This window comes from Actinomyces sp. oral taxon 169, assembly GCF_013394715.1.
Lineage (GTDB): Bacteria > Actinomycetota > Actinomycetes > Actinomycetales > Actinomycetaceae > Actinomyces.
Genome location: NZ_CP058259.1, coordinates 2882070 through 2997412 on the forward strand (window position 1 = coordinate 2882070; position 115343 = coordinate 2997412).

92 protein-coding genes, 1 tRNA gene, 1 pseudogene and 1 riboswitch (2 of these 95 cut by a window edge) are annotated in these 115343 nt (G+C 68.4%); of the genes and pseudogenes, 55 read left to right on the plus strand and 39 right to left on the minus strand.

Going from position 1 to position 115343, the window contains the following annotated elements; genetic code table 11:
* Window positions 1–350: the 3' end of an ABC transporter ATP-binding protein gene (locus HW274_RS12055; protein ID WP_075254774.1), read on the plus strand. 1384 nt of this gene lie to the left of the window's left edge; the window shows 350 of its 1734 coding nt (coding positions 1385–1734); the start codon falls outside the window, past its left edge; its stop codon occupies window positions 348–350.
* Window positions 347–2458, plus strand: a complete 2112-nt coding sequence (locus tag HW274_RS12060; protein ID WP_313902160.1) for an ABC transporter ATP-binding protein — start codon at window positions 347–349, stop codon at window positions 2456–2458. The genes HW274_RS12055 and HW274_RS12060 overlap by 4 nt, the downstream gene beginning before the upstream one ends.
* A gap of 48 nt (window positions 2459–2506) precedes the next feature.
* On the opposite strand, the gene HW274_RS12065 is transcribed toward HW274_RS12060, so the two are convergent.
* From HW274_RS12065 to HW274_RS12085, 5 genes are all read right to left on the minus strand, one after another.
* Window positions 2507–2881: an Rv3654c family TadE-like protein gene (locus HW274_RS12065; RefSeq protein WP_075254776.1), complete on the minus strand. Its 375-nt coding sequence runs from the start codon at window positions 2879–2881 to the stop codon at window positions 2507–2509.
* A complete protein-coding gene (locus HW274_RS12070; protein WP_043538407.1) occupies window positions 2878–3192 on the minus strand; it encodes a TadE family type IV pilus minor pilin in 315 nt (104 codons plus the stop codon). Before HW274_RS12070 ends, HW274_RS12065 begins: the two co-directional genes overlap by 4 nt.
* A gap of 200 nt (window positions 3193–3392) precedes the next feature.
* Window positions 3393–3644, minus strand: a complete 252-nt coding sequence (locus HW274_RS12075) for a DUF4244 domain-containing protein (protein ID WP_185988889.1) — start codon at window positions 3642–3644, stop codon at window positions 3393–3395.
* A gap of 352 nt (window positions 3645–3996) precedes the next feature.
* A complete protein-coding gene (locus HW274_RS12080) occupies window positions 3997–5388 on the minus strand; it encodes an ATP-dependent endonuclease (RefSeq protein WP_185988890.1) in 1392 nt (463 codons plus the stop codon).
* Between the two features lie 426 nt (window positions 5389–5814).
* On the minus strand, window positions 5815–9489 hold the full coding sequence (locus HW274_RS12085) for a DEAD/DEAH box helicase (RefSeq protein ID WP_185988891.1): 3675 nt from the start codon (window positions 9487–9489) through the stop codon (window positions 5815–5817).
* Window positions 9490–9745: 256 nt separating this feature from the next.
* On the opposite strand from HW274_RS12085, the gene HW274_RS12090 reads away from it, so the two are divergent.
* Entirely contained in the window at window positions 9746–10405 is a 660-nt protein-coding gene (locus tag HW274_RS12090; RefSeq protein WP_185989634.1) for a GPP34 family phosphoprotein, read from the plus strand.
* A 281-nt stretch (window positions 10406–10686) separates the two neighbouring features.
* Here the strand turns inward: HW274_RS12090 and HW274_RS12095 are convergent, their stop codons facing one another.
* Window positions 10687–11334, minus strand: coding sequence for a TetR/AcrR family transcriptional regulator (locus tag HW274_RS12095; RefSeq protein ID WP_185988892.1), 648 nt, complete (start codon window positions 11332–11334; stop codon window positions 10687–10689).
* Between the two features lie 67 nt (window positions 11335–11401).
* Here HW274_RS12095 and HW274_RS12100 point away from each other — a divergent pair, with 67 nt between their 5' ends.
* The gene (locus HW274_RS12100) at window positions 11402–12514 is read left to right on the plus strand and encodes an NAD-dependent epimerase/dehydratase family protein (protein WP_185988893.1); all 1113 of its coding nucleotides are present in this window, start codon (window positions 11402–11404) and stop codon (window positions 12512–12514) included.
* Between the two features lie 373 nt (window positions 12515–12887).
* Here the strand turns inward: HW274_RS12100 and HW274_RS12105 are convergent, their stop codons facing one another.
* A complete protein-coding gene (locus HW274_RS12105) occupies window positions 12888–14498 on the minus strand; it encodes a cation:proton antiporter (RefSeq protein WP_075254790.1) in 1611 nt (536 codons plus the stop codon).
* 191 nt (window positions 14499–14689) lie between these two features.
* On the opposite strand from HW274_RS12105, the gene HW274_RS12110 reads away from it, so the two are divergent.
* From HW274_RS12110 to HW274_RS12135, 6 genes are all read left to right on the plus strand, one after another.
* On the plus strand, window positions 14690–14920 hold the full coding sequence (locus tag HW274_RS12110; RefSeq protein WP_075254791.1) for a DUF2191 domain-containing protein: 231 nt from the start codon (window positions 14690–14692) through the stop codon (window positions 14918–14920).
* The gene (locus tag HW274_RS12115; protein WP_075254792.1) at window positions 14907–15143 is read left to right on the plus strand and encodes a hypothetical protein; all 237 of its coding nucleotides are present in this window, start codon (window positions 14907–14909) and stop codon (window positions 15141–15143) included. The genes HW274_RS12110 and HW274_RS12115 overlap by 14 nt, the downstream gene beginning before the upstream one ends.
* Window positions 15144–15230: 87 nt before the next feature.
* Complete coding sequence (locus tag HW274_RS12120; protein WP_185988894.1) at window positions 15231–16577, plus strand: DUF4921 family protein; 1347 nt, start codon at window positions 15231–15233, stop codon at window positions 16575–16577.
* 453 nt (window positions 16578–17030) lie between these two features.
* On the plus strand, window positions 17031–18521 hold the full coding sequence (locus HW274_RS12125; RefSeq protein ID WP_185988895.1) for a hypothetical protein: 1491 nt from the start codon (window positions 17031–17033) through the stop codon (window positions 18519–18521).
* 164 nt (window positions 18522–18685) lie between these two features.
* Window positions 18686–18928, plus strand: coding sequence for a hypothetical protein (locus HW274_RS12130; protein ID WP_185988896.1), 243 nt, complete (start codon window positions 18686–18688; stop codon window positions 18926–18928).
* Window positions 18929–18938: 10 nt separating this feature from the next.
* Complete coding sequence (locus HW274_RS12135; protein ID WP_185988897.1) at window positions 18939–19358, plus strand: DUF4232 domain-containing protein; 420 nt, start codon at window positions 18939–18941, stop codon at window positions 19356–19358.
* An 82-nt stretch (window positions 19359–19440) separates the two neighbouring features.
* Here HW274_RS12135 and HW274_RS12140 read toward each other — a convergent pair whose 3' ends face one another.
* The 14 genes from HW274_RS12140 to HW274_RS12205 all read right to left on the minus strand — a co-directional run bounded on the left by HW274_RS12140 (window position 19441) and on the right by HW274_RS12205 (window position 39194).
* Entirely contained in the window at window positions 19441–20307 is an 867-nt protein-coding gene (locus HW274_RS12140; protein WP_185988898.1) for a glutathione S-transferase C-terminal domain-containing protein, read from the minus strand.
* A 361-nt stretch (window positions 20308–20668) separates the two neighbouring features.
* Window positions 20669–23704 carry a hypothetical protein gene (locus HW274_RS12145; protein ID WP_075254795.1) on the minus strand — a complete coding sequence of 1012 codons (3036 nt, stop codon included), beginning with the start codon at window positions 23702–23704 and terminating at the stop codon, window positions 20669–20671.
* Window positions 23705–24093: 389 nt separating this feature from the next.
* Window positions 24094–24942, minus strand: a complete 849-nt coding sequence (locus tag HW274_RS12150; protein ID WP_075254796.1) for a hypothetical protein — start codon at window positions 24940–24942, stop codon at window positions 24094–24096.
* A complete protein-coding gene (locus tag HW274_RS12155; RefSeq protein WP_075254797.1) occupies window positions 24942–25382 on the minus strand; it encodes a YbjN domain-containing protein in 441 nt (146 codons plus the stop codon). The genes HW274_RS12150 and HW274_RS12155 overlap by 1 nt, the downstream gene beginning before the upstream one ends.
* 122 nt (window positions 25383–25504) lie before the next feature.
* Complete coding sequence (locus HW274_RS12160; protein WP_075254798.1) at window positions 25505–25996, minus strand: hypothetical protein; 492 nt, start codon at window positions 25994–25996, stop codon at window positions 25505–25507.
* Between the two features lie 161 nt (window positions 25997–26157).
* Complete coding sequence (locus tag HW274_RS12165) at window positions 26158–27213, minus strand: hypothetical protein (RefSeq protein WP_075254799.1); 1056 nt, start codon at window positions 27211–27213, stop codon at window positions 26158–26160.
* A gap of 524 nt (window positions 27214–27737) precedes the next feature.
* Window positions 27738–29696 (minus strand): ABC transporter ATP-binding protein, encoded by a 1959-nt coding sequence (locus tag HW274_RS12170; protein WP_075254800.1) that lies wholly within the window; start codon window positions 29694–29696, stop codon window positions 27738–27740.
* Window positions 29693–31369 (minus strand): ABC transporter substrate-binding protein, encoded by a 1677-nt coding sequence (locus tag HW274_RS12175; protein WP_185988899.1) that lies wholly within the window; start codon window positions 31367–31369, stop codon window positions 29693–29695. Before HW274_RS12175 ends, HW274_RS12170 begins: the two co-directional genes overlap by 4 nt.
* Before the next feature lie 103 nt (window positions 31370–31472).
* Complete coding sequence (locus HW274_RS12180; protein ID WP_075254802.1) at window positions 31473–32459, minus strand: ABC transporter permease; 987 nt, start codon at window positions 32457–32459, stop codon at window positions 31473–31475.
* Window positions 32456–33502: an ABC transporter permease gene (locus HW274_RS12940; protein ID WP_075254803.1), complete on the minus strand. Its 1047-nt coding sequence runs from the start codon at window positions 33500–33502 to the stop codon at window positions 32456–32458. The genes HW274_RS12180 and HW274_RS12940 overlap by 4 nt, the downstream gene beginning before the upstream one ends.
* A gap of 212 nt (window positions 33503–33714) precedes the next feature.
* Entirely contained in the window at window positions 33715–34836 is a 1122-nt protein-coding gene (locus HW274_RS12190; RefSeq protein WP_075254804.1) for an ABC transporter ATP-binding protein, read from the minus strand.
* Window positions 34833–36815 carry an iron ABC transporter permease gene (locus HW274_RS12195; protein WP_185989635.1) on the minus strand — a complete coding sequence of 661 codons (1983 nt, stop codon included), beginning with the start codon at window positions 36813–36815 and terminating at the stop codon, window positions 34833–34835. Before HW274_RS12195 ends, HW274_RS12190 begins: the two co-directional genes overlap by 4 nt.
* Before the next feature lie 101 nt (window positions 36816–36916).
* On the minus strand, window positions 36917–38014 hold the full coding sequence (locus HW274_RS12200) for a thiamine ABC transporter substrate binding subunit (protein WP_075254805.1): 1098 nt from the start codon (window positions 38012–38014) through the stop codon (window positions 36917–36919).
* A 53-nt stretch (window positions 38015–38067) separates the two neighbouring features.
* A riboswitch (TPP riboswitch) is annotated at window positions 38068–38171 on the minus strand.
* A gap of 192 nt (window positions 38172–38363) precedes the next feature.
* Window positions 38364–39194 carry an NAD(P)H-binding protein gene (locus HW274_RS12205; RefSeq protein WP_075254806.1) on the minus strand — a complete coding sequence of 277 codons (831 nt, stop codon included), beginning with the start codon at window positions 39192–39194 and terminating at the stop codon, window positions 38364–38366.
* 111 nt (window positions 39195–39305) lie between these two features.
* Between HW274_RS12205 and HW274_RS12210 the strand changes: the two genes are divergently transcribed.
* The 6 genes from HW274_RS12210 (at window position 39306) to HW274_RS12235 (ending at window position 45492) form a co-directional block, all read left to right on the plus strand.
* A complete protein-coding gene (locus HW274_RS12210) occupies window positions 39306–39737 on the plus strand; it encodes a helix-turn-helix domain-containing protein (protein ID WP_075254807.1) in 432 nt (143 codons plus the stop codon).
* A 302-nt stretch (window positions 39738–40039) separates the two neighbouring features.
* Entirely contained in the window at window positions 40040–41107 is a 1068-nt protein-coding gene (locus tag HW274_RS12215) for a YdcF family protein (protein ID WP_075254808.1), read from the plus strand.
* Window positions 41108–41185: 78 nt separating this feature from the next.
* Complete coding sequence (locus HW274_RS12220; protein ID WP_075254809.1) at window positions 41186–41635, plus strand: TetR/AcrR family transcriptional regulator; 450 nt, start codon at window positions 41186–41188, stop codon at window positions 41633–41635.
* 81 nt (window positions 41636–41716) lie between these two features.
* Window positions 41717–42082, plus strand: coding sequence for a hypothetical protein (locus HW274_RS12225; RefSeq protein ID WP_075254810.1), 366 nt, complete (start codon window positions 41717–41719; stop codon window positions 42080–42082).
* A gap of 294 nt (window positions 42083–42376) precedes the next feature.
* Window positions 42377–42694, plus strand: coding sequence for a DUF4235 domain-containing protein (locus tag HW274_RS12230; RefSeq protein ID WP_081376282.1), 318 nt, complete (start codon window positions 42377–42379; stop codon window positions 42692–42694).
* 206 nt (window positions 42695–42900) lie between these two features.
* Window positions 42901–45492 carry a (Fe-S)-binding protein gene (locus HW274_RS12235; protein ID WP_075254811.1) on the plus strand — a complete coding sequence of 864 codons (2592 nt, stop codon included), beginning with the start codon at window positions 42901–42903 and terminating at the stop codon, window positions 45490–45492.
* A 90-nt stretch (window positions 45493–45582) separates the two neighbouring features.
* Here HW274_RS12235 and HW274_RS12240 read toward each other — a convergent pair whose 3' ends face one another.
* Window positions 45583–47016: a replication-associated recombination protein A gene (locus HW274_RS12240; protein WP_075254814.1), complete on the minus strand. Its 1434-nt coding sequence runs from the start codon at window positions 47014–47016 to the stop codon at window positions 45583–45585.
* A gap of 490 nt (window positions 47017–47506) precedes the next feature.
* On the opposite strand from HW274_RS12240, the gene pulA reads away from it, so the two are divergent.
* Window positions 47507–50404, plus strand: a complete 2898-nt coding sequence (gene pulA, locus HW274_RS12245; protein ID WP_075253710.1) for a pullulanase-type alpha-1,6-glucosidase — start codon at window positions 47507–47509, stop codon at window positions 50402–50404.
* A gap of 10 nt (window positions 50405–50414) precedes the next feature.
* Here the strand turns inward: pulA and HW274_RS12250 are convergent, their stop codons facing one another.
* Both HW274_RS12250 and HW274_RS12255 read right to left on the minus strand, forming a co-directional pair.
* Window positions 50415–51149 carry a response regulator transcription factor gene (locus tag HW274_RS12250; protein WP_075253709.1) on the minus strand — a complete coding sequence of 245 codons (735 nt, stop codon included), beginning with the start codon at window positions 51147–51149 and terminating at the stop codon, window positions 50415–50417.
* A gap of 127 nt (window positions 51150–51276) precedes the next feature.
* On the minus strand, window positions 51277–52851 hold the full coding sequence (locus HW274_RS12255; protein ID WP_081376187.1) for a sensor histidine kinase: 1575 nt from the start codon (window positions 52849–52851) through the stop codon (window positions 51277–51279).
* Between the two features lie 144 nt (window positions 52852–52995).
* Here HW274_RS12255 and HW274_RS12260 point away from each other — a divergent pair, with 144 nt between their 5' ends.
* From HW274_RS12260 to HW274_RS12270, 3 genes are all read left to right on the plus strand, one after another.
* Entirely contained in the window at window positions 52996–54153 is a 1158-nt protein-coding gene (locus HW274_RS12260) for an ABC transporter ATP-binding protein (RefSeq protein ID WP_075253723.1), read from the plus strand.
* Window positions 54154–54344: 191 nt separating this feature from the next.
* Window positions 54345–55013 (plus strand): ABC transporter permease, encoded by a 669-nt coding sequence (locus HW274_RS12265; protein WP_260679101.1) that lies wholly within the window; start codon window positions 54345–54347, stop codon window positions 55011–55013.
* A 5-nt stretch (window positions 55014–55018) separates the two neighbouring features.
* Window positions 55019–55822 (plus strand): ABC transporter permease, encoded by an 804-nt coding sequence (locus HW274_RS12270; RefSeq protein WP_075253708.1) that lies wholly within the window; start codon window positions 55019–55021, stop codon window positions 55820–55822.
* A gap of 181 nt (window positions 55823–56003) precedes the next feature.
* On the opposite strand, the gene HW274_RS12275 is transcribed toward HW274_RS12270, so the two are convergent.
* From HW274_RS12275 to HW274_RS12285, 3 genes are all read right to left on the minus strand, one after another.
* A complete protein-coding gene (locus HW274_RS12275) occupies window positions 56004–57008 on the minus strand; it encodes an alpha/beta hydrolase family protein (protein WP_075253707.1) in 1005 nt (334 codons plus the stop codon).
* A 205-nt stretch (window positions 57009–57213) separates the two neighbouring features.
* Window positions 57214–57630 (minus strand): transcriptional regulator, encoded by a 417-nt coding sequence (locus tag HW274_RS12690; RefSeq protein WP_221935779.1) that lies wholly within the window; start codon window positions 57628–57630, stop codon window positions 57214–57216.
* A gap of 1 nt (window position 57631) precedes the next feature.
* Window positions 57632–58285 carry a hypothetical protein gene (locus HW274_RS12285; protein WP_185988900.1) on the minus strand — a complete coding sequence of 218 codons (654 nt, stop codon included), beginning with the start codon at window positions 58283–58285 and terminating at the stop codon, window positions 57632–57634.
* A 158-nt stretch (window positions 58286–58443) separates the two neighbouring features.
* On the opposite strand from HW274_RS12285, the gene HW274_RS12290 reads away from it, so the two are divergent.
* A complete protein-coding gene (locus tag HW274_RS12290) occupies window positions 58444–61422 on the plus strand; it encodes a lysylphosphatidylglycerol synthase transmembrane domain-containing protein (protein WP_185988901.1) in 2979 nt (992 codons plus the stop codon).
* A gap of 113 nt (window positions 61423–61535) precedes the next feature.
* On the opposite strand, the gene HW274_RS12295 is transcribed toward HW274_RS12290, so the two are convergent.
* Window positions 61536–63113, minus strand: coding sequence for an alpha/beta hydrolase (locus HW274_RS12295; RefSeq protein ID WP_075253704.1), 1578 nt, complete (start codon window positions 63111–63113; stop codon window positions 61536–61538).
* 530 nt (window positions 63114–63643) lie between these two features.
* Between HW274_RS12295 and HW274_RS12300 the strand changes: the two genes are divergently transcribed.
* The 5 genes from HW274_RS12300 (at window position 63644) to HW274_RS13020 (ending at window position 71060) form a co-directional block, all read left to right on the plus strand.
* Window positions 63644–65380 (plus strand): ABC transporter ATP-binding protein, encoded by a 1737-nt coding sequence (locus HW274_RS12300; RefSeq protein WP_144020792.1) that lies wholly within the window; start codon window positions 63644–63646, stop codon window positions 65378–65380.
* Window positions 65377–66135: an ABC transporter ATP-binding protein gene (locus HW274_RS12305; RefSeq protein WP_185988902.1), complete on the plus strand. Its 759-nt coding sequence runs from the start codon at window positions 65377–65379 to the stop codon at window positions 66133–66135. The genes HW274_RS12300 and HW274_RS12305 overlap by 4 nt, the downstream gene beginning before the upstream one ends.
* A complete protein-coding gene (locus HW274_RS12310) occupies window positions 66132–68096 on the plus strand; it encodes an ABC transporter permease (RefSeq protein ID WP_185988903.1) in 1965 nt (654 codons plus the stop codon). Before HW274_RS12305 ends, HW274_RS12310 begins: the two co-directional genes overlap by 4 nt.
* 16 nt (window positions 68097–68112) lie before the next feature.
* Window positions 68113–70671 (plus strand): class III lanthionine synthetase LanKC, encoded by a 2559-nt coding sequence (gene lanKC, locus HW274_RS12315; protein ID WP_185988904.1) that lies wholly within the window; start codon window positions 68113–68115, stop codon window positions 70669–70671.
* Window positions 70672–70865: 194 nt separating this feature from the next.
* The gene (locus HW274_RS13020) at window positions 70866–71060 is read left to right on the plus strand and encodes a transposase (protein ID WP_185988905.1); all 195 of its coding nucleotides are present in this window, start codon (window positions 70866–70868) and stop codon (window positions 71058–71060) included.
* A gap of 170 nt (window positions 71061–71230) precedes the next feature.
* Here the strand turns inward: HW274_RS13020 and HW274_RS12890 are convergent, their stop codons facing one another.
* The gene (locus tag HW274_RS12890; RefSeq protein WP_256692429.1) at window positions 71231–71365 is read right to left on the minus strand and encodes a hypothetical protein; all 135 of its coding nucleotides are present in this window, start codon (window positions 71363–71365) and stop codon (window positions 71231–71233) included.
* A 941-nt stretch (window positions 71366–72306) separates the two neighbouring features.
* Between HW274_RS12890 and HW274_RS12330 the strand changes: the two are divergent.
* The 6 genes and pseudogenes from HW274_RS12330 (at window position 72307) to HW274_RS12355 (ending at window position 78396) form a co-directional block, all read left to right on the plus strand.
* Window positions 72307–73517, plus strand: a pseudogene (locus HW274_RS12330) (IS110 family transposase).
* A gap of 486 nt (window positions 73518–74003) precedes the next feature.
* Complete coding sequence (locus HW274_RS12335) at window positions 74004–75062, plus strand: sensor histidine kinase (RefSeq protein WP_075253720.1); 1059 nt, start codon at window positions 74004–74006, stop codon at window positions 75060–75062.
* Entirely contained in the window at window positions 75059–75763 is a 705-nt protein-coding gene (locus HW274_RS12340) for a response regulator transcription factor (protein ID WP_075253701.1), read from the plus strand. Before HW274_RS12335 ends, HW274_RS12340 begins: the two co-directional genes overlap by 4 nt.
* A gap of 383 nt (window positions 75764–76146) precedes the next feature.
* A complete protein-coding gene (locus HW274_RS12345; protein ID WP_185988906.1) occupies window positions 76147–76698 on the plus strand; it encodes a transposase in 552 nt (183 codons plus the stop codon).
* A complete protein-coding gene (locus HW274_RS13025; RefSeq protein ID WP_396027396.1) occupies window positions 76658–77008 on the plus strand; it encodes a hypothetical protein in 351 nt (116 codons plus the stop codon). Before HW274_RS12345 ends, HW274_RS13025 begins: the two co-directional genes overlap by 41 nt.
* Before the next feature lie 107 nt (window positions 77009–77115).
* Window positions 77116–78396, plus strand: coding sequence for an SGNH/GDSL hydrolase family protein (locus HW274_RS12355; RefSeq protein WP_260679104.1), 1281 nt, complete (start codon window positions 77116–77118; stop codon window positions 78394–78396).
* A gap of 126 nt (window positions 78397–78522) precedes the next feature.
* Here the strand turns inward: HW274_RS12355 and HW274_RS12360 are convergent, their stop codons facing one another.
* From HW274_RS12360 to HW274_RS12375, 4 genes are all read right to left on the minus strand, one after another.
* Window positions 78523–80400: an alpha/beta hydrolase gene (locus HW274_RS12360; RefSeq protein ID WP_075253697.1), complete on the minus strand. Its 1878-nt coding sequence runs from the start codon at window positions 80398–80400 to the stop codon at window positions 78523–78525.
* A gap of 111 nt (window positions 80401–80511) precedes the next feature.
* Window positions 80512–82074 (minus strand): MFS transporter, encoded by a 1563-nt coding sequence (locus HW274_RS12365; protein WP_075253696.1) that lies wholly within the window; start codon window positions 82072–82074, stop codon window positions 80512–80514.
* Window positions 82075–82298: 224 nt separating this feature from the next.
* On the minus strand, window positions 82299–83165 hold the full coding sequence (locus HW274_RS12370) for an inositol monophosphatase (protein ID WP_081376180.1): 867 nt from the start codon (window positions 83163–83165) through the stop codon (window positions 82299–82301).
* Window positions 83162–84628: an amino acid permease gene (locus tag HW274_RS12375; RefSeq protein ID WP_185988907.1), complete on the minus strand. Its 1467-nt coding sequence runs from the start codon at window positions 84626–84628 to the stop codon at window positions 83162–83164. The genes HW274_RS12370 and HW274_RS12375 overlap by 4 nt, the downstream gene beginning before the upstream one ends.
* An 80-nt stretch (window positions 84629–84708) precedes the next feature.
* Between HW274_RS12375 and HW274_RS12380 the strand changes: the two genes are divergently transcribed.
* The 10 genes from HW274_RS12380 (at window position 84709) to HW274_RS12425 (ending at window position 95222) form a co-directional block, all read left to right on the plus strand.
* A complete protein-coding gene (locus HW274_RS12380; protein ID WP_185988908.1) occupies window positions 84709–86409 on the plus strand; it encodes a DUF2079 domain-containing protein in 1701 nt (566 codons plus the stop codon).
* A 295-nt stretch (window positions 86410–86704) separates the two neighbouring features.
* Window positions 86705–87145 carry a CrcB family protein gene (locus tag HW274_RS12385; protein ID WP_185988909.1) on the plus strand — a complete coding sequence of 147 codons (441 nt, stop codon included), beginning with the start codon at window positions 86705–86707 and terminating at the stop codon, window positions 87143–87145.
* Window positions 87142–87642, plus strand: coding sequence for a CrcB family protein (locus HW274_RS12390; protein ID WP_185988910.1), 501 nt, complete (start codon window positions 87142–87144; stop codon window positions 87640–87642). The genes HW274_RS12385 and HW274_RS12390 overlap by 4 nt, the downstream gene beginning before the upstream one ends.
* Before the next feature lie 292 nt (window positions 87643–87934).
* Complete coding sequence (locus HW274_RS12395; RefSeq protein ID WP_313902161.1) at window positions 87935–88804, plus strand: thioredoxin domain-containing protein; 870 nt, start codon at window positions 87935–87937, stop codon at window positions 88802–88804.
* A gap of 193 nt (window positions 88805–88997) precedes the next feature.
* A complete protein-coding gene (locus HW274_RS12400) occupies window positions 88998–89945 on the plus strand; it encodes an ROK family glucokinase (protein ID WP_185988912.1) in 948 nt (315 codons plus the stop codon).
* A gap of 194 nt (window positions 89946–90139) precedes the next feature.
* Window positions 90140–91174, plus strand: coding sequence for an iron-siderophore ABC transporter substrate-binding protein (locus tag HW274_RS12405; RefSeq protein WP_185988913.1), 1035 nt, complete (start codon window positions 90140–90142; stop codon window positions 91172–91174).
* A gap of 13 nt (window positions 91175–91187) precedes the next feature.
* Window positions 91188–92231, plus strand: a complete 1044-nt coding sequence (locus HW274_RS12410; RefSeq protein ID WP_260679105.1) for an iron ABC transporter permease — start codon at window positions 91188–91190, stop codon at window positions 92229–92231.
* The gene (locus HW274_RS12415) at window positions 92228–93319 is read left to right on the plus strand and encodes an iron chelate uptake ABC transporter family permease subunit (protein WP_185988914.1); all 1092 of its coding nucleotides are present in this window, start codon (window positions 92228–92230) and stop codon (window positions 93317–93319) included. The genes HW274_RS12410 and HW274_RS12415 overlap by 4 nt, the downstream gene beginning before the upstream one ends.
* Window positions 93316–94209, plus strand: a complete 894-nt coding sequence (locus HW274_RS12420) for an ABC transporter ATP-binding protein (RefSeq protein ID WP_185988915.1) — start codon at window positions 93316–93318, stop codon at window positions 94207–94209. The genes HW274_RS12415 and HW274_RS12420 overlap by 4 nt, the downstream gene beginning before the upstream one ends.
* 56 nt (window positions 94210–94265) lie before the next feature.
* Complete coding sequence (locus tag HW274_RS12425; protein WP_185988916.1) at window positions 94266–95222, plus strand: siderophore-interacting protein; 957 nt, start codon at window positions 94266–94268, stop codon at window positions 95220–95222.
* 216 nt (window positions 95223–95438) lie between these two features.
* On the opposite strand, the gene HW274_RS12430 is transcribed toward HW274_RS12425, so the two are convergent.
* On the minus strand, window positions 95439–96764 hold the full coding sequence (locus HW274_RS12430; protein ID WP_185988917.1) for an AI-2E family transporter: 1326 nt from the start codon (window positions 96762–96764) through the stop codon (window positions 95439–95441).
* Between the two features lie 116 nt (window positions 96765–96880).
* Window positions 96881–97705: an alpha/beta fold hydrolase gene (locus tag HW274_RS12435; RefSeq protein ID WP_185988918.1), complete on the minus strand. Its 825-nt coding sequence runs from the start codon at window positions 97703–97705 to the stop codon at window positions 96881–96883.
* 40 nt (window positions 97706–97745) lie between these two features.
* Between HW274_RS12435 and HW274_RS12440 the strand changes: the two genes are divergently transcribed.
* Together HW274_RS12440 and HW274_RS12445 are read left to right on the plus strand one after the other, a co-directional pair.
* Complete coding sequence (locus tag HW274_RS12440) at window positions 97746–98228, plus strand: S-ribosylhomocysteine lyase (RefSeq protein WP_075253689.1); 483 nt, start codon at window positions 97746–97748, stop codon at window positions 98226–98228.
* Between the two features lie 469 nt (window positions 98229–98697).
* On the plus strand, window positions 98698–99666 hold the full coding sequence (locus HW274_RS12445; protein ID WP_075253688.1) for a helix-turn-helix domain-containing protein: 969 nt from the start codon (window positions 98698–98700) through the stop codon (window positions 99664–99666).
* A gap of 239 nt (window positions 99667–99905) precedes the next feature.
* On the opposite strand, the gene HW274_RS12450 is transcribed toward HW274_RS12445, so the two are convergent.
* Window positions 99906–102254 (minus strand): MMPL family transporter, encoded by a 2349-nt coding sequence (locus tag HW274_RS12450; RefSeq protein ID WP_185988919.1) that lies wholly within the window; start codon window positions 102252–102254, stop codon window positions 99906–99908.
* A 129-nt stretch (window positions 102255–102383) separates the two neighbouring features.
* On the opposite strand from HW274_RS12450, the gene HW274_RS12455 reads away from it, so the two are divergent.
* Window positions 102384–103007: a TetR/AcrR family transcriptional regulator gene (locus tag HW274_RS12455; RefSeq protein WP_185988920.1), complete on the plus strand. Its 624-nt coding sequence runs from the start codon at window positions 102384–102386 to the stop codon at window positions 103005–103007.
* A gap of 332 nt (window positions 103008–103339) precedes the next feature.
* Window positions 103340–104083, plus strand: a complete 744-nt coding sequence (mtnN, locus tag HW274_RS12460) for a 5'-methylthioadenosine/S-adenosylhomocysteine nucleosidase (RefSeq protein ID WP_185988921.1) — start codon at window positions 103340–103342, stop codon at window positions 104081–104083.
* Window positions 104084–104193: 110 nt separating this feature from the next.
* Here mtnN and HW274_RS12465 read toward each other — a convergent pair whose 3' ends face one another.
* Complete coding sequence (locus HW274_RS12465) at window positions 104194–104502, minus strand: MTH1187 family thiamine-binding protein (protein ID WP_075253684.1); 309 nt, start codon at window positions 104500–104502, stop codon at window positions 104194–104196.
* Window positions 104503–104591: 89 nt separating this feature from the next.
* Here HW274_RS12465 and HW274_RS12470 point away from each other — a divergent pair, with 89 nt between their 5' ends.
* Window positions 104592–105122 (plus strand): MerR family transcriptional regulator, encoded by a 531-nt coding sequence (locus tag HW274_RS12470; RefSeq protein WP_075253683.1) that lies wholly within the window; start codon window positions 104592–104594, stop codon window positions 105120–105122.
* A complete protein-coding gene (locus HW274_RS12475) occupies window positions 105119–105547 on the plus strand; it encodes a carboxymuconolactone decarboxylase family protein (protein ID WP_075253682.1) in 429 nt (142 codons plus the stop codon). The genes HW274_RS12470 and HW274_RS12475 overlap by 4 nt, the downstream gene beginning before the upstream one ends.
* Before the next feature lie 242 nt (window positions 105548–105789).
* Here the strand turns inward: HW274_RS12475 and HW274_RS12480 are convergent, their stop codons facing one another.
* On the minus strand, window positions 105790–107373 hold the full coding sequence (locus HW274_RS12480) for an aspartate:alanine exchanger family transporter (protein ID WP_075253681.1): 1584 nt from the start codon (window positions 107371–107373) through the stop codon (window positions 105790–105792).
* 269 nt (window positions 107374–107642) lie between these two features.
* Between HW274_RS12480 and HW274_RS12485 the strand changes: the two genes are divergently transcribed.
* From HW274_RS12485 to HW274_RS12495, 3 genes are all read left to right on the plus strand, one after another.
* Window positions 107643–110033, plus strand: a complete 2391-nt coding sequence (locus HW274_RS12485) for a carbon starvation CstA family protein (RefSeq protein ID WP_075253680.1) — start codon at window positions 107643–107645, stop codon at window positions 110031–110033.
* Window positions 110030–110317, plus strand: a complete 288-nt coding sequence (locus tag HW274_RS12490) for a YbdD/YjiX family protein (protein WP_185988922.1) — start codon at window positions 110030–110032, stop codon at window positions 110315–110317. Before HW274_RS12485 ends, HW274_RS12490 begins: the two co-directional genes overlap by 4 nt.
* A gap of 88 nt (window positions 110318–110405) precedes the next feature.
* Entirely contained in the window at window positions 110406–110954 is a 549-nt protein-coding gene (locus tag HW274_RS12495) for a VanZ family protein (RefSeq protein WP_260679107.1), read from the plus strand.
* Window positions 110955–111075: 121 nt separating this feature from the next.
* On the opposite strand, the gene HW274_RS12500 is transcribed toward HW274_RS12495, so the two are convergent.
* Window positions 111076–111159, minus strand: a tRNA-Leu gene (locus HW274_RS12500).
* A 257-nt stretch (window positions 111160–111416) separates the two neighbouring features.
* Here HW274_RS12500 and HW274_RS12505 point away from each other — a divergent pair.
* The 4 genes in view from HW274_RS12505 to HW274_RS12520 are tightly spaced (at most 1 nt apart) and all read left to right on the plus strand, a layout consistent with a single transcriptional unit that may run on beyond the window.
* A complete protein-coding gene (locus tag HW274_RS12505) occupies window positions 111417–112124 on the plus strand; it encodes a DUF3662 and FHA domain-containing protein (protein ID WP_003788601.1) in 708 nt (235 codons plus the stop codon).
* A complete protein-coding gene (locus tag HW274_RS12510; protein WP_003788599.1) occupies window positions 112121–112597 on the plus strand; it encodes an FHA domain-containing protein in 477 nt (158 codons plus the stop codon). Before HW274_RS12505 ends, HW274_RS12510 begins: the two co-directional genes overlap by 4 nt.
* The gene (locus tag HW274_RS12515; RefSeq protein WP_075253678.1) at window positions 112594–114015 is read left to right on the plus strand and encodes a PP2C family serine/threonine-protein phosphatase; all 1422 of its coding nucleotides are present in this window, start codon (window positions 112594–112596) and stop codon (window positions 114013–114015) included. Before HW274_RS12510 ends, HW274_RS12515 begins: the two co-directional genes overlap by 4 nt.
* A gap of 1 nt (window position 114016) precedes the next feature.
* Window positions 114017–115343 carry the 5' portion of an FtsW/RodA/SpoVE family cell cycle protein gene (locus tag HW274_RS12520; RefSeq protein ID WP_075253677.1) on the plus strand. It continues 371 nt past the right edge of the window, so 1327 of the gene's 1698 nt are visible here — the first part of the coding sequence; its start codon is at window positions 114017–114019; its stop codon lies beyond the right edge, outside the window.

A 115343-nucleotide genomic window follows, 5' to 3' on the forward strand; every position in this document is an offset into this window, starting at 1 on the left:
AGGCGCCCATCGCCCAGGGCGGCACGAATGTCTCGGGTGGTCAGCGTCAGCGCCTGGCCATCGCCCGGGCCCTGGTGCGCCGACCCGACATCCTCATCTTCGACGACTCCTTCTCGGCCCTGGACGTGTCCACTGACGCGCGGCTACGCGAGGCCATGGGGCCGGCGACGGTCGGCATCACGAAGGTGATCGTGGCCCAGCGCGTCTCCACGATCGTCGAGGCCGACCAGATCCTCGTCCTGGACGGCGGCCACCTGGTGGGCAGCGGCACGCACACTGAGCTGCTGGCCACCTGCGCCGTCTACCGCGAGATCGTCACCTCCCAGCTCGGAGCGGAGGCCGCAGCATGAGCAGGAACGCGAGCAGCCACATGGGCAAGAAGGCCGGCAGGAACGCCGACAGGGATACCCGAAAGAAGGCCGGGAGCGGTGCGCGTACCGCCGCGAGCGCCGTCGTCGGCGCCGATGAGCTCAGCGAGGAGGACCTCAAGCTGGCCGCTGAGGCGCAGGCCGCCTCGGGCGACTGGCACGACGGTCCGCCTCCGGGCAAGGCCGAGGCCTTCTGGCCCTCCTTCAAGCGGATGGTCGGCCTGCTGGGCGCCTACCGGGTCTCCCTGATGATCGTGGCCCTGGCCGCCGTGGGCACGGTCGTGCTGGCCGTGGCGGCCCCCAAGGTGCTGGGCCAGGCCACCAACGTCATCTTCGAGGGCGTGGTCTCCACGATGCTGCCGGCTGGCACCACCAAGGCCCAGGCCGTCGAGGCCCTGCGGGCACGGGGGATGGATGACTTCGCCACGATGCTCTCGGCGATGGACGTCATCCCCGGCGCGGGCATCGACTACACCCGCCTGGGCCGGATCCTGACGGTGGTGCTGGGCCTGTACGTGGGTTCGGGCCTGCTCAACTGGCTTGAGGGCTGGCTCATCAACCGCATCACGATCAAGGCCCTCTACCGGCTGCGCGCCCAGGTCGAGGACAAGGTGCACCGCCTGCCGCTGAGCTACTTCGATACCGTTCAGCGCGGCGAGCTGCTCAGTCGCCTGACCAACGACGTCGACAACGTCACCAACACCCTGCAGCAGTCCCTGTCCGGCGCCCTGACGGCGATCCTCACGGTGGTGGGGGTGCTGGGGATGATGTTCTCCATCTCCTGGAAGCTGGCGCTGGTGGCGCTCATCATGTTCCCGCTCATGGGCGTGGTCTTCGGGGTGATCGGGCCGCGCTCGCAGAAGGCCTTCACCCACCAGTGGGCGCGCACCGGCAAGATCAACACCCGGGTGGAGGAGTCCTTCTCCGGGCACGCCCTGGTGCAGGTCTACGGGCGCACGGCCTCGGTACGCGAGGCCTTCGCCGCCGAGAACGAGGAGCTGTTCCGGGCCTCGCTGCGCGCCCAGTTCCTCTCCGGGATCATGATGCCGATCATGCTGGTCATCGGGAACATCAACTATGTGGCCATCGCGGTGGTCGGTGGCGCCATGGTCGCCTCCGGGTCGCTGCGCCTGGGCGACGTGCAGGCCTTCATCCAGTACTCCCAGCAGTTCTCCCAGCCCCTGGGTCAGCTTGGCGGCATGGCCACGGCCGTGCAGTCCGGGACCGCGAGCGCCGAGCGGATCTTCGAGCTGCTCGACGCCGAGGAGGAGCGTCCCGACGACGTCACACCGGGGAGCGCCGGTGCCGCGGGGGCCTCGCCGAAGCGCCCGGCGGGCCCGGGTGTCATCGAGATGGAGCACGTGCGCTTCTCCTACAGCCCGGAGGTCGAGCTCATCCGCGACCTGTCGCTGCGGGTGGACCCCGGGCACACGGTCGCGATCGTGGGGCCCACGGGGGCGGGCAAGACCACCCTGGTCAACCTGCTCATGCGCTTCTACGAGCTCGACGGGGGACGCATCCTCATCGACGGGCGCGACATCGCCACCATGACGCGCCATGACGTGCGTCGCCGCACCGGCATGGTTCTCCAGGACCCGTGGCTGTTCGCCGGCACGATCCGCGAGAACATCCGCTACGGGCGGCCCGGCGCCACTGACGAGGAGGTCGAGGCCGCCGCGAGGGCGTGCTTCGTCGACCACATCATCAAGGCCCTGCCGCAGGGCTACGACACGGTTCTGGATGAGGACGCCGCCAACATCTCCGCCGGCGAGCGCCAGTTGCTCACGATCGCGCGGGCATTCGTGGCCAACCCGGCCGTACTCATCCTCGATGAGGCTACGAGCTCGGTGGACACCCGCACCGAGCTGCTGGTCCAGCAGGCGATGAACGCGCTGCGCGAGGGCCGCACGAGCTTCATCATCGCCCACCGCCTGTCCACGATCCGCGACGCCGACACCATCCTGGTGATGGAGCACGGCGACATCGTCGAGCAGGGCAGCCACGACGAGCTCATCGCGGCGGACGGCGCCTACGCGCGCCTCCACGCGGCCCAGTTCGCGGGCGGCGCCACCGTCGCCGTCGAGGACTGAGGCCCGGGAGCCCCGGCGCACTGTGTCGACACCCGGGTTCGGGCCGGGTCACGGCTTGGGCGGGGCGTCGACGGGACCGGCGCGGGCCTGGGCAGTGGCCTGGCGGGGCCGGCCGAGGATCGTCGTCGGGACGACGACGCTGACGGTGACGTCCTCGCCGGCCACGGAGCAGACGCTCACCGAGGCGCCGTTGGCTGCAGCCACGCGCTGCGCCATGGCGCAGGGGTCACTGGGAGCGATGACCGAGGACAGGACCGTGGCACCGGAGATGGCCGCGAGGTCGGCGGCGGCCCGGGCCCGGCCGGTGGCGCTCTGGGCCTGGATGAGGCCCGCGATGCCGAGCGCCGCGGCCAGCAGCACGGCGATGACGCCGAGCGCGTAGACGGTCCCCGAGCCGCGCTCGTCCCTCCGTGGGCGGTTCATGGGCTGCTCGGTTCGGTGTAGGTGCAGGCGCGGGCGCGCGCTGTCAGGCCCAGGCCGCCCAAGGGGCCGGGGACGGGGCGGGCGGCGGTGACGCAGGTGAGCTCGCCCTGCTCGACGCCGAGGCTCACCCCTCCGGCCACGCGCTGGGCTGCGCCGGCGTAGTCCTCCTGGCCGATGGCGGCCTGACGGGCGGCGGTGCGGGCGGCGTCGGCCACCCGCAGCTGAGTGACTCCGGCGCTGACCGCCGCCAGCACCATCAACAGCACAAGGACAACCGCAGGCAGTGACAGTGCCGTCTCAGCCGTCACCATCCCCTCCTCCCCTCCTGCGGTGCACCCGCCCTGGTCGTCGACCCCGCGGCCTCGTCGGGGCCGGCGACCAGGTGAGGGATGCGGTTCCACGCGGCTGGAGGGCCGGCGGGAAGCGGGACCCGGGCGGCGACGTCGGCCACCGCCGAGCGACCGGGCCACTCGGGGGCGAGCGCGCCCACCTGCTGCGATAACGGCGCACATCACACCGAGAGCGCCGACTCGATGATGGACTGCAACGCCCCGCTCAGGCTGCCCGAGCGCATGAGCGCCAGCAGCAAGCCGGCGAAGGCCGCGGCCGCCAAGGTGCCGATAGCGTACTCAGCGGTAGCCATGCCCTCCTCCTTGGTGACCAGGCGCCGCAGAAGCGCCGGCAGCGTCGAGGCGTCACTCGGGCGGGCCAGCATCACGCTGGTGCGCAGGGCGCGCAAGGTGGTCCGGGTGGGTCTCCTCATGGTGGTTCTCCTCTGATCGGTGGGGACCAGCGCACCGCCGCTCCCCAGCGGGCGCCGTGCCCGCCCCACCAGCATCGGGCCGCCCCGAGCCGCCGCGCTCAGGGGCTTGTCAGCCCTGTGGAGACCACCTGCAGTCCCGGCTCTGTGGCCCCTGGGACACCGCGAAATCAAGCAAACTCTCTAGGATTAACTTGATCAGATCAGCTCACCAGAAGCGATTTCAACAACTCAGCCAGACAATCTCATCACACCCTATTATATCCTAGAAGTTAAGAGGATCTATTAATGGACTCTACAATCGTCACAAGAGCTGCAGTCGACTCACGCAGCTCATTTTCAGTAACCTCGTCATTCAAATTATTCTCTGGATGATGAATGGAGTTACGAACAAATACAGGAAGTGTTGTTTTATATTTATTGGTCGACGTGCGAGCCCAGTCCCAGTCTTTTTCAACCCCTTGCTCTCAAGATAGGAATCAACCTCCTTTTCCGTGGCAAATTTACCATCCCCTTTCTGCGATTCGAGATGGCGTTGCACGTAGCCATAAAGCTCATTATGAAAGTCATTGCTACACACGTTAAATGCCCTGTAGTTAATTTCACCCCATGTTGGCTCACCTAATCCAAATATACCGAACTGAGTGGACATGTCGACACGCCTCCCAACCCCTTGACCCACAAGGACCGTGAGAAGATGAGCATTGTGATCAAATTTGCGAATCAAGTATGGGGAATGAGTGACAATAAACACTTGTTCGCGATTACCAATCTTACTCAGCGCTTCGCCAAGTTTGAGTTGCGCACTTGGGTGCAGCCAAGTTTCAGGCTCATCCAGCATAAGCGCGAGCGGCGTCAGATTAATTGTATCAGCAAGAGCAGACGATCGGGCATACATTTGGATGATACCAAGCGCAATAGCCCTTTGCATGCCGGTACCCTTCCCATCAACAAGCGTTTCACCAGCGCCATCATCCACATACATCTTCCCCTGTTTCATAAACACAGTCGCATCAGGCAATCCAAAATCGAAACGAAATCTAGCCTGCCCATATTGTTCGCGAACAAGTTTTTCTATGCCTTCTGCAAGAACTTTCGTTTCTCCCAAGAAGGACCCATCCCCTTCGATAGAAAAGGCTCTCTCGTGAGCCTCCGCAAGGTCCTTCCAGCGATCAGTTTGAGTAAACTGCCTAAACGAAGAGTCAAGAAGACGACCAAGCGTCTTGTTGCTGGCGAAATCGATATGATCGCCTGGCTGCGCGTTCGCCCAAACTGCCTCGAAGTCAAAAATCGCTTTTACTTTAGCATCAATACCGGTAACGTTCTCAAACTGCTCGTGCTCTGGATGCCAGAAACACACGCTCTTGACATCAACCTTTTTGTCTCTACCATTCTGAATCACGGTTCGCATCTCACTACTTCGCTCCAAACGGAGAATTCTTTGTCCACTATCCTCAAAGATAAAGTCTTTGAGGACTTTAAACTTATCCTGCGCCACCAGACCGTCAACATCTCCCGAGATATCAACTTCTACCCTGGTTGCTCCATCGGATTCGGTGCAATAGAATTTATCGGGGGTCCACCTTGTCGCGGACGGCCCCTCAAACATAAACAAAAGAGCTTCAAGTATCGTGGATTTTCCACTATTGTTATCACCGACAAAGAAGTTAACTCCTGGCTTAAAATCAAAACGATGCGCTCCTCGAAAACTCTTCACGTTCTCGATGATGGCGCTCCTCAGATACATACAGCCCTCCAAGTAATTCACAGGGAATTTTGTTCTAGTATATTGGATACTATCAGATTAGTTCCTTGTTGCGTCTGGATTTGCCCGCGCGTGCACCGACCCATCCGACGATGCCGCGTTCCCCCAGCCACCCGCGATTATCACCTGCGCCGAGTGTGACAGTGGTCCCCGGCGCTCTCTGGGCCAGATGTCACCGGAAAAACGGTGCTGTCGCCCAACGCCACAGCGGTAGCAATGTCCGCACCTGGCCCCACCTCCACCATGTGTACCGCGGCATCACACTGAAGGCTTCCAGGCAAGTACATGTCATGCATACAGGCGCGGGATTCACGTCTCCGCCCACGTGCAAGGCTCCATGGATGAGGGCCACAGTGCAGGCGTGTGGGGACGGCCGGCCTACGGCGGCGCCTGACGACGTCGAAGACCTCAGCCCTCGATGAGCTCGCGGATCTCGGCGGCGGTCAGGGCCGCCGGACTGAGCCCGCCCGAGCCCACCGCGCCGGCGCCACCCGCACCGGCGCCCGCAGCACCCTCGCCGCCGGCCTCGGCCTCGCCGGCCCCCTCGACGACCCGGGCGAAGAGCTCGGCCTTCTTCTCCTTGAGGGTCATGACCTTCTCCTCGATGGTGTCGGCCGAGACGAGCCGGTAGACCATGACCGGCTTGTCCTGGCCGATCCGGTGGGTGCGGTCGACGGCCTGCTCCTCAGCCTGCGGGTTCCACCACGGGTCCAGCAGGAAGACGTAGTCGGCCTCAGTGAGCGTGAGCCCGAAGCCGCCGGCCTTGAGGGAGATAAGGAAGATGTCGGCCTCGCCGGCCCGGAAGGCGTCGATGACCTTCTGCCGGTCGGGGGTGGAGCCGTCCATGTAGGCGGTTCGCACACCGGTGGCCTCCAGGTGCTCGCGCACGCCGGAGAGGTAGCGCGTGAACTGGGAGAAGACGAGGGCGCGGTGCCCCTCGGAGAGGATGGGCCCCAGGTGCTCGACCAGCACCTCGACCTTGGCCGACGGGCTCGGCCGCCGCCCCGGTCCGCTGCGGCCCGTTGCGGGGGCGCCAGCAGCCTTGCCCTTCGCACCCTTCCCGCGGGCCGTCTTCCTGCCAGAACCGCCCTTCCCACCGGCGGCCTCCCCGGCTTCCCCGCCACCCGCGCTCTCGGCGGCCTCAGGCTCAGCCCCGTCCTCGCCGTCGACGAGCGCCGGGTCGAGCGCCATCTGCCGCAGGGTGGTCAGCGCCTTGAGCGCGACGAAGCGCGACTGGGCGGTGTCCTCCTCCAACAGCCCGAGGATCCTCTGCCGCTCGCGGGCCAGGCGCTGGTCGTAGGCCTTGCGGTGCTTGGCGCCCAGCTCGACGGACAGGACCTGCTCAGTCTTGGCGGGCAGGTCCGCGGCCACCTGCTCCTTGGTGCGCCGCAGCAGGAAGGGCCGCATCCTGCGCCGCAGCCGCCCCAGCGCCTCGGCGTCCCCGCGGTCGATCGGCTTGCGGTAGACCTGCCCGAAGCGCTCCGGGTCGGGCAGCAGCCCCGGCGCCGCGATGCTCATGAGCGCCCACAGGTCCATGAGCGAGTTCTCCAGCGGCGTACCCGTGATCGCGATGGTCGACGGCGAGCGCAGCCGCCGCACCGCCTTGTAGGTGGCCGAGGTGTGGTTCTTGACGAACTGGGCCTCGTCGCACACCACCCAGGCCCAGTCCTGGGCGATGAACTCCTCCTCGCACAGGCGCACGATCGTGTAGGAGGTGACGACGACATCGCAGCCCTCCACGATCTCCTCCAGGGTCTCCTGGCGCTTGGCGGCGGTCCGCCTCACGGCCCGCACCCGCAGCCCCGGGCAGAAGCGCTCAGCTTGCTCCACCCAGGAGCCGACGACGGAGGTCGGTGCGATGACGAGCACCGGCCCGGTCCCCTCCGGCTCACCGGCGTCACCGGAGCTGGCCGGCTCGCTCCCCTGGGCCTCCTCGCGCAGCTCGATGAGGCGCTGGACGGCGGCGAGCACCTGGACGGTCTTGCCCAGTCCCATGTCGTCGGCCAGGACCCCGCCGAGGCCCGCCTGGCGCAGGAAGTCCAGCCACCGGTAGCCCTCGAGCTGGTAGGGGCGCAGCGTCGCCCGCATCCCCGCGGGCACGGGCACCCCGCCGGTCCCTTCACCAGTTCTCTCGGCGGCGTCGCCCGCGTCGTCGCCTCCGACAGGCCGTCCACCGGAGCGCTCGGCCGCGGCCTCGGCGGCGCGCGCCCGCTCCAGCAGCCGCCCGACCCGCTCCTTCCAGCGAGCCGTGGCCTGCTCGATGATGCCGAGTGACTCCAGGACCTCGTAGTAGCCGGCGTGCAGGGCACTGACCCGCAGCTCGCCCTGCGCCTGCGGGTCGGCCAGCTCGCGGCCCTCCTCCATGAGGCGGGCCAGGGCCTCGATCTCTGGGCGGTCGATGCTCACCCAGGTGCCCGACTCCAGGAGCACCTCGGGCTCCCCGCCAGCTACGGCCGCCATGAGCAGCGCCAGGGGGATCTCCTCCTGCCCCACGTGGACGCGCACGGACAGGGAGAACCAGTCCGGACGGTCCTCGTCGTCGTTGACGCTGGTGGTGATGACGGGGGCGGCGTCGGCCTCGCGGTAGTCGGGAACGTCGTCGTCGACCTCGATATCGAAGGCCTCCAACTCGCGCAGGACCGGAAGCGTCTCGGTCATGAAACGAGCCGTGGCCATGCCGCGCAGGTCCAGGGGCTGCCAGAGGGCCGGGTGCCGGCCGGCCAGGGGAAGCAGGTGGTTGAGGACCTCTCGGGCCAGGCGGGTCTCCCCCTCAATGTCCCGGCCGGCGGTCCCGCCCTCGATGCGCCCCTCGGCCGCCGCGGACAGGTCGGGCAGGGCGTGACTGCTCCGGACCTCGCCGTCCTCCCCGACGTAGCGGATGAACCACTCGGTGCTCAGATGGTGCTCGGCGGTATCGACGTGGACCGCGAGCGCGGCGCGCAGCGTCGTGGGGCGGGGCATGCGGATGGAGGTGTCGGCGGACAGGACCGGCAGCGCCCGGGTGAGGGCCTCAAGATGCTCGGTCTCGAAACGCTCGACGTCCCCGGCCGGGATGGTGATGGCCTCGCCGTCGCCCCGCAGCACCCGGGAGAGGGCCTCGGTGGGGCGCGGCTCGAGCGGCATGAGGAGCAGCTCGCGCCCGGGCATCCACGTGTAGAAGCCGTGGACCGGGTCGCCGATCGGCATGAGGGAGAAGCTCAGGCGCAGTCCGGGGACCTGGAGGCGGCGCAGTTCCTCGACGTCGTCAATCTCCAGGGCGGGGGTGATGGCGATGTCGCCGTCGCCCTCCCGGGTGAGGTGGATGCCGCCGCGCAGCCCGTCGGCGAGGTAGACGGGCATGCCGTGGCGCTGGGCGGTGGTGAGGGTTAGGCCGGCAGCCACCCCGCGGCGCAGCACGTCCCAGACGTGGGCGGGCGCGGTCGTCAGGGAGAGGCGGTCGTCGGCGTAGTAGAAGCCGTAGCCGCCGGCCATGCCGGCCAGCTCGCGCAGGACGCCCATGACGGTGGGGTCGACGTCGTCGTCCAGGCCTCCGGCGGCGATCTGGGTCCAGGCGGCGCCCTGCCGGTTCCAGCCGCGTTTGCCTTCGATGAGCGGCAGCATGGACAGGCCGGCGGGGGTGCCCCACATGTTGCCGGGGTCGTCGATGATCTCCAGGGCCATCCGACGGCGCGGGGCTCGCTCCACCTGCAGCAGGTCGGCCAGCCGGCTCTCCCAGGGGGCGGGCCCGCCGGAGGGGGCGGCGGCGCCGTCGGGCTCGGCCTGCGCCAGGGTGCGCGCGGTAATGAGCAGGGCGGCCGTGTGTTTGCAGTCGCTGCCCACCGGGCACGAGCAGGTGCCGGCCCAGGACGCCGGGGCGCTGCGGGCGCCCTGCTTGCGGAAGACCATGGTCTGGTAGGTGTGCGCGCCCGAGCCCTTGGACTGGGCGCTGATGATGTCCCCGTCCCCGGCGACGCTGATACCCCGCACCCGCCCCTTGCGCGCATAGTCCAGGCCGCGCTCAAAGGCCCGGTGGCCGACCCGACTGATGATCTGGCCATCAGTGAGCTCCACCGGCCAGTCGTCATGCCGAATCGCGCGAGCCATGGCCCCAGGTTAGACGCGGGGTACGACACCTTCGGGCGCCGTCCGGCCGCTGATCGCACGCTGGGCGCGAACGGCGCCGGTCTCGCACCCGGTCGCGTGGGGCCGGGTGCCGGGCGGGGTGAGGGACCGGCCGTAGCCCGGTCGGATAGGCGGGTGGGTACCTCCCCCGTGAGGAGGAGCCGCCCCGGACCCGGATCTCGCACCCCGGGTGGATCACATTTCGATGACGGTGCGTTGTACTGGATCCATGAACGCGATGCTGACCTGTGAAGAACTGTTCCTGCTGCTGACCAAGGATTCAGGCAAGCCGGAGAGCCGCATGGCGCACTCGTCCTACGGGCTCACCGGGGCACTGCTCACCGACCTGCTGCTGGCCGGCCGTATCAGCCTGACCGAGGAGCGCAACCCCCGCATCTACATCGTCAACTCCGAGCCGACCGGGCACCCCGTCCTGGACCAGGCCCTGGAGATCCTGCCCGCCAAGGACGGCAAGCGATTCTCCTCCCTGGTGTGCTGGAGCAAGCTCAACCCCACCCGCCACATCGCCGAGTCCTTGGCGGCGGCCGGGGTGGTGCGCATCCACACCGGCGGGCTGTTCGGTTCGCTGAACCCCAGCTACCCCACGCTCGATCCCCTCCCCGAGCGGCAGCTGCGTGCACGCATCGACGCCGCCCTGCGCGGGGTGCAGCCGCCGACCGCCTCCGATGTCGCCCTGCTGTCGATCCTGCAGGCGCTCAGTGTCGCACCGACCGTCCTGCCGCAGCAGGAGACCGGTCTCAGCCGCGGAGAGCTCAAGCGCCGGATCAAGGAGCTCGCGGGGGAGAGCCCCGTGGGGCGCGCGGTGCAGCGGGCCGTGGAGGCCGTGACGATGGCCATCATCGCCGCCGGGAGCGTTGCGGCGGCTTCGTCGAGCTGATCGCGGCCGGCTCTCCGCGCACCACCGCCCCCACTCCGGCCCCATCGGGGACATTCCGCGCCGCGGGGGACATTCCGCGCAGACGGGGACACCACCCATTGGCTTGCGCAGCGCCACGAAGGATGCGGCCGGGGACATTCTGCGCGGCCGGGTGCGTGCCCTTCCGGGCGGGGACCTTCGACGCCGTCGGGGACCGGAATCCTGTCACCGAACGCGCGAGACGTCCCCGGCTGGAGTGGAACGTCCCCGGCCGCGTGAGATGTCCCCGTCGGCGAGTACCGTCATCCATCTCCGAGCGCACGCAGCAGCAGGTCCTGCTCGACGTCGGACAACGGCTCGGCCTCGTCACCTCCGGCCGCAAAGGCGATCCCAGCGAGGACCGCCCCCAGGACCAGCCGGGCTCCGGCATGAGGATCCAGGTCGACGGCACCCTCACCGCGCGCCCGAGCCTGATCCCGGATCTGCTCCAGGTGAGAGCGAGTGGCGGCGAGGAGCTCCCCGAGGAGCAGCTCCTTGAGCTCCGGGTCCTGCGGCAGCTCTCCCAGAAGAGACAGCACCGCCTGACCTGTGGCCCCTGACAGCGCCCGGTTCTTGTGGGCGATGAAGGCCTGCAGGTCCCCTCGCAGCGAACCGGTATCGAAATCCTCGGCCGCGGAAGCGCCGGAACCCGCGGCCTCATCGGCCACGCCGGTCTCGATCATGCGCCTGGTCGAGGCCAGGACGAGCTCGCGCTTGGTGGGCCACCGGCGGTAGAGGGTGGCGGTAGAGACGCCCGCGCGCCGGGCCACGGCCGCCGTCGTCAGCGCGGCGTAGCCGCTCTCGGCCAGGAGGTCACGCACGGCCAGCATGATCGCCGGCCCCAGAGCGGCGTCAACCGGCCGCCCCGGAGCGCGCTTGCTCCTCGGTGCTTGTGAGCCCGCTGCGTTCATGAGGAGATCGTACCGATCAATAGTGAAACTGATTGACTTCGTTTCCTAAGGCTGTCAGGCTGCGGCCATGCGATCCTCGGCAGCACACTCAAGTGACTACACCGACAACTTCGACTCCACCATCGATCTCAGCGGCATCCCGATCGACACCAGCAGCCCCGTCATGGTCACCGGCGCCACCGGCTACCTGGGCAGCTGGGTCACCAAGGGCCTGCTCGACGCCGGCGTCACCGTCCACGCCGCTGTGCGCGATCCCCAGAACACGAGCAAGGTCGCCCACCTGAATCGCATGGCCGAGCAGGCGCCGGGCACTCTGCGCCTCTTCGCCAGCGACCTGCTCCAGCCCGACTCCTACGACCAAGCCATTGAGGGGTGCACAGTCGTCATCCACACGGCCTCGCCCATTCTGCACTCGACGGACGACCCGCAGCACGACCTGATCGAGCCGGCCCTAGAGGGAACCCGTAACGTGCTGGCCGGAGTCGAGCGCACACCGTCGGTCACGCGAGTGGTCCTCACCAGCTCGATCGTGGCCATGTACGGCGACGCCGCGGATATCGAGGGCTACCCGGGGCGAATCCTGACCAAGACCTGCTGGAACACCACCTCCTCCGCCGGCCACCAGCCCTATCCCTACTCCAAGACCCTCGCAGAGAAGGAGGCGTGGCGACTGGCCGCAGGGCAGGATCGGTGGAGGTTGGTGACCATCAACCCGTCCATGATCCTCGGCCCCTCACTGGGCAGCGCCCCCACCAGCGAGAGTTTCACCATGATCCGGATGATGATCGACGGCACCGCTCGCCTCGGGGCGCCACGCGTGGGCATCAGCGCCGTCGATGTCCGCGAGGTGGCCCAGGGGCATATCGCCGCCGCCTTCCTGCCTGAGGCCCACGGGCGCTACATCGTCTCCGCTGAGGACACCGATCTGCTGGCCCTCGCCGGGAGACTGCTGCCGCGCTTCGGGGGGTCTTTTCCTCTGCCGCGGCGGGTCCTGCCCGGACCGGTGCTCCTAGCGATGGCGCCCAGGCTCGGGCTGACACGTGCCTATGTGCGACACAACGTGGGCTACACGGTCCGCTCCGACGCCTCCCGGAGCCGCCTCGAGCTGGGCACCCGCTACCGGCCGGTGCAGGCGTCGCTGGAGGAGATGGTTGAGCAGATGCTCGCCCAGCAGGGCTAGTCACCGACTCGCTCCGTCCCTCCAACGGTCGGGGACATTCCGCGCAGCCGGGGACACCACCCATTGGCTTGCACAGCGCCACGAAGGATGCGGCCGGGGACATTCTGCGCGGCCGGGTGCGTGCCCTTCCGGGCGGGGACCTTCGACGCCGTCGGGGACCGGATTCCTGTCACCGAACGCGCGAGACGTCCCCGGCTGGAGTGGAACGTCCCCGGCCGCGTGAGATGTCCCCGTCGGCGGGAGGACGGACACGACGACGGGCAGGAGGCTAGACGAGAGGCTGGGTGAGAGGGCTGGGACCGTCAGTGAAGGCCGGTGCCGGGGCCGTCACTAGGGCTGGGCCGGAACGTCACTGAGGCCTGGGCCGGAACCATCACTCGCCGCGGGGCCGACGACGTCGGGCCGCCCGGGAGGTACCGCCGTGCCTGCGCGCGCGGTGCCAGCGCTCGCGCCACAGGGCGTGATCCTGCTCGATCTCGGCCAGGCGCGCGGCCAGGCGGTGCGACTCCTCCAGCGACAGCCCTCGGGCGTGCATCCCCAGCTCGGCCAGGCGCGCCATCGCCGGTGTCGCCTGCTCGCGCAGGTCGGGCAGGCCCACCAGGTCGGGCTGCACCGGCCGCCTCACTCCTGTAGCCAGGGTGCGCTCCCCCGCCGGCAGCCTGATGCCACTGGGCGGCGACGCCGGTCGGCGCGGCTCCGAGACCTGCTCGCCGACCGGGGCCGTGGCCTCCTCCGGGGTGCGTCCGTCGGGGGCGGCCGGCCCCTGGACCACGCGCATCACCTCGTTGGCCGGCGCGTGGTCGCTCCGGTGGCCCAGCGCCAGCCCGGCGGCCGGCAGGACGAGCACCGACAGCACCCCGGCCAGCACGAGGGTGGAGGCGAAGGAGGTCGACATGGCCCCCGCGCTGACCGCCACCTGGGTGACGGCCACGATGATGGGCAGGGCCGTCGTCGAGTAGACGGCGATCTGGAGGCTCTGGCGCATCGAGTAGATGCGCGAGCCGTCCCTGCGGCGCTCCGCCCGGGAGGCCAGCCACACCGGCACGCCCCGCACGAGCACCAGCAGCACGAAGAAGGCCAGGAGGTTGACCAGGTCCCCGGCGTCGAGCCCGGCCTCGATGCCCATGCCGGAGGTGACGAAGAAGATCGGGATGAAGAACCCGTAGGCCAACCCGTCGAGCTTCTCCTCGAACTCGGCGTCCCCCTCGGGCAGGGCGTGACGCAGGACGAAGCCGGCGGCGAAGGCCCCCAGGATGACGTCGAGGTCGAAGATGGCGGCGATGGCGCACAGCCCCACCAGGAGCAGGACGGTGGCGCGGATGGTGGTCTGCGCCGTCGTCGAGGCCCCCAGGTGGATGGCCTCGACCAGGCGGCGCCCCACGCGCTTGACGCGGCTGGTGAAGCGGACGATGAGCAGGGTGATGATGAGGAAGACACCCAGGATCGCCATGCTCGCCCAGGTGGAGCGCGACCCCAGCAGCAGCGCCATGACGAGGATCGGCCCGACCTCACCGACGGCGCCGTGGTTGAGGATCGAGGCCCCCACCGCCGTGGGCAGCAGGCCGCGGTCGCGCAGGATCGGCAGGATCGTGCCGATGGCCGTGGAGGTCATGGCGGTGGCGATGGCGATGCCGTTGGCCGACGCCGCCCCTCCGGTCACCCCGATGACGCTGACCGCGCCGAAGGCCAGCCCCAGCGAGAGCAGCCAGGCGACGGCGGCGTGGCGCCCTCCCGCCCCGCGCAGCTCGTTGATGTCGATCTCGTAGCCGGCCATGAGGAAGAGGAAAGCGACGCCGAGCTCGCGCAGCAGCTCGATCGAGGAGTCATCGACGGCCAGCCCCAGGCCGTGGGGGCCGATGAGCATCCCGCCCAGGATGAGCAGGACGACCTCGGGTACGAGCCGCTTGGGGATGGTCCAGGAGATCAGCGGCGCCACGAAGGCCACCGCGACGATGAGCAGCAGGGAGGTGAAGACCTCGGCCATATCGTCTCCTTGTCTCCGGTCGGGTGCGGGGTGCAGGGGATGGGGGAGCGCGGGGCGCAGGGCCGGGCCCGGCGCAGGTCCGCACGAGCCAGAGAGACTACCCCGACCTCGGCCGGCCGGGCCCACCGTCAGAATCCACAACAGTTCAGCGGCTCATTGATGACGTGATGCGCTGGTGCGATCATGATCGTATGAGGACGACACTTGAGATCGACGACCGGGTCCTGTCCCTGGCTCGTGAACGCGCTCATCGCGACGGAGTGTCACTCGGGCGCGCCGTGTCCGATCTCGCGCTCCGGGGAATCTCCCACGGGAGCCGCACCAGCAGGCACGGGATCCCCTTGTTCTTCCCGCCCGCAGGCCAGCAGGCTCATGTGGTGACGCCAGAGCTCATCGAGCAGTACCGAGATGACGACCACTGATCGCCTGCGACTGCTTGACGATCACGTGTTCCTTGTCGACGACGCCCCTCCTGCTGAGCCGTCCATCAGCTTTTCGAGGCTGAAGGGCCCAAAACAGGTCACCGACCTGCACCTGGTGGACCTCGCGGCACGTCACAACGCCGTTCTCGCCACCATGGACGGACGCATGGTGCAGGCGCTCACGTCAGAGGATCGACGACATATCGAGCTCATTCCGCTGTAGACGGGACTCGCTGCCCTCGGAGGAGAACCGGGTCCGCCATCGGGCCGGCCGGGCGCACGGGCCGCCATCAGGCGTCACAATGGAAGCATGCTCATGCCGTACTCACCCTCCGCCGAACCACTCACGCGCCTGGCCGACGGGACGGTCAAGCAGATCAGCCCCTTCACCGGAACCGAGGTGTGGACCGTGCCGGGCCGCGCCAACCGCCCCATCTCGCACCCGGTGGCCGAGGTGCGCCCGCTGAAGGAGGCCGACCGCACCCACAGCTGTGCCTTCTGCTCGGCACGCTACCTGGAGACGCCTCCGGAGAAGGCGCGCGTCGTGCGCGGGGCCGACGGCGGTTTCGAGCGCCTCGACGCCGTCGCCGCCTCCGCCCTGTTCGACACGGTGGCCGAGTTCCGGCGGGTGCCCAACCTCTTTGAGATCCTCTCCTTCGACTACTGGCACATCAACCACGGCTACGAGATCCCCGACGCCGCCCGCGAGCGCATGGAGGCCTACCTGGCTGACCCGGTCGGCGTCGAGCACGTGGAGCGGGTGGCGCGCACCAAGCTGGCGGCCGCGGGCGCGGACCCGGACTCCTGGGACTCGATGGACGAGCGGACCCGCCACACCTTCCTGGCGGCCTTCTTCGCCGGGGGCCATGACGTCATCATCGGCCGGCGCCACTTCACCGACGACGCTCACGACACCACGGGCCTGGCCGCTTCGGGAACGCTGAGCGTGGCCGAGCACCGCGTCTACACGCGCCTGGCGATCCACGCGATGCACAGCCTGTACGAGGCCAACCGGTGGGTACGCTACGTGGCCGTCTTCCAGAACTGGCTGCGGCCGGCCGGGGCGAGCTTCGACCACCTGCACAAGCAGCTGGTGGGCATCGATGAGCGCGGGGTGACCAGCCAGCTGGAGCTGCAGAAGGTGCGGGCCAACCCCAACCTGTACAACGAGATGGCGGTGGACTACGCCGCCTACCAGGGCCTGCTGGTGGCGAGCAACGAGCACGCGGTGGCCTTCGCCGGGTTCGGGCACCGCTACCCGACACTGGAGGTGTACTCGACGTCGGCCATACCCGAGCCGTGGCTCATGAGCCGCGAGGAGGTCGACGCCGTCTCCGACCTGGTCCACGCCCTGCACGCGGCCACGGGTGCGGACGTGCCCAGCAACGAGGAGTGGCACCACAAGCCGCTCGACGTGGACCAGCCCATGCCCTGGCACATCACCCTCAAGTGGCGGGTCTCCACCCTGGCGGGCTTCGAGGGCGGTACGAAGATCTACCTCAACACCATCGACCCGTGGACGCTGCGCGACCGCGTGGTGGCGCGCCTGGAGGACCTGCGGGCCGACCGGCTCATCGCGCCGATGGCCGTGGGCGAGGAGTGCCCGACGACGCCCAACCGGCTCCTGTACAACCCGGTCCTCACCGCCCGGCCGTAGGGAGCACCGCCCGAGCACGGGAAGCCGGGCGCGCGGGGACTCCCAATCATCACGAAACCTTCGTAAATAAAAAACGCCACCTCAACGGACGATAGCCATATTTTACATATACTTGAACACTGATTGGTGTCAAACGAAGGTGTGGGGCCTGGGCCGTCGTCCCATCACGAGGATCGCGAAGTTGGGGCCTTTGCCCCATTGCAAAGGTGCCGTCGCCGCAATAACCTTACGGTTGATAACGCTTCCATCACAGGACGAAACTGGTTTGTAGCAAGGTTCTGTATCGCAGTTCTACCGGCGATACGCGTCGAGGACCACTCCTAGACGGCAGCTGCTTGGACTTACCCAGGCTACCGACTACCTACCCCGCCTTGTCAGCAAGCCTTGTCTCCTCACACCACAGGAAACGGAGAACTCTTGCGCCTTCTTCCCCGTACTGTCTCCAGTGTAGGAGTGGCTCTCGCCACTCTTCCCCTTGCTTTCGGTGCGCTCGCCACCCCGGGACTCACCCCTCAGGCCATCGCGGCTCAGGGGCAGACGGCTCTCGCCTCCCCCCAGCCCCTGCCTACCGCCCAGATCAACGGCGTCGTCTGGGATCAAACGATTGTCGGTAATGTTGTCTACGTCGTCGGCGAGTTCGATCAGGCCCGTCCGGCGGGATCCCCCGATAGGCAGAACGAGTCACCACGGTCCAACGCGATGGCCTATGACATCACCACGGGCGAGATGCTGGACTGGGCACCACAGCTCAACGCCGCAGCCAATGCGATCGAGGCGTCTCCTGACGGCTCCACCCTGTATATCGGGGGGAAGTTCACCTCGGTTAACGGCCAGCCCGCCTCCCGCCTGGCCGCAGTGGACACCGCCGGCCAGTACAAGCCGCTGAATGGCGGCACTCCCGGTGGTGCGGTATCGCCCAACGGGACGGTGCGGGATCTTGAGCTGTCTCCTGACGGTTCCACCCTTTACATGGCCGGACTCTTCACGCAGGTCAACGACCAGGAACGGCTACGCGCCGCGGCTCTTGACCTGAAGACCCAGCAGGTGACCAGCTTCGCCCCCCGGGTCGATGACGAGTCCGAGGTTCGGACCATCACCGTCGCAGCCGACGGGTCGGCAGTAGCCATCGGAGGCTCTTTCAAGACCGTCGAGGGGTCTTCCGACGCCTACGGCATGGCCATCCTGGAGAAGGACGGGGCGTTGCGGCACACCAACCTCACCAAGGACATCAAAAACGCAGGCTCGATGTCCGGCATCATGAGCATGAAGTCGGACTCCAAGGGTCTCTATGGCGCCGCCTACTCCATGGAGGGCTTGTTCGAGGGGATGTTTCGCGCAGACTGGAGCACCGGGGACATCAACCTTATGGCCGACTGCCACGGAGACTCCTACGACGTACTGCCCACCAACGACGTCATCTACGTCTCCAGCCACACCCACGACTGCTCCAATATCGGTGGCGTCCCCGATCGCGCACAAGAAGGGGTCTACTATCACGCTGTCGCCTACTCCAGCACCGCCACCGGCACAGTGGGAAACAATACCGCCATAGGCTACACTGATTTTGCTGGTCACCCCGCCCCCACCCAGTACAACGAGTTTCTTCCCGGTTTCGCGAATGGCGAGTACACCGCCTCCAAACAGGCCACCTGGACCGTTGAGGGAAATGATGACTACCTCATTTACGGCGGTGAGTTCGTAGCCGTCAACGGAATTCCTCAGCAAGGTCTCGTTCGCTTCTCACTGAAAGGCGACAAGAAGGAGGACAAGAAGGAGGACAAGAACGAGGGTAAAAAGCCGGAGGAAGAAAAAGGGAAGAATGACGACAAGAACGACTGGGGTGATCCTGAAGACGACTGGAATGACGAGGAGGATCAGCACGGCTGGGACGAAAGAAACGGTGACCATGACGGCTGGAACAACAACCAGCACGGATGGTGGTGATGATCAATGACATCGACTGAGATCGCTTCGCCGGACCTGGTTCGGGAGTCGCGTACCGATGAGCAGATCATCCGTCGAGGTGCAGGTCGCATGCGTCGACATGCGCCACGCGCTCGGATGCTGATCCTGCCCACCGCCCTGGTACTGGGACTGGGACTGGCCGCTTGCGGAGGCGGAAAGTCCACCGGCAGCACTGCTGCCAGTCCTTCTTCCTCACCATCTGCATCCGCGTCCACCAGGGCAAGTGCGAGTGCGAGCAGCTCGTCTACTCCTACTCCTACCCCTACCCCTTCGCCCTCATCAGCCGCCCCCAGCAGCCCACCGGCCGAGACCCCGGAGCCGACGGAGACCAAGCCGCCGGAGGATACCGCCTCAACAGCCGCGACACCGGACTCCTCGGGCATTGATCCAAACGCCGTGAAGAATGGAGACCTCTCGAAGGACCAGTACGGTGAGGTTTCTTTGGGCGAGACGGTCAATGTTGTTGATGGCGTGTCCATCTCCCTGGGACAGCCCCGGATCGAGGAGCTCACCGGCGGGCCCGGCGAGGTGGCTGGTTCCGGGATCGTCGTTCCAGTCACGCTGACGAACAGCTCGGGAACCGAGATCTCTCTGAGCGGTTTCACGACCTCGGCCAGCTACGGCGAGGGCGATGGAACACCTGCCAATGAGGTCCCCTCGGCTTCAAAGCGAGTGCCCGCCAAGCTGGCTGCAGGTGAGTCGGTGAGCGTCGACAGGGCCTTCGTCGTGCCCGCTGAAGGGCGGGGGAACGTCAAGGTCGTTGTCGACCTGGGGGCCGCCTACCACTCCGCCGTCTTCCGGGGGTCCATGGGCTGACCCTCGATCCTTACCATCAGCTTCAGGTGGCGTTCGTGGGGTACGGCGAGCGCGAAAACGGGCCTCGGCGGCCGCAGCAGCGTCAGCAGCCCAGGGCGCTGCGCTCCTCCGACCCCACCCAGCCCGAGCGGCTCTCCAGGGCGCGGAACCAGCGGGCCAGCGCCGGCCAGAAGGAGATCGACGGCGCCTCCCCGCCGGGGTAGTGCTGGCGCCCGCCGTACTCGTAGGACTGGACGGTGGTGAACAGGCGGATGTCGCTGCCGGTGGGCTTGTCGCCGCACAGGTACTGGCCGATGGCGACGACGGCGGACAGGGCCGGCCCGTCGAGCATCGTCAGGCCGTCCTCGCGGGAAGCCTCCATCCGTGTGGCCCGGGCCAGGAGAGTGTCGATGACGTCGAAGCCCACGAGGACGCCGTTGGCCGCCGCCGCGGCCTTCTCCGGGTCCTGTGAGTGGGTGGCCACCGCGTGACCGACGTTGATCTGCGAGCCGATCCAGGCGTCCCAGGCATCGGTGGAGTTGCGGCGGTTGAGCGGGTAGAGGTCCGGGGCGCCCTCGCGGTGGAGGTCCCACCAGGCGGTGGACAGGTCGAAGAGCAGGTCGCCGGAGTCGTCGCTGACGACCTGGCCAGTGGTGGTATCCACGAGGGCCGGGACGGTGGGGGGAGGCGTATAGCCGGGGGTCTTCTCGTAGACCTCAGCCAGGGAGCGGGCGCCGAGCGCCGGATCCACGCCGGGCTCGCCGTCGGGGCCGGTCAGCTCCCAGTAGCCGTCCGCGCCCTTGCCGTAGCTCCAGGACACGGGGATCGCCTCGGTCAGGCCCAGCAGGCGCCGGGCGATGAGGACGCGGCGGCACCACGGGCAGGCCCCCGACGCCACGAGTCGGTAGCGCCCCGCCTCTACGGGAAGGTCGCCGCTGGGTACGAATCGGTGTGAGACTGCGATGGCCAAGGAGTACCTCCCGGAAGGGTCGTCGAGGGGTCGTGATGCCCAAGGCTAATCATTCCTCGCATATCGGCCGCCGTCACCCGATTCACACGGGGCGGAATCCTCCACCCTGCGCCCGCCGACGCCCGATCGTCCTCACTGAACGGGGCCATCCTGCGCGTAGGGGTGCACTATCTCTTAGCCGGGGACAAACTGCGCGTGCGGGGACAGGAATCCGGTCCCCGACGGCGTCGAACGCCCCCGCCCGGAACGACACGCACCCGACCACGTCGAATGTCCCCGGCCGCAAGCCACAGCGGCGTCACAACCCAGGACAGCATTGTGGGCCGGGACCTCATCACGGCGGCAGAGCCAGGGCCGCGGCTCAGCGCAGCGTCTCCTCCACGGAGGCCACGAACTCCAGGGCGTCGTGACCGTCCCAGTGCGGCTCGCCCAGCAGGTCGCGCACGCGGGCGCAGGCGGCCAGGGCCTCGTCGCGCTCGCCGCGCTCGGCGTGCAGGCGGGCCAGCATGCACAGGGCCCGCGAGGCCGAGTCGCGATCCTCGGTGTCCATGTAGCCGTCGTAGGCGGACTCGCAGTGCTGGACGGCCTGCCAGTTCTGGCCGGTGCGCCACAGGATCCAGGCCATGTCGTCGTGCCAGTCGCCGATCTCCCAGGCCGAGGAGTAGCCCTCGGTGTCGGCCACGCCGGCGAAGGCCTGGCGGGCCTCCTCCATGATCTGGCGGGCCTCGTCGAGCCGCCCCCGGGCCATGGGCAGGGTGAGGTCGTCCACCAGCGCCCGCGCCGAGCGGCGCAGCGCCCGCCCCCGGTCCAGGCAGCCCTGGTCGGTGCGGGTGTCCTCCAGGTCGGCGGCCTGGCGGAACAGGGCGGCGGCGCCCACATTGTCCTTGAGGTTGGAGGCGGCCATCGCCGCATGCGAGAGGTACTCCCCCGCCAGCGCCCGGCGCCCCTGCTCCTGCAGGATGCGGGCGGCGGCCAACGAGTGCTCGGCGACGCTCTCCTCCTCACCCATGGCCATGCCGGTCTGGGCCAGGAGCCGGTGCAGGTACAGGGCGACGCTCGTGGCCCCGGTGCGCTGGGCAAGGGACAGCGCGGACTCCAGGACCTCGGCGCTCTCCAGGTAGCGCTCGGAGGCCTCCAGCGCCGAGCCCAGGGACAGCAGGGAGGCCACGGCGTAGAGGGTGATGCCGGCGGCCAGCATGATGTTGGCCTGCTCGCGGAACTGGGCGATGGCCTCGTCGAACTGGCCCACCTCCATGGAGGAGATGCCCAGCAGGCGCCGACCGCGGGCGGCCAGGACCGGGGAGACCTTCTCGTGGCGGCGCATGACCTCCTCGGCCAGCAGGCAGCCGTTGTAGACATCGCCGCACTCGGCCAGGACCTCGGCGCGCGCCATGTCGAGGATGTCCTCCATCCGCTCGGCGTGGCGGTCCTCGGGGACGGCCTCGGCGGCGCGGGCGACGACCTGGATCGCCCCGAGCGCTTCGTCCTTGGCGTGCAGGTCGGTGAGGACCGAGGCCCCCACGAGCAGGGCGTCGGCGGCCAGGACGAGGGCATCGGTACCCCCGGGGTCGAGCAGCTCGGTGGACACCAGGTCCTCGACCTGGGCCTCGATCTGCCCGATGAGCGAGGTGGCTCGCTGCAGGCGCTCATCGCGCACGGCGTCCTGGGATAGCTCGGCGATGGAGTCGGCGGTGATCTCGTTGTCGAGGTTGAGCAGGTCCACGTAGTAGGCGCCCAGCGGCCCGAAGGCCAGCTCGATGAGGGGGCGGATCCGCAGGCGCTCGGCGATGGCCTCGTCCATCTCGGTGCGGCAGGTCATGGCGGCGGCCCGCAGCAGTCCCGTGTGGTACTCCAGGCCCGGGATCTCCTCACCGATCGGGGGCAGCAGGTCGCGCGTGGCCACCTGGTCGACGACGTACCAGTAGTCCATCGTTGAGGAGCCGATGGTGCGGCGGTGGTCGACGTAGCGGCGCACCGCCTCCTCACCGTTGCGCACCGGCCGGGGCCGCACGAGGTCCACCAGCGGGAAGGGTGCATCGCCGCTCTGGTGGCTGGTGGCGGCGCGGGCGCGTCGGCCGGCCGCCTCCTGGCTCGACGACGTCATGCGGGGCGCGTGCTCCTGAACCAGGCCGTCGTCGTCGGCCACCAGGCCCAGGAGGGAGGCGACGTCGGGCGCGGCACCGTCCTCGTCCACGGTCAGGCTCGTCTGGGCCGCCTCGGGAAGCTCCTCGGAGGGCTCCAGGAGGTCGACCTCCACGCCCAGCCCGTGGACCGCGCCCGGGGCGGCGTCGAAGGCGGCCCGGGCCAGGGAGCGCTCCAGGTGGTCGGAGATGGTGAAGTTGCCGTTGCGCGTGTCGAACTGCTGGGCCAGGCGCCGCGCCCAGCCGGTCATCTCGGCGTAGACGCGCGAGATGGTGGTGGAGGCATCCAGTCCCGGCAGCGGGTACCACAGGTCGGCGGCCGGGACCTCGACGCCGAGGGCCTCCTCGCCGCGGCCGGCCCGCTCGGCCTCGCGCAGCACCAGGCTCATGCCGCGCAGGGCCGACAGCAGCACGTAGGCGGACTCGGCCTGGTCCAGCCAGGACAGGTGGCGGCGCAGGAGCTCCAGGCCCCGGTCCACCCGCCCCACGAGGGCCAGGTACTCCAGGTGGTAGGCCAGGGAGATGAGGGCCTTAGGGTTGCGGCGAATCTCCCGGTAGGAACGCAGGTGCGCCTCCCAGGCCGCCCGGGGCCGGCCGGAGGCCAGCAGGGGCAGCAGCACGAGGGACTGCGTGGTCTGGGGCTGCACGGAGCAGCTGACGGCGCCGGTCAGCACGGGCACCGCGGTCGCCACGGCCAGCTCCCAGGCCTCGGTGCGGTAGGCGAAGGCGACCTGGCGCATGGGGTCGCAGCCCTCGCAGTCGGCGTTCTCGTCGCGGTGGGTGGCCCGCCAGGCGGCCAGCTCCTCGGCGGCCTCCTCCTCGAGCCCCAGCAGGCCGGCGACCGAGGCGCGCTCGCCGTGGACGACGTGCATGGAGGCTCCTCCGGAGCGGTAGAACTCCTCAAGACTGGCCTCGAGCTGGCGCACCTTGTCCTTGGAGACCCGGGGGTTGGCGCCCGCCACGGCCACCGCCCACTTGAAGTGCCAGTGCAGGGTTCGTACCTGGGCGTCGTCGAAGGCCTCGGGGCGGCGCTGGTAGCGGCCAAGGTTCCACGAGAAGGGAGCCAACGCCTTCCACGCCTCGTTGCCCTGCTGGTAGGCCTCGGTCAGGGCCAGCCGGGTGGCGATCCGCAGGTCCTCGTCGCCCAGTGCGTCCGCCCAGCTGACGGCCTCCGCGATGAGGGCCGAGGTCTGGGGGCCGTGGCCGAGGGCATCGGCGTAGGCCAGACGCTCGAGTATGTCTTCGCGTGTGGTCATGGAGTCTGTCCTTCCGGGCGGAGCCTGACGTTGCACCGTCATGAGGCGAAGGCTTCCACCGTGTGCTGCAAGAACGCACGGAATGCGCTCCGCCAACCCCAGGGACGCCGTAGGTGGAGCGTCGTCCCGCACCGCTCACCGGTGAACGGCGGCATGGGCATCTCGAGCTCCTTTCGTCCAGAGGGCGGTTGTCCGACGTCCAGTGTTACCGAACAGTTATAGAATCCGCTACTGCAACGGCCAGCGGCAACTCGGCCGCGGGGCATGTCGGGGTCGGGCGCCACCGCCCGCCTCAGCCGGCTCCAGGACCGGGCTCCCCGACGTCGGCTCCCGCCACTCCAGTATTTCCAACGGATGTCGCCGCTCCGGGTCTGCGAGGCCGGTGCGCGCTAGGACACCAGCAGGGGCTTGGGGGTGTCGGTTGTCTCAGCCCCGGTTCCGCCCTCAGCATCACCCGAGGCACCGGGGACCGGCCCGTCGACGACGGCGACCATCTCCACCGTCGCGTCGGCCATGCCCGCAGCCGTGCCGGCAGCCGCGCTCCGCGTCGTCGCCGCCACAGAAGACTGCACACTGTCCCGGGTGGACTCGCCTCCCGCGACCTCAGCAGTGTCGGCGGTCCCGGCGGCCCGGTCGGGCCGGGGCTCCTCGGGCAGGGCGATCACGGTCGCTCCGCCGCCCTCTCCCTCAGTGGCGACCTCTCCGACGGTCTCCGGTCCGCTCTCAGCCCGAGGCGCGGGTACGCTCTCAGCCTCCGTCCCGGCGTCGGGCCGGATGTCGACAGCTGCGTCCTGGGCGGCCAGAAGGCCGAGGACCTCGCGCAGGGCTTGATCGACGCCGTCGAGGATGAAGTCCAGGGTGCCGGCCAGCTGGGCGTCGTCGAGCCCGGCCCCGATGTTGGTGAGGACCTCGGCGCACAGGCTCAGGCCGGCGGCGTCGACCTCGGTGTAGAAGGCGGGGATGAGCCGGCCGCTGGAGACCTCCTGGGCCACGGCGCGCACTCGGGAGAGCTCCGCGGAGCCCGGCCGGGTGGCGGTGAGCCGGTGGTGGGCGCGCACGGCGAGGATCCGGCGATCGACCACCATGAGCACGTAGTCGAACCCGGCCACCGAGAAGTGCACCACCCCCTCGGACAGGTCGAGGTCGTAACGGTAGCCGCGCACGGCCAGCCAGGCGGCGAGCCGCCTGAGAGTCACGGTCGGGGTCACCGACCCCTCCGGCTGATTCCACCAGGCCATCAGTCCTCCTCCCAGGTGACGAGCTCGGGGAAGCGCTCCTCCACCGTGGAGAAGAAGGCGCGGGTCATGCCCAGGCCCATGTCCATGAAGGCGTCGAGCTGGGCCTGGCTCATGCCCGCGCCGACATAGGCCACCATCTGGGTGCTCAGCAGGAGGTGGCCGGGGTCGTGGGCGGGGGTGACAGCCAGGTCCGGGCCGTAGGTGGAGCGGTGCTGGGTATCGATGAAGGCGCGCATCTCGTCGAGGCGCTCGGCCGCCGGGCGCCCGCGCCACATGCCGGCCACGACGAGGGCGTCCTCCTCGTCGTGCAGGTAGACGCCGATATCGCAGCCCGGGAAGCCCATGAAGACGGCGCCGTCCTCCTCGGGGCCGGCGGTGATGTCGTGCCGGGACAGCCAGGTCTCGACCCGCTCTAAGGTCAGAGCCGGTTGGGCGCTCATGGGATCCCTCGCCTCCTACCCGGTACGGGATGTGATGCGGATTCGGTGCGGATGGCGCCGCTGGGGATGCGGCGTGCAGCTGGTGAGCCGACTCGGGGCCGGTTCAGGCGCAGGGCGGGCCGTCAGAACTCGATGTCGGAGGCGATGTCCGCGACCGTGTCGACCTGGCCGGCGCCGGCCTGTGTGCTGCGCACGCTACCCGCTGAAGCCCCCCGACCCCTAGTCGAGCGCGGGGCGCCGACGGCGTCGGAGCGGTTCCCGGCAGCCGGGCCCGCTGCGCCCGCCGGTCCGGCGGAGCCCCGGGAGGCGGCGGGGGCACCGGGACCCTCCGGGAGTCGTGCCAGCGCCTGGTCCAGGGAGCGACCCAGGACGCCGGAGGCCGACTCGGCCAGGGTCAGGCAGCGCGAGTCCATCTGCTCGGAGGGCTTGTATCCGCGGCGGCCGGCGGCCGTGCTGCGTCGTCCTTTGCCGGAACGCGCGGTGGGCTCGTTGCGCCCGGCGCGGGTGCGCTGGGGAGCGCCCGAGGAGGCGGTCCCTGCTCTCCCGTCCGCCTTGGCACCGGATGACCGGGAGAAGGAGGCGCTGTCTTGGGACTTCTTGCGGAAGCCGACCATGGTGGTCCTTTCGGGAACGGTTCCGAACGGCGTCGGGCCGCCCGGGGGACGAAGAGCTGACAGGCCGACGGAACGGCGAAGGAGTCGCGCGATACGCCGTCGGGCTCAAGCCGTCTGCGCGCCGCCTGTGTGCCAGGCCGGGCGGACGGCGGGTGGGAACGCTAGCGGGGCACCTCGCAGGAGAGCTGGTCGGCGGCGTGGGCCTGCTGGCTCCACAGCTCCTCAGTGAAGGTGTTGTCCAGGATGGAGCGGGCCAGGGGTTCGTCGGGGCGCATGATGTCGCGCACCGTCTGCAGGATGAGCTGGCGGCGGTCGTCGAGGCCCTCCTGGCCCAGGATCTGGGCCGAGCGGCCCAGGCCGCCCATGAAGTTGACGTACTCCATGGCGTGGTACTGGGGGGAGACCTCGTCGGGGCGCAGCTGGTGAGTGCGGGTCTCCAGCGCCTTGCGCACGTCGCGGCGCAGGGCCTCCTGGCCGCCCTGGGAGCGCACGTAGAAGGGCAGCAGCCGGTTCATCATGAGGTGGTGGGCGATGGCGTAGTCGACGTAGTAGAAGAAGGCCAGGCCCACCCCCTCCTCGGCAGCCTGCTCCGACTCGGACTTCTGCCACTCGGCGTAGCAGGTGGTCTTGGCGACCTCCTTGGCCCAGGTGGGCGCGGCCGCCATGGCCTCTGTGGGCTGGAAGGCCACACGCGACTTGCAGCGCGGGCAGGTGATGAACACCGGCATGTGGTAGAGCTCGGGCAGCGGCACCGGGTCGCCGCACTTGTCGCAGGTGAAGGAGAACTGGGCCTGGCGCCAGTCGGTCATGGCGCGGTTCCACTCCTCGCGGGCCTGCTCGGCGCGGCCGGGGGCGAAGACCTCCTCGATGATGTTGCGCAGGCGCACCTCGAAGCTGCCTACGAGGTTGGCGGCGTCCTGGAGGCGGGCGGAGAGCTGACGGTCCTCGTCAATGGACAGGTCGGCGTCGATGTCCAGGAAGGGGGCGAAGTGCTTGGCGAAGACCCGCTGGGCCTTGGTGTGCAGGAACATGATCTGGGCCTCGACCTCCGAGCGGAAGGCGGAGACGGAGGCCGGGTCGGTGATCTGCATCTCCATCGCGGTGCGGGCCGAACTGACGCCGAACTCCCGAGCGCGAGCCTCCAACCGGTCCAGGTAGGTGCTCAGGCGCTGAGTGAGTGCCTGAAGCCGCCGGTAGTAGCGGACGTAGGCGGACATGTCAGGCTCCTTGCGGTGGAGGATCGGGATTATCACTGAGGAAGGCGCCGATTGCCGAGGATGGAGACACGCGACCCGGGGCCGGCGACAACGCCGACGCACGAGCCCGACGCAGAGGCGCCCACGGCTGCCAGCACTGTGGATGCTACTCAACTGGAGACTTCAACTGCGACCTGTTCGTGATCTTTGGGCATCGCCAGGCTCGGCATCCGGGCAGGACTCCCCCTTGCCATTCCTCCGACGCTATGGCTTCTCGCCCGCTCACAACGGCGGCGCCACACGGGAGAAAAGTCCTGGTGGAGGCCGTGGCGGGGCGAGCCGGGTAACGTCAATAAGTGACAAGGATCACGGCGTCACTGCGGGTGTGATCCGCCCTGCCGGGACATGCTGTGAGACCTTTCCGTGATCGGCAGGTGGCCCAACAGCTCTGAACCGCGCGGTCGTCGGGTAGGTCTCGCGTTCGTACCCTCTACCCCTCGAACGCGCGGCTTAAGGTACGAACGCGACGGCGAGGCCGGCGGCGGCTACGCGCGCACGCCCTCCACCTCCACGGCCTTGAGGGCCCGACGTCGCTCGCGGCGGGCGGCCTGCACGGCTGGATCGGGCACGGGCACGGCCATGACCAGACGCCGGGTGTAGTCCTCGCGCGGGCGGGCGAGCACCTGCTCCGTGGGTCCGGACTCCACGACGCGGCCTGCGCTGAGCACCACCGTGCGCGCGGCGATGGAATCGACGACGGCCAGGTCGTGGGAGACGAACAGGCAGGCAAAACCCAGCTCGGCCTGCAGGGCGCGCAGCAGGTCCAGGACCACGGCCTGCACGGAGACGTCCAGGGCGCTGGTGGGTTCGTCGGCGATGACCAGGCGCGGGCCCAGGGCCAGGGCACGGGCGATCGCCACCCGCTGGCGCTGGCCACCGCTCATCTCGTGGGGGTAGCGCTCGGCCATGGCGGCCGGCAGGCGCACCGCCTCCAGCAGCTCGCGCACGCGCGCCCGCCTGGCCGGGGAGTCGAAGCCGCCGTGGATGAGCATGGGCTCGGCGATCGAGGCCCCCACGGTGCGCCGCGGATTGAGGGAGGAGGCCGGGTTCTGGTAGACGACACCCGTCGAGCGGCGCACGGGCAGCAGGTCGCGGCGCCGGGCCCCGGCCACCTCGACGCCGTCGACACGCACACTGCCCGAGGCGATGGGCACCAGCCCCGTGAGGGTCCCGGCGATCGTCGACTTGCCCGATCCGGACTCGCCCACCAGGCCCAGGACCTCGCCCGGCGCGATCGTCAGTGAGGCGTCGTGCACGGCGTGGACCGTGCGGCGACCGTTGCGGTACACGACGTTCAGTCCCTCGACGGCGACGACGGGCTCGGCCGCTCCCTTGGCCGGCGCCTCGGACTCGCGGGCGACCGCGGCGAAGGGGTCCTCCTGGCGCAGGGAGTCCAGGCGGGGTACGGCGGCGAGCAGCTCGCGAGTGTACTCGTGCCTGGGCCTGCGGAAGATCTCGCGCACGGCTGCGCGCTCGACAATGCGTCCGTGGCGCATGACGGCGACGTCGTCGGCCACATCAGCAACGACGGCCATGTCGTGGGTGATGAGGAGGACCGCCACGCCCTCGTCCCGGGTCAGGGAGCGCAACAGGTCGAGGATCCCCGCCTGGACAGTGACGTCGAGCGCGGTGGTGGGCTCGTCGGCGATGAGGACCGGTGGGTCGCAGGCCATGGCCAGGGCGATGCAGGCGCGCTGCAGCTGGCCGCCGGAGAGCTGGTGGGGGTAGGAGCGGGCGATGCGCTCGAGCACTTCACCATCGGCACTGATAGCAGTGTCCGCGCTGTCCTTCCCGCCCGTACCGCGGCCACCCAGCCCCACTCGGGCGAGCAGCTCACGCACCCGGGCGTCGACCTCGGCGCGGCTGAGCCGGCCTGACCGAGCCGACCGGCCGGGTCGGCCGGGTCGCCGTCGGCCCCCGCCACCGGCCGGTGAGCCAGCATCCGATCCGGCGCTCGCGTGAGCCCGCCGGAAGGCGTCGGGGTGGGCTCGTACGGCCTCCCCGATCTGGAAGGCGATGGTCTCCAGCGGGTCGAGGGCCGTGGTCGGCTCCTGGAAGATGGTGCCGACGAGGCGTCCACGCACGTCGTCGAGCACCGGGCGCGAGGCCCCCACGAGCTCGACGGCGTCCGCGGTCCTGGACTCTCCGCCGTCCCGGCCGGCCTTGCGGGCCGCGTCGGGGTCGATGACGCGCGCCGAGCCGGTGACGGTGGCGGTGGGAGGGAGCAGACCCAGGGCGCCCAGGGCGGTCACCGACTTCCCGGAGCCGGACTCTCCCACGAGGGCCTGGACGCGTCCGGGCCGAAGGTCCAGGTCGATGCCGGTGGAGGCGGGAGTATCGGAGCCGGCGAAGGTGACGCCGAAGCCGCGCAGGCTCAGCGCCGCGTCGTCGGCGACCGGTACGTCAGTGGACTGCGCGTGGGCACCCTGGGTCTGCCGGCTCATGAGGCGCTCACTCCGATCACCTGGTAGCTGGGGTAGGCGGGGTAGGACTCGACGAAGAACCCGGCCACTCCCGAGCCGTGCAGGAAGGAGTTGCGCCGGTAGGCCAGGGGCACCACGGGCACCTCCTCGGCGATCTTGCGGTCGAGGGCCGCCCACTGGGCCTGCGCGGCCTTGGCCTCGAGGTTGGCCTGGGCCTGGGCGATGGCGGCGTCGACCTCCGGCTTGGAGTAGCGGGCGTAGTTGGAGCCGCCCGAGCCGATCTCGGAGGAGGCGAACAGGGGCTGGATGTTGGCGTTGGCGGAGGGGTAGTCCGGGTTCCAGTTGGCGATCGCCAGGTCGTAGGTGGAGCCATCGCCCTTGGTGGCGCGCTCGGTGAAGGTGTCGGGCTCGACCGGCTCGATGGTGACCGTCAGGCCGGCCTCCTTGAGGGACTGGCCCACGGCCTCGGCCATCGCCTTGGAGGCGGCGCCGTTGTCGGTGAGCAGGACCAGGGCCGGCACGGTCTTGCCGGTCAGGAGCTCCTTGGCCTTGGCGGCGTCGTGGGGGTAGAGGTCGTAGCTCTGGCGGCCGGGGATTCCCGGGGTGATGTAGGTGGAGGCGGCCTGGGCGCCGAGCTCCCCACCCAGGGCGGCGACGACGGCGGCCTTGTCGACCGCGTGGGCGATGGCCTTGCGCACGTTGACGTCGCTGACGCGCTGGACGTTGATGGCCAGGAAGGCCAGCGGCCCGCCCTCGGGGCTGGTGGCCAGGCGGGACTTGGCGCTCTCGTTGGCCGATACCTGGGCGAGCTGGGCGGCCGAGACGCGGTCGGCGCCGAAGGCGTTGCGGTCCTCGCCGGAGTCGGCGATGAGCCGCTGAGCGGAGGTGGTCTCGTCCTGGCCGAGTGAGAAGGTGAAGGTGTCGGGCAGAGCCAGGCGGATGCTGTCGGTGTCCTTGGACCAGTGCGGGTTGCGCTTGAGGGTGATGGAGGAGCCCTGCTTGTACTGGTCGATCTGGTAGGGCCCCGAGGCGATGGGGGCGTGGGAGTAGGTGGCGGGGTCGTCGCCCTCGGGCACCGGCGAGAAGGCCGGCTGGGCGACGATCCAGGGCCAGTCGCCGAAGGCGCGCGCCAGGTGGAAGACGATGGTGGACTCGTCGGGGGTCTCGATCGAGCTCAGGTGGGCGCCGGAGTACGGGCCCTGGTAGCCCTCGGCGCCGGCCAGGAGGGACTTGTGGTAGCCCAGGCCCCCGGAGAGGGCCGGCGCGAAGGAGCGCTCGACGCCGTGCTTGATGTGGGCCGAGGTGATGGCCGTGCCGTCGGAGAGCTTGAGGCCCTTCTTGAGGGTGAAGGTCCAGGTCCGGCCGTCGTCGGAGGCCTTGCCGGTGTCGGTGGCCAGGTCGGGGGCGAGCTCGACGGGCTTGCCGGGGGCCAGCTTCCAGGTGGTCAGACGCCGGTGGACCAGGCCGAGGGAGGTCATGGGCATCGACTGGCTCTTGGCGGGGTCCCAGCCGACGTCGGTGGCCGAGGTCAGGATGGTGAGGTTGCCGCCGGCCTTGGCGCTGGCCGAGGCGCTCGAGGATGAGCGTGAGTTGGCCCCGCAGGCGGCCAGGGTCAGCGCAGTCAGGGCGGTCATGCCGGTTCCGGCCAGGAAGGCGCGGCGGGAGGCGATGAGGGTGCGGTGGGGGTGAGACATGGGTGTCCTTCCTGTGCTGCGGTCGACCCGTGTGGGTCGCCGGTCGGGGTCCCGACGCCGTCGGCGCCGGAAGAGAGGTGGGGGTGGGCCTTGGGGAGGCCGGTCAGAGACGGGGGTCGATGAGGGTGGCGACGGCGTCGGCCACGAGGTTGGCGACGACGACGAAGGCGGCGGCGACCAGGGTGACCCCCATGACGACGGGGACGTCGGAGGTGCCGACGGCGTCCATGAGGAGGGCGCCCAGGCCCTGCATGGAGAAGACGCGTTCGGTGATGACCGCGCCGCCCAGCAGGCCACCCAGGTCGAGGGCGAAGTAGGTGACCACCGGCAGGGAGATGTTGCGCATCACGTGGCGGCCGACGACTCGGCGCTCGGGCAGGCCGACGGCGCGCGCGGTGCGCACGTAGTCCTCGCCGAGGTTCTCCAGCATCTCGCCACGCACCATGCGGGCGTAGACGGCCGCGGAGATGAGGGCGAGGACGCACCAGGGCAGGATGAGGTGCCAGGCCCAGTCCACGGGGCTGTCGGCGAAGGGGACGTAGCCGGAGACCGGCACCATGTCGAGGGTGAAGCCGAACAGGAGGATGCCCAGCAGCCCTACGAGGTAGGCGGGTGAGGAGATGCCCAGGACCGTTCCGGTCATGATGGTGCGGTCCAAGCGTGAGCCGCGTCTGAGGGCGGAGACGACGCCGGCGCCCACGCCGATGGCCAGCCACAGGACGGCGGCCCCCACGGCGATCGAGGCAGTCACGGGCAGTCGGGTGGCCACGAGCTCACTGACCGGCGTCGACAGGCGGAAGGAGTAGCCCAGGCAGGGGGAGGCGCAGGCGATGGCTCCGGAGCCCTCACCGAAGGTGCGCCCCCCGACGATGCCCTGGAGGTAGTGCCAGAACTGGGTGTACCAGGGCAGGTCGTATCCCATGAAGGCGCGGGCGCGCTCGAGGTTCTCCGGGGTGCAGGGCCGGCCGCAGGCCAGGGTGGCCGGGTCGGAGGGCCACAGGGAGAAGATGGCGAAGGTGATGAAGACGATGATGACGAGGGTCGCCAGGGTGCGGACGAGCCTGAGGCCGAGGAAGTGCAGACGGTTCATCGGTGCTCACCGGTCCTGGGGTCGAGGGCGTCGCGCAGGCCGTCGCCGAAGAGGTTGAAGGCCAGGGTGACCAGGAACAGGGCGGCGCCGGGGAAGACGAGGTACCAGGGGTCGGTGGCGACCCAGGTGATGGCCGAGCCGATGGAGCGGCCCCAGGACGGTGTCGGTGGGGGCACGCCCACCCCGAGGAAGGACAGGGCGGCCTCGGCGGTGATCTTGCCGGGGATGGAGATGGTGGTGAGCACGATGATGGTGGCCACGAGGTTGGGCAGGACCTGGGTGGTCATGATGTGCAGGCCGCCGGCGCCCATGGCCCGCGAGGCTCCCACGAAGGTTCGGGAGCGCACGGCCATGGTCCGCGAGCGCAGGACTCGTGCGGTCGAGGGCCAGCCGAGGATCCCGATGATGAGGATCATGACCGGTACGCGCGGGGCGGTGGCGGGGATGATCGCGGAGATGGCGATCATGAAGACCAGGTGGGGGAAGCCGAGGGTGATGTCGGTCAGGCGCGAGACGATGGCGTCCCACCAGCCGCCCAGGTAGCCGGCGCTCAGCCCCAGGCTGATGGCGATGAGCATCGACAGGACGGTGGCTCCCATGCCGATGGAGAAGGAGGTGCGGGTTCCCTCCACAACGACGGCGAACAGGTCTCGCCCCGTCTGGGGCTCGACGCCGAAGGGGTGGGAGGCGCTGATGCCCCCGAGGCGACCGGCGGGGATGCCGGAGGGCGTGAGCAGGTCGAGGTGATAGGTGTAGGGGTCCACGCCGAGGGCCCGGGTGATCCAGGGGGCGAGGAGGGCCACGAGGGTGGTCGCGATGACGACGGCGCCTCCGGCCAGGGCCCAGCGGTCAGCGGCCAGGCGGCCCGAGACCTGGCGGGAACCGCCGGGGCGCTCGTGAAAGGCACGGTCGGCGGTGGGCGCCGCGGCGTCTGCGGCAGTGGCAGCGTCGGCAGCTTCGACGGCGGCGTCGGCGGGGTCAGCGGCCTCGAGGGGGCCGGCGGCGCTGGTGGAGGCAGGGGTGTCCTGGGTGGACGAGTGCACGGGGGCACCTCACAGGTGTTAGGAGCAGGCGCTCAACGAATGGGACGTGGGCTGTCGTCAGCGACAGCAACAGCTCCACATTCGCTTGGCCATGACGTTCTCCTGAGAGGCACCTGAAGATGACGAGCAGACAGTAGCAGGAAGTCTGATGAATCGCGAAAGTCGTCTCGGTCACCCGGGCCGGCGCATCGAGGTACAGCCGGCCGGCGACCCTAGAGGCGGGCCGTGCGGGCGGGGTCCAGGCTCAGGGCGACGCGCGCCCCGGAAGCCTGGGGGCGCCGGGTCAGGGCGGTAGCACGGGCCGGTTCAGACTCAGCCGTGGCGTCGGCCCCGACGCCGGACGGCTCAGCCGACCCGGTCGACCCATCGGGCTCCTCCAGAGCGGCGAGCCGCTCGGGGTCGAGCTCGACCTCGACCTCCCACTGGCCGCGACGCAGCCGCGAGGCCAGCACGGTGGCCGGCAGTGTCTCCGGTGCTGCTGGTGTCGCTGGTGTCCCAGTCTGCGCGGACCCGTCCTGCTCCCCCGGTTCTCCTGGCGCCCCCGCCGCGGCCTCCACCACGCGCAGCGCACCGGGGGCGAGGGCAAGGTCGCCGACGACGTCGAAGCCCAGGAACCGCGCCACCTTGCTGCTTGCGGGGTCGGCCCACAGGCGCTGGGGGGTGTCCAGGCGCAGGAGGCGGCCGGCCTCCATGACGCCGACCCGGTCGGCCACGGTCATGGCCTCGTCCTGATCGTGGGTGACGTAGAGCGCCGTCGTACCGCCCTGACGCAGGATGGTGCGCACGTCGGTGGCCAGCTGCTCGCGCAGGGCCCGGTCCAGGGCGGACAGGGGCTCGTCGAGCAGCAGCAGCCTCGGCGCCGGGGCAAGCGCCCGGGCCAGAGCCACCCGCTGGGCCTGCCCGCCGGACAGGGTCGTCACGCGCCTCCGCTCGAATCCGGGCAGGCCGACGAGCTCGAGCATCTCGCGCACGCGCTCGCCCCGCTGGGCGCGCGGCAGACCGGTGAGCCCGTAGGCGATGTTGCTGCCGACGTCGCGGTGCTCGAAGAGCTGACCGTCCTGGAACATGAGGCCGAAGCCGCGCTTGTGGACCGGCACGCGCACCATGCTCCGCCCGTCCCAGGCGACCTCGCCGGCGGCCACATCCTCCAGGCCGGCCACCGCCCGCAGCAGGGAGGACTTGCCCGATCCCGAGGCCCCCAGGAGGGCGACGACCTCCCCGGCGGTCACCTCCAGGTCGACGCCGTTAACGGCGCGCAGGTCCCCATAGGTCACGGCGAGCCCGCGCACGGACAGGCCCGCAGAAGCACTGGTGTTACTGGCAGTTGGGCTCATGGCCGCTCGCCTCCGTCCGTCCTGGGCCCGCGCGACCGGGCCGTCTCGTTGTTTCCGCCCGTCGCGCCCGCCGCATGCCGACCGGTCTCCGTGGAGGCCGCACGCTGCGGAGCCAGCTGAGGCGCCGACGCCCCACCCGGCCTCGACGTCGCGCCCGCGCTTCCGCCCCGCCCGGGGCCGAGCCGGGTCTGGAGCCACTCGCAGCCGAGCATGACGGCGGCGCTGCCCACCGCCAGGACGACGCCCCCGGCCAGCGCCATCCCCTGGTTCTGGGAACCGGGGCTGCCGATGAGCCGGTAGACGACCACCGGCAGGGTCGGCTCCTGGGGCCGGGCCAGGAACGACGTCGCCCCGAACTCCCCCAGCGACGTCGCCAGGGCGAAGCCGGCCGCCAGTCCGCCGGCGCGCAGCAGCTGGGGCCCGTCCACGGTCGCCAGCACCCGGCCGGGTCCGGCCCCCAGGGCAGCGGCCGCCTCGCGCTGACGCGGGTCAATGGCGCGCAGTGCCGGCAGCAGGGTGCGCACCACGAGCGGCACGGCCACGACGGCCTGCGCCAGCGGCAGGATCCACCAGGAGCGGGTCAGGGCCAGCGGCGGGCGCGCCAGGGTGATGAGGAAGCCGAAGCCGACCGTCACGGCGGAGACGCCCAGCGGCAGCATGAAGGCGGCGTCGAGCCCGGTGATGACCCGGGCCAGCGTCCGGCTGCGGGGTCGGCGCGAGACGACCAGGCACACCGCCACCCCCAGGCTCAGGGCGATGGCCGCGGCCGCTACGGCCACGGCCACCGAGTTGGCGGCCGCCTCCCACACGGTCACGAGCAGGGCGCTGCGCCCGCCGGTCGATCCCAGGTCGGTGTAGTTCGCCAGCGTCCAGGCGCCGTCGCGCTGCAGGGAACGCGCCACCAGCACCGCCATCGGCGCCACCAGCAGCCCCCCGACCGTGGCGGCGGTGACCGCGAGCGCGGGGGCATCGGCAGCCCGCAGCCGCCCGGCGGGCACCTCGGTGCGCAGGCGCAGGCGCGTCTGGGTGGCGGCGCGCGCCCGCTCGGCCACCCACAGGGCCAGGGCGATGACGCCGAGCTGGACGACCGACAGGACGGCGGCGCCCCGCAGATCGAGGTACTGGGTGGTCAGCCGGTAGATCTCGGTCTCGATGGTGCCGATCCCCACCCCGCCGAGCACGAGCACCACCCCGTAGGCGGTGGCGCAGAACAGGAAGGTCAGGGAGGCGGCTGAGGCGATGGCGGGGGCCAGCGCGGGCAGAGTGACGGTGGCGAAGGCCCGCATCGGCGAAGCCCCCAGCGCCCGGGCGGCCTCCACGGCACGCGGGTCGAGGCGCGACCACATGGTGCCCACGGTGCGCACCACGAGCCCGTAGTTGAAGAAGGCCAGCGCGGCCACCACCGCGGTCAGCGTGCCGTCCAGGCCCAGGGCCTCCAGGGGCCCGCCGCGGGTGACCAGGGCGTGGAAGGCGACGCCGACGACGACGCTGGGCAGCACGAAGGGCACGGTCACCACCCCGCGCAGCAGGTCGCGGCCGGGGAAGGCGCGCCGGTAGAGGACGAGGGCGCCGGGGATGCCGAGGGCCACGCACACGGTGGTGCCCAGTACCGCCTGGGTGAGAGTCTGGGTGAGGATCCGCCAGGTGCGCTCGCGGGCCAGGACCTCACCGAAGCCGCTGAGGTCCAGGGCGCCGTCGGGTGCGAGGCCGCGGCCCATGAGTGTGGCCACGGGCCAGGCGAAGAAGACCGCCAGGAAGGCCAGTGGGCCGACGACGGCCAGGGTCCAGCCGGCCCGCTCGCCCCAGCCGGGCCGGGGGCCGCCGGCGCGCCGGGCAGTCGCCGCGCCGCCCTCGGCCGGCCGGACTGCCGGCCCCGACACCGGCCCCACCCCCGACGCCGGCACCGGGGAGGCTCCGGCGTCGGGCCGGACCGGACCGCCTCCCGAGCCGTCCGCTGAGCGCTGCACCCCGGCCACCATCCGAGCCTGGCGGGGTGTCCCGGCGGGCTCAGCGTTCCAGGTGGCTCCGGCGTCGGCTCGCGCGGCGACGTCGGCCCCTGGCGTCTCCTCGCCCGGCACATTCACTTGCCGACGGCCTCGGTCCAGGTGTTCAGCCACTCCTCGCGGTGGGTGGTGATCTCCTTGGGCTCGACCTTCACCGGCGACTTCGACAGCGGCCCGAACTTCGTGAGGGCCTCGGGCAGGGCGGCGTCGGGCAGGACCGGGTACATGTACATCTGGCCGGGGATGTCCTCTTGGACGGCCTTGGAGAGCATCCACGTCACGAAGGCCTTGCCGCCCTCGGGGTTGGCGGCGCCCTTGAGGACCCCAGCGTACTCGACCTGGCGGAAGGCGGTGTCCAGCAGGGCGGAGGTAGAGCTGGAGCTCTTGTCCTTGGAGACCGTGAAGGAGGGCGAGGAGGCGTAGGACACGACGATGGGGTAGGTGCCCTTGCCGCTGCCGGAGAAGTCGGCCTCGTAGGCAGCGCTCCAGTCCTCGGCGATCCGGGCGCCGTTGGCCATGAGCTGCTTCCAGTAGCCGGCGAAGGAGCCGGCGCCGAAGTGCCCGATGGTGGCCAGCAGCCACGCCATGCCGGGTGAGGAGTTCGTGGGGTTGATGGCCACGAGCAGGCCCTTGTACTCGGGTTTGGTGAGGTCCTCGAAGGTGGCGGGGGGCGTCAGGCCCTTGCCGGTGAAGTAGCCGGTGTCGATGTTGAGGCAGACGTCGCCGACATCGATGGGCGCCAGGGCCGGGGTGTCGGCGACGACGTAGCTCTCGGCGCCCTTGGGCAGGGTGACGGTGGCGGATGTGTCGATGACGCCCTGGTCGAGGGCGCGGGTGGCGTAGGTGTTGTCGATGCCGAAGACGGCGTCGCCCAGGGGGGCGTCCTTGGTCAGGACGAGCTTGTTGACCAGGGCGCCGGCGTCCCCGGAGGTGGCGACCTTGAGGGTGTAGCCGGTCTCGGAGGTGAAGGCCTTCTGGAGGTCCTCCGAGACGTGGAAGGAGTCGTGGGTGACGACGGTGACGGTCTTGGAGTCACCCTGGGAGCCGCTCTTCTTGCCCTTGCCGCAGGCGGCCAGGCTCAGGCCGACGGCGCCGGCGGCGGTTCCGGCAAGCAGGGCGCGGCGGCTGAGGGCCGGGTGGGGCCGGCCGGGGCGGTGGGTGGACTGGATGCTCATGTGTGCCTCCTGGATGGTTCTCCGGAGGGCCCGGCGACCATCTGCGGCGCGCCGGGGAGATGGTCTCGACTTCCTTCGCCGGTACTAACCGGAGCAGGTTCGAGGGTCTGCGGGTTTCCGCACTCTCAGCGCCGTCGGCGGCGGCCCGTCGGCCAGTGGCGGCCGGGCCGGCGACGGGGCGCTCCCCTGTCGTTGCAGGTCAACTGTAGTTCGACGGCGCCCGCCGACACCAACTCCGTCCGGCCCGCGCCGCGCGCCCGAGCCCTGCCGCGGACCCACCCGCGTCACCCTCCCGCGCGTTCGTAGGGTAGGTCGCCGGTTCGTACCCTTTACCCCTCGAACGCGCGACCTACGGTACGAACGCGCGCCGAGCAGCCAGAGCCTTGGCCGCGACAACGAGCGGATCCGTGGGCTCCCGGCCCAGCAGGTACGGAAGGTCATCACCCGTCCTGGCCAAGAACCCGTGCCGGGTGACGCTGGCGATCGAGAGCATCAAGGACTGGCGGAAGGCCGGCATCCCGCCCTCGGCGAGCAGATGCCGGTAGTCACCCAGGCTGATGTCCCTCACCTCGCAGCCCAGGCTGCCTGCGACGTCAGCGACGGACACCGCACGGCTTCCCACTAACTCGTAGACCTTCCTCCCGTGCTTATCTGAGTCGCTGAGAACGGAAGCCGCCGCGCCGGCCAGGTCCTGCCGTGCCACCGCAGCCACGGCCCCAACCCCAAGCGGCGACACGATCCTCGCCGGCGCCCCATTTCGTCTCTCCCACGAGAGAGGAGCGCCGAGAATCTCGGCGTAGACGCCGTTGCGCAGAATGGTCCATGTCATGCCGCTGGCCATGATGATTCGCTCGGTGACGCGGTGCGGCAGCGCCATTGACAAGTGGTCGCCCGCACCAGTGAGGCTCATGTAGACGATGTGGGAAACGCCGTCGCGCGCCGCGATCTCAACGGCGGCGCGGTTGAAGGCGATCTGCCGGTCGTCCTCCTGCGCCCCGGCGGGCACCAGCAGCAGGGTGTCGACGCCGTTGAAATCCAGGCTGTCCGGGACGCTGAAGTCAACATGCCGTTGCCCCGCCGGCGGCGTGCGGCTACCACCCACCGCCGGAATGCCGCGAGCGCGCAGCTCCGCCAGGAGAGCTGAGGAGAACCGTCCGCTTGCACCGGTCACCAAGATCATGAGTAGCCTCCTTCAGGCTCAACCACACTCTGGAAGCTGGCTCCTGCAGCCACCGAACCTTCTGCGCATGAGCCTGAGGCATCGTGCACGCACCTACAAGGAGGCAGTTTCTTGTCACCAACGCACAGCGATGTGACCACCGGCGATCCCAATCCGGCGCCTCTGGAGCGCTGCACCCGAGCGCACCGCGAGGATCCTGGCATCCGCGCGGTCCACGACCGACTGGGGGACAAGTGGTCCCTGCTGGTCATCGTGGAGCTGACGCGCGGCCCACTGCGTTTCCGTCAGCTGCAGCACGCCGTCGGCGGCATCTCGCAGCGCATGCTCACCCTGACGGTGCGGCGTCTGGAGCGCGACGGACTGGTGCGCCGCACGGTCTACCCCACGGTTCCCGCCCAAGTCGACTACCGGCTCACCGAGATGGGGGCGAGCCTGACACATCTGCTGAAAGCCCTTGCCGACTGGTCGCTGGCGCACCGGAAGGACATCACCCAGGCCCAGACCGATTACGACCGCACTCACCCAGGCAGACCCGTGCGTTAGATCGTGGCGTGAGCCTCTCACGCGGACGGGCACTCCGACCTCACCCCAGGGGGGAGCCGGGGCGCGCACTGTCGTCCGAAGGGTGGAGGGCCGCCTCCCACGAATCGTTCCAATGGCGCTCCCGTTCACCCACCGCCGCCTCCTAACCTGCTCACATGAGCGCAAGGCGGCACCAGCCGGCCCCGGTTCTATGATGAGCGCCGCCCCATCGGCACCCATCATCCCGCGCCATGCCGGGAGGAGCCCGCCTCCCCGCATCCAAGAAAAACTCAAGCCCCAGCCCCACGAGAGGAAACCGCCCCATGAGCACCCCCTGGTTCCTCCCCGCTCCGCTGATTGACGTCGCCGCCCTTGCGCTGTGGTGGGGGCTCCTCAGGCTCTCGCGACGCCGCGACAACCGCCGGCTTCGCAACGGACTCCTGTTCCTGCTCCTGGTCGGCGCCACGGCTAGAGCACTGCTCCACCTGGCCTCCCTCATCCCCGCCCTCAAGCTCCCGGTGGGACTGAGCAGTGCCGCCTTCTTCCTGCTCATCGCCCTCATGCCGTTCCTGCTCATGTTCAACGGCGTCGTCCTCATCCGCCGCGAGGGCCGGCGCCTGAGCAACCTGCTGTGCCTGGCGGCCGGCCTGGGACTCATCGCCACGCCGATGGCCGCCTCCGCCCTCGTGGCCACCGGCAACCCCTGGGCCCTGCTGGTCGCCGCCCTCACGTTCTGCGCCTGCGCCTACCTGGGCGTCTTCCTCCTCATCTTCCTGGGCCAGACGGTGGTGCAGCGGATCTGGGGTGGGCGCCGGGCCATGCCGCACCCCGACGTCGTCGTGGTCCATGGCGCCGGGCTCATCAACGGGAAGGTCGGGCCGCTGCTGGGCTCGCGGATCGCCGGAGGCATCGAGGCCTGGCGCGACGAGGAGGGTCTGCGCCCCGGGGTGCCGCTGCTGGTCATGAGCGGCGGGCAGGGCGCCGACGAGCCGGTCAGCGAGGCGCGCGCCATGGCCGACTACGCGATCGCCCGTGGCGTCCCGCCTGAGCGGATCCTCCTGGAGGACCATTCGACGACGACTCGCACGAACATCTCCTACACGCGCGACCTGCTGGCCGAGCTCGGCATGACGGACCCGCAGGTGCTGCTGGTGACGAGCTCCTTCCACGCGGTGCGTACCGCGATCCTGGCCTCCGACATGGGGGTGCCGTGGGCGGTCGCGCCGGCGCGCACGGCCTGGTTCTACATCGTCAACGCCTGGCTGCGGGAGTACGTCGCCGTCCTGACCTACCGGCGCCGCCCCGCCCTGGCCTGCGCTGGTATCGCCGGGGTCTTCGCCGTGCTGTACGCGCTGCTGGTCCTCGGCGCGCAGACGGGGCATATCGGCTGAGGGAGGCGGCCTTTCCCGCCCAAGAATTTCAGAATGGTTGTTCTTGACTGACCGTTCCAGAACGTCTATTCTGGATTCATGGGACGACGACGTACCTTCATCGAGAGCGAGGCCATCAGCTCCGCCACGGCGGTCTTCGCCGAGCGCGGTTTTGCGGGAGCCTCCGTGGACGACCTGGTTCGGGCCACCGGCGTCAATCGCGCCAGCCTCTACGGGGTCTTCGGCTCCAAGGACGGGCTCTTCCAGCGCTGCCTCACTGAGGCGCTGGCCGCTCTGAGTCTGGCGGCCACCCCCGGGGATTCCACCGGCGCCGCAGAGGCGGGACGCGAGGAGCTCGACCTGATCCTTGTGGCACTCATGGAGATCGCCCCCGGGGACCCGGCCGTGCGCGAGGCCCTCGAGGTCGCCTTGAACCGGGCAGGCATCACCGCCGAGGCGCTCGGCCGGCGGCTGCTGGTGCGGGCCGGCATTACGACGTCGAGCTCGGCCGCATCAGCCCCGACGGCATCGGCCTCACCACCGACATAGCCCACCTCGCCCCCGCGCTCACTAGCCAGACCATCAGCTCACTTCCACCCAACCGACCTGCCTGCGAGAGGAGCAGACATCATGAGCCGCAACACCGTCACCATCACCGACACCACCTTGAGCGTTGAGCCGCACGGGCTGGACAAGATGTGGTCCTACACCTCCCGGCTGGAGTTCCCGCTCGCGCACGTACGCGGCGCCACGCACGACCCCGGCCTGCGCCACGAGCCCAAGGGCTGGCGCGGGCCCGGACTGCAGGCCGGCAGCAAGCTCTCCGGGACCTTCCACGCCGAGGGCACCGCGCAGTTCTGGAACATCTCCGGTTACGAGAACACCCTGGTCGTCACCCTGGAGGACGAGCGCTTCACGCACCTCTACCTCACGGTCGACGATCCCGCCGGCTTGGCCGCACAGATCAACGCCGCCATCCGCCCAGCCCAGGCGTGAGCCCAGGCCTGAGGCGCCGCCTCATCCAGGCAGCGGCTCGGCAACACACACCACGACACCCATCACTCTCCCGCGCGTTCGTGGGGTAGGTCGCCGCCTCAGAGCCCTTAACCCCTCGAGCGCGCGGCGCACAGTACGACGCCCGGGCCCGGAAGCTGGCGCCACGCGGGCCCGGACTGGCTGCGCCGTCAGCCCGGGTACGGCATGATCGGGACAGAACGGGCCGACACCATCGGTCCGCCGCCAGCACGCAGGCACCCACGACACCGCCCGGCCCGGGCGCAAGGAGGACTCATGAGCGCACAGGACCCCGCCGAGATCGACCAGACCACCGACTTCATGTGGAAGGCGACCGCGGCCGTGGCCACACTCGCCTCCGGGTTCGTGGCCGAGAAGGTCGTCGCGCTCGGCTGGCGAGTGGTCTCCGGCAAGCCGGCCCCGCGTGAGGAGGACCAGCTCCTCAACTACAAGCTGGCCGAGATCGTCACCTTCGCCATCATCTCCGGGGCCACCGTCACCCTGGTGCGTGAGCTCGGACTGCGCCAGGCCGCCAAGTGGTACAGCGCCCGCCGCCCCGACTCCCCCTACGCGATGCGCGCCATCAGCGCCTGAGGACTCCATCCGTGCCGGCCCCATCGCGGGGCCGGCACACTTTTTCCTCTGCCGGCCTCAGTTGCTCCTTCCAGCTCCCCGCCGACCCACAGGTAGGCTGAAGGGAAGCGCCAACGGTGTGCCGCGCAGGCGACCCTCCGGGGCGCCACCGGCCATCTCCCAGCGCTTCCGCCTTTGCCTTCGGAGACCTGAGGAAACCCACCCCGATGAGTGCCGTGCAGATCGCCTGTGTCGTCATCGTCGTCATCGCCACGACGATCGGTATCGCAGTTTTCGCACGCGCCTGTTGCACTATTGGCGCCCGCATGGCCGTGGGCCACGCAACCGCACCGGAGCGCCTGCGCCCGGTCAGCCGGCGCCTGGCGCTCACGCTGGGGGCGCTGGTGGGCCACACCGCCTTCAAGGGCCGTCCCTTCGTCAAGGCCGCCCACTGGCTGGTCATGGTCTCCTTCCCTCTGCTGTTCCTCACGCTCGTGGCCGGCTACGGGCAGGTGCTGGGCGGTCCCGACTTCGCGCTGCCGCTCATCGGGCACGCCGCCTGGTGGGCCTGGGTCGTCGAGCTCATCGCCTGGCTGTCCACCTTCGGGATCGTGGGGCTGACCATCCTGCGCTGGCGCCTGACCCGGGCTGGCCGGGCCGCCCCGCCCTACGCCCCGGACTCCGACGGCGGTAAGCGCCCGCGTACCTCCCGTTTCGCCGGCTCGACGTCGGCCCAGGCGAAGTTCGTCGAGGCCACCATCATCGGCGTGGTCGCCTGCGTGCTGGCGCTGCGGATGCTGGAGCACGCCCACCTGGCCGCCTCCCCCGACCCGGCGCAGCGAGCCCTGGCCTCCTGGACGCACTTCCCGCTGACGGCCTGGACCGGCCCGCTGCTCGCCCCCGCGAGCGCCGGCGCTCTGGGCAACGCGATCCTCGTCGTCGCCACCATCAAGGTGGTGCTGTCGATGACCTGGTTCGTCGTCGTGGGACTGCAGCCCTCGATGGGCGTGGCCTGGCACCGGTTCCTGGCGATCCTCAACGTCTACGCGCGCCGCGAGGTGGACGGCTCCAAGGCCCTGGGCCCGCTCCAGCCGCTCATGGTCGGCGACGAGCCCCTGACCGAAGCCACCATGGACACGCTGGAGGAGGCTATGGAGGCCGCCGACTCCGGCGAGGGCCCCGAGGTCAAGCTGGGCGTGGGCCGCATCGAGGACTTCACCTGGAAGGGCCTGCTGGACTTCTCCACCTGCACCGAGTGCGGCCGCTGCCAGGACCTGTGCCCGGCGTGGAACACCGGCAAGCCCCTGTCCCCCAAGCTGTTCGTCATGGCGCTGCGCGACCACCACGCGGCAGCCGCCCCCTACCTGCGGGCCGCGAGCGCCCTGGGGGTCGAGCCTGACGACGTCACCGAGGAGATGGTGGCCTCCCGTCCGACCTCCGGCGGGCTGGTCGGCAAGGCGCTGGGCATGCACGACGGGCTGGCGCGCGAGACGAACCTGGGCCTGGAGCCGGGCACCGCCCACACCGGCGACGTGCTCGGCGCACTGCTGGCGGCCAAGGCGGCCCCCACCGAGACGGGCGTGGCCACGCGGCCGGCGCCCCTGGCCGGGGAGGTCATCCCCGCCGACGTCCTGTGGGCCTGCACCACCTGCGGGGCCTGCGTGGACCAGTGCCCGGTGGATATCGAGCACGTCGACCACGTCGTCGACGTGCGCCGCCAGCAGGTGCTCATGGAGTCGGCCTTCCCCAAGGAGCTCGGCGGCATGTTCCGCAAGATGGAGTCCAAGGGGAACCCGTGGGGGCTGCCGGCGCGCAAGCGCCTGGACTGGGCCAAGAACCTGGACTTCGAGGTGCCGGTCATCGGCGACGACGTCGAGAGTGCCGCGGACGTCGACTACCTGTTCTGGGTGGGTTGCGCCGGCGCCTACGAGGACCGGGCCAAGAAGACGACGCGGGCGGTGGCCGAGCTGCTGCACACCGCGGGGGTGAGCTTCGCGGTCCTCGGCGACGCCGAGACCTGCACCGGCGACCCGGCCCGCCGCGCCGGCAACGAGATCCTCTACCAGATGCTCGCCGCGCAGAACGTGGAGACCCTGGGCGAGGTCGGGGCGCAGAGGATCGTGGTGACCTGCGCGCACTGCTTCAACACGATCTCGCGGGAGTACCCGCAGATCGGGGGCCGCTACGAGGTCGTCCACTACACCCAGCTGCTCAACCGGCTCGTGCGCGAGGGGCGGTTGCGTCCGGCGCCGCCGCAGGCCGCGGGTGGTTCGACGGCGCCCGACGCTCCATCCGCCTCCGCCGCCCCGGCCACGTCAACACCCACCTCCGGGCAAGACGGCGACTCACCGACCGAGGACGCCCCGACGTCGAGCACCGAGGCCGCCGAGCCGCAGGCCGCAGCCCCGGCGGAGTCATCAGGCGAAGAGGCCACCGGTAAAGCAGCGGGCGAGCCGGTCATCCCGACAGTCACCTACCACGACGCCTGCTACCTGGGCCGCCACAACCAGGTCTACTCCCCGCCGCGCGAGCTGCTGGAAGCGACCGGCGCGACCACGGTGGAGATGCCGCGCAACCGCGAGCGAGGCTTCTGCTGCGGCGGCGGCGGGGCACGCGCCTTCATGGAGGAGACCATCGGAACGCGCATCGCCGTCGAGCGCTCGCGCGAGGCCATCGGCACCGGCGCGCAGGTCATCGCCACGGCCTGCCCCTTCTGCACCACGATGCTCTCCGACGGCGTCGCCTCCGAGGGAGCCGACGTGCGGGTCACGGACGTGGCCACCCTCATGCTGGAGGCCGTGCGCCGCGGCGGGGAGTAGGCGGCGTCGGCCTCATCCCATCGGCTCGGCTGGGGACACTCTGCGCGCGTCGATTGTCCCCGGTCGATGAGCGGCACCGCAGGAACTGGCCTACGTCTCAGTCCCCGTCTGGCTCTCCCCATCGCCGACGCCCTCACCCAACCGGCCGTCGCCTCCCTCACCAAAGCCCTCACTGCGCTTGCTCGCCCGCAGTCCCTCCCAGTACTCCAGCCGCTCACGGATGCGGCGCTCGTGGCCGTTGGCGGTGGGTTCGTAAAGGGCCTGACGCTCGACGCCGTCGGGCAGGTAGTCCGCACCGGAGAAGCCGTCGGCCGTGTCCGGGTCGTACTCGTAGCCCTCACCGTAGCCGAGCTCCTTCATGAGTCGGGTGGGAGCGTTGAGGATGTGGGCCGGCGGTATGAGCGAGCCGGTCTGGCGGGCCAGGCGCACCGCCCGGCCGTAGCCGCGGTAGACGGCGATGGACTTGGGCGCGGTGGCCAGGTAGACGACCGCCTGAGCGATCGCGAGCTCCCCCTCAGGCGACCCCAAGCGCTCGTAGGCGTCCCAGGCCGCCAGCGTCATCTGGAGGGCGGCCGGGTCGGCCATGCCGACATCCTCGCTGGCAAATCGCACCAGACGGCGCGCCACGTAGAGCGGGTCCTCGCCCCCGCCCAGCATGCGCGCCAGCCAGTACAGAGCGGCGTCCGGATCGGAGCCGCGCATCGACTTGTGCAGGGCGGAGATGAGGTTGTAATGCTCCTCGCGGGACTTGTCGTACAGGGGAGCCCGGGAGGCGATGACACCGCGCAGCCCTTCAACGTCAAGTGGTTCCGGGCCGCCTGCGTCCTGGGCGGCGAGGACCTGCTCAACCATGCCCAGCAGGTAGCGGCCGTCGCCGTCGGCCATGGACAGCAGGGCGGTGCGGGCATCCTCAGTCAGGGCGAGGCTGCGACCTGTCAGGGACTCGGCGCGCGCCAGCAGCTCGGTCAGGGCGGCCTCGTCCAGGCGGCGCAGGACCATGACCTGGCAGCGAGACAGGAGGGCGCCGTTGAGCTCGAAGCTCGGGTTCTCGGTGGTCGCGCCGACCAGGACGACTGTTCCGTCCTCGACATAGGGCAGGAAGGAGTCCTGCTGGGCGCGGTTGAAGCGGTGGATCTCGTCGACGAACAGGAGTGTGCCCTGCCCGATCTCGCGGCGGCGGGCCGCGGCGGTGAAGACCTTGCGCAGGTCGGCCACCCCGGAGAAGGTCGCCGAAACCTGCTCGAAGACCAGGCCGGTGCGGTCGGCCAGGAGCCGGGCGATCGTCGTCTTGCCGCAACCCGGCGGGCCCCACAGGATGATCGATGACAGGCGGCCGGACGCGACCATGCGGCCCAGCGGGGCGTCGCCGGCGAGCAGCTGGTCCTGGCCGACGACGTCGTCGAGCGCCCGCGGGCGCAGCCGGTCGGCCAGCGGGCGGGACGGGTCGTCGACGAGGCCGGAGCCATCGGGGCCGGCAGCGTCGAACAGCGAGGGCGAGTCCGGTTCGGGCACGTAACGAGCCATGCCCCGAGCGTAGGACCTGGCGGTGACATCAGTGCCGACGGTCGTCCGTCCGACCACCTCGACCCGCACCGTCCACTCGGCTCTCCCGCATCTACGGGGCACGTCCGTGCGGCCGGGGACTATCCCGTGCAGCCGGGGACATCTTGCGCGTGCGGGGACAGAATTCCGGTCCCCGCACGCGCGAACCGCACCCGGCCGCACAGAAACGGCCCCTACGGCGTCGAATGTCCCCGGCCGCGCCGCAATGTCCCTGCACGCGTCGATTGCCCCCGGCCGGGGTCGGACGCACCCGCCGATGGGATACCGGTGGACCAAGCACCGCAGGCCGGGCAGGACAATTCCCACCATCGGGCTGACATGGCCCCTCCACCCGGGGGAGACTACGAGGTGCGCGACCCCATCGCCGACCCCCGCACACGGGGCCGCACGCGACACGACCGGCAGGACCGGCGGCGTCCCACCACGGCGCCTCCACTCGGGAGGACACCCCATGACCTTCACCTACACGCTCACCTGCACACTCGACACCACCACGGCCCTCCCACCCGTGGCCGGCAGTGAGGAGCAGCGCGCCTACTGGGTCACCCCCACCATCCTGGCGTGGCCGCTGTCGCTGCTGCCCCGGGGGATGGACCGCGAGGTCGTCGTCACCGATGCCGGCGCCCCCCTCCCCAGCTCCGGCCTCGCCCTGCGTCTCATCACGGCACCCGACGGCGGCGCCGCAGCCATCCACGGCCGAATCCTGGGCGCGGACGGTATGCCCGCCCCGACGCTCACGCCCCTGCGCATCGTCGGGAACCTTCCCGGCGAGGTCCTCGCCGCGCACCCCCACCTGGAGGGCTACATCGCCCTGAGCGCGACCAACGCCGCCGGCACCCCCCTGCTCGACGACGACGCCGTCGCCTCCGCCCTGACCGGCCAGGTCGCCATTGCTCAGTACGTCGAGGCCCCGGACCCCACCGAGGACGCCGACATCAGCGACGCCCACCTCGACGCCTTCACCGGGGTGCAGACCGCCATCCTCCTGGACCACCTCTATGCCAAGGCCGCCACCCGCGCCGAGCTGGGCGTCACCTTCACCGGCGGCCGGCCCTCCTTCGCCCTGTGGGCACCCACCGCACAGGCCGTCACCCTCCTGACCTGGGAGACCGGCGACCCGCTGGGCTCGGTGCCGGAGGTCCCCGGCCCGCCGCGACGCACCCCGGCGGTGCGCACCGGCGACGGCCGCTGGGTCGTGGCCAACCGCCCCGATTCCCCGGCCGACGCCGCCTCGAGCGCCCCCGCCGCCCCCATCAGTACCGGCTGCCAGTACCTGTGGGAGGTGCGGGTCTACGTGCCCAGTACTCGGCGCGTGGAGACCAACGTCGTCACCGACCCCTACTCGACGGCACTGACGACGGACTCGACCCGCTCGGTCGCCGTCGACCTGGCCGACCCGCGCCTGGCCCCCGAGCAGTGGGCCGCCACCCAGGCTCCGGCGGTCCGCAACGACTCGGCCCGCAGCATCTACGAGCTCCACCTGCGGGACTTCTCCGCCGCTGACGGCACCGTCCCGCCCGAGCTGCGCGGCACCTACCGGGCCTTCACAGTGGCGGGCTCGGCGGGCGTGCGCCACCTGGCCGAGCTGGCCCGGGCCGGCATGAACACGATCCACCTGCTGCCCACCTTCGACATCGCCACCATCCCCGAGCACCGCGGCTCCCAGCGCCACCCCGACATCCCCGACGGCGCGCACCCGGCCTCGGCCGACCAGCAGGCGGCCATCGCGGAGGTGGCCGACCACGACGCCTACAACTGGGGCTACGACCCGCTCCACTGGGGCGCCCCCGAGGGCTCCTACGCGACCGAGGGCCACCAGGACGGTGGGGCGCGCGTCGTCGAGTTCCGCGAGATGGTGGGAGCCCTGCACGACCTGGGCCTCCAGGTGGTCCTGGACCAGGTCTACAACCACACGGCTGCCTGCGGGCAGGATCCGGGCAGCGTCCTGGACCGGGTGGTGCCGGGCTACTACCACCGTCTCGACGCCGTCGGGCGGGTGACAAACTCGACCTGCTGCGCCAACACGGCCACGGAGAACGCCCTGTGCGCGCGCCTCATGGTCGACTCGGTGGTGCGCTGGGCGCGCTGGTACCGGGTCGACGGCTTCCGCTTCGACCTCATGGGCCACCACCCGCGCGCCGTCATGGAGCGCGTGCGGGCGGCCCTGGACGAGCTGACGCTGGAGGCCGACGGCGTCGACGGCCGCTCCATCTACCTGTACGGGGAGGGCTGGAACTTCGGGGAGGTCGCGGGCAACGCCCTGTTCGTGCAGGCCACCCAGGGACAGCTCGACGGCACCGGGATCGGTGCCTTCAACGACCGCCTGCGCGACGCCGTCCACGGCGGGGGCGCCTTCGACCCCGACCACCGCGTCTTCCAGGGCTTCGGCACCGGCCTGCTCACACAGCCCAGCGGCCTGGACCACCGCGACTGGAACGAGCAGTCGGCGGACCTGGCCCACCGCACCGACCTGGTGCGCCTAGGTCTGGCGGGCAACCTCAAGGACTACGTCATGACGATCTCGGACGGGTCGGTGCGCCGCGGCATCGACCTCATCCACAACGGGGCGCCGGCGGCCTTCGCCTCCCACCCCCAGGAGAACGTCAACTACGTCGACGCCCACGACAACGAGACGCTCTACGACCTGCTGGCCTACAAGCTGCCCCAGGGCATGCCGGTGGCCGAGCGGGTGCGCATGAACACCGTGTGCTTGGCCACGGTGGCGCTGGCGCAGTCGCCGGCCTTCTGGTGCGCGGGCACCGAGCTGCTGCGCAGCAAGTCGCTGGACCGGGACTCCTACAACTCGGGGGACTGGTTCAACACCATCGATTTCACGGGGCAGTCCAATGGTTTCGGGCGGGGTCTGCCGCCGGCCAGCCGCAACGAGGGCTCCTGGGCCATCCAGGGGCCGCTGCTGCAGGATGACTGGCTGCGACCCTCGCCCGAGGAGATCGCGGCGGCCCGCTCCCAGGCCCTGGACCTGCTGCGGCTGCGCGCCTCGACGCCGCTGTTCAGCCTGGGCTCGGCCCGCCTCATCCAGGACAAGCTGAGCTTCCCGGGGGCGGGTTTCGGGGCGCCGGCGGGAGTGATCGTCATGCTCATCGACGACACCCGGGGCGGCAGCGACGTGGACCCCGAGCTCGACGCCGTCCTGGTGGTCTTCAACGCCTCGGGTCAGACGCTCACGCAGTCGCTGCCCGAGCTGGCGGGCCGGGACTTCCGTCTCTCCCCCATCCAGGCCGAGGGGGCCGATGAGGTGGTGCGCCGCACCGGATTCGACCGCGCCAGCGGGACGATCTCGGTGCCGGCGCGCACCGTGGCCGTCCTGGTGCAACGGCAGGCGGCTTGAGTGCTCGCCTTCAGGCCCGGCCCAGGACGTCGTCGAGGTCGACGACGCCGCCGCGCAGGGCCAGTAGCACCAGCTGGACCCGGTCTCGGCAGCCGGTCTTGGACAGCAGATGGCTCACGTGGGTCTTGACCGTGGGCATGGACAGCCACTCCCGGTCGCAGATCTCCTGGTTGGTGAGCCCCAGGGCGATAAGCGCCAGGATCTCGCGCTCACGCTGAGTGAGGCCCGCGACCTGCTGGGAGGCCTCGGCGGCCCGAACCGCCTCGACTGAGTCCTCGGAGGCGTGGCGGCCAGCGCCGCCCCCGGGAAGAACGCCGCTGACCCGGCCGGTGCGCACGGCGGTGAGCAGCCGGCGCGTCGGCCCCGGGGAGATGACGGAGTCGCCGTCGTGGACGGTGTGGATCGCTGCGATGAGGTCCTGGGGCGGGGTGTTCTTGAGCAGGAAACCGGCCGCTCCGGCCTCGATGGCCCCCATGACGTAGCCGTCGGTGTCGAAGGTGGTCAGGATGACGACCCGTCCGGTAGTGCCGCGGGCCATGAGCTCTCGGGTCGCGGCGAGTCCGTCCAGCCCGGGCATCTGCACATCGAGGAGGAGCACATCGACGGGGTCGGCGGCGTTGCGCCTGAGGGCGTCGTTGCCGTCGACGGCGCGCCAGACGACCTCCATATCCGGCTGCGCGCCCAGCAGCATGGCCAGCCCCATGGTGAACAGCGGCTCATCATCGGCCAGACCCAGGCGGATCACAGGTGCCTCCCCTTCTTGACGGTAACTCACCGGAAGTATCCGCCCTTCGGGTTCGGCTGGTGCGGTTTTGTGCTGACGAGGTACCGACACCCCCCTGCGATGTTCGCCATATGAGCAGAGCTGGCTCTCACTGTGGAACGCAGGGGAGCTCTGTCGTCACCCGCCATCCACCCTCAGCCACGGGACCGGCGGTGAAGGTGCCTCCGAGCTGGGCGACCCGGTCGCGCATGCCGATGAGGCCGAAGCCGCAGTGCCTCGTGCCTTCGGAGACGCTCACCGCGGGGCTGAGCACAGTGGCCGACTCGTGCGGCGCCTCCGCCGGCACAGCGTCCGTCTGCCCCCCAGTGTTCTGGCGATACGAACGGTCGTCAGTCCTCAGCGCAGGGTCCGTGTCTTCGGCCGGCGACTCCGGGACCGGGGTGTTCTCGACGACGAGGGTGACGAGCTCCGCCCCGGTGCGCAGCGAGACTCTCGTGACCGCACCGGGAGCGTGGCGCAGCACGTTGGTCAGCGACTCCTGGACCACCCGGTGAAGGACCTGCGCCACCGCCGAGGGGATCCGGCCAGTCGGGTCGGCCTCCAGGGTGACGGGCAGTCCCGCCCGCTGCGCCTGACGCACCGGTTCGCGCAGAAGCTCCAGGCGCTGGCCCGACGTCGCCCCTCCGGCTCCGGTGCCGTCCTCGGCTCCGGCCTCAACAGTGCCGGCAGCCCCACCGCCGGTACCGCCGGTGAGACGGCCGGCAGCGCCGGTGTCAAAGCCCCTACCAGCAGCGAAGCCGGAACCGAGCACAGCGGCCGCATCGACATCGCCGGCGTCGGCGTCGGCGTCGGCATCGGAACGCAGCATGTCGACCAGGGCATGCACCTCGTCGACGGAGCGGCGGGAGGTCTCTCCGATGACGGCCAGGGCCTCGTCGGCGGCTGCCGGATCGGTGGCCAGAATGGCGCGGGCGCCCTCGGCTTGCATGGCGATGACGGTGAGGCTGTGGCCCAGCAGGTCGTGGACATCGCGAGCGATGCGCTGCTGCGTCTCAATGACCGCGAGGCGCCGCTCGGTGGCCTGCTGCGCCTCGAGCACCGAGGCCCGCTCGAGGGCCCGGTTGTAGCGGTCACGGCTACGGCGCCGCGCAGCGCCGACGAAGGCCGCCACGATCGTCACCAGCCAGATATTGACGACGACCACGGACCGTGCCTCACCTGCGTGGACGTAGCCGCCGATGAGGTGGAATACGCGCGCCGTCGCCAGCTCCACGCCCACGATCTCGAGGACGAGCGCCACCCACCGCCATGGCGCCTCCAGGCGGGACTGCGTCGTCTCCACCGCGATCAGGCCGGTCACGACGAAGAAGACGGAGAACCCCGTGAACAGCACGAGGTGCGCGCTCAGGCAGATGCCGGCCACCACAACGAAGAGCAGCGGGGAGTGGCGCCGGACGGCCAGAGCCAGGGCGCAGGCCCCCACCAGCAGGGCGTGGAGCACCGGCCCCGCCCCCTCGACGAGCCAGAACGCCGCGTCGGGCCGGCCAAAGCACAACAGGAAGAAGAAGGCCAGAGCGATGACGACGTCGACCGCGCTCGTCCACGGGACCGAGCGCGGGTCGCGCCAGGCAACCGGGGTCGATCCCACCGACGCCGCCGGCCCGGTCGGGGCGGGGTCCACCGAGTCGGCCCGCGCCGCCTCACGCCCCAGCCGCTTTCTCATGCCTGAACCGTACCGTCGCGACCGCGAGCCTCCGAGGCCGCCGCCAGGATTTCATACCCGGGTATGAGCCGGGCCATCCCACCGATTCCCGGAGCAGACCACGGGCTGATGCTCACCAGATCCGACGCGAGCATCCTTGTTCCCATGACGACCTCGCATCGCATCCCACCAGCGCCTTCAGCACCTCTCCAGGCGCAGGCGGCCGCCTCCAGCACGCCGCCTCAGCCAGCCCAGACCACCCCTCCGGCTCCCCTCCCGCAGGCCGGCGGGCCGGCCCCGGGAACGCCTGCCTCCGACGCCGTCGTCCTGACCCACGACCTCACCAAGACCTTCGGCAGGCGCACCGTCGTCGAGGGGCTCAACCTCGTGGTGCCCCGCGGGGCCGTCTACGGCTTCCTGGGCCCCAACGGCTCGGGCAAGTCGACGACGATGAAGATGCTGCTGGGACTCCTGGCACCCACGCGCGGGCAGATCAGCGTGCTCGGTCGGCCCTTCAGCCCGACCACGCGCGCCGAGATCATGTCACGCACTGGCTCGATGATCGAGAACCCACCCGGCTACAGCCACCTCACGGGCGCGGAGAACATGCGGATCGCGGCGAAGATGCAGGGCCTGAGCGAGCGGCAGGTCAGCCGCGCCCTGACGCTCGTGCGCCTGACTGAGCACAAGGACCGCCTGGTGCGCACCTACTCACTGGGCATGAAGCAGCGCCTCGGGATCGCTCTGGCGCTGGCCCGCCAGCCCGAGCTGCTCATCCTCGATGAGCCCACCACCGGCCTGGACCCGGCCGGTATCGAGGAGGTGCGCCGGCTGCTGGTCGAGCTCTCCGGCGAGGGCGTCACCGTCATGGTCTCCAGCCACCTGCTCGACGAGATCGACCGCATGGCCTCCACGCTCGGCATCCTGTCGGGCGGGCGCCTGGTCTTCCAGGGCACGCGCGCCGAGCTCATGGAGCGCTCGGTGCCGGATGTCCTGGTCGTCACCCCGACGCCGCAGGCCGTCCTGAGCCCTCAGGTCCTGACCGGACTGGTGCCGACGCAGGCACTCGCAGCGTCGACGACGGCCGGCGCCCCCGGCGCCTCCGCCTCGCCCAACCCGACCGCTGTTCCCGTCACCGGTTCTGCCACAGGCCCGACGCTGACGCCACAGGGCGTGCGCATCCCGGGGATGTCGAAGGAGGCGGTCGCCGAGCTCATCAACCGGCTGGTGAGCGCCGGCGTCGAGCTGCACGAGGTACGACGCGAGGCCCAGAGCCTCGAGGACGTCTTCATGGACCTCACCGGTCGCGGAGGTGTGCTGTGACAACCAGCGCCGCACTCTCCTCCGTCCCCGCCGTTGCTGCTCCAACCTCGGATCACGGCTTGCCGGGTTTCCCAAGCTCATCCGCACCTGGCTTCCTGACGGCCGTGGGTGTCGAGATCCTCAAGATGCGTCGGCTGCGGGCCCCTCAGATCACGATGCTGATCGTCGGCACATCGGTGGCTTTGTGCAGCATGAGCCTCTTCAGTGCGTCGTTCACGGAGAGCTCCCATGACCCGCATGCGATGCCGTGGGCAAGGCTGTTACTGACCACGGGCTTCTTCAACGCGATGATCGGGCCGATCCTCGTCTCCGTGCTCGCCAGTCGGCAGACGGATATCGAACACACCGGCTCCGGATGGAACCTGGCCGCCGCCTCCGGCCTGACGCCGGGAACCCTGTGCCGGGCCAAGCTCGTCGCCCTGTCACTCCTCATCGTCCCAGCTGTGACGGGTCAGAGTCTGGGCATCATCACGCTCGCCCGTTGCAGAGGACTGTCGGTGGCGCTCGACGTCGGCCCCTGGGCCACGTACACGACTCTCCTCATCTGCGTGGACCTGGCCATGTGCGCCTCCTTCCTGTGGCTGGCAGCCGTGGTGGAGAACCAGATGATCGTCATGAGCACCGGGCTGCTCAGCGGCTTCATCGGAATCTTCACCCTGCTCGTACCACCTGAGATCGTCCAATGGACCCCCTGGGGGTACTACGCCCTCATCACTCCCGCCGCCATGAGCGCCACCGAGCACTCTCAGCCGGACGTCACCTACATTGACGTCCCGGCGGGGTGGATCGCCGGCTTCCTCATCCTGACGGTTCTCCTCTTCACCGTTGTCACCCACCGGCTCGACAAGATCGAGAGGTAGTCCCCGTGAGCACTTCTGCACTCATTCCCGTCACGACCCGCCGCGCGGGCAACACCGGCTTTCCGTCCCTGCTCGCCGCCGAGGTCATCAAGCTCAAGCGCTCCTCGGTGTGGGTGGTGGCCGTTCTGCTGCCGCTGCTCGCAGTCATCACCGGCACCTTCAACTTCTACCGAAATCTGGGGGTCTTCTCCGCGGAATGGGGAGCTCTGACGTCCCAGATATCCTTGTTCTACTCGATGTTCTTCTGCTCGTTGGGGGTGGCCCTGCTGGCCTCCGCCGCATGGCGGATGGAGCACCGGGGCACGAGCTGGAACGCCATGCGGACCTCCCCGCACTCCCCGGTGTCCGTCGTCCTGGCCAAGACCCTGGTCATTGTGCTTCCGGTGCTGACCATGCAGGTGGCGCTCATCGTGCTGGCCTGGATCTCGGGGGCCTTCGTGATGGGTCTCGGTCTCGCAATGCCCAGCACCGTCATCGCCTCCAATCTTCTGGCGGTGGTCAGCATCATCCCGCTCATCGCCCTGCAGTCACTGCTGAGCATGCTCATGCAGTCCTTCGCCGCGCCAGTGGCACTGGGATTCGTCGGCTGCGTCGTCGGATTCGGCCTGGGAGCGGCGCAGAGCCCTCTGGCCTACGCCATCCCTCAAGGGCTTGTCAGCATGACACTGTCTCTGGGATCGACAGCCTTGACGGCCGGGGAGCTGGACGCGGCGAGCATGGTTCCTCTCCTGCTCTCCGTCGCCGGTGTAGGCGCTGTCATGTGGGGTCTGCTGGTCCTTGTCGCCCGCCAAACCGGCGGCGTGCGCTAGCAGATCGGCACAGCGCGCCCGCCCGGCGTCGTCGAGAACGTGCCTTTCCATCCAGAACTGGGTTCTCCCGCAGATGACTAAGGACAGATCTCAGTCATCTGCGGGAGAAGTGCGTCCCCGACGAAAAACACAGTCGCCGACGGCGTTCCCCCGAAGCGGCGCACAGTGCGGCCGCCAGTGTTCACCCAGCCTTGGCGAAGTGGTTGAGCAGGGAGTCGATGTCCTGCTGCATGCGACCCCAGCGCACGATATGGGCGCCGGTGTCCTCGTAGCGCTCGTAGCCGATGCCGGCGCCGTCGAGCGCCTTCTCGAAGCTCTGCTGGCTGGGCAGCACGACGCTCTCGTAGCGATCGCTCTCAGTCCCGGAGACCAGGAAGACGCGCTTACCCCGGTAGCTCTCCACGTGCTCGACCGGATTGTCCGCGCTCACCCGCGCCTGGTCCCACGGGATCCCGTAGATGGTGCCGCCCTTGAGGTCGGTGGCTCCGGCGGTGAAGTTCGCCCAGTGGACCACCGCCCCGTCCTGGATGCGCAGGTCGGCCGGCCCCGAGTGGCTGGAGACCGACGCGAAGAGCTCGGGGTACTTCGCGGCGTACTTCAGGGCCCCGAAACCGCCCATCGAGAAGCCGGAGACCGCGCGACCGGAGGCCTGCCCGGTGGTGGCGAAGGTGGCATCGACCCAGGGGAGGAGCTCCTTGATGTGGAAGGTCTCCCAGTTGCGCGGACCCACGTTGGAGGACTCGGGGTCGCAGTACCAGCCGGCCGCCCCGCCGTCGGGCATGACGACGATGAGGTCGCGCCCCGCGGTGTGGTTGCGGATGTCGTACTTCGTGTCGAAGGTCGAGTAGTTCTCGCCGCCGCCGTGCAGCAGGAAGAGCACCGGGTAGCGGCGTGAGGTGTCGTAGCCGTCGGGCAGCAGCACGTTGACGCGTGGCAGCCAGCCGATCGACGACGTGGCCAGCTTGTAGTACTGCATGCGGCCGTGGTCCTCGTGCTCGGCCACGGTGAGGGCGGCCTGGGCCGGGGCCGAGCCGGCGACGACGGCGCCGCCCCCGATGACGGAGGCGGCGGCGAGACCACCCACCCCCTTGAGCAGGGTCCGGCGGCTGAGCCGATGGGCGCAGGCGCGGCTGGACTGGAGGTGGGATGGCGAGTCGGCGGGCGAGGTCTGTGCACTGAAAGGCATGGCATGTCCTTGGATGTCGACGGTGACGGGTATGGCGGGGCGGACCTGCCGCCCCGGGGACCGGCCGGCTGACGGGCACTGGCCGACCCTTGCGACAAGGCCTCACGGCAGCACCTCCATCGGCACCCACCTATGAGACTTGCTTCACACCATACGCTAACCGTTCGGTTAATACCACCCCCTGTCGCCGCCGCCCCGAAGGACCTCAGGCGTCGAGCAGGGCGCGCAGGTTGCGCACGTACCGCTCGAAGGCCACGCGCCCCTCAGGGGTCAGTGCCAGGTAGGTGGCAGGACTGCGCCCGGAGTAGGTCTTGTTCTGCTGCACGTAGCCCGCCCCCTCCAGCTTGGACAGGTGGGTGGACAGGTTGCCAGCCGTCATGTCCAGCAGCTCGCGCAGCCGCGGGAAGTGCAGCTCGTCGCCAACGGGCACAGCGGCCAGGGTCGCCATGATCCGCAGACGGGCCTGGGCGTGAATGACAGGATCGATATCGACGGCGGAGGCCGTTGCAGCAGCGATGATTTCAGCTCCGGCGCCGGCCGACTCAGCCGACTCCTCCGACTCCTCCGCCCGGCCGGCACTCTCCGACCTCTCGGGCCGCTGCACCCTGACCCCTCCAGCCACTTCACGCACCTCGCTTCGATTCTGCGGCAGCAGCGACGACAGCGGCCACCAGCATGCCGCCCCCACCGGCCACGGACATGATCCACCAGGCCCAGGGCATCCCGACAATCGTGACCACCAGGGTGACCAGGAGGATCCAGCCGCCCAGGACCCCCATGACCGCCTCATTCCACAGTGCGGCGCTCATGAGGAAGATGACGCCGACGATGAGGCAGGGCAGGGCGTTGGACACCACGCTGGCGACCTCGTTGGCCTGGCTCGTATTGAGGGCGGCCAGGAAGGCATTGACTCGACCGAGGATAAGGGCGCTCAGCGGCATCCCGAGGAACCAGGCGAGACTGTAGTAGATGCCCTCTCGGCTGCTTCGGCCGCGGATGCCGCGCACCTTGGGGACGATATAGGCGAAAGTGAACAGCAGGGCCGCTGCGAGACAGCCGTAGAAGAACAGGTACGGCACCAGCGGCAGGCTGTAGTCCGCCCTGCGGGAGAGGGCCAGGGTGGCATAGCCGATCAGCCAGGCCAGCCCCCAGGCGACCAGGACCGGAGTCGCCTTGACCCTGTGCCGCTTGAGATAGGCGCTCCGCTGGGCCTCGACAACGGCAAGGGCCTCATCGGGCCCCGCCGGAATCCGCTGATCCTCAGTGGCCGCACTCATGGTGAACCTCCTCGTCAACAGGGGTTTGCGTTTCAAACCAACCCCAGGATAGCGCCCTTTGGTTTGTGTTGCAAACTACTTTGAATAAGTCAACGCCGCTGCGCGGCTCCTTCCGGCGTAGGAGGGTCCACCCAGGCTCTCCCTCTAGAATCGGCGTCATGACAGATGCGGCACCAGGGTCACCCCCGCCGGCCGGCGACCTCGACCACGCCTCGACGCTCAGCTCGGCTCCCGGCGGGTCCCCCACCGCCGTCGACCAGCAGGCATCTGCGGCCCCCGTCCCGTCCGCCGTCTCGGCCACCTCCGCGCCCTCCGCGGAGTCGACCTCCACCTCTCCGGTCGGCATCCCGGTCATCGGCGTCGCCCCCATGGCCGAGCCCACCCCAGCCTCCGGCCCCGCCGCCCCCCGCTCGACGACGCTCCTGGTGGACACCACCGCGCACCGCCTGCGCCGCACGGAGGACCTGCTCGACCTGACCCTGACACTCCTGGGCATCTTCGCCGTCCTCGTCCTGGCGATCTACGCCCACGAGACCACCACCGGCGTCACCCAGGACGTCCAGAACGCCCTGGCAGTGGTACTGCGCCGCATCCTCGTCTTCCCCCTGCAGACCATTGAGGGCCTGGCCACCTTCATCGTGCCGCTGGCCGTTCTGCTGGACCGCGTCCTGCGCCGCTCCTGGCGATCCTTGGGCCAGGCCGTCCTGTCGGGGATCGCCGGTCACCTGGTCGCCGTCGCCGCCATGACCGGCCTCGTGGCCTGGGGCCCCACCGCCCTGGTCATGGGGCTGACGGTCACCGCCTCGGGCACCGCCCAGCTGGGCATCTCCACGGTCTTCGCCTCCATGGCCGGCCTGCTCACGGGCGCCGGTGACCGCAACAGCTCCACCGTGATGCGCTCGGGCTGGGCAGCCCTGTGGGTGGTCCTGGGCATGGCGGTCCTGCGCGGCGCCCTGACCCTGCCGGGCGCGGTGCTCTCCCTGCTGCTGGGCCGCACCGTCGGCCTGCTGGTCCGCTACGTCTTCGGGGTCGAGGACCGCCGCGCCCACGGGGTCACGCTCGTGCGCGCCCTGCGCCGGGCCGGGATCGACGCCGTGCGCGTGGTCCGCATGGACCGTGCCCCCGAGGCGCGCGCCTGGATCGTCACCACCGACGCCCCCCTGGGCTACACCGAGCAGGTTCGTGAGCAGGTGCGTGAGCAGGTGAGCGAGAACCCGCTAGGCCCGGCCCCGCAGGAGCCGGCGGGCCTCGAGCCCGCCACCGAGGACGCCTCCACTCCCGCCGACGCGCAGGTCACCGACGCACCCACCGGCTCATCGAGCGGCGAGACCGCCTCCCCCCTCGACTCGACGCCGTTGGACACGGCCGGGACCGGGGGCACCGGGGCGCCGGCGGGCGCGAACACGATCAGGCCGGCCACCGACGTCGACCTGGCCGCCGTCCTGGCCGAGGCCTCCAGCGAGGCCCTGTCCCAGGAACGCGCCTCTGTCCACCGCATGTACGCAGTGTGGGACTCGGCCGGCGAGCGCCACAACGTCACCCTCCTCGACGCCGACCGGCAGGTGGCCGGATTCCTCTCCAACGTCTGGGACCAGATCCGCGTTCGGGGCCTGTCCCCCACCCGTGACCTGTCCCTGCGCCCTGCCGCCGAGCACGCCGCCCTCATGACGATGGAGGCCCGCCGCGCCCGCGTGCGCACCCCCGGCCTGCTGGGGATGGCAGAGGCCGCCGAGTCCGTGCTGCTGGTGACCGACCACGTCGTCGGCGCCCGCTCCATCAGCGACCTGGGGGCCGCGGTCGACGACGACGTCCTGGACCAGCTGTGGAGCCAGCTCCAGCGCGCTCACGCCGCGGGGCTGGCGCACGGCAGCATCGACGCCTCGAGCGTCGTCGTCGACGAGTCCGGGCGGCTGTGGCTCCTGGACTGGGCCTCGGGCGAGACGATCTCCACCGAGCTCTCCCGCCGCGTGGACCTGGCTCAGGCCCTGGCGCTGACGGCGCTGGCGGTCGGTGCCCAGCGGGCCATCGATGCCGCCTCCCGCTCACTGACCACCACCCAGCTGGCCTCAATCGCCCCCATGCTTCAGCGGGTGGTGCTGCCGCGCCAGACCCGCGAGGTCATGGGGCGGCGCGGAGCGAGCCGGCAGGTCCTCCAAGATCTGCGCGACGCCCTTGTGGCGCTGACCCCCACGGCCGACGCCGAGCCGGCCCGCCTCAACCGCTTCTCGACGCGCACCGTCCTCATGGCCGTGGTGGCCCTCGTGGCGGTATGGACGCTGCTCGCCCAGCTGGACTTCCAGCAGGTCTCCGCGGCCGTCTCGCAGGCCAACATCTGGTGGATGCTGGCGGCCCTGTTCTTCTCGGTGGCGACCTACGTGGGCGCGGGGCTCACGCTGGTGGCCTTCAGCCCCGAGCGGCTCTCCCTGTGGCGCTCCACCGAGGTGCACCTGGCCAGCGCCGTCGTCTCGCTCGTGGCCCCGGCCGGCGTGGGCGGGGCGGCCATCAACCTGCGCTTCCTCAACCGCAAGGGGGTGCCCACCGCGGTCGGCGTGGCCACAGTGGCCCTGGTCCAGGTGGTCCAGTTCGTCGTCACCGTGGTGCTGCTCGTGGTGCTGGCGGCCATGACCGGCCAGTCGACCGGACTGACCCTGCCGTCCGGCTGGGTGCTGGTCGCCGCTGGCGCCATCGTCGTGGTGGCGGCGGTGGTCCTGACCATCCCCAAGGCGCGCACCTGGGCCTGGGCCAAGATCGAGCCCACCTACCGCCAGGTGTGGCCGCGGCTCGTGTGGGTCATGTCCAACCCGATGCGACTGGCCCTGGGCGTGGGCGGCGCGCTCACGCTGAGCCTGTCCTACATCCTGTCCTTCAGCGCGAGCCTGTGGGCCTTCGGCTACACGGTGCCCTTCGCGGTCCTGGCCATCACTTACCTGGCCTCCAACACAGTGGGCTCGATCGTGCCCTCCCCCGGCGGTATCGGCCCGGTCGAGCTCGCCCTGACCGCCGGGCTCGTCGCCGCCGGCGTCCCCTACGGGGTGGCACTGTCCACGGCGATCGTCTACCGCCTGGTGACCTTCTGGATCCCGATCCCGGTGGGTTGGCTCAGCCTCCAACGCCTCCAGAAGGTCGGAGACCTGTAGCGCACCGCCGACACTGGCCAGCCGCCTCCATCCGGCCCGGGCTTACGGGCACTGGGGGCACACGGGCGGGCCGAGGTGCACTCGGCCCGCCCGCTCACTCGATGGTGACGCACCTACTCGTTGCCGTGGCAGGTCAGGCCCTTCTTCGGCATGGTGCCGGTAAGCAGGTAGTTGTCGACCGCGTTGGTGACACAGGGGCCGTGACTAGGGTTGCCGTAGGCCAGGTGCCCGTTGCCCTCCCAGGTGAGGAGCCGTCCGGACTCGAGTTGACCGGCCAGAGCAATGGACCACTCGTAGGGAGTGGCAGGGTCTCCGGTCGTCCCGACGACGAGGATCGGCGCGGCCCCCTTGGCGTGGAGGGCCTTGGGCGCTTTGGTTCCACTGTGCCCCCAGGACTGGCAGATTAGGTCTCCACCTTCTAAGGTGGTCGCGAAGCGAGGTGCGATCTTCTCCAGAGCCTCACTCTGCGCCTTCCAGGTGGCCATATCACCCTCGACCCGGTAGTCCAGGCAGTTAGTGCTGGTCATAGCGCCCATATTCACAGGGGGCTGAGCGGCGACCTGGTCCATTGCGATTCTGAAGATCGATGCGCCATTATGGTTGATAGCCTGGTCCAGCGCCTCATTGATGCCGCCCCACGCGCTCTCGGGCGCGTAGAGCAACAGTTCCACGATCTGCTTCATGTCCTCGCCCGTCACCGGACGGTTGGGATCGGACGAGGGGACGGGTGTCTTGTTGGCCGAAGTAAACAGGTCTCCGATCTGCTGGACACCCGCATCGATATCACCGGTGAGCGGGCAGCTCTGGCCGGCTTGGACGGCCTGTTCGGAGTGGCACCATTCGACGTAGTTGCGCAGCGCCCGCTCGAACCCCTGGGCCTGTCCCTGTCTGCGTTCGTTGTAGGTCAGGCTGGGGTCCAGGGCGCCGTCGAGGACCATGCGGCCGGTGTTGGCCGGGAAGAGCTCGGCGTAGTGGGCCCCCAGGTAGGTTCCGTAGGAGAACCCCAGGTAGTTGAGCTTGTCACTCCCGGACAGCGCCCGCAGCACATCGAGGTCCCGGGCCACCGAGACCGTGTCCACGTGGTCGAGCAGCTCGGGCGGCGCGGTATTGGCTGCGCAGCCCGCCTCCATCTGCTTGGTTTGCGCAGAGACGGTAGCTGCTCGCTGCTCGAACGTCCCAGTACCACCCTGAGCCGGAGCAGCCTCTGCGACGGCGGACGCCTGCGCAGAGGTGCACGTGATGGCGGTCGACGCACCGATACCGCGGGGATCGAATCCGATGATGTCATAGGCGCCCTGCACACCGGCCATGGTGGAATCCACCATCCCCTCAACATTCTCCACGCCTGACGCGCCAGGGCCACCGGGGTTCATGAAGAGGCTGCCTTGGCGCTTCGAGCCGGCGGCCACATGCTTCTTCATGGCGATCTCAATGGTCTGACCATCGGGCTTGGAGTAGTCTAGCGGCACCGTAACCTTGGCGCACTTGAAACCCGTCGCCTCCGCAGACTCCTCCATCCCCCCGGTGGCGCCGCAGTCATACCAGTTCACCGTCTGGTTATAGAAGGACTCCAACCCCTTGGGAACCGCAGCCTGCGCCGCAGCAGGCACCGCAGCGGCACCCACCCCCAGGCACACGCCCGCAGCAGCAGCCAGCACCCCAGCAAACACCCTATGTGAGCACCCATTCATGAATATAACCACCTTCTGCTACAAAATCCAGTCACGACCATTACATCACGCAGCCAATCAACTCGATACCACACAACCACCCCCTCATATCCCGCAGTTTTCTTTACAAAAGCACCCTCCAAGTTCGTCAAATAATGTTGAACAACCTAACGACATTAAATCAACCAGAAGCATGCTCTGTCATCCGTCCATCGGCTAGCCGATGGACGGATGACAGAGCAACTACATGATGGTGTACTAGGTTTTGCCAGCCCCGCAAGGACACGGCATACGCACTATGGCTAAATTGCCATTAGTGCCACCACCGACACTGAATACTTCAGTGTCAGAGCTAACCGCAAAGGAGACCATCGTGAACATTCTCGACCTGCAGAACCTGCCCGCCGCCGGTGCGACCCCTGCTGGGCGCCTTAGCACCTGGAGCTCTGGGTGCAACGTTTCATGGAGCACCTGGAGCGCTGGCTGCCGAGAATAACAGTTAGATATGTGGCGGATGCTCAGAAAATTCATTGTCGCTGAGCATCCGCCACATGTCAGGCGAACTAGTAGAAATGATTGCTATGGTTAAGCACATATTACACGCCCCTTGCCCGTCTGCATGGACTTTAGTTCAACGACAGACGGGTACAGCAATTGCTATTGTTGCAATAAGTATACTGGGATCATTTCTTAGCCTTATGCAACCCACGGTTATGGAAAAGTTGATCGAAAGCTTAACGGCTGGACGAGGCATTGTCTCCCCCCTTTCCATGTTGGTTGCTACATTTATAGCAACTGCGCTCACGACCGGAGCGTCCACATATTTGTCCGCACGCTTCAAAGAAAATGGTGTACTCGAAATACGAGAAGGGCTAATCGACCTTCTATTGAAGGCACCAATTTTAGCGTTAGGGAGGCGTAGTACGTCAGAATTATCCACAAGATTAGTTACCGATCCCCCCTTTTTAACTCAGGGAGTAACCTCGATCCTATCGAGCGCAATAGCCTCTTCTGTGAGTTGTATTGGGGCAGTTATAGCATGTTTATATTTGATTCCTACTGCCTTCATTGCCGCAACATTGTGTGCCAGCGTAGCGTTGTTTCTTACATTATTTTTCGGTATTCGCGTCCGCGATCTAAGGTTTCAAGTTCAGGCTTCCACCAGTGAATTTTCGGGGGACGTTCAAGCGGTATTTGATGGAATCTCTTCGATTCGCCACTATGGAGTGACTTCTCGATTTGAAAATCGTCTTCTACATAACGTTAAACAACTTCAGCGAAATTCACTTTCGTTGGCTCGATCGCATGCTCTGGTCAGCCCTCTGACTTCCCTGGCACTCAATGCTGCCTTTATTGTTGCCCTGCTGTTTGCTGCTGCCGAAGTTGCTAAAACTAACGCTTCATTAGCTCAATTAGTATCCTTTACGATGTACTTTCAAATGGTCACGTCGGGATTTCAAGAAATTCTAACTACGTACATTTCACTACAAGAGGCTACTGCTGGTCGCAATCGCATCGAAGAACTGCGACAACATATGACTTTCTGCGCGCCGAAGAACAGACCTTATCACCCTGCTGCAGCAAAACAAAAACGAAATACCCTTATAAACTTTAAGGGCGTCTGCTTCTCCTACGATGAAAAGAAAGTTATAAACGGAGTATCGTTTTCAATTCCACGAGGAGTCACGACCGCAATAGTCGGTCCCTCGGGTGCAGGAAAGACGACTCTCTTGAATTTAATTGAGGGCTTTCTAGTACCGGATACGGGGACAATCAACGGACTACTCGGCCATAGGGACGGTATAGGTTTTGTGGATCAGGCGTCGACAGTAATTAAAGGATCGATTGCAGACAATGTAAGATTCGAAAGGCCTGGAATTTCTGATGAGCGAATATGTGAGGTTCTGGAATGCGTAGGACTTTCAGAAGTTGCGACGCTCGAAGGTATTCATCGTGATGTCCAGCCTCGAGGTCAGTCTTTGTCTGGAGGAGAAAAACAGCGTCTCGTTCTTGCGCGGGCGTTGGCGTGTCAGGCTGATACACTTATTCTCGACGAACCGACATCCAACGTCGATGGCCTGCTTGAACAATACATGCTTAACGCCATAGAAAAACTCGCACCAAATGCAACAGTTATCGTGGTTGCTCATAGGCCTGCCACAGTCAGACGCGCCGACCACCTCATATTCATCAACGGCGGCGTAATTAAGGAAGAAGGTAGTCCCAATGAATGTCTTATAAGAAGCGAGGAACTGCGAGAAATTTTGGGCGATTGGAGTCTACGATGATGATGGATGTGTCTGGTGTGGCTCTGGAGGTACAAGGATTGCGTAAATCCTTTGCGACTTCGGCCGGTATTCATGAGGTGCTGCGCGAAGTGTCATTATGCGTGCAGGCCGGGGAGTGGGTCTCGGTGATGGGGCGGTCAGGCTCGGGAAAGTCGACGCTTTTGCGTTGCTGCTCGGGTCTGACTGGAGCAGACTCGGGTAGCGCGGTGGTGGCCGGTGTGAACGTCGCCGCAGCATCGCAGGACAGGTTAGCGCGCCTGCGTCGCTCTGCGTTGGGATTTGTTTTCCAAGACTACAACCTCATTGAGCCGTTGACTGCGCGCCAGAACGTGGGAATGCCGCTACTACTCGAGACTCGGGGTGCACGGAGACACCGCGTGGATATTGACCGCGCTGTGGAGGACGCACTGGCACGTACGGGGGTTACAGAGCTGGCAGACCAGCGAGCCTCGACCCTTTCGGGTGGTGAGCAGCAGCGGGTGGCGATCGCGCGGGCGCTGGCGCAGCATCCTGTGGTGCTGTTCGCCGATGAGCCTACCGGGGCACTGGACTCGGTCAGTTCGAAGTTGGTGCTCGACCTGTTCCACCACCTAACCCAACAGGGCACAGCTGTGCTCATGGTGACTCACGATCTGGATGCCGCCGCCTGCAGTGACCGGGTTCTTATTCTCGTCGATGGGAAGATCGAGCACGACTTTTATCACCCCACGGCCGAGCAACTCTTCGGCATTATGAAAGGCGGTGAACGGGTATGAGCGCCAGGTATCTTACTCACAGGCCCGCTAAGGAATTCGGCAATAAATCATCTGCAAGGCCTACTGGACGAGGGCAGTTAAATCTTCGAGGTGTGCGCAGCACTCTTTTAGCGGCCCATCGACGCGGCTATATCGGCATCATTGCGGTCGCGACGGTTACTGGGGTAGTGGTGAGCGCATCGCTTAACGCAATCCAGCTAGCCTCTGTATCACGGATTTCATCGGGGCCGCCGCACGAGGCGGTGCGTTTCAACACGCTGCTCGATCTCATGGTGAGCTTCAATGCCATGGTGGTCGGCATGGGCGCCCTTAGTACCGTCATTCTGCTGTCCTCGGTAGCCTCTTTCGCCCTGGAGCCGCGTGTACCCGAGTTGGCCCGGCTCAGTTTGGTGGGCATGACCCGGCTGGACCTTGTCCGACTAACTGTGCGCGAGCTGGCTGCGACGGTCCTACTTGGAAGCAGCCTTGGGTCCCTGGCTGGAATTCCCGCATCTATAGGGTTCGTTCTCATCGAACGTTCAGTAAACATGGCCCCCAAGACTCTCGATCCCCGCCCACTACCAGGAGCCTTGGTCGTTGCCTGGCTGATCACCGTGAGCGCTGGCTTGGCCGGAGGCTTGGCGCCCGTGCTGCGGGTGGCCAGCACGCGCCCACTGGACGTTCAGGCGCAGAAACGTGCCGGCGACCGCAAGACGGTACGCCGAACCGCCACCAGCGTCGTTATCCTGGCGGCACTAGTCCTAACAACCCTGGTGCCAGCCGATGTCATCCCTACTGACATTTCCGTTTTACTGGTCATCCCGCTGGCTACAATCCTGGTTACGATTAATGGAACCTTCTTCCTAAGATTCGTTACCAGAGCACTCTGCCTGTTGCCTGGCACCCGCCACCGTCCCCGCTTCTTGGTCGCGCTGTCCAATGCCTCAGCAGGTGGAGCCAGCGCTCTGAGCGCAACCCAATCGATCGTGCTAGTTTTCAGCCTCGTTATACCTGTTGCAATGGTAATGGCCACCGGTCGTCAAGCCTTCCAGGTTGAGGCCAACCGACCGCTGAAGGCTACCAGCATTGCCACATTCACCAACCCACCTACCAGCAGCGACCTGAACGGAGTTCAAGCCAGCCTGAGTGAGCCAGTCGTTCCGTACGGCATCGTCTCCGACCTAGTCGACGTCAACGAGCCCTACGCGGCAGACCAACCCTCGATCTTAGCTACAGACATGAGCAGCCTACCCACCCAACTGACTATGACTGTCACTGACGGCGATACTGCACAGGTTCGTGGCCCCGCCGCGGCCTCGGCCAGTTCACGTTACGCCGTCGGCGACACCGTTGACCTCCTGCGTCCAGACGGCAGCACCTACAAAATTACCGTGGTGGCCAAGATCGCCTCTAATCAATACCTGTCCAATGACCTCATCCTGGACTACACCACCAACGCCAGCCAGATCCCCCACACCTCACTCATGCGCTGGCTTTCAGGGGCCCAGCCCCAGAACCTACGCCAAGCCCTCGATGCCCATTCCGTCAACTACCAGAAGATCACCGATCGCGACTCTTGGATTCAGCAAGGCATCCACCAAGCATTGACCAACCAGCGTCAGGCTATCTCTATGATATTCCTTGTTCCCTGCCTATTGGCCGCTGCCGCTACCGTCCTAGGAGTACGCGCCTATAGCCAAGTAACTGCTCCCTCTCGCGTACGCATGCTCACATTAGGATTTACCGCCCGCGACCGCCGAATCGAGCACCTATCCGAGATTTTTGTTCAAGTCATTGTCGTCATTATCCAACTCGTCATATCCCTCACTCTTGCCTGGTGGAAAACTAACCTCATGTCGCAAGAGACCCAATCTGGGCTACACCCCGTCCTCGACGTTCCCATCACCCTCACAGCCGCGATCTTCATGTTCATTGTTTTCATCGCATCACATACAATTCTAGTCAAAATCAGAATCAAATGAGAGAGGAAGATCCATTATGAGGCCTTCAGAACTTCAGTACTGCCGCAACCAAAGTTTATTCTACGCAGATCCAGACAACCTAAGTGCCGAGTCAGCCAAGATTGACAACGTCTCATTCTGGACTTACGCTGACAACGACATCTCCTGGAAATCAATCAGTGAAGGTCCGTGGCAACATCACTGTCATCAGAGCCCCATGGCTGAGCAAGGATGGAAGATTCACATTTCATCTATCCCAGAAGAGGCTCAGACGGTGCTGAGCATCGCTTCCCGCATTTTTTTAGATAATGCAACATCATTTAAACACTTGCGCAATCAAGAATGCTTGCGAAGAAGTCTTGCGAAGTATGGGGATCGCATTCAGTGCGGAAAGTTCATTGTCGGATATCCGCAAGAGGAATCTGTAGCAGTCCGACTACTTAAGAAACTGAGTGACGAGCTGAAATCATTCCACGGGCCAGTTGTGTTAGGAGATGCACAGTGGGGAAGTGCTCCCATTTATTTCCGTTACGGCGCATTTAGGCGAATTGTGATGGAAGACCCCGAGTCGGGGTTGGTAGCGGCGCTACGCGCTCCGAACGGAAACTTGGAAGAGGATAGACGGTCTGTACACTTCAGTTGTCCCTCATGGGTGTCCATTCCGGAAGAAATGGTTCCACACATTTCAAGACGTTTCGCTCCGAACACAAGCGATAACGACTGGTATCCTTACGAAATAGAATCAGTTATCCATTTTTCGAACTCTGGTGGTGTATATAGAGCAAATTGTTGTGATTCAGGAGAATCTGTGGTGCTTAAAGAAGCACGACCTTACGTCGGACTCGACGACTTTAACTGTTGGGCTGTTGATCGCCTTAACCATGAGGCTGAGGCTATGAAATTACTTGCGGGCGTGCCCGCGATCGTTCGATTTAAAGAATTCAGAAAAATCGGCGGACATTCATTCCTCATTGAAGAACATATTGATGGAATTAATCTTAATTCGTGGATTGCTCAGAATTATCCTTTTGCTTTGAGCGAATCTTCCGTTAAGTACGTCAATTCCGCTATACAGATAAGCAAAAAATTAAAGAAGACGCTGCAGGTAGTTCACGAAAGAGGCTACGCATTGGTCGATTTTCAGCCGATGAATATTATTATCGGTCCCGAATTAGAGCCAAGAATAATCGACCTTGAAACAGTGCGTTCTTTATCAGATTCGAGCCCGTTTCCTATTGGCACGCCAGGGTTCGTAGCCAAGGAGGGGACGGATCCGGAAAGTAACGACTGGTTTGCTTACAACAGAGTGGTTGCACAGTTGTTTTATCCATTAGTTCCGCTAAACTCTCTCTCGGATTCACTAATCGAAGTTCAGATGAAAATGGCCCGACAGACTCTAGGGTGCCATATTCCCTTTGACACGCTCTTAATGCCTGAACCCCCCGAAGCGAGGCGAAGTGATACAGTACCTTATTTGATGGAATCACGGCAAACAAACCTAGATCAACTCGAGAGTCAACTTATAGAAGGAATCCGTGCTTCCGCATACGTGTTTGAAGGAGTGATCAGGATACCTGGAGACATTGTAAGTTTTTCTGGTATAGGTCATTTTAATATTGAATCAGGATTAGCGGGCGCCGCATACACTGATGCCATAAGAACAGCATTAATGTCAGAAGATGCTATACCAAAAATTGAAAATGACGAAATTATGCCTAGAGGTTATTTATCTGGGATAGATGGAATACGTCTTGAGCGCGGGGAAGATATAGAATTGTCAAAATTTCAGGAGGATCGTCCCAGCGGCCCTATCGATGTAAGTTTGAGGTCAGGGTTAGCAGGTATAGCGCTCGCAAAAATGGCTTCGCTTATGACACAACCGGATACAAAAGTGGATAACGATCTTACCGATCTTATTGCCCAGCTTCAAGGCATTACAGAAGACCCTTCATCTACGATCGTGTCTTTTGAAACATCTTCACGCAAGGCGGCTGGATTGATTGACGGGTGGTCCGGTGTCGGATTGGCTTTAGATAGGGCGTCTTTGCTCTTGGGCGACGACAGCCTGCATATGACGGCGGTGAATGCCTTTCGGAGAGACCTGGACTTAACCACACGAGCTCGAGACGGCTCCCTGCAAGTACTCGATAATGGTAGACTCATGCCATACCTTGCCGAGGGATCAGCCGGAATTCTTTTTGCATTACTTATGGCTTCAGAACGACTGCGATCGCGTTTTTCATCACGAACACTTAATAGGCTAGCGAAAGCTGCAGATGTGCGTTGCACCGCTAACGGCGGACTTTTTATGGGGAGAACGGGACTTCTTCTAGTTCGCCACTTTGCATCGCTTGCTGGTATTGATTGCGTCCCGGTAAATGCTGAAATTTTAGTTAACGAAATTACGCCTTATTGTTTCAAAAGCAGGTCCGGAAAAGGGGCAATTATTGGGGGGCAAGGAGGACTGCGGCTATCCACAGATTATTGCTCCGGAAACGCTGGCGTAGTCAGGGCGATCGATACATTCAAAGATAGCACCAACCCATGGTTGTTATTCCCAGGCTTGTCGTCCTTACAACAACTCGAACATAATTAGTATAGAATACACGGGGCTATCAGCCTTTGGGTTGAATGCGAGGTAGCGGGTCGGTGAAGTCGGTGGGTGAGGATGTCTGATCTGGTGTAATCAGGGTGGCGTGCCGCTGAAACGGGGGTGTCCCTATATGGTATGGAGTGCATGGTGTTTCTCGGTCTGGGGATTTTTTCCTGTGGGTCGATAGGATGGAGACTATGCCAACAGCGAGATACTCCGGGGAGTTCAAGGAGCAGGTGGTGCGTGAGGTCATCGAGAAAGAACGCACTATCTCCTCGGTCGCCTCGTCGTATGACCTGTCCCCCAGACGGCGGGTAACAGGTTCGCAAGATACAAGAAGGAGCACGCCACCGACCAGGACCGTAAGAATGCCCGCCAGTCAGCCGAGATAGCGCAGCTGAGAGCGGAAGTTCCGTGAGTTGCGCAGGGGGTCGGCAAAGTCGGGTCAGGTGGTTGGTTAGGTGATGAGCTTGATGGCGCGTTTTGGTTGCCGTGACAGGGGTTTGGTGGTGGAGGCGATAGCGGCTTGGGCGCCGTAGACCAGGCGGATGAGGCCGGGTGGTCAGGTGCGCAGGGCGGCCATGATCTCGGGGCCGTTGCGGGTACGCAGCTGGTGGCGGTCCTCATCGAAGACGACGTCACGGACCGACGTGGAGCCGGTTCTCGATTCCCCAGTGCCCTTAGATCCAGGCGGCAACCTGCTCAGGCTGGGCCTGCTCCATGGGCAGTGAGCAGACCAGGTATGCCACCTCAACGTGCCTCCTGCTTTTGATGGTCCTGGTACGTCGGACCTGGAGTACCAGAGCGGCTGCGGGGAAGTCCACCCACTTGGGTGCCTGGACGGCATCGGGCGGTACGCCGCACCCGCCGCCCGAAGCCGGTGTCGACGCTCGAGACGGACGGGACCTTCTTCCAGGGCAGGTCCTTGAACGTCCTGCGCAGAGTCTTCTGGTCGCCTAGAGGTGTGAGCACGTAGAGGCCGCCCTGATCGAGGATCCGCTGGGCGGTGTCCACCTGTGTGTGCATGGCATCGACGGTGACCACTACCCCGTCGAGGTCGAGGGGCTCCTGACGGCGGAGACCTCGTTGGACTTATCCGCACCCGGGCTTGGCTCCGCACGGCGTCCGTGGCGTGGTCCAGGACCGACAGGAGGAGCGGCGCCGAGGCCTGCCCCAGACGGGCTGCGCACACGGTGTCTTCCGTCCACCGCGATCACCCTGCGACCGTTGACGGTGCCGGTATGAGTGCACAACCACGACCCCAGACGGGTGTTGAGGTCGGTGGGGTCCAGGCCCTGCAGCACCCGCCGGATGGTCGACTCCGACGGCAGGGCCCGCGCCCCCGTCCCCGCGACACACCACCCCCATCAAAGCAGCTCAGACACCCTCACCCAACCTTGCCGCCCGTTACCTTGTTGGTGGTCCCGGGTCGTCCGGGGCTGGGCCAGCTGCTGTGGGCATGATGTCTTGCCCCTGTCCTTAGATGATCCGGGGGGTGTTGTCACCCGCAGCAGCCGGGCACTGGTGACCGCTGATAAGGGGAACGACCCATCGAGTGTGAGGTCTTTCGTAACGTGGGTGCGGAACCGGTCGTCCACCGGCTGGCCCCACACCCATGCAGCGAGAGGCGGCACGAAGATGAATACCGAGGACATCGAGGTCTTCATCGGCATCGACGTCGGTAAGAGCGAGCACTGGGCTACGGCCCTGAGCCGGGAAGGGCGGAAGGTCTTCGACAAGGCCCTGCCCAACGACGAGGAGCGCCTGCGTGCTCTCTACAAGAAGCTGGCCGATCACGGACACCTGCTGGTGGTAGTAGACCAGCCCGCCACCATCGGGGCCCTGGCCGTGGCAGTGGCTCAGGACATGGGCATCACCGTGGGCTATCTGCCCGGACTGTCGATGCGGCGCATCGCCGACCTGACACCGGGCAGCGCCAAGACCGACGCCAAGGACGCGGCCGTCATCGCCGGCGCGGCCAGGAGCATGCCCCACACCCTGAGAGCCATCAACGCCTCGGACGAGGACGCGGCCGCCTTGTCGATGCTCACGGGATTCGACCTGGACCTGGCCCGCCAGGTCAACCAGAGCGCTAACCGGATCCGGGGCCTGTACACCCAGATCCACCCCACCCTCGAGCAGGTGCTGGGGCCCTGGCTGGAGCACGACGCCGTCCTGGAGGTCATCGCCGCCTGGCCCACCCCAGCCGACCTGAAGCGAGCGGGCAAGGCAAGGATCGACGCCAGGCTCAAGAAGCACGGGTGCAGGCGGCACGCCACCTGGGCCGGCCAGATCGTCTCGGCCTTGGAGCACCAGAGCGTGGTGGTCGCCGGCACCGACGCCGCCGCAGTGGTGCTTCCTCACCTGGCCAGGCAGCTCATCTCCCTGCACGCTCAGCGGGCCGATGTCGCCGCCCAGGTCGAGGCCCTAGTGGAGGCCCACCCTCTTTATGAGGTCCTGATCTCCATGCCCGGGATCGGGGTCAGGACCGCCGCCGTCTTCCTGGCCGAGACCCTGGGCAAGACCTTCGACACCGGCGCCCAGCTGGCCTCCTACGCCGGGCTCGCTCCCGTCACACGCCGCTCCGGCTCATCGATCCGTGGCGAGCACGTCTCCCACGGCGGCAACAAGAGGCTCAAGCGCGCCATGTTCCTGTCCGCCTTCGCCTCCCTGCGCTCCGACCCCGTCTCCCGGGCCTACTACCAGCGCAAACGAGACCAAGGCAAACCGCCTTGGGCCAGGCCGTCCTCGCCCTGGCCCACCGCCGCATCCTGACCCTGCACGCCATGATCCGAGATGGAGCCCTCTACGACCCACAACCAGCCACGAAACTACCCGCCGCCGCTTGACACACCACATAGGGGCACCCCCCTGGCGCCCGACCCAGTTCTGCCCCACCACATCGACGCCGTCAATCAACGGTGACATGCATACCAGTCAGAGCGAGCCCTCTCGGTCTCGATGGGTGAGACCACCGGTCTCACCCGAACACTGGCCGGTCACGCCCTCATCGGATGTGCCGACGGCCCGCAGGGTACGGGGCATGGCGCCGGCAGCCTGAACTACCACCACCCACACCCGCTCCGGCCTCCGGCGCCCACCACCGGAGGCCACCAGTAACGGGACGATGGTTGGTGTTGACCCCGCCTTCATGTTCACGAAAACCGCTTGACACAAAATAATTCATCCGGTATTAAAGTTATATGAGCAACCTATCAGATGCCGCCACCACCCGCCATCATTGGTGGTCGGGCTCGTATCTATGGGATGCATCCCGGTCCCAGCAGCGATACGCCACTGTTGGATTCATGGTTGGGGTCACCAACCTAGTACTCATGCTCACCCTCATCGGCTCACCCAACACAGATCGCCTCATTTTTCTTCTCTTAACAGTCATCACTCTGTCCCTAATTCCTGCATACCCCATATCAGGATCTCTCAGTTATCTGACCCTTTGGATCGTGCTCCTTCAGACGCCACACGTTCCTGCCAGCGATGTGGTGGTAACCAACGCCGTTTTCTTATTCTATCTGGGCTTGTTCTTCCCTTTTGGGATCGCCCTCATTATAGCTCTCATCATCCCCCTGGCAGTCGTCATCCCAACAGGACCTATCCCGGATGCAATTTCTCAGTTGTTCCTCGCATCCTGCACCCTTCTTCCCGGAGCAATGCTGCGTCGCACGGAAGTGACGTTACATCAAGAGGTCTCTGCCGCCACTGAACAACTGACGTCTATCCGCGAAGAGATCGCGCGTGAGATGCATGATCTCGTCGCCTACTCAATGTCCCAGACCGCCTTGCGGGCACAGCGCGCGGCCGCGGACTCCTCCTACCCCGTCGCCGCTCGGCATGAGTTCGCGGCGATCGAGTCCACCGCGGCTGACTCACTTCACGAACTACGACTCGTGCTGCGAGCCCTACGAAACAACGACAACGAGCGCACCGATCGCGCACGCATCACCACCGGGCTAGGAGCCGTCGTGCTGGATCTTGAGGAGTCCGTACGTGCCGTCGCCGACGATCTATCCGCATCCGGCTATTCCGTGACCTACCAGTGCAAAGGAGATGGACGCTACACCCGTCTTCAAGCTGCCATCCTCTCCCGGGTGCTTCGGGAGATGAGCTCCAACGTCCTTAGACATGCCGACTACGATCGACCAGTCACCATCACCCTAAGCCGGGAAGCGAACAAGGCTCGCCTCGTAGTAACCAATGGGGTATCCTCCTCGCATCATAATCTCCCTTCCTCCGGGATGGGAATCCTTGGCATGAAGGAAAGACTTTCAACCATCGGCGGCTCACTGAATACGCTGATGGACAACGGAACCTGGCTGACATCCGCCTCCATCCCTCTCTCACAGTCACCCACACAAGTCATAGTGAATAAGTCATGATCAATATAGGTATAGCGGACGACGACGCCCTTGTTCGTCAGACGCTGAGAGAGCTTCTCTCCAAATACGACGACATTGCCGTTTCCTGGATAGCCAAGGACGGCCAGGAGGCTCTCGACCTCTTCCACTCCTCGGAGGTTGAGAGCACAGTCCAGGCCGTTCTCGTAGACGTCCAGATGCCCAAAATGGATGGACTTGCACTGGCTAAAGCACTTCTCGAGGAGCACCCGGATATTGCGATCCTTATCCTGACCACCTTCACGGCCGACTCCATCGTCGACGACGCCATGGCATTGGGGGTACGCGGATTTGTCGCCAAGGAGGACGGCGCATCATCCCTGGCCGGTGCTATCCGACAGGCGGTCGCAGGCAATCTCGTCCTGTCACCAACATCATCGGCCATCATCAGCGACCAGGCCAGACTATGGGCAAACGGTTCTGCCCAGCCCTCGGAGTCCATCTCGAAGCCGACTCAAGCACAGCAGAGCATTTCTCCACTCCCCCATGGGATCACCCTCTCAGAACGAGAACGGGAGGTACTGACACTTGTCGTCGACGCCAAGACCAACAAGCAGATTGCTACCCGGTTGCGACTCAGCGAGGCCACAATCAAGACTCATGTCTCCGCGATCATCGCCAAACTCGGAGTCCAGGACAGGGTAGGAGCAGTGGTGTACGCCCTGCGGCACAATCTGGTTTGAGCAGACTCATCCGATCTACCTATCCGAATGGGTGATTCACCCTGTTACCCAACACGATATACTTAGTGCATCACCGACACTCAGAAAGGAGGAACCATGTTCCACTTCATCTTTTCGTTCACTTGCGCCCCTTTCAACAAAAACTTCGAATGGTCGTTTTTTCGAAATTGGGGCACCAATTTCTGACCTGAACAACGCATGTCATCGCAACAGATCTGAGTCCTCATAGGGCTGAGCACGAAGGTCCGACGTCGCTAACCTCGGCTGTTCATTGTTGAAGTGTTGAAGACGGGGTGAAGGTGTTTCTTTTCCTGTGATAGTGCGGATTTCTTAGGTCCGTGCATAACCAGGAGAGGAGCACCTTCGCGGTGAAGAATAGCGGGTTGTATCCGGTTGTGGGTGCGGAGTCCGGGGACGTTCCTGCGCTGGGGCTGGCCGGGGCGAGGCTGCTGACCGAGACGAGCAGGGTCACGGACCTGGGCGACGAGTTCTCGCGGGCCCTGTCTGCGTGGCGGCGGTCGTGGTCGGCGCACGACCCGGGCAAGATCATCTTGGATCTGGCTGTGTGCGTGGCCCTGGGCGGCCGGTGCCTGTCTGACCTTTCGCTGCTGCGGTGCGACAAGGAGGTCTTGGAGCCTGTTGCCTCTGACCCGACGGTCTCGCGACTTGTGGCGACCCTGGCCGACCACGTCGAGGCGGTCGAGGCCACCGTGAACCGGGCTCGCAAGACGGTGCGGCAGCGAGTGTGGGACCTGGCTGGCGAGCACTCACCAACGGCTGGAATCGGCGCTGAGCGTCCGTTGGCGATCGACGTCGACGCCACCCTGGTTAATGTCCACTTAAGAGAAAGAGGGTGCGGCCCCGATCTTCAAGAAGGGGTTTGGCTACCACCCCCTGACCGCATGGTTCGACCACGGCCCCGATGGTGGGGGTAAGTGCGCGGCGCTCGTGCTGCGGCCCGGTAACGCCGGGTCGAGCACCGCCGCTGACCATGTCGAGATCATCCGCCGCGCACTGGACCAGGCCGGACTAGGGCCGCGGCCCGGGCGGCGGGTCCTGGCGTGCATCGACGGGGCCGGAGGTACGAAGGAGACCCTTGAGCTCCTGGCCCGTCGGCGGGCGTCCTACAGCGTGGGGTTCACGCTTCCCGAGCACACGCCGCAGATTCACGGGCACCATCCCCAAGGCCGCCTGGACACCCGCGTACAACACCGCAGGCACCCACAACGGAATCTGCAGGGTTGAGTACGGACACATGGTGTAGGGGCACCCTGACACAGTGGCAATGTTATTCATTCTACTTGTCGGTAGTATTGTGTGTCGTGCTTGTCTGTGGAACCCAAGGAGACGCTATGCCCAGCCGTCATGATTCCTCGACCACCCCGTCGTCCGTACAACGGAACGCAGCACACACGGCCCGGGGACGACGTCGTCTTCTGCGCCGCATCGGTGCAGCGGTCTTCGCCGCCCCTCTCGCGTGCGTTGTTGCCGTCAGTCCCTCGAGCAGTGCCACGCCTCTGGAGCCTTCACCTCCCACCGACACCTATGTGGCTCTGGGGGACTCCTACGCCTCCGGCGTCGGGGCGCCGCCCTACGCCAGCGGGACTGACGTCGAAGGCGGTAACGGGTGCAAGCGGGCCGCGGGTGCCTACGCCCACCAGGTGGCCGGCCAGACCGGTAAGTCGCTCGACTTCGGCGCCTGCGCAGGGGCCCGCACCAAGGACTTCTACCAGCCCGGGAAGGAAGCCGCCCAGCTCGACCACCTGAACGCCTCCACGAGCCTGGTCACCTTCTCCATCGGCGGCAACGACGCCGGCTTCTCCACACTCTTCTCCAAGTGCATCACCGCCGCCCCCTTCACCACCTGCTCCGGCAACAAGGAGGTCTCCGAGCAGGTTGACGGCGCCATCAGCGCCCTGGCCGGCAAGACCACGCGCGCGGACATCACCAGCTATGACACGCTCGTGGCCGACATCGCCGCCCGCGCCCCGGGCGCAACCGTGGTCGCCGTCGGCTACCCGCGCATGTTCACCCCGCAGGGAGCCGGCCAGATCCTCCCAGTACCGGGGCGCTGCGAAGGCGTCACCAAGGTGGATCAGCGCTGGATCAACGCCAAGACCAACGAGATCAACGCCGCCGCCAAGGCCGCGGCCCAGCGCCACGGCTACCGGTTCGCCGACCCCTCCGGTCCCTTCGCCGGACACGAGCTGTGCGGCAAGCAGTCCTCCTGGTTCGACGGCCTCATCAACGACGGACGCTTCCACCCCAACGCCGCCGGCCACAAAGCCATCGCCGGCTCCATCATGGGCGTCCTGAAGGAGCAGCCGGCCGCCGCGCAGGAGCTGCCCGCCGCCGCACAGGCGCAGGTGGACAACACGCGCCCCGCTGGTTCCTTCACCCTTGCCCGCAATGGCGACCAGCTGGCCCTGGACGCCTCGGCCTCCACCGACTCCGACGGCACGATCACAAACATCGACTGGTACATCCAGCGCGCTGACGGCTCCGAGGAGATCCTCACCGGGACCCAGGCCACCGCCACCGTGCCCGCCGATGAGCAGGTCTCCGTCACCGCTGTCATCACTGACAACCAGGGCAAGGAGGACTTCACCACCCAGATCGCCCCCGCCGCCTGAGCCGCCGCGCGTTCCTCCCGGCAGGTCGCCCCTGCGCAGCCCCGGTCGTCGAACGCACGCCCTCAGTGACGCCAGCGGGCGGGCCGAGTGCACCTCGACCCGCCCGCTGGCTCTATGGTGACGCGCCTACTCGTTGCCGTGGCAGGTCAGACCCTTCTTGGGCATAGTGCCGGAGATCAGGTAGGCGTCGACGGCGTCGTTGACGCAGGAGGCGTCGCCGCCGTAGGCGGTGTGCCCATTGCCCTCCCAGGTCAGCAGCTGGCCGGAGTCGAGCTGCTCGGCCAGGGACTTCGACCAGGCGTACGGGGTGGCCGGGTCACCGGTGGTTCCCACCACGAGGATCGGCGCCGCCCCGCGGGCGTGGATCTGCGTGGGCTTGCGGGTCCCGTTGTGCCCCCACACGCTGCACACCAGGTCCATGCCGACCGCGGTGTTCCCGAAGATCGGGGCCTCGCGCTGGGCCTGCTCGTACTGCGCGGCCCAGGTCGTCTTGTCGCCCTCCACCGGGTAGTCCAGGCAGGTGACGGCCTGGAAGGCCCCGCCGCCGTCATCCTTCGAGGAGGTGTCCTGCTCCTCGGAGGCCGCGAAGGCCGAGCCGTCGCGGTGGTTGATGGCCTGGTCGAGGGCCTTGTTCAGGGGCTCCCAGTTCTGCTCGGTGGTGTAGAGGTACTCGCTCAGGGCGGTGACGATGTCCGCACCGGTCACGGTGCGGTTCGGGTCACCGGTCGCCAGGGGCGTGCTGTTGGCGGAGGTGATGAGGTCGCGGATCTGCTGGACTCCGGCGTCGGTGCCGCCGCTCAGCGGGCAGCCGGTGGAGTTCTGGCAGTAGTCCACGTAGGTGCGCAGCGCCTGCTCGAAGCCCTTGGCCTGCCCCAGTCCCTGCTCGGCGAGGGACAGGGAGGGGTCGATGGCGCCGTCGAGCACCATGCGCCCCGTGTTGCCGGGGAAGGTCTCGGCGTAGACGGAGGCGAGGTAGGTGCCGTAGGAGAAGCCCAGGTAGTTCAGCTTCTCCTGGCCGGCCAGCGCCCGCAGGATGTCGAGGTCCCGGGCTGCGGAGACGGTGTCGACGTGGTCGAGCAGGGCGGCGGGCTCGGTGTTGGCGGCACACTGCTCGGTCAGCTCTTGGAAAGACTGCCGGGTCGACTCCGCCCACTCCTCGTAGGAGTCGCCGCCCGAAGCGGTCCCGGCGGAGGCCCCAGTGGAGGGCTCAGTACCTGCCGACGGCGTGCCCGAGGCCGACGGCGAGGCCGTGGCCCCAGCCGAGGCGGAGGGCTCAGCGGTGCCGGAGGATGAGTCGTCGTCGCTGGAGCAGGTGATGGCCGTGGAGGAGCCGACCCCGCGTGGGTCGAAGCCGATGATGTCGTAGGCCTCGAGCAGATCGGGGCTGAAGGCGTTGCTCGCCCGCTCGGCGAAGGAGACCCCGGAGTCGCCGGGGCCACCGGGGTTGATGAACAGGGCCCCCTGGGCGTGGCCGCCGGTGGCGGCGCGCTTCTTCACGGCGATCGAGATGGTCTCGCCCTTGGGGTTGGCGTAGTCCAGGGGGACGGTGATGACGGCGCAGCTGAAGGTGGCCGTGTCGGTCTCCTCCTCGGAGGAGCCGGCCGTCCCAGTTGCGCCGGTCGCGCCGTCGGAGCTCGGGGTGGCGGTTGCCTGCGCCGAGGCCGTGGCGGCCGTCGTGGAGGCGCTCGCCTGCGCGGTCTTCTCCGAGGCCTTCTCCACGCCGTCGGTGGCGGCGCAGGGGTACCAGGTGACAGCCTGGCGGTAGAAGGACTCCAGGCCGGAGGGAATCGGGCCCGGGACGGTGGCCGAGCCGCCCGCTGCGGCGGACAGTCCCGTCCCGCAGGCGCTCAGGCATCCGCCGACGAGGACCGCCAGGGCACTGATGCCCGTGCGACGACGGCGCGGTGCGCCGCCTGTCATCGAGGACTGCGCGGACGTCTGCGCCGCGCTGGCGCGCCCTGAATCGACCGGACGCCGCCTTAGTGTTCTTGTCATGCGCGGCATCTTACGAAAGCCACCTGTGTCCCCCATATGCCCGGCGTGTTCGTAGGGTAAGTCACGCGGTCGTACCCTGAACCCTCTCGCGGCATCACCCTCGACGGCGCGGGAGCACGATCACGAGGCGAACAGGTGCGAGACCTCGCCCTTCTGGCGCCGTCCGGGGACGGTCAGGGCCAGGTGGATCGCGACGGCGAGCATCACCGCGGCCCCCACCCCCAGGCTGACGCTGAGCCCCGCATCCGTGGCGGAGCGGACCAGCGGTGCCAGGTGGGAGCGCATCCCTGCCGGCGTGGCGGTGGGCCAGCCATCCAGGGCCCGCAGCCCCTTGCCGGAGGCCACCAGGGAGATGAGACGCTCCCGATCCGCGGTCCGCCCCAGGACACCGATCTGCGGGGCCATCATCATCACGCTCCGGATGACGCGCTCATAGCTCACACCCATGACCGCGACCCCCATGACGATGCCGAGCTGCCGAGCCGAGGCGGAGAATCCTGAGGTCATCCCCGCGGTGTCCTCATCGGCCGAGGAGACCGCCAGCTGGTTGACGATCGTCCCGGTGGCCCCGGTGGCGGCCCCCGCCAGGACGAGCCCGGGAATGAGGACCAGCCAGGTACTCGATCCGCGTAGGAGCATGAGCAGGCAGGAGCCGACGACGCCGCCCAGCACGATTCCCAGCAGGCTCGCCCTGGCTCCGTGGCGTCTGACCGCACCCCCGCAGGTGGCGGCCACGATGAGGGCGGAGGCGCTGAAGGGCAGGAAGCACAGTCCGGTCTGGGCAGGGGTGAGCCGGTAGATGTTCTGCGCGTACAGGGACAGGAAGGCCATCGGGCCGATGAGGGCCGCCTGGATGACGAAGCCGACCAGGACGCTGCCGGCGTAGGTGGGTTCGGTGAGGATCGAGACGTCGACCATGGGGCTGGCCGATCGTCTCTCGACGAGGCAGAACGCGGCGAGCAGCACCGCCGAGCCGGCCAGCAGGGAGACGATCACGGGCGAGGCCCATCCCCACGTGTTGCCCTGGAGGAGCGCCAGCGTGAGCGCCCCCGTCATGGCGACGCACAGCACCGTGCCCGGCCAGTCGACCTTCCTGGATGCCGCCTTGCCCGCAGCGCCGCCCCGGTCCGCGCCGACCTCGGGAACCCAGCGCGATCCGAGCCAGACCGCCAGGCCCACCGGGACGTTGACCCAGAAGATCGAGCGCCAGCCCGCCATCAGCACGAGCCCTCCGCCAAGGAGCGGTCCCAGGGCGATCGCCGCACCGGAGACCGCGCCGTAGACACCGATCGCGCGCGCCCGGGCGGGGCCGGCCTGGTAGCGGTCCGAGATCATGGGGACGCCGACGCCCAGGAAGATCGCACCACCGACCCCCTGAATGAAGCGGCTCCAGTCCAGGACACCGACCGACGGTGCCAGCGCGCAGACCAGGGAGCCGGCCGTGAACAGGACAACGCCCCAGCGGAAGAGGCGCAGCCGCCCCACCGACCCGCTCAGCGTCGCCGCCGACATGAGGAGTGTCCCCAGCGGCAGGGTGTAGGCGTTGACGACCCACTGGAGCTCGCTCAGCGACGCCCCCAGCGCGGCCCCCATGTCAGGCAGCGCGACGGAGACGACCGTGACGTCCAGGACGTTCATGAAGCTGGCGGTGCAGATCAGCAGCAAGACGAGTGTCTGCCTCACATGGCGCACCTTTCGCGAGGGTTCCCGGGTGGCGGCACGCGCCCCCAGACCTAAACGACCGCCACACAGATTAACACCGGGGCGATCGCCTGCGCGCAGCGCTCACCCGGCTGCACGACCGCGCGGTCGTAGGGTAGGTCGCGCGGTCGCACCCTTGAACCCCCGATCTCGAGGCATAAGGCACGACCGCGCGAAGGCGGGCACCCTGCCCACCGCAGCGAGCCTCAGGCCCCGACGGCGCGCAGGTGCCCCAGCACCTCGGCGTGGGCGGTCGGGGTGCCCACGAGGAGCGAGCCGGCGCGGCGCACGTCGAAGGGCGCCCCGTCCATCCGGGTCAGGACCGCGCCGGTCTCGGTGCACAGCAGCGCACCGGCCGCGACGTCCCAGGGCTGGAGCCGCGGCTGGGCGTAGACGACCGCGCCGCCCGCGGCCACCTCCGCCATCTCCAGGGCGGCCGCCCCGTAGCAGCGCATGCCGCGCGAGGCCTCGATGGCCTGGCCGATGCCCGCGTCCTGCGTGAGCTGGTAGTGGGCGATGAGCATGCCCTCGCTCAAGGGCAGGTCCTCCAGCCGCTCCAGGGCCCGCGGCGCCGCGTCGTCGGTGCCCGCCGACCCCGCCAGAAGCGGCTGCACCCATGCGCCCCGCCCGCGGATGGCCGTGTAGAGCCGGCCCGCCACGGGGTCGGCGAGGACGGCGAGCGTGGGCACGCCGTCGTCGACCAGGGCCAGGGAGATGGCCCAGTCGCGGTGGGTGGCCACGTAGTTGAGGGTCCCGTCGATGGGGTCGAGCACCCAGGCCCGCCCGCGGTAGGTCTCGAAGTCCTCGACACGGTGCGCCTCCTCACCGTGGATGGGCATGCCCGTGGCCTCCAGGTGGCCGGCGATGCGCTCCTCGACGCCGCGATCGACCTGGGTGACCAGGTCGTTGCGGTGGGCCTTGGCCTCGATGCGCAGCTCCTCACCCGGGTCCAGGGCGAAGGCGGCCGCCTGGCGGACCGCAGCCACCCCGCGGGCGAGCAGCTCCTCCAGGCAGGCCGACGACGTCGGCCCGTCCGACGGCTCCGGTGTCACTGACCCACTACCGGCACTCACGACTGGAGCTCCTGCTGCCTGGCGAGCCGGCTGCTGTGGACGAGCCAGGCCACGCCCAGCACCACCAGCCACAGGGGCGAGGCGAAGACCGCGATGCGAGTGTCGTGGGCCTGAGTGAGGGTCCAGATGACGAAGGCGAAGAAGGCCAGGCACAGCCAGGCCGCCCCGCGCTCACCGGGCAGGCGGAAGGTGCTGGCGCGGTGAAGCTCGGGCCGCAGGGTGAGGAACCGCAGGTAGCTCACGACAATGACGCACCACACGAGGATGAACAGGACGCTGGCCACCGTGGTCACCGTCGTGAAGGCCGCGATGATGGACTTGGAGGTGTAGAGCAGCGGGATCGAGGTGAGCAGGCTGGCGCAGGTGATGGCCAGGGACACCCCCGGCACCGAACGGGCCGTCAGCTTGCGGAAGACGTGAGGGGCGTTGTCCGCCCAGGACAGGCCGAAGAGCATCCGGGAGGTGGAGTAGACCCCGGAGTTGGCCGACGACGCCGCGGCCGTAAGCACCACGAAGTTGACGACGCTGGCCGCCACGCCGAGCCCCGCCAGGGCGAACATGGCCACGAAGGGGCTTGCCTCGGGGTTGATCTCCTGCCACGGGGTGACGGCCATGATGGCCGCGAGCGCCCCCAGGTAGAACAGGACGATGCGCACCGGGATGGCGTTGATGGCCCGGGGCAGGGTGACCTCCGGGTCCTTGGCCTCGGCGGCCGCGGTCCCCACGAGCTCGGTGCCCACGAAGGCGAAGATGGCGATCTGGAAGGCCCCGAAGAACCCGCTCAGACCGTTGGGGAAGAGCCCGCCGCTCCAGATGTTGGAGAACTGGGCGTGGGCGCCGTTGGGCGCCGTGAACCCGCGCAGCACCATGAGGACACCGACGACGACGAGCGCCATGATGGCCACGATCTTGATGATGGAGAACCAGAACTCGATCTCCCCGAAGGCCTTGACGGTGGCGAGGTTGAGGCCGAACAGCAGGACCACGGTCACCACTGGCGTGATCCACAGAGGCAGGTGTGGCCACCAGTACCTCACGTAGCCGGTGATGACGATGACCTCGGCCACGGCCGTCACCAGCCAGCACACGTAGTAGGTCCAGCCCACGAAGAAGCCCGCCCACGGCCCGATGAGGTCGTGGGCGACGTCGGCGAAGGACTTGTAGGACAGGTTGGACAGCAGCACCTCGCCCAGGGCCCGCATGACCAGGAAGAGGATGGCGCCGATGACCGCGTAGACGAGGAACACACCGGGGCCGGCCAGGGAGATCGTCTTCCCCGACCCCATGAACAGCCCGGTTCCGATGGCCCCGCCGATGGCGATGAGCTGGACGTGGCGGTTGGTGAGGTGGCGCTGGAGCTGGGGCTCGGCGTCGTGGTCCACCATCTGGTCGAGGTCAGGCCGCTGAGGCGGCGAGAACTCGGCCGCCGAGGTGGAATCGGCGGGCGGCGGCGTGAGGGGCATCTCGTCTCCTGATCGTGGGTGACGCCACGAGCCTAGCGCTACCAGGTTCATCCCCGATTCACACGGGTAGGCTCGGCGCCGTGAACCTCAAGGAGCAGATCCGCCACTCGATTCCGGCTGCGATCGTCGTCGTCATCGGCGCCTGGGTGATGATCTACTACTCGATCGTCCAGTGGGAGACGATGAAGCCGGTGCCCAGCTGGGACCTGGCGATCTTCTCCGAGCTGGCCAAGGCCTACGCCCACTTCCAGACCCCGATCGTGCCGGTCAAGGGTGACGGATACAACCTCCTGGGTGACCACTTCCACCCGATCCTCATTCTGCTGGGGCCGATCTGGAGGCTCTTCCCCACGCCCCTGAGCCTGCTCATCACTCAGGACCTGCTGCTGGCGTTGTCGGCCTGGCCGCTGACCCGCCTGGCCAGCCGCCTGACGAATCAGTGGGTGGCCGGTGGGTTGGGGCTCGTCTACGTCCTGTCCTGGGGGATGCAGGGGGCGGTGGCGGCGCAGTTCCACGAGATCGCCTTCGCGATGCCGCTGCTGGCCTACGCCTCGGTGGCCTTCGTGGAGCGGCGCTGGGGGGCGGTGACGGCCTGGTCGGCACCCCTGGTTCTGGTCAAGGAGGACATGGGGCTGACGGTGCTCATGATCGGAGTAGCCGTCATCCTCACCTCGGCGGTCCCGGCCTGGTACCGCACGTGCACGGTCATCCGGCCCGGTGGCCGTGGGGCCGACGGTCTCGACGCCGCTGGGGATGCTGCTGGAAACGCTCCCAAGGACGATGCCGCCCGCAACCGGCGTCGGGGACTGCGCCTGGGCGTGGGCATGATCGTCGGCGGGATCGCGGCCTTCCTCTTCGCGATCCAGGTGTTCCTGCCGGCCTTCAACATCAACGGGGTGTGGGACTACGGCCTGAGCTCGCAGGACCAGCCCACCTCACCCGACGCCCTGACCCACAAGGCCATGGTGGTCGTCATGCTGATCCTCACCAGCGGGGTCGTCGGGGTCACCTCGCCGTGGCTGCTCGTGGTGCTGCCGACGCTGGCGTGGCGGTTCCTGGGGTCGGTGGAGTTCTACTGGGTGTGGGACAACTGGCACTACAACGCCACCCTCATGCCCATCGCGCTGGGGGCGCTGCTCGACGTCGTCGCTCGGCGCCGGGCGCACGGCTCCTACGTGGCCGACCACCCCGTCAGGCAGGTGGGGGTCGATGGCCGAGCGGTCATGGAGCGCTCCGCCCGGGCCACCCTGGCCTCCGGGGAGGCAGGCACCGCCGGCGAGTCCGACGTCGACAGCCCACGCCGGCGCCCGACCGCCTTCCCCACCTGGCTCACGGTGCCGATGCGGCACCGCTTCGTGGTGGCCACGAGCATCCTCACCGCTGTGGCCACCGGGGTGCTGACCGCCCCCTACCTCCCGCTGTGGCAGGCCACCAACAAGAACTTCGACCCGCTCGCCGCCGAGGCCAAGCAGAGCGACGAGGCGAAGAGAACCGAGACTCATCGGGTGGCCGTCGCCCACGAGGTCATCGCCACGATCCCCGAGGGGGCCACGGTGGTCACCGACCTGTCGCTCCTGGCCTACCTGGTGCCCCGGGCCGAGGTCTCCTGGGCGGGCACGAGCGGCCCCGACAAGGAGTACATCGTCATGACCCCGACCAGCGCCAACCAGTGGGGCAGTAGCGATGCCGCCGCCTGGGGCAAGAAGCACTCCAAGCAGGGGGCCACCTACACCCTCATCTACAACAAGGACAACTACCAGATCGCCAAGCGCGATGGCTGAGGCCGACCCCGGCGCCGATGCCGGAACCCGCGGCACCTCCGAGGCCGGGGGAGATTCCGCGCCGGGGGGCGTCGCCCGCCCGGGGGCTGAGCCGGGGACTGAGCCAGCCCCGGCCATGGCTGCGTCCTCCTCGGCAGAAAACTCCCCACCGGCAGCTGTATCCCCCTCGGGACCCGCCGCAGGCACCCCACCACCGCTCGGCTCCCCACCGGCAGCCGGGCAGGCCTCATCCGAGGCCACCTCCCTCGCCCCGTCCGTAGCCACCTCCCCCTCAGCGGCCGGGCGGGCCCCATCCGTGACCGCCTCCCTCGCCCTGGTCGCCGCGGGCGGATGCGCGGGCACGCTGGTGCGCGCTGCCCTGGAGCGGGCCTGGCCCGCCTCCCCCGGGCACCTGCCGGTCACGACCCTGGCCCTCAACATCGTCGGGGCCCTCGCCCTGGGGCTGCTGCTGGGGGCGCTCGGCGAAAGCCACCCCCGCCTGCGACTGGCCCTGGGCACAGGGGTCCTGGGCGGGCTGACAACGCACTCGACCTTCATCCTGGAGAGCCACCGGCTCCTGACCCCCGGTGGGGGCAGCGGCCACCCGGTCCTCGGCACCGCCTACCTGGTGGGGTCGATGGTGGCCGGGCTGGTGGCGGCCAGCCTCGGGCTGTGGCTGGCCGACCGTCTGCGCCGCCCGGGCGGCGCGGGCAGTGCGGGCCGAACGGGCAGCTGCCCTCTCCCGGAGGTGTCATGAGCGGGGCCGCCGCCGGGCTGGGGACCTGGCTCGCCGACTGGCTCCCCCTGGCACTGGCCGGCGGGATGGGGGCGGCCTGCCGCTGGGGCGTGGACACCTCCATCAGCCACCTCAGCAGCCGAGTCGCCCGAGAGGCTGCGGCGGGAGGCCAGCAGCAGCGGCGTCGTTCCGGGGTGCGGGCGCCCTGCATGTCGCGGATGCTGCGGATACCGTGGGGCACGGTCGTCGTCAACGTGACCGCCTGCCTCCTCATGGGCCTGCTCGTGGGCTGGACGGCAGACCCGCCGCACTCCGGGACCTGGGCCACCACCGCGCTCACCGTCCTGGGGACCGGCTTCCTGGGCGGGTACTCGACCTTCTCCACGGCCTGTGTCGAGGGGGCGCGCCTGCTGCTGGCCGGGCGGTGGGGGCCGGCCCTGGCGCACGCGACCCTCATGACGGCGGCGACGCTGGGCGCCGTCGGACTCGGGCTGGCTGCCGGCGCAGCCCTGCGTTAGACCGCCGCCGGGCGGGGACCCCACCTCACTTCGACCAAAACTTCATAAACGACGCGGCTCCGGGTCGATGATGAAGATTCGGTCGAAGTGTGTGGGTCGGGGGATACGCGACGGCGCTTCCGGGGCCGATGATTTTCGGTGACATTCGTGAGCGTGCCGTAAGCGGCTCGTGAGCGCCCCGTGAGGTTGGCGGGCCTGCCGAGATCGGCCTGAGACGGCTGTGACGAACTGTGCTCTCATCAGCCATATCAGGCGTATTGCGGGGCCTGTCTCCTCTGACAGACTCGCTGCCATGAGTGTTCAGCCGCCTTCTTCGACGCCGACGCAGTCGAGGACCAACCGCGCCACGGTCATCACCCTCGTGGTCATCGCCGTCATCCTGGCCGTCCTCGCCGCAGTGCTGCTGCAGAACGTCGCCTCCCGGCGCCATCAAGCCGCCGCCGCCAGCCAGGCGCCCGCCTCCTCCTCCGATTCGGCGGCCGCGGTCCCCGAGCCCGAGCCGGCCCCGCCGGTCGCCGACCAGCAGACCCTCGAGCTCATCCACTCCGAGATCCACCGCGACCCGGCCGACGGCCAGGCCAAGGGCAAGGTCGACGCGCCGGTCGTCATGGTCATCTACTCCGACTTCGCCTGCCCCTTCTGCACCCAGTTCGCCCGGAATGTCGAGCCCGAGCTGAACAAGCTGGTGAAGGAGGGTACGCTGCGCATCGAGTGGCGCGACCTGGCCCAGATCAGCGAGACCTCGCCCCTGGCCGCCCAGGCCGGGCGGGCCGCCGCCAAGCAGGGAAAGTTCTGGGAGTTCCACGACGCCGTCTACGCCGCCGCCGACCCCAAGGGCCACCCGGCCTACACCGAGGACTCCCTGGTCGACTTCGCCAAGAAGGCCGGGGTGGCGGACCTGTCGAAGTTCCGCACCGACATGACTGCCGCCGAGACCGTCAAGGCCGTCTCCGAGTCCACCAACCACGTCCACTCCATCGGCATTCAGGGAACCCCGTTCATGATCGTGGGCGAGACCTACATCAACGGGTACAAGGACGCCGACTACATGACGGCCGTCGTCAAGAGCCAGGCCGCCAAGGCCAAGGAGGCCAAGGGGGCCCAGGGCGCTACCGGGACCGCGAGCCCGACGAGCCCCGCGGCACCGGCGTCGGCGCACTGACCGCCGCGCAGCGGAGCGCCGACGGCGCCCCTCGGCGCCCGCGCGCCCGCCCCACCCCGGAGCTTCTCCCCCGACTCGCCCCACGGGCGGGCCGGGGGACGCTATTCTTCCACCACTTATCCCATTGATCGTCTGACGAGCAACGACGCAAGCAGCGACGTCAGCAACGGTCGTTTCACCAAGGAGCGCGAGCATGGCACTGAGCATCGGAGTGGATGTCGGCGGAACGAAGATCGCGGCCGGCGTCGTCGACGACGAGGGGAAGGTTCTTCAGACGATTCGGCGCGACTCCCCCGCCTTCAGCCGCCAGGCGATCATTGACACGATCACGATGGTGGTGCGTCGGCTGCGGGAGGACTTCCCCGACGTGGCCACCGTGGGCATCGGGGCCGCGGGCTTCGTGTCCTCCGACCGCAACACAATGGCGCACGGCACCAACCTGGACTGGACCGGGATGCGGATCGGCGACGTCGTCTCCGAGGGCGTGGGCCTGCCCGTCGTCGTCGAGAACGACGCCAATGCCTTCGGGTGGGCCGAGGCCCGTTTCGGAGCGGCCCGCGGCAAGCGCAACGCTCTCATCGTGGCCATCGGCACCGGCGTGGGCGGGGCCATCATCGTCGACGGCCACCTCCTGCGCGGGGCGGCCGGATTCGGCGGGGAGATCGGGCACCTCAACGTCGTTCCCGGCGGCCGCCCCTGCGGGTGCGGCCTGCGCGGGTGCCTGGAGCGCTACAGCGCCGGCACGGCCCTGGGCATCAACGCCTGGGAGCTGGCGCAGTTCCGACCCGACTACGCGGCCCGCATCATCGAGCTCTCCGGCGGCAACCCGGAGCACATCTCCGGCAAGGCCGTCACCGCCGCGGCCCGCGAGGGGGACCCGGCGGCCCTGGAGTGCTACGAGCAGCTCACCCACTGGTTGGGGGTGGGGCTGGCGGACATGTGCGCGCTGCTGGACCCCGAGGTCGTGGTCATCGCCGGCGGCCTGGCCGAGGCCGGTGACATCCTGCTCGCCCCCGCGCGCAAGGCCTTCGCCGAGAACCTCACGGCCGGTACCCACCGCCCCACCATCCCGGTGGTCCTGGCCGAGGGCGGCCAGGAGGCCGGGCTCGTCGGCGCCGCGGACCTGGCCCGCCAGCCCTGAACCACCCGGGCACCATCCTCGGGTCGGCCTGGAAACCATCAGCCATCCAGGCTCTTACGGGAACCTTGCGAGATGACGCGGCGTCAGCGTGCGCTATTGCACCGACCCTCCTATTGTTAGGTATGCCTTACCTCGGTTAGCGTCAGCCTGTTCGACCGATCTCTCCTGATCGGCTCTACCAGAGAAGAGGCCTCGTGACCGTCTCACGCAAGTCATTCATCCTTGGCACCGCGTCCCTGTCCACTACCACTCTCCTGGCGGCCTGCGGCCGCTCCAAGAGCGCATCGTCCACCACCTCCGGCAAGACCATTTCGATCGAGCACATCTACGGCACCACCGAGGTTCCCGCAGACGCCACCAAGGTCGCCACCGTTGCCTGGGCCAACCAGGACGTCCTCCTGGCGCTGGGCATCATGCCGCTGGGCTTCTCCAAGCAGACCTGGGGAGTGACCGACGGCTCCGGCATGCTGCCCTGGACCAAGGAGAAGGTCGACGAGCTGACCGCTAACGGTGCCGCCCAACCCAAGCTCTTCGACGACGACGGTGGCGTCAAGATCAACCCCCAAGCCGTTAACGCCACCAAGCCCGAGGTCATCCTGGCCGTCTACTCCGGCATGTCCAAGGAGGAGTACGAGACGCTGAGCAAGATCGCCCCCACCGTGGCCTACCCGAAGGTCGCCTGGGGCACACCCTGGCGCGAGACTATCGCGATCAACGCCACAGCCGTCGGCAAGAAGACCGAGGGCGACACGCTTGTGGCCGACCTGGAGAAGCAGGTGGCCGATGCCGTCGCCAAGCACCCGCAGATCAAGGGCAAGGCCGCTGCCTTCTGCTACACCGCCGAAGGCGATGCGACCAAGTTCGGCTACTACACCACCGCCGACCCTCGTACCGCCTTCCTGTCCGATCTGGGGATGAAGGTGCCGGCCTCTGTAGAGAAGGCCTCCAAGGAGAACGCCTCGGCCTTCAATGTGGACATCTCCACCGAGAACGCGGACTCGCTCAACGACTTCGACCTCATCGTCATGTACGGCACCGAGTCCGACCTGGCCGCTATGCAGGCCAACAGCCTCCTGAGCCAGGTGCGCGCCATCAAGAACGGCGCAGTCGCCTTCGTGGGCAATAGCGATCCGATGGCTGCCTCCACCAACCCCGGACCGCTGTCGATCCCGTGGGGCATCGAGAAGTACGTGGGGCTCATCGCCACCGCGGCGGGCAAGGTGAAGTGAGTACCAGGGCCCGGTGAGTACCTCAACAGCGACAACCGATCCAAGCACTGGCGTTGGTAGGCAGCTGCGCCGGTGCCTGGCCGCCCTGATCCTTCTGACGGCGCTCGCCGTCACCGCTGCCCTGTGCTCAATCGCCTTCGGCACTCGGGTCGTGGGGATTGGGGAGATCGTCGGAGGCCTGTCCGGCTCGCGCACCGACATCGGCGCGCTGGTGGTCGCCGAGCGCGTGCCGCGCACCGTCGTCGCCCTCGTGGCAGGGGCGGCCCTCGGGGTCTCGGGCGCCCTCATGCAGGCGGTGACCCGCAACCCCATCGCCGACCCCGGGATCCTCGGTGTCAACACTGGCGCCTCGCTAGCCATCCTCATCGGCGTCGCCTTCCTCGGCATCTCGGGGGCTTCCCAGTACCTGTGGTTCGCCCTCATCGGGGCGACCCTGACGGCCGTGTTTGTCTACGCCATCGGCTCCCTGGGGCCGGGCGGTCCGACGCCGGTCAAGCTCGCCCTAGCAGGTGTGGCCACAAGCGCCGCCCTGTCCTGCACCATCAGCGCCGTCATGCTTCCGCGCGCTCAGGGCCTCGACGACTACCGCTTCTGGCAGATGGGTTCCCTGGGGCGCGGCAACTGGAGCTCCCTGACGACGATCGCCCCCTTCCTGGCCGTGGCTACCGTCCTGGCGCTTCTGGTCGCAGGCCCTCTCAACTCACTGGCGCTGGGCGAGGAGATGGCCATCGGGCTGGGCGTCAACGTCACCCGTACGCGCCTGGCGGCGGCGAGCGCCGGCGTGCTCCTGTGCTCGGCCGTGACAGCCGTCATCGGTCCCATCGGGTTCATCGGGCTCATGGTCCCTCACGCGGTGCGTATGCTCTGCGGCCCCGACCACCGCTGGCTGCTGCCGCTGTCCGCCCTGTGCGGGGCGGACCTGCTGACGCTGTCCGACGTCGTCGGGCGGATCGTCTCCCGTCCCTCGGCCGCTTTGCCGGTAGCGATGGTGACCGCCTTCATCGGCGCCCCCATCCTCATCATGATCGTCCGTGGAACGAAGGTGCGCGAGCTATGAGCACCCCGAGCATCACCAGTGACGCCGCCAGCACCAGCAGCGCACCCAGCACCCTGCAGCCGGGCTTCTCCATCGCCGGTCACCGACACCGCACCCTCCGCTTTGCAGCCGTCACCATCGCACTGGCTCTGACAGCCGCAGCGCTGTGGGTGGCCATGATCCTGGTCGGCGAGACCTGGTACAGCCCGGATGAGGTGCTTGCGGTGCTCTCCGGCGACATCGTGCCGGGAGCCTCCTTCGACGTCGGAGAGATCCGACTGCCCCGGGCGATCATCGGGCTGCTGGCCGGGATGGCCTTCGGAATGGCCGGAACGACATCCCAGACAATGCTGCGGAACCAGTTGGCCAGCCCCGACATCATCGGCATCACCTCGGGCGCCTCGGCCTCGGCGGTCTTCGCCATCCTGGTGCTGGGCTGGTCACCCTCCAGCATCGGCGTCAACATCCTGGCCATCACCTGCGGTCTGGGCACCGCGCTCACCATCTTCCTACTGTCCGGTCAGGGGCGCTCCCAGGGCGGGCGGCTCATTCTTATCGGCATCGGCGTGTCAGCGATGTTCACCTCCCTCATCTCCTATCTCCAGCTTCAGGGCAACGTGTACAAGGCTATCGAGGCGATGCGCTGGCTGAGCGGCTCACTAGACTCGGTCAGCTGGAACCAGGTGCCGGTGCTGGCTGCGGCGATGGCGGTGTGCGGGGCACTGCTGCTCGTCATCGGCCGTGACCTGGGGCCTCTGACCCTGGGTGAGGAGACCGCTACCGGACTGGGCGTTCCCGTGGACCGGGCCCGCCTGGCGCTGGTCATCACAATGGTGGCGCTATCGGCCTTCGCCACGGCGGCCACCGGCCCCATCGCCTTCGTCTCCTTCCTGGCCGGGCCAATGGCGGCCAGGCTCATCGGGCAGACCGACCGCAGCCTGTTGGTGCCAGCGGCACTCATGGGCGCGGTCATCGTGCAGGGATGCGATCTGGTAGCCCAGTGCTTTCTGTCCGCCGCACTGCCCGTGGGCGTGGTCACTGGCCTCATGGGCGCCCCTTACCTCATCAGCCAGCTCATCCGCATCAACAGACAGGGCGCCTCGGCATGACCTCCTCTGCGACCTCCTCCCCCTCCCCGGTCCCCGAGCTCGCCACACGGGGCCTGCGTTCCGGATACGGTCGGCACATCGTCGTCGACGGTGTGGACGTGACAATCCCCAGCGGCAGAATCACCGTCATCGTGGGGGCCAACGCCTGCGGGAAGTCGACGCTGCTCAAGACCATGGCCCGGATCCTGGCACCGACTGCGGGCCAGGTCCTGCTCGACGAGACCCCCATCGGCCAGATCCCCACCCGGAGACTGGCGACCCGGCTGGGCCTGCTGCCCCAGCAGCCGATCGCCCCCGAGGGGATCGCGGTGGCCGACCTCGTGGGACGCGGGCGCCACCCGCACCAGTCCATGTTCCGCTCCACGGGCGCCGAGGACCGCCGGATCGTTGAGGAGTCGCTGCTGGCCACCCGGACCGCCGAGCTGGCCGACCGCTCCATCGACGAGCTCTCCGGCGGTCAGCGCCAGCGGGTGTGGATCGCTATGGCGCTGGCTCAGCGCACGCCGGTGCTGCTGCTGGACGAGCCCACGACCTTCCTGGACCTCACCCACCAGGTGGAGGTCCTCGACCTGCTCACTGACCTCAACCGGGAGCGCGGCACCACCGTGGTCATGGTGCTGCACGACATCAACCTCTCGGCCCGCTACGCCGACCACATCATCGCCATGCGCGCCGGCAGGGTCGTGGCCGCAGGTCCCCCACGGGAGGTGGTTGACGCCGATCTGGTGGCCAGGGTCTTCGACCTGGACTCCGACGTCATCACCGACCCGGTCTCGGGAACGCCCCTCATCCTGCCCAAGGGCCGCCACCACGTGCGCGGTGCCGGCTCGAGCGCTGGTTCTGACACCGGAACCATAGCCGGTACCGCTAGCGTCACTCGCACTGACTGAACCGGTTCCTGATCCCAGCATCCATCGCCGCAGACACTCGCGAAGGAGATACCGAGATGAGCCCAGCCAGACCCTCCGCCTCGCCGACCTCCCCGTTCCGCTTCTTCCACGTCACGGTGGCGGCGATCCGCGACGTCACGCCCTCCATGCGGCGCTTCACCTTCATCGGCGACGAGCTGGTCCACTACGCCGACCCGGGCTGGGACCAGCGGATCAAGCTGGTGCTGCCGGCGCTGGCGTCGGGTTATGAGCGGCTGCCCGACGGCGAGGACTGGTACGGCCGCCTAATGAGGCTGCCCGAGGAGCACCGGTGCTCGATCCGCACCTACACGACCCGTTTGGTTCGCCACGACGCGTCGGACCCCGATGACGCAGCCGGGACCCGGGCCGAGGTGGATGTCGACATGGTGGTGCACGACCCGCTGGGGCCGGCCGCACGGTGGATCCTTGAGGCCGAGGTCGGTACCGAGGCGGTCCTGCTGGGACCGAACCGGCAGTGGGACGGCGACACCGGGGGCGTGGACTTCGTGCCACCGCAGGTGACCGAACGCTATCTGCTGGGCGGGGACGAGACGGCGGCACCGGCGATCGCCCGGATCCTGGAGGACCTGCCGTCGAGCGCCCGAGGAGTTGCCGTCGTCGAGATGCCCGGTGACAAGGATGCTTCCTACCTGCCCATGCATCCCGGGATCGAGGTGCGGGTGGCTGGGCGCAACGGGCGCGCACACGGTGAACTGCTCGTCGAGGGTGTGCGCCGGGCCGCCGAGGAGCTGTGCCCAGTGGGGGTGCCGCAGAAGGTTGAGGAGATCGATGTCGACCGTGAGCTGCTGTGGGACGTGCCGCGCCACGCCAAGGGCGGGGACGCGCTCAAGCGCACGACCTTGTACGCGTGGCTCGCCGGGGAGGCGGCCGCCGTGCGGACGATGCGCCGTCACCTGGTCAGCGAGCGTGGCATCGACCGGCGCTCCGTGGCCTTTATGGGCTACTGGCGCCAGGGCCGCGCCGAGGGCTGAGCCCGAGGGCTCCCGCACCGGACAGCTGAACGGCAGATCGCGTCATCGAGAACGTACTTTCTGCACGAGGACCGCGTTCTCCTCCAGATGACTGGGAGCGGACCTCAGTCGTCTGGAGGAGAAGTACGTTCTCGGATCGAAACGCAGTCGCCAATTCCCTGGGGGTGCGCCAGGCTCGCCCTGCGGCCAGCAGTGCGCCGAAGCGGAGGCCTGAGCTCAGTCCTTCGTGGCCCGGCTCGAGTCCGCGGGTGCGGGGGCCCCGACGTCGTCGCCGTCGCCCCCGATGCCGTCCCCACCACCGTCGGCGCGCGCGGCCGACTTGCCGGCCTTCTCACGCTCCTTGATGACCTCAGCGCGCTTCTCGACGACGGCCCGGCCGTAGTCGGGATCGGCCTCGCCAACGCCGTCACCGTCGAGGTCGAGCTGGTCGAGTACGCCCTGGTCGAGCTCATCGGGGTCGCGCACGGGCGAGTCGCCGGCGGACAGGAAGATCCCCACCCAGCGCGAGCGCGGGTCGGAGTCGATGAGGAGGGCCTTGACGAACAGGGTCAGCGGCACCGCCAGGATCGTCCCCAACGCACCGGTGACGGTGGACCAGAACAGCAGGCACAGGAAGGTCGTCGTCGTGTTGAGCCCCACCGCGTCCCCGGTGAACTTGGGCTGGATGAGGGACTGGATGACGAAGTTGGCCGCCACGTAGGACAGCACCACCCACAGCGCCGTCCAAGGGCCGGAGTCCACCAGCCCCAGGATCGCCGGCGGCACCACGCCCAGGACGAAGCCGATATTCGGGATGTAGTTGGTGATGAAGGAGACCACGCCCCAGGTGATGGCCATCGGCACGTTCAGGTACCACAGGGTGACCGCGTTGATGACGGCCACGATGAGACCGAAGACCGTCGAGACCATCCAGTAGGAGCGCACCGCCTCGCAGAAGGACACCAGGGCGGAGGCCATGCCCGGCTTGAGGACACCGAGGGCCGCAGTGCGGATCTCGATCTTGGCGGTGTCGAACATGAGGAAGACGACCACCATCGACATGACGCCCATCATCGCGCTGGCCGAGGTCAGCTGCCCCAGGACCGACTGAGCCACCATGACGAGCTGGGAGGTGTCCAGGACGTTGGTGACCTGCTTGAGCACCGCGGACTGGTCGACCCCCATGCCGTTGAGCTGGGTCTCGACCTGCTTCCAGATCGCCTGGAACTTGGGGGCGTACTGCGGCAGGGTGTCGACGAGCTGGGCGACGGCGACAGCCAGGGCCGCGAACAGCAGAACGACGAAGGTGAAGATGAGCGCGATCGCCGCCGTCGCCGCGACCACGCGCGGCACCCGGTGGCGCGTCATCCAGGACACCAGCGGCCGGACCGTCACCACGAGGGTCAGGGCGAAGAAGGCCGGGGCGAAGAGGTCCTGGATGAGGTAGAGCCCCACCGCGCCAATGGTCAGTGCCGCCAGGAGATAGGCGATGGTCTCCCCCTGCGTGCGCTCCCCGGGGAGGGGAACGGCGGCCTTCCGAGCTTTTTCCGACACAGCTGCCATGGGCGCATCCTCCCACGGACGGGCGGCGCGCTGCGCCCCGACGGGCCTCTGCGCGCCGTGGGAGCTCTCCCCCTGTCCGCGGTCGCGGCGACGGCCCGGTGGCCTGCAGTCCCGCCTCAGCCCACCGGCAGGACCTCGGCCAGCCAGGTGTCGACGGCGCGGTAGAAGGCCTGCGGGTCGCTGCGACGCACCTGGTGGCCGGCCCCGGGCACGAGGACCGGGGTGATGCGGGGGTTGCGGGCGGCGGCGGCCAGGCCCTCGCTGCCCACGCGGGCGCTGCCGGGCCGGTCGCCGGTGAGCAGCAGGGCGGGGACCTCGAGGGCGGCTATGGCCTCGTCCCAGGGGACCTCGGGGGCGACGACGCCGGACAGCAGCAGGCCCGGGTCGGTGCGCTGGGAGGCCCACACGCCCGGGAGGGCCTCGGCGTCGGGCATGGTCTCCAGGGCGCGGCCGACGGCGGCCGGCAGGTCGGCGACCTCGGCGGCGCGGGCCCGTTCCCGGGCGGCGCCGCGGGCCAGGAGCTCGTGCGGGCTGCGGGTGCCGAAGCGGGCCGGGTCCTCCAGGACGACGCCGCAGAGCAGGTCGGGGCGGCGGACGGCGGCCACCATGGCGGTGGCCGCACCCATCGAGTGACCGATGACGACCGGGGCTGGCGGCGTCGGCAGGCCCAGGGCGGCCCGGCCGCGCGAGGCGGCCTCCAACTCCTCCAGGACGGCGACGAGGTCCTCCACGAGGACCTCCCCGGCCCGCTCGAGCTGGGCCGACTCCCACCGCGGGGACAGGCCGTGCCCGCGGGCGTCGACCGCCACGACCCGGTAGCCGCGGCCCACCCAGTGGTCGATGGCCTCGGCCAGGGAGACCGCGGAGCCGGTGATGCCGTGGAGCAGGACCAGAGTGGGGGCGGCGTCGGGCCCCGTGACGATGCGCGCCAGTGAAGTCATGGCCCCATCCTGCCTCGTGACCGCCCCGTAGGCTGAGCCCATGAGCGAGACGAGTCAGCAGAGCACGCCAAGGATGAACGTCGAGTCCTTCAACCTGGACCACACCAAGGTGGCCGCGCCCTACGTGCGCGTGGCCGACCGCAAGGAGCTGCCCGGCGGGGACGTGCTCGTCAAGTACGACGTGCGCTTCTGCCAGCCCAACCGCGAGCACCTGGAGATGGAGGCCGTGCACTCCATCGAGCACCTGAGCGCCGAGCTCATGCGCAACCACACCGACCGGCTCATCGACTTCTCCCCCATGGGCTGCCAGACCGGCTTCTACGCCCTCATGCTGGGGGTGGAGACCGAGGAGTTCCTGCCGCTGCTGGAGGCGACCTTCCGCGACATCCTCACTGCTCAGGAGGTGCCAGCGGCCAACGAGGTCCAGTGCGGCTGGGGGGCGAACCACTCGCTGGCCGCCGCCCAGGAGGCAGTGCGCGACTTCCTCGCGGCCCGCGACGAGTGGACGCAGGTCATGGCCTGACGCAGCCGCCTGGCCCTGTCCCGCCCGGCCGGGGACACTCCCCCTCAGCCAGGGACATCCTGCGCGCCCGGGGACACTCCCTCCCAGCCGGGGACATCCTGCGCGTGCGGGGACGGGATTGCTGTCCCCGACGGCGTCGAATGCCCCTGACTGGAACAAGACGCACCCGGCCGCGCGGAATGTCCCCGTCGGCGAGAGGAGGAGCCGCCACAACCAGGCGCCACCGAGACCACAGACCACCGAGACCAGGAACAGAGGAGAGGACCGTCCTCACAGTCTGGCAACACCGGACCCGGCACAGTCATGGGGCGAGACGACGGCCGTCGCCGGGCTCCGACGTCGGGCCCGGTCCAACCCCAGCACCGACACCGGCACCGGCACCGACCGCATCCTGAATCGCACTCAGCCCCCCCCCCGCCCACCCTGTGCCCGCGCCGCGAGGCACCGAGACGAAGAGAACCTGACGCACGTGGAGAGCATCGAGACCGTCACCATCACCAACCCCGCCAACCCCATCCTCATCTGGTGGGTCATCGCTCAGCCGCTGCTGCTCCTGCTGTCCTTCCTCGTGGGGCGGCTGACGCGGTTCCTGCTGCGCGGGCGAGTCTCCGTGTCCGGCGCGGCGGCCACGCTCATCGCGCTTGTCGGCCTTTGGCTGGGGCTGCTGCTGGCGGGGTGGATCTTCGACGAGGGCGACCTGTTCTCGTTCAAGATGCTGGCGACCTCCTGCGGCGTGGCGGTCGTGGTGCTGGTGGCAACCTCCGCGGTGCTGGCGCGCATCCAGCACCATCCCACGCTGCTGCCGATCACGGAGGTCGCCCAGATGGGCGAGTCCGACCGCCTGGAGTTCAAGTCCTCAGCGCGCTGGAACCTGCGCACGGACAAGCGCGACGAGGCCATGGAGGAGATCGTGGCCAAGACGGTGGCGGCCTTCATGAACTCCGCGGGCGGCACGCTGCTGCTCGGCGTCGACGACGGCGGCAACCTCATCGGGCTCGGCCCCGACTACGCGACCCTCAAGCAGCCCGACGCCGACCGTTTCGAGCTGTGGCTGCGCGGCATGTGGCGCACACGCATGGGCACGAACGCGGCGGCACTACCGCAGGTGGACTTCGCGCCCACCCCGGACGGGACCGCGGAGGTGTGCCGGGTGACCGCGCCCCCGTCCCCGCTGCCGGTCTACCTCAAGCCGGCCAAAGGGCACGACGGAGCGGCGCTGTGGGTGCGGGTCGGCAACTCGACGCGGCGCCTGGAAGTGGACGACGCCGTCGACTACGTCATGCTGCGCTGGCCGCGGATCAACCACGTGGCCTGGCCGATCCGGCTGGGGAACTTCCTACTGCGCCGCGACCAGTCGCGCCGGGCACTGCCCATCAACCCGGCCGCGGCCGTCACCGCCGCCACGGGCTCCCGGGACGACGAGGGCGCGGGTCAGTAGGGCGTCACAGGCCGTGGCTAGCGGGGCGACCCGCGCAGGCAGGGACATCCTGCGCGACCGGGGACCTTTCCGCACCACCGGGGACATCCTGCGCGTCTGGGGACCGTATTCCTGTCCCCGACGGCGTCGAACGCCCCCGGCCGGAAGGACACGCACCCGGCCGCACGGAATGTCCCCGGCAAGGGCGGGCCGGCGGCAATCCACCTGACCCGCCCTCGCCAGACCCCGCGAGCGCGGGCTCAGGACACGACAGCGGCCTGCCTGTCCTCGGCGTCCGCGGCGCCCTCAGTATCCTCGGCCTCATCGCCCGAGCTGTCCGTCACCGGTCGGGCGGACTGGCCGGCGGCGGCCTCCTCCTGCTCCAGTGCCTGCTCCAGGCCCTCTCCCTCGACGTCGACGACGGGGAGCAGCCGGTCCAGCCATGTCGGCAGCCACCAGGCCTTCTCTCCCAGCGCCGCCATGAGCGCAGGGATGAGGGTCATGCGCACGAGGAAGGCGTCAGCGGCGATCCCGACGGTCAGACCGAGGGCGATGGGCTTGACGTACACGTTGTCGGTGTGGACGAAGGCCATGAAGACGCCGATCATGATGACGGCCGCCGCGACCACGACCTTCGCGCTGCCCTGGAATCCGGTCTCGACCGCCACCGCGGCGGCCTCACGGCGAGCCTCAGGCGTCGCATCAGTCGCGTCGCCGCGCCGTCGGCTCCACTCCTCGCGCATGCGTGAAACGAGGAAGACCTGGTAGTCCATGGCCAGCCCGAACAGGACTCCCATGACGATGACCGGCAGGAAGGAGATGACGGCGCCGACCTTGGAGACGGCCAGGAGGTCGGCAGCCCAGCCCCAGCCGAAGACGGCTCCCACGGCGCCCATGCCCGCGCCCAGAGACAGCAGGTACCCGAGGGTCGCGGTCACGGGAACGGCGATGGAGCGGAAGACAACCATGAGGAGGATGAGCGAGAGGCCCACCACCACGATGCCGAAGGGGATGAGGGCGGCGTTGAGCTCCTCGGCGACGTCAATCGCGACAGCGGTCTGACCGGTGACCATGACGTTGCTGAGCCCGTAGCGGCTCTCATAGTCGCCGGCGTGGGAGCGGATGTTGCGCACGAGCTCCATCGTGGAGGGGTCGGCCTGCGATTTCTCGGGGCGGAGCTGGACGAAGGCGAGGGTCCCGTCCTCGTTGGGAGTGGCCAGGGAGACTCCCTCGACGCCGTCGAGCTGGGAGAGGCCACGGGCCAGACCCTGGACCGCGGCGACGGAGCCGGAGGGCTGAGAGATGTCAGCGATCACGACGATCGGAGAGTTGTAGCCCTCTCCGTAGGCCGCGGCGACGGCGTCGTAGGTCTCGCGCTGCTGCGATCCCTTCTCGGCAAAGCCATTGTCAGTCAGGGCCAGACGCAGGCCGCTGACGGGGACGGCGCACAGTCCCAGAAGGACGACGACGGCGCCGATGGTCACCCAGGGGCGGCGGGTCACCGTGCGCACCCAGCGGGAGGCCGGCCTCCGGTCTGCGTCCGCACCGGCGTCGGCGGCCCTACGACGCCGCGGGAGCAGGCGCTGACCGAGGAGGCCGATGAGAGCGGGCACAACCGTCAGCGCCACGAGCACGGCCACTGCCACAACCGCCGCCGAGGCCAGCCCCATCGTGGTCAGGAACCTGATGCCGGCCACGCTCAAACCGCACAGGGCCACGATGACCGTAGTGCCAGCGAAGACGACGGCCCCTCCGGAGGTGGCGGTGGCCCGCCCAGCGGCCTCGGCCGGATCGACGCCGTCGGCGAGGTACTCGCGCGCCCGCGAGACGATGAATAGGGCGTAGTCGATGCCGACCGCCAGTCCGATCATGACGGCCAGGACCGGGGTGGTGGAGTTGATGTCGGTGATGCTCGCCGCCGCGAGGATGCCGAGCATGCCGACGCCCACGCCGACGGCGGCGGCGATGAGCGGGGTACCCGCGGCCACGAAGGAGCCGAAGGTGATGAGCAGGACGATCGCGGCGATGGCGACGCCGACGAGCTCAACGGCAGAGATGCCGATCCCCACCTCCTGGTCGATGTTGCCGCTGCGCTGGACTGTCAGAGACGGGTCCATGGCCTCGGCGCGCTCGGCGAGGGTGTCGAGGTCCTGGGCGACGGTCTTGGCCTTCGGTGTGGTTCCGGTGGTGATGGAGCCGACCGAGGCGTCCGTCTGCACCTGGACGAGTACGTGGGTGCCGTCCGCGGAGACGGATGACGCAACGCCGGCGGTCTTGTCACCGAAGGGCGGGGAAACCGTGGCGACGCCGTCGATCTGCGATGCCCGAAGAGCAAAGGCGTTGACCGCCGGGGCGTGGTTCTCGATGCGGCCGTTGGAGCTGGTGATGAGGACCTGCTCGCTGGTGCCCGCCGCCTGGGGAAGCCGGTCGGTGAGGACCTCCAGGCCGCGCATCGACTCAGTGCCGGAAATGGTGAAGGTGTCGTCGAGCTGGATACCGGTGGTGGCGACGACGCCGCCGAGGGCAGCGATGAGCAGCGCCCAGGCCGCGAGGACCCGGGTGGCGTGACGAGCGCACCATCGCCCCAGGGATAAAAGGAAGGTGGACATGACGGACCTTTCAGAAGGTACGGAGATGATCGAATTCGATACGCAAACGTACTGGATGCATTCATGTATTGAAACCCAGGACGTTGTGACTCCTCGCACCCCTATGGCGCCGGTAAGGTGGGCGGTCTCATGACACCGAGCACCGACCCGCCCGCCGCCGAGCGCACGCTGCGCAAGCGGGAGAACACCCGCGCCCGCCTCATCGAGGCGGCTGCGGACATCGTTGCCTCCAAGGGCATTGCCAGCACTCGCATTGACGACGTCGTCAAGAAAGCCGGCTTCACCCGAGGCGCCTTCTACTCCAACTACTCCTCACTCCAGGACGTCCTGACCGAGGCCATCGTCACGCGCTCCAACACCTTGCTGTCACAAGTCACGCAGGCCGTCGACTCCTTCGAGGGCACCCCCACGATGGACTCGCTGATGGAGCTGCTCGAGGCCATCCGCCCCGAGGCCCACACCATCTACCTGCTGACCACGGAGTACTCCCTCTTCCAGCTGCGCAACCCCGACAGCCCGACAATCCCCGGCACGGCGCGCGCCGACTTCACCGCCAGACTGTCCGGAACGGTCGAGAAGGTTCTCGCCCGCATGGGACGCCGCCCCACCGTCCCCACGGCGAGCCTGGCCGACATCGTCAGCCTGCTCTTCATGGACTCGATCGCCGAGAACATCGACTACAACAGGCTGCGAGACCTCATCGAGGCGGTCATCATCGGGCTGAGCACGCCGACGCAGGTCGGCGACGCCTGACATCGCGCTCGACGTCGTCGGGTGCGGCCTGCGGCGGGGATATGTCCACACGGCCGAGGACATCCTGCGCACCCGAGGACACTTCCCCGCGACCAGGGACATCCTGCGCGTCCGGGGACACGTCCCCACAGCCGGGGACATCCTGCGCGCCCGGGGACCGTATTCCTGTCCCCGACGGCGTCGAACGCCCCCAGCCGGAACGACACGCACCCGGCCGCGCGGAATGTCCCCGCCGGTGGGCCAGGAGAGTGCGGGAGCCGGGAGAAGCGCAGCCCTCGAGGCAGCCCACACCAACCACGCCGGTCGCCGTCCGCCCCCTGTAGGCTCGGCGCGTGAGTCGCACCAGTGCTGCACCCGTCATCGTCTCCTGCGCCATGGCCGAGGAGGCCCAGCCCTTCCTGGACGCCCTACCCGAGCGCACGGCTGCCCCGGCGCCGACCCTGCCGGGGGCCGCACGCGCCTGGTCCCTCCAGCTTCCCGACAGCGAGCGCGAGCTCATCGTCGTGCGCAGCGGCATCGGGCTCGTGGCGGCCGCGAGCGCACTGGCGACGGTCCTGGCTCAGGTCCGCCCGAGCGCCGTCGTCTCGGCGGGAACCACTGGTGGGCTCGGCCGCCAGGTCGAGGTCGGCGACGTGTGCGCCTCGGCGAGCCTGGCCTTCACCGACGCCGACGCCACCGCCTTCGGCTACGCCCGCGGCCAGACCCCGGGGCAGCCGGAGACCTTCGCCGGGGATGCGGCCCTGCTGGAGCGCCTGGAGCAGGTGGGCCAGGAGGCCCTGCGCGGCGCCACGGCGTCGTCGGGCTCGGCGCGACTGCGCGTCGGTCAGATGCTGGCCGGCAACTCCTTCGTGACGGCCGCGAACGTGGCCGACACCCGTGAGGTCTTCCCCGCGGCATTGAGCACGGACATGGAGTCGACGGCGCTGGCGCAGGTAGCGGCGGGCGCAGGCGTCCCCTTCGTCTCGGTGCGCGGCGTGTCCGACCTGTGCGGCCCCGAGGCGGGCCAGGACTTCCACATTGCCGCCGAGGAGGCCGCCGCCCGCAGCGCCGCGGTCGTCCTGGCCCTGCTCAGCTGAGTCGCTGACGCCGCCCGCGCCGCCCTCCCCACCCACACTTCGACAGAATCTTCAGAATCGACCCGGAGCCGCATCGTTGATGAAGTTTTGGTCGGTTTGCCGGGCGCCGCTCAGTCGGCCTGGCGCAGGCGGGCCTCGACGCGCTCGACCTTCGCACTCATCTGGCCGGTCCAGCCGGGGCGGATGTCGGCCTTGAGGACGAGCGCCACGCGCGGGCTCACCTCGGCGACCGCCTCGCAGGCCCGCTTGACCACATCCATGCACTCGTCCCACTCGCCCTCGATCGTGGTGAACATCGAGGTCGTCTCATAAGGCAGGCCGGAGTCACGCACCACGCGCACGGCCCGGGCCACCGCCTCGGAGACCGAGCCGTCGGGAGCATCAGTGGTGGTCGGGGACACGGAGAAGGCGACGAGCATGCGGCCAGGCTAGCCCCGCGCCGCCTCCCGGGGCTGCCGCTCCGAGCATTCTTGCCTTCGAGCGCGCTCGAAGTCCTACGGTCTGCATCATGACCAGCACGATTGCTCCAGGCGGCGAGCCCGACGACGCCCAGCTCCGCGAGGCGCTCCGGCTCGCCTCCATCCCGCGCAGCGACAACCTCGGGCCTGCAGACGGGCCCGGTGCCGCCGGATGGGACATCGCGACCACCGCCGACCGCTTGGGAGTCAGCGCCCACACACTGCGCTACTACGAGCGGATCGGGCTCGTGCGGGTGGAGCGCGACCCCTCCGGACGCCGTCGTTACGACGCCGCGAGCGTGCGGCGTCTGGTGTTCCTCACCCGGATGCGGACCTCAGGCATGCCGATCCGCGACCTGCGGCACTACATCGAACTGGTCGAAGCCGGTCGGGACACGGTGCCCGAGCGCCTGGCTCTGCTCACCAAGCACCGTGAGGGACTGCGATCCCGGATCGACGAGCTCCGGCTGGCGCTGGCCGCCACCGAGTACAAGATCGCCGCCTACACGCGCGAGCTGGAGGGGCAGGCCAGCCCGAACAACACCAACATTTCCAGCACTGACAAGGAGAATCTCTCATGACCGCTGAAACCTCTCACCCCCAGCACGACATCACCAGCCCCGAGAACCTGGCGCGGCGCGAGCGCGGCCTGGAGGTCGCCCGCTCGGTCGACGGCGAGGCCGCCCAGGCCGTCATCGACTCGCTGGCGGACATCAGCCCGGCGCTCGCTCACCACATCGCGGCCTTCGGGTTCGGGGACGTCTACTCCCGCCCCGGTCTGGACCCGCGCAGCCGTCAGCTCGTCACGATCGGCGTGCTCACGGCCCTGGGCGGCTGCGAGCCGCAGCTGAGGATCCACATCGGGGCCGCTCTCAACGTGGGGCTGACCCGTGAGGAGATCGTTGAGGCGATCCTGCACGCCTCGGTCTACGCCGGTTTCCCGCGAGCGCTCAACGCCACCTTCGTGGCCCGCGAGGTCTTCGCCGGGCGCGACGCGACCGACTGATCGTCCGTACCGCCCCGTCGCGCGGCCTCAGCAGGTCGCCGAAGAGGCGTGCGTGTCCACATCGGAGACAAAGGCGGGCTCCGGGTGTACACCGCCGCAAAGAAACCGCATGATTCCGCGGTTCTATTGACGGTCTCATCGGGCCGCAGGCTTCTTTGTCACCGATGTGGACACCGGGGCTCACTCGGACCGGCTCCGGCTGCCCGGAGACACTCCCCCTCCACCGCCACAAGGTTCCGCACCTACAGCGCCACGAGGACCTGGACCATGACGATCTTGACGACGATGGCCAGGGCGAACAGGGTCGCGTAGCCGGCCTCGATGCGCTCGTCATCGCGCTTGGACAGGGCGAAGGCGAGGATCGCGGGCTGCCCGACGAGCCCGGCCAGGCCGCCGGAGGCGCGCTGCGCGGACACCCCGGCCCAGCGCGCCCCGGCCAGCAGGACGATCGCGTTGACCACCACGATGAGCGCGGCGAGCATCCCCACCTTGAGTCCCGTCATCGAGAAGGCCGAGGCCGCGAAGTCCGGCCCCGAGGCCAGCCCGATCGCTGCCAGGAAGAACAGCAGCCCCAGCTGGCGGATGGTGGAGTTGGCGGCGTGCGGCAGCCCCCACACGAAGGGCCCGGTGCGCCCCACCCACCCCAGGACCATGCCGACGACGAGCGGCCCGGCCGCCACCCCGAGCCGCAGGGTGATGCCGCCAGGCAGCGGGATCGCTACCAGCCCCAGGAGCACGCCGAGCGCCATGCCGACCCCGACGGAGAAGGCGTCGATCTGGGCGATGGAGCGCTCGGAGTCCCCGAACCAGTCGGCGGCCTTCTCCAGCTCGTCGCTGGGGACGACCGCCAGCACCCGGTCCCCGAGCTCCAGGACGAGGTCCTCGCGGGCCAGCAGGTCCAGGTCGCCGCGCTTGACACGGGTGATGACGCCCTGGAAGCGCCCGGGCATGTCCACCTCTGCGATCGTGCGCCCGGCCACCCGTGTCGAGGAGACGGTCAGGCGCCGGAAGTCGACGGCGGTGCGGTCTTTGGCCAGGCAGTTGTGGAGCCCGGTGCCCAGGTCGTGCATGGCCGACTCGACGGCGGCCGGCGCCCCGACAATGACGACCTTATCCCCGGGCAGCAGCTCCTCACCGGGGGCCACGACCCGGGTCTCGCCGTCACGCTCCAGGTAGGAGATGCGGATACGGCCCTCTTTGAAGGCCTTCATCTCGCCCAGGGCCACCCGCTGCAGGAGGTAGACGCTGGTGGCGGTGATGCCGTCGGCGCTGGCGGGCCGCGGGTCGCGCCGCCCCGGCCAGGTGCGCCCCACGACCCCGGCCACGATGAGGATGGCGACGGCGACGCCCACGGGGTAGGCCAGGGCGTAGCCGACCGCGGGCTCCTGGGTGCCGGCCGCCTCGATGGCGGCGTCGAGCACCGGTGAGGTCAGGGCCCCCGCGTAGGCGCCGGAGTCCATGGCGGGGCTCACCCCGGTCAGGTGGGAGTAGAGGCCGCCCGCCGCGCCGGCGATCACGAGCGCGACGACGCACAGGGCCATGAGCGGCAGCTGCCTGCGCAGGTCGCGGAAGAAGGTGTTGCCGGCGGCCAGTCCCACGGTGTAGCAGAACAGGGCCAGGCCGAGGCTGCGCAGCAGGGTGAGGTCGGCGCCGAGCCGGGGGTCGAGGGCGCCCACCGCGAGGCCCACGAAGAGCGCCCCGGCGGCGCCGAAGCGGATCGGCCCCAGCGGGATCTGCCCGACGGCGGTCCCCAGGCCGATGACGAGGAAGACGGTGAGGATCGGCGCCTGCGCGAGGACGTCGAGGACGGGATGGAGCACGGACACGACGCCAGGGTAGTCGCACGCCCGAAGGCCCCGAACCCCGCGCACCGGTCTCGGCCCAGGCCCGTCAGCGTCATGCGCGACACCGCACCGCGGCCACCGGAAGCACTGTTCGATGAGTGGGATAAATTGCGCTGATGTCGAGGCGAAAGACGAACGCCCCGCCGTCGGTCTCACGATTGCTTCCTTTCCGCCACCAGGAGGAATACCCTGGGAAGGTCACCGGAGACGATGACGTCACACCTTTTCTCGACGACGAGAACGGAATCCCGATGCCCCAGAAAGAAGCCTCTCTGCCGACCTACTCACCGGAGGAGGAGAAGCGGATCATCCGCAACGCCGACGGCGTCCCCGTCGGCATACGTCCTGACAATCGATGGACACCCGCGCGGATCGCCACATGGGTGGCCATCACCGCCCTGGGTGTCCTGGGGTGGTGGATGCTGGCGGTCGTGCGCGGCGAGCACGTCAACACCATCTGGTTCGTGGTCACCGCCGTGTGCACCTACGCGATCGGGTACCGCTTCTACGCCCTTTACATCCAGCGGCGCATCATGCGCCCCGACGACACCAACGCCACCCCGGCCGAGCGCATCAACAACGGACGCGACTTCGACCCCACCCACCGCGTCGTCCTCTACGGCCACCACTTCGCGGCCATCGCCGGCGCCGGCCCGCTGGTCGGCCCGGTCCTGGCCGCCCAGATGGGCTACCTGCCCGGCACCCTGTGGATCATCATCGGAGTGCTCGTGGCCGGTGCCGTCCAGGACATGCTCGTCCTGTTCTTCTCCATGCGCCGCGGCGGCCGCTCCCTGGGCCAGATGGCCACTGACGAGATCGGCCGGATCGGCGGCATCGTGGCCACCATCGTCGTCTTCGTCATGCTCATGATCGTCCTGGCGGTTCTGGCCATGGTCTGCGTCAACGCCCTGGCCGCCTCCCCCTGGGGCGTCTTCTCGGTGGGTATGACGATCCCGATCGCCATCGGGATGGGCCTGTGGCTGCGCTTCGTCCAGCCCGGCAAGATCACGCAGGTCTCCTTCGTCGGCTTCGGCCTGCTCATCGCCGTCATCATCGGCGGGCGCTGGGTGGCCGAGTCCTCCTTCGGCCACTACCTGCACCTGTCCCCCAAGACCCTGGTGTGGGCCATGATTATCTACGGCTTCCTGGCCGCGGTCCTGCCGGTGTGGGTCCTGCTCACCCCGCGCGACTACCTGTCGACCTTCATGAAGGTCGGCACGATCACGATCCTGGCCCTGGGCATCATCATCGTGCGCCCCCTGGTGGAGATGTCCGCCGTCACCGAGTTCGCCTTCAACACCGCGGGCCCGGTCTTCGCCGGCACCCTCTTCCCCTTCCTGTTCATCACCATCGCCTGCGGTGCCCTGTCCGGCATGCACGCCATGGTCTCCTCGGGCACCAGCCCCAAGATGGTGGAGAAGGAGACTCAGGTCCGCATGATCGGCTACGGCGGCATGCTCATGGAGTCCTTCGTGGCGATCATGGCGCTGGCCGCTGCGGTCTCGCTGAGCCCGGGCATCTACTTCTCCATGAACACCTCGACGGCGACCATGAACAAGCTCGCCGGCCCTGAGACGGTGGCCGCGGCCCCCTGCACGACCACCGACGACCCCGAGCACCACTGCGAGAAGCTCGCCGAGGTCGCCGTGGCCAACCTCGGTGTCACCGACGCCCAGGGCCGCAAGCCCACCCCCGAGTGGGACTCCTGGGACGACAACGGCAACCCCAAGACCTACACGGGCGCCGAGGCCCTGGAGCGCCTGGCCAGCGACGTCGGCGAGCCCAACGTCGTCTCGCGCACCGGCGGCGCCCCCACCCTGTCGGTGGGCATCGCCCACATCCTCCACCAGATCGGCGGAGGCCGGGCCATGATGGGCTTCTGGTACCACTTCGCCATCATGTTCGAGGCCCTGTTCATCCTCTCGGCCGTCGACGCCGTCACCCGCGTCGCCCGTTTCCAGCTCTCCGACGCGCTGGGCAACGCCTTCCCCAAGTTCAAGGACCCGTCCTGGCACGTGGGCGCCTGGGGGACCACGGCGGTCGTCGTCGCCTCGTGGGGGGCGCTGCTCCTCATGGGTGTCACCGACCCGCGCGGCGGCATCCAGACGCTCTACCCGCTGTTCGGTATCGCCAACCAGCTCATCGCGGCCGTGGCGCTCCTGGTGGTCACCGTCATGGTGGTGCGCAAGGGCTACACGAAGTGGGTGTGGATCCCCGCGATCCCGCTGGTCTTCGACACGGCCGTCACCTTCACGGCCTCGTGGCAGAAGATCTTCTCCAGCGACCCGCTCGTGGGCTACTTCCAGCAGCATCGGGAGGCCGTGGCCAAGCTGGGCACGCTCACCGACCCGGCCAAGATCGAGGAGACCCGGGCGATCGTGCGCAACACGATGATTCAGGGGACGCTGTCGATCATCTTCCTGGTCATGGTCGCCTTCGTCATGGTCTGCGCCCTCATCCGCATCGTCCAGACGCTCCGCAACCGGGACACGACGACGTCGGAGGACCCGTACCAGGAGTCCAACTTCTACGCGCCCGAGACGATGATCGCCTCCTCGCTCATGAAGAAGGTCTCCCGGGAGTACGAGCAGGTGGGCGACCCGGCCCTCATCCCGCACAAGGCCCACGCGGAGAAGTCATGACACCTTCTCCTTCGACGCCGCAGCCGGCGGATCGGGCCAGCGCCCGACATCGGGTCCGCCAGGTCCTGACCCGGGCCCGCACCCTGTGGCGGGACATGACCGGGGAGTCCGCCTATGACCGCTACCTGGAGCGCTACGCCCGCGAGCACGCGCAGTGCCCCCACGGACACGGGGGCGCCCACAGTTCTGAGCACGGCTCCGGGCACGGCCCCATGAGTGAGCGCGAGTTCTGGCGCGCCCGGGCCAAGCAGGCCGAGACGGAGATCAACGCCAGCTGCTGCTGAGCCGGGGCCGCTCCCGCACTCCGATGTGCTCTGATCGTTACCGCCCGCCTTCCGGGGTTCCCGGAGGGCGGGCGGTAGCGTCGTGAGCGTGCCCGCCCAGCAGCCCGCGCCCGACGCACTGACGTCCGCCGAGTCCCCTGACACCTCCTGGGGGACATCACCGGCGTCGGCCGCTTCGCCGTCGGCCGGCCGCACCACGGGCCCGCAGCCTTCCAAGGCCCACTCCCCGGGCCGGGCCTCCTACGAGCGGATCGCCCGCGTCGCGGCCGTCATCCTCCTGGCCATCGTCTGCGTGGCGGTGGTGTGGCCCTCCGGGCGCGAGGTCGCCGAGCTCAAGGACACCATGGGACCGGGCTTCCTCAGCTCTGAGGGCAAGGACATCGTCCTCAACCTGGTGATGCTGGCGCCGGCCACCTTCTGCGCGGTCGTGGGCTGGCGGGACATCCCCTGGTGGATGTGGGCGCTGGTGGGCTGCGTGGTCGGGCTGAGCGCTGAGGTGCTCCAGAGTCTCCTGCCGATGCTGGAGCGGCGCCCCTCGCTGGCCAATGTCGGTCAGAACGCCGTCGGCGCCTGGACCGGGGCCCTGGCCGCCTGGTACCTCCTGCGCCGCCTGCACGCGCGCCCCGCCTCCGCCTGACTCCCCCGTCACACGGGAACGACGCCGCACCGCCCCGCCGCGGGACCCGAACAAGGCGGCCAACCCGGGAACCAGAGACAGCGAAAGGCCCGGACCATGTGGCCCGGGCCTTTCCGTTCTGTGCGCGGGGGGGGACTCGAACCCCCATGATCGTAAGATCACACGGACCTGAACCGTGCGCGTCTACCAATTCCGCCACTCGCGCGAGAAGCGAGCATGAGACTAGCCTGCCATCCCCGCCCGCGTCCAATCCTCACCGCCATATCCGGCCGTGAGACCGCTCACGACACAATTACCTCACACAGAGGGGGCCGTCTTCCCTGCGATGGCTTCGCTACCGTTACGATGGGAACGGTATCGGCCTGCACGCAGGTCCGTGCAGGCCCATAGCGAGGCGGGACAGTCCCGTCTCCCGGCTCCATCCCGGGGGCCGCCACACCATATTTGGGGGAGGTACTGTCCATGGGATTCCTGGACAAGTTCGAGAAGGGCGTCGAGAACGTCACGAACCGCGCCATGTCCCGTTTCTCGGACGACATCGAGCCCATCGAGATCGCCTCGAAGCTCCGCGAGACCATGGACAAGCGCGCCGCGTCCTTCGCCCGCGACCGCTCCGTGGTTCCCAACATCTTCCGCATCCACCTCACCCCACCGAGCATTGAGCGCATCACCGCCTGGGGCCAGGACGAGATGGTGCGTCAGATGGAGGAGGTCGCCACCTCGCACGCCGCGGACCAGGGCTACTCCTTCGTCGGCCCGGTCGAGGTCTCCTTCCTCGTCAACAACAACCCCAACGCCCCGGCCATCGAGATCGAGTCCTCCACGCGACGCGGCGCCGCCGCCCCGGCCGCCTCGGCCACCGCCACCCCGGCGCACCCGATCGTCGACATCAACGGCCAGCGCTACCTGCTCACCGGGCCGGTCACCGTCATCGGGCGCGGCTCAGAGGCGGACATCATCGTCGACGACTCCGGCGTCTCCCGCCGTCACCTGGAGATCCGCCTGACGCACGGCAACGCCATCGCCAGCGACCTGGGCTCCACCAACGGCACCTTCGTCGAGGGCCAGCGGGTCGACGCCGTCACGCTCGTGGACGGCAACACCCTCACCATCGGCCGCACCCAGATCCTGTTCTGGGATGGCACCCAGAACAGCGGAGTCAACGGTTGAGCGCACTCGCCTTCACGATCCTGCGGCTGGGCTATCTGGTCCTGCTCTGGTTCTTCCTGTACCTCATCGTGCGTGTCATGCGCCGCGATATGGCCGACTCCCCCGTCGCCGGCCCGTCACGTCGACGCTCCGCGGGCGGCTCCGAGCAGCCCTCGGGCCCGCCCCCCAGGGGCCGACGCCGCAGCGCCACCCGCCTGGTCATCACCGAGGGCCCCCTGGCCGGCTCGACCGTGCCCCTGAGCCCCTCGTCGATCATCATCGGCCGCTCGCCCTCCTGCACCCTGGTCCTCGATGACTCCTACGCCTCATCGCGCCACGCCCGTGTCTTCCCCAAGGACGGCGCCTGGTGGCTGGAGGACCTGGGATCCACCAACGGAACCATGATGGACGGCCGCCCCGTGCACGGCGCCGTGGAGCTCCCCATGAACATTCCTGTCAGAATCGGCCAAACGACGCTGGAGCTGCGCTCATGACCATCTCCTTGCGCTTCGCCGCACGCTCCGACGTCGGCCTGGTCCGCCAGTCCAACCAGGACTCGGGCTATGCCGGCCCCCACCTGTGCCTTCTGTGCGACGGGATGGGCGGACCTGCGGGCGGAGACATCGCCTCGGCGGTCGCCGTCGAGCACCTCATGCCCCTGGACGCCGACTCCCACCAGGCCGGCGAGCTGTTGGGCCTCATGCGCGACGCCGTCCAGGCCGCCCACACCGAGCTCGTCACCCTGTCCTCGCAGGACCCTGACCTCGCCGGCCTGGGCACCACCTGCATCGGCGTCATGCGCAGCGGCAACAAGCTCGCCATGGTCCACGTGGGCGACTCGCGCGCCTACATGCTGCGCGACGGCACCCTCACCCAGGTCACCACCGACCACACCTTCGTGGAGTACCTCGTGGAGACCGGGCGCCTGACCCGGGACCAGGCCCGCCAGCACCCGCAGCGCTCGGTCCTCCTGCGCGTCCTGGGGGACACCGAGGGTGAGGTCCAGCTCGACGAGTCGATCCGCGAGGCCGTTCCCGGCGACCGCTGGCTGCTGTGCTCCGATGGCCTGAGCGGCCCGGTGACCGCCGAGACCATCGGTGAGGTCCTGGCCGGCGTCGCCGACCCTGGTCAGGCCGCCGACCAGCTCATTGACCTGGCCCTGCGCGCCGGCGGACCGGACAACGTCACCGCCGTCGTCTTCGACGTCGTCAAGGACGACCCCGAGCCCCAGACCGTCCCGCAGGTGGTGGGCAGTGCCGCCACCGAGCGCCTCGCCCAGGAGCGCGCCGCAGCCGCACACCGTGCCGGCGACGAGCAGGCCGAGGCCAAGGACACCGAGGCCGCCAGCCCCGCCGCCAAGGCCGCGGCCCTCATGGCCACCCTGGAGGACAAGCCCGAGGCCGCCTCCGCCAAGGAGTCCTCCGAGGTCGACGAGGCCATCGCCGCCGAGGCCGCCACCCAGGAGAAGGCCCGACGCCGCCACCGCCGTCGGGTCCTCGTAGGCAGCCTCGTCCTGCTGGCCACGCTCGTCGGCGCCAGCGCCCTGTTCTACCGCTGGACCCAGACCCGCTACTACGTCTCCACCTACAAGGGCGAGGTCGCCATCTACCAGGGGATCCCCCAGTCCGTCGGCCCGCTCAAGCTGAGCCACTCGGTCAAGACTTACGCGGACCTGCCCGTGGAGGCCCTCGATCACAACATCCGCGAGCGCCTGGAGGCCACCGTCACCCAGTCGTCGATGAGCGCCGCGGAGACCTACGTGGACAAGACGGTCCGCTCTTACCGCAAGCAGGCCCCCGCCCCGCAGGGCACCGCGAGCCCCACGGCCAAGCCCTCCTCCTCGTCCTCCTCCACCCCATCGCCGGCCTCCGCCACACCGACCCAGCCCGCCAAGCCCGGGCAGGAGGGGTGAGATGACTGCTGCTCCCGGTCCCCTGGGCGCCCCCGCGGGCGTCGCGACCATCCAGCCCGCCGGCGTCGCTCGATACTCGGGGCGCTGGGCGGAGGCGGCGCTGCTCGGCGTCGCCCTGGTCCTGGGGCTGGGCGGCTTCGTGCTCACTGCTCTCAACCGCACGGGTTCCTCCCCGGCGCAGACCGTGGGCGTGGCCATCGCCTTCCTCGTCCTGACCGTCCTCATGCACCTGTGCGTGCGCTACGCCGCCCCGTGGGCCGATCCGGTGCTCCTGCCGACGGCGGTGGCGCTCAACGGGATCGGCCTGGCCATGATCCGGCGCTTGGATCTGGCCTATGAGGCCAACGAGCAGTGGCAGTTCTATGTGGGCTCCAAGCAGCTGGTCTGGACGCTGCTGGGCGTCATCCTCTTCGCCGTCACGCTCCTGCTGCTGCGCGACTACCGGCGCCTGAGGCGCTGGGACCGGTGGGCCATGTGGTCCGGCCTGGTCTTCCTCGTCCTTCCCTTCATCCCGGGGATCGGCCAGAGCATCAACGGCGCCCGCATCTGGATCCGGATCGGCCCGATGAGCTTCCAGCCGGCCGAGCTGTCCAAGGTGCTGCTGGCGGTCTTCTTCGCCTCCTACCTCGTGGCCAACCGGGACAACCTGGCTCTGGCGGGCCGCAAGGTCCTGTGGATGAGCCTGCCGCGCGCCCGGCACCTGGGCCCCCTGTTCATCGTGTGGGGCGTGAGCATCTGCGTCCTGGTCCTGCAGAAGGACCTGGGTTCCTCGGTGCTGCTGTTCGGCCTGTTCGTCGTCGTCCTGTACGTGGCCACTGACCGGCCCTCATGGCTGCTCATCGGTGCTGCCCTGTTCCTCCCGGCGGCCTGGTTCGCGGCCACGCACCTCAACCACGTCCAGCAGCGCATCAACGGCTGGCTCCACGCCACCGACAATGCCGTGTACAACGCCGCGGGCGGCTCCTGGCAGCTGCTGACGGGCATGTTCGGGATGTCCACCGGCGGGCTCATGGGCGCCGGCTGGGGCAAGGGCTCACCGACCCTGGTCACCTTCGCCAACTCCGACTTCATCTTCGCCTCACTGGGTGAGGAGCTGGGGCTGACCGGCACGCTCGTCCTGCTCATGCTCTACCTCGTCCTCATCCAGCGGGGACTGCGCACCGCCGTGCTGCTGCGCGACGGCTTCGGCAAGCTCCTGGCCGTGGGTCTGTCCTTCGCCGTCGCCCTGCAGATCTTCGTGGTCATCGGCGGTGTCACCCGGCTCATCCCGCTGACGGGGCTGACCCTGCCCTTCCTGGCCTACGGCGGCTCCTCACTCATCGCCAACT

What these genes read in the sequence shown, in the direction of transcription:
- HW274_RS12060 (WP_313902160.1), top strand. Translation starts at nt 347, where the DNA reads ATGAGCAGGAACGCGAGCAGCCACATGGGCAAGAAGGCCGGCAGGAAC.
- HW274_RS12065 (WP_075254776.1), bottom strand. Translation starts at nt 2,881, where the DNA reads ATGAACCGCCCACGGAGGGACGAGCGCGGCTCGGGGACCGTCTACGCG.
- HW274_RS12070 (WP_043538407.1), bottom strand. Translation starts at nt 3,192, where the DNA reads ATGGTGACGGCTGAGACGGCACTGTCACTGCCTGCGGTTGTCCTTGTG.
- HW274_RS12075 (WP_185988889.1), bottom strand. Translation starts at nt 3,644, where the DNA reads ATGAGGAGACCCACCCGGACCACCTTGCGCGCCCTGCGCACCAGCGTG.
- HW274_RS12080 (WP_185988890.1), bottom strand. Translation starts at nt 5,388, where the DNA reads ATGTATCTGAGGAGCGCCATCATCGAGAACGTGAAGAGTTTTCGAGGA.
- HW274_RS12085 (WP_185988891.1), bottom strand. Translation starts at nt 9,489, where the DNA reads ATGGCTCGCGCGATTCGGCATGACGACTGGCCGGTGGAGCTCACTGAT.
- HW274_RS12090 (WP_185989634.1), top strand. Translation starts at nt 9,746, where the DNA reads ATGCTGACCTGTGAAGAACTGTTCCTGCTGCTGACCAAGGATTCAGGC.
- HW274_RS12095 (WP_185988892.1), bottom strand. Translation starts at nt 11,334, where the DNA reads ATGAACGCAGCGGGCTCACAAGCACCGAGGAGCAAGCGCGCTCCGGGG.
- HW274_RS12100 (WP_185988893.1), top strand. Translation starts at nt 11,402, where the DNA reads ATGCGATCCTCGGCAGCACACTCAAGTGACTACACCGACAACTTCGAC.
- HW274_RS12105 (WP_075254790.1), bottom strand. Translation starts at nt 14,498, where the DNA reads ATGGCCGAGGTCTTCACCTCCCTGCTGCTCATCGTCGCGGTGGCCTTC.
- HW274_RS12110 (WP_075254791.1), top strand. Translation starts at nt 14,690, where the DNA reads ATGAGGACGACACTTGAGATCGACGACCGGGTCCTGTCCCTGGCTCGT.
- HW274_RS12115 (WP_075254792.1), top strand. Translation starts at nt 14,907, where the DNA reads ATGACGACCACTGATCGCCTGCGACTGCTTGACGATCACGTGTTCCTT.
- HW274_RS12120 (WP_185988894.1), top strand. Translation starts at nt 15,231, where the DNA reads ATGCTCATGCCGTACTCACCCTCCGCCGAACCACTCACGCGCCTGGCC.
- HW274_RS12145 (WP_075254795.1), bottom strand. Translation starts at nt 23,704, where the DNA reads ATGACCACACGCGAAGACATACTCGAGCGTCTGGCCTACGCCGATGCC.
- HW274_RS12150 (WP_075254796.1), bottom strand. Translation starts at nt 24,942, where the DNA reads ATGGCCTGGTGGAATCAGCCGGAGGGGTCGGTGACCCCGACCGTGACT.
- HW274_RS12155 (WP_075254797.1), bottom strand. Translation starts at nt 25,382, where the DNA reads ATGAGCGCCCAACCGGCTCTGACCTTAGAGCGGGTCGAGACCTGGCTG.
- HW274_RS12160 (WP_075254798.1), bottom strand. Translation starts at nt 25,996, where the DNA reads ATGGTCGGCTTCCGCAAGAAGTCCCAAGACAGCGCCTCCTTCTCCCGG.
- HW274_RS12165 (WP_075254799.1), bottom strand. Translation starts at nt 27,213, where the DNA reads ATGTCCGCCTACGTCCGCTACTACCGGCGGCTTCAGGCACTCACTCAG.
- HW274_RS12170 (WP_075254800.1), bottom strand. Translation starts at nt 29,696, where the DNA reads ATGAGCCGGCAGACCCAGGGTGCCCACGCGCAGTCCACTGACGTACCG.
- HW274_RS12175 (WP_185988899.1), bottom strand. Translation starts at nt 31,369, where the DNA reads ATGTCTCACCCCCACCGCACCCTCATCGCCTCCCGCCGCGCCTTCCTG.
- HW274_RS12180 (WP_075254802.1), bottom strand. Translation starts at nt 32,459, where the DNA reads ATGAACCGTCTGCACTTCCTCGGCCTCAGGCTCGTCCGCACCCTGGCG.
- HW274_RS12190 (WP_075254804.1), bottom strand. Translation starts at nt 34,836, where the DNA reads ATGAGCCCAACTGCCAGTAACACCAGTGCTTCTGCGGGCCTGTCCGTG.
- HW274_RS12195 (WP_185989635.1), bottom strand. Translation starts at nt 36,815, where the DNA reads ATGGTGGCCGGGGTGCAGCGCTCAGCGGACGGCTCGGGAGGCGGTCCG.
- HW274_RS12200 (WP_075254805.1), bottom strand. Translation starts at nt 38,014, where the DNA reads ATGAGCATCCAGTCCACCCACCGCCCCGGCCGGCCCCACCCGGCCCTC.
- HW274_RS12205 (WP_075254806.1), bottom strand. Translation starts at nt 39,194, where the DNA reads ATGATCTTGGTGACCGGTGCAAGCGGACGGTTCTCCTCAGCTCTCCTG.
- HW274_RS12215 (WP_075254808.1), top strand. Translation starts at nt 40,040, where the DNA reads ATGAGCACCCCCTGGTTCCTCCCCGCTCCGCTGATTGACGTCGCCGCC.
- HW274_RS12220 (WP_075254809.1), top strand. Translation starts at nt 41,186, where the DNA reads ATGGGACGACGACGTACCTTCATCGAGAGCGAGGCCATCAGCTCCGCC.
- HW274_RS12225 (WP_075254810.1), top strand. Translation starts at nt 41,717, where the DNA reads ATGAGCCGCAACACCGTCACCATCACCGACACCACCTTGAGCGTTGAG.
- HW274_RS12230 (WP_081376282.1), top strand. Translation starts at nt 42,377, where the DNA reads ATGAGCGCACAGGACCCCGCCGAGATCGACCAGACCACCGACTTCATG.
- HW274_RS12235 (WP_075254811.1), top strand. Translation starts at nt 42,901, where the DNA reads ATGAGTGCCGTGCAGATCGCCTGTGTCGTCATCGTCGTCATCGCCACG.
- HW274_RS12240 (WP_075254814.1), bottom strand. Translation starts at nt 47,016, where the DNA reads ATGGCTCGTTACGTGCCCGAACCGGACTCGCCCTCGCTGTTCGACGCT.
- pulA (WP_075253710.1), top strand. Translation starts at nt 47,507, where the DNA reads ATGACCTTCACCTACACGCTCACCTGCACACTCGACACCACCACGGCC.
- HW274_RS12255 (WP_081376187.1), bottom strand. Translation starts at nt 52,851, where the DNA reads ATGAGAAAGCGGCTGGGGCGTGAGGCGGCGCGGGCCGACTCGGTGGAC.
- HW274_RS12260 (WP_075253723.1), top strand. Translation starts at nt 52,996, where the DNA reads ATGACGACCTCGCATCGCATCCCACCAGCGCCTTCAGCACCTCTCCAG.
- HW274_RS12265 (WP_260679101.1), top strand. Translation starts at nt 54,345, where the DNA reads ATGAGCCTCTTCAGTGCGTCGTTCACGGAGAGCTCCCATGACCCGCAT.
- HW274_RS12275 (WP_075253707.1), bottom strand. Translation starts at nt 57,008, where the DNA reads ATGCCTTTCAGTGCACAGACCTCGCCCGCCGACTCGCCATCCCACCTC.
- HW274_RS12285 (WP_185988900.1), bottom strand. Translation starts at nt 58,285, where the DNA reads ATGAGTGCGGCCACTGAGGATCAGCGGATTCCGGCGGGGCCCGATGAG.
- HW274_RS12290 (WP_185988901.1), top strand. Translation starts at nt 58,444, where the DNA reads ATGACAGATGCGGCACCAGGGTCACCCCCGCCGGCCGGCGACCTCGAC.
- HW274_RS12295 (WP_075253704.1), bottom strand. Translation starts at nt 63,113, where the DNA reads ATGAATGGGTGCTCACATAGGGTGTTTGCTGGGGTGCTGGCTGCTGCT.
- HW274_RS12300 (WP_144020792.1), top strand. Translation starts at nt 63,644, where the DNA reads ATGTCAGGCGAACTAGTAGAAATGATTGCTATGGTTAAGCACATATTA.
- HW274_RS12305 (WP_185988902.1), top strand. Translation starts at nt 65,377, where the DNA reads ATGATGATGGATGTGTCTGGTGTGGCTCTGGAGGTACAAGGATTGCGT.
- HW274_RS12310 (WP_185988903.1), top strand. Translation starts at nt 66,132, where the DNA reads ATGAGCGCCAGGTATCTTACTCACAGGCCCGCTAAGGAATTCGGCAAT.
- lanKC (WP_185988904.1), top strand. Translation starts at nt 68,113, where the DNA reads ATGAGGCCTTCAGAACTTCAGTACTGCCGCAACCAAAGTTTATTCTAC.
- HW274_RS13020 (WP_185988905.1), top strand. Translation starts at nt 70,866, where the DNA reads ATGCCAACAGCGAGATACTCCGGGGAGTTCAAGGAGCAGGTGGTGCGT.
- HW274_RS12335 (WP_075253720.1), top strand. Translation starts at nt 74,004, where the DNA reads ATGCTCACCCTCATCGGCTCACCCAACACAGATCGCCTCATTTTTCTT.
- HW274_RS12340 (WP_075253701.1), top strand. Translation starts at nt 75,059, where the DNA reads ATGATCAATATAGGTATAGCGGACGACGACGCCCTTGTTCGTCAGACG.
- HW274_RS12355 (WP_260679104.1), top strand. Translation starts at nt 77,116, where the DNA reads ATGCCCAGCCGTCATGATTCCTCGACCACCCCGTCGTCCGTACAACGG.
- HW274_RS12360 (WP_075253697.1), bottom strand. Translation starts at nt 80,400, where the DNA reads ATGCCGCGCATGACAAGAACACTAAGGCGGCGTCCGGTCGATTCAGGG.
- HW274_RS12375 (WP_185988907.1), bottom strand. Translation starts at nt 84,628, where the DNA reads ATGCCCCTCACGCCGCCGCCCGCCGATTCCACCTCGGCGGCCGAGTTC.
- HW274_RS12390 (WP_185988910.1), top strand. Translation starts at nt 87,142, where the DNA reads ATGAGCGGGGCCGCCGCCGGGCTGGGGACCTGGCTCGCCGACTGGCTC.
- HW274_RS12395 (WP_313902161.1), top strand. Translation starts at nt 87,935, where the DNA reads ATGAGTGTTCAGCCGCCTTCTTCGACGCCGACGCAGTCGAGGACCAAC.
- HW274_RS12400 (WP_185988912.1), top strand. Translation starts at nt 88,998, where the DNA reads ATGGCACTGAGCATCGGAGTGGATGTCGGCGGAACGAAGATCGCGGCC.
- HW274_RS12415 (WP_185988914.1), top strand. Translation starts at nt 92,228, where the DNA reads ATGAGCACCCCGAGCATCACCAGTGACGCCGCCAGCACCAGCAGCGCA.
- HW274_RS12420 (WP_185988915.1), top strand. Translation starts at nt 93,316, where the DNA reads ATGACCTCCTCTGCGACCTCCTCCCCCTCCCCGGTCCCCGAGCTCGCC.
- HW274_RS12425 (WP_185988916.1), top strand. Translation starts at nt 94,266, where the DNA reads ATGAGCCCAGCCAGACCCTCCGCCTCGCCGACCTCCCCGTTCCGCTTC.
- HW274_RS12430 (WP_185988917.1), bottom strand. Translation starts at nt 96,764, where the DNA reads ATGGCAGCTGTGTCGGAAAAAGCTCGGAAGGCCGCCGTTCCCCTCCCC.
- HW274_RS12435 (WP_185988918.1), bottom strand. Translation starts at nt 97,705, where the DNA reads ATGACTTCACTGGCGCGCATCGTCACGGGGCCCGACGCCGCCCCCACT.
- HW274_RS12440 (WP_075253689.1), top strand. Translation starts at nt 97,746, where the DNA reads ATGAGCGAGACGAGTCAGCAGAGCACGCCAAGGATGAACGTCGAGTCC.
- HW274_RS12450 (WP_185988919.1), bottom strand. Translation starts at nt 102,254, where the DNA reads ATGTCCACCTTCCTTTTATCCCTGGGGCGATGGTGCGCTCGTCACGCC.
- HW274_RS12455 (WP_185988920.1), top strand. Translation starts at nt 102,384, where the DNA reads ATGACACCGAGCACCGACCCGCCCGCCGCCGAGCGCACGCTGCGCAAG.
- HW274_RS12465 (WP_075253684.1), bottom strand. Translation starts at nt 104,502, where the DNA reads ATGCTCGTCGCCTTCTCCGTGTCCCCGACCACCACTGATGCTCCCGAC.
- HW274_RS12470 (WP_075253683.1), top strand. Translation starts at nt 104,592, where the DNA reads ATGACCAGCACGATTGCTCCAGGCGGCGAGCCCGACGACGCCCAGCTC.
- HW274_RS12475 (WP_075253682.1), top strand. Translation starts at nt 105,119, where the DNA reads ATGACCGCTGAAACCTCTCACCCCCAGCACGACATCACCAGCCCCGAG.
- HW274_RS12485 (WP_075253680.1), top strand. Translation starts at nt 107,643, where the DNA reads ATGCCCCAGAAAGAAGCCTCTCTGCCGACCTACTCACCGGAGGAGGAG.
- HW274_RS12490 (WP_185988922.1), top strand. Translation starts at nt 110,030, where the DNA reads ATGACACCTTCTCCTTCGACGCCGCAGCCGGCGGATCGGGCCAGCGCC.
- HW274_RS12505 (WP_003788601.1), top strand. Translation starts at nt 111,417, where the DNA reads ATGGGATTCCTGGACAAGTTCGAGAAGGGCGTCGAGAACGTCACGAAC.
- HW274_RS12515 (WP_075253678.1), top strand. Translation starts at nt 112,594, where the DNA reads ATGACCATCTCCTTGCGCTTCGCCGCACGCTCCGACGTCGGCCTGGTC.